This window comes from Rhizobacter sp. P2_G4 (assembly GCF_056403575.1).
Genome location: NZ_JBFUFG010000001.1, coordinates 437469 through 551783, shown reverse-complemented (window position 1 = coordinate 551783; position 114315 = coordinate 437469). Strand labels below are relative to the sequence as shown.

At 66.2% G+C, this 114315-nt stretch carries 98 protein-coding genes (2 of these 98 running past the window's edge); 66 read left to right on the top strand and 32 right to left on the bottom strand.

Going from position 1 to position 114315, the window contains the following annotated elements; translation table 11 throughout:
* The 4 genes from AC1DYS_RS02670 to alaC form a co-directional block, all read left to right on the top strand.
* Window positions 1-4043 carry the 3' portion of an alpha-2-macroglobulin family protein gene (locus AC1DYS_RS02670; RefSeq protein ID WP_477895783.1) on the top strand. The gene continues 1834 nt to the left of window position 1, outside the view, so the window shows 4043 of its 5877 coding nt (coding positions 1835-5877); the start codon falls outside the window, past its left edge; it ends in the stop codon at window positions 4041-4043.
* Window positions 4044-4111: 68 nt separating this feature from the next.
* The gene (pbpC, locus tag AC1DYS_RS02665) at window positions 4112-6226 is read left to right on the top strand and encodes a penicillin-binding protein 1C (RefSeq protein WP_477895781.1); all 2115 of its coding nucleotides are present in this window, start codon (window positions 4112-4114) and stop codon (window positions 6224-6226) included.
* Window positions 6227-6415: 189 nt separating this feature from the next.
* Window positions 6416-8905, top strand: coding sequence for a di-heme oxidoreductase family protein (locus tag AC1DYS_RS02660; protein WP_477895779.1), 2490 nt, complete (start codon window positions 6416-6418; stop codon window positions 8903-8905).
* A 141-nt stretch (window positions 8906-9046) separates the two neighbouring features.
* On the top strand, window positions 9047-10234 hold the full coding sequence (gene alaC, locus AC1DYS_RS02655; RefSeq protein ID WP_477895777.1) for an alanine transaminase: 1188 nt from the start codon (window positions 9047-9049) through the stop codon (window positions 10232-10234).
* A 119-nt stretch (window positions 10235-10353) separates the two neighbouring features.
* Here the strand turns inward: alaC and AC1DYS_RS02650 are convergent, their stop codons facing one another.
* Window positions 10354-10704: a phage holin family protein gene (locus AC1DYS_RS02650; protein WP_477895775.1), complete on the bottom strand. Its 351-nt coding sequence runs from the start codon at window positions 10702-10704 to the stop codon at window positions 10354-10356.
* 235 nt (window positions 10705-10939) lie between these two features.
* On the opposite strand from AC1DYS_RS02650, the gene AC1DYS_RS02645 reads away from it, so the two are divergent.
* The 13 genes from AC1DYS_RS02645 to AC1DYS_RS02585 all read left to right on the top strand — a co-directional run bounded on the left by AC1DYS_RS02645 (window position 10940) and on the right by AC1DYS_RS02585 (window position 24888).
* Window positions 10940-14104, top strand: coding sequence for a S8 family peptidase (locus AC1DYS_RS02645; protein ID WP_477895773.1), 3165 nt, complete (start codon window positions 10940-10942; stop codon window positions 14102-14104).
* A 301-nt stretch (window positions 14105-14405) separates the two neighbouring features.
* Window positions 14406-15086, top strand: coding sequence for an energy transducer TonB (locus AC1DYS_RS02640; protein ID WP_477895771.1), 681 nt, complete (start codon window positions 14406-14408; stop codon window positions 15084-15086).
* On the top strand, window positions 15083-15847 hold the full coding sequence (locus tag AC1DYS_RS02635; RefSeq protein WP_477895769.1) for a MotA/TolQ/ExbB proton channel family protein: 765 nt from the start codon (window positions 15083-15085) through the stop codon (window positions 15845-15847). Before AC1DYS_RS02640 ends, AC1DYS_RS02635 begins: the two co-directional genes overlap by 4 nt.
* A gap of 10 nt (window positions 15848-15857) precedes the next feature.
* A complete protein-coding gene (locus tag AC1DYS_RS02630) occupies window positions 15858-16277 on the top strand; it encodes an ExbD/TolR family protein (RefSeq protein ID WP_477895767.1) in 420 nt (139 codons plus the stop codon).
* A 3-nt stretch (window positions 16278-16280) separates the two neighbouring features.
* The gene (locus AC1DYS_RS02625) at window positions 16281-16481 is read left to right on the top strand and encodes a hemin uptake protein HemP (RefSeq protein ID WP_477895765.1); all 201 of its coding nucleotides are present in this window, start codon (window positions 16281-16283) and stop codon (window positions 16479-16481) included.
* A 123-nt stretch (window positions 16482-16604) separates the two neighbouring features.
* On the top strand, window positions 16605-18914 hold the full coding sequence (locus AC1DYS_RS02620; RefSeq protein WP_477895763.1) for a catecholate siderophore receptor Fiu: 2310 nt from the start codon (window positions 16605-16607) through the stop codon (window positions 18912-18914).
* A gap of 32 nt (window positions 18915-18946) precedes the next feature.
* Window positions 18947-19627, top strand: a complete 681-nt coding sequence (locus AC1DYS_RS02615) for a Fe2+-dependent dioxygenase (protein ID WP_477895761.1) — start codon at window positions 18947-18949, stop codon at window positions 19625-19627.
* Entirely contained in the window at window positions 19624-20277 is a 654-nt protein-coding gene (locus tag AC1DYS_RS02610; RefSeq protein ID WP_477895759.1) for a PepSY-associated TM helix domain-containing protein, read from the top strand. Before AC1DYS_RS02615 ends, AC1DYS_RS02610 begins: the two co-directional genes overlap by 4 nt.
* A gap of 37 nt (window positions 20278-20314) precedes the next feature.
* Window positions 20315-20821, top strand: a complete 507-nt coding sequence (locus AC1DYS_RS02605; RefSeq protein ID WP_477895757.1) for a DUF2271 domain-containing protein — start codon at window positions 20315-20317, stop codon at window positions 20819-20821.
* Between the two features lie 19 nt (window positions 20822-20840).
* Window positions 20841-21731: a DUF4198 domain-containing protein gene (locus AC1DYS_RS02600; protein WP_477895755.1), complete on the top strand. Its 891-nt coding sequence runs from the start codon at window positions 20841-20843 to the stop codon at window positions 21729-21731.
* 10 nt (window positions 21732-21741) lie between these two features.
* On the top strand, window positions 21742-22806 hold the full coding sequence (locus AC1DYS_RS02595; RefSeq protein WP_477895753.1) for an FAD:protein FMN transferase: 1065 nt from the start codon (window positions 21742-21744) through the stop codon (window positions 22804-22806).
* Window positions 22807-22852: 46 nt separating this feature from the next.
* Window positions 22853-24241, top strand: coding sequence for a sulfite reductase subunit alpha (locus tag AC1DYS_RS02590; RefSeq protein WP_477895751.1), 1389 nt, complete (start codon window positions 22853-22855; stop codon window positions 24239-24241).
* A gap of 221 nt (window positions 24242-24462) precedes the next feature.
* On the top strand, window positions 24463-24888 hold the full coding sequence (locus AC1DYS_RS02585) for an SWIB/MDM2 domain-containing protein (protein ID WP_477897247.1): 426 nt from the start codon (window positions 24463-24465) through the stop codon (window positions 24886-24888).
* Between the two features lie 84 nt (window positions 24889-24972).
* Here AC1DYS_RS02585 and AC1DYS_RS02580 read toward each other — a convergent pair whose 3' ends face one another.
* The 4 genes from AC1DYS_RS02580 to AC1DYS_RS02565 form a co-directional block, all read right to left on the bottom strand.
* Window positions 24973-27405, bottom strand: coding sequence for an ATP-binding protein (locus AC1DYS_RS02580; protein WP_477895749.1), 2433 nt, complete (start codon window positions 27403-27405; stop codon window positions 24973-24975).
* A gap of 144 nt (window positions 27406-27549) precedes the next feature.
* Window positions 27550-30399, bottom strand: a complete 2850-nt coding sequence (gene uvrA / locus AC1DYS_RS02575) for an excinuclease ABC subunit UvrA (RefSeq protein WP_477897245.1) — start codon at window positions 30397-30399, stop codon at window positions 27550-27552.
* A 144-nt stretch (window positions 30400-30543) separates the two neighbouring features.
* Window positions 30544-31707, bottom strand: coding sequence for a hypothetical protein (locus AC1DYS_RS02570; protein ID WP_477895747.1), 1164 nt, complete (start codon window positions 31705-31707; stop codon window positions 30544-30546).
* Window positions 31704-32336 carry a sigma-70 family RNA polymerase sigma factor gene (locus AC1DYS_RS02565; RefSeq protein ID WP_477895745.1) on the bottom strand — a complete coding sequence of 211 codons (633 nt, stop codon included), beginning with the start codon at window positions 32334-32336 and terminating at the stop codon, window positions 31704-31706. Before AC1DYS_RS02565 ends, AC1DYS_RS02570 begins: the two co-directional genes overlap by 4 nt.
* 150 nt (window positions 32337-32486) lie before the next feature.
* Between AC1DYS_RS02565 and AC1DYS_RS02560 the strand changes: the two genes are divergently transcribed.
* Window positions 32487-34004, top strand: coding sequence for a vWA domain-containing protein (locus AC1DYS_RS02560; RefSeq protein ID WP_477895743.1), 1518 nt, complete (start codon window positions 32487-32489; stop codon window positions 34002-34004).
* Between the two features lie 22 nt (window positions 34005-34026).
* Entirely contained in the window at window positions 34027-34422 is a 396-nt protein-coding gene (locus AC1DYS_RS02555; RefSeq protein WP_477895741.1) for an Ig-like domain-containing protein, read from the top strand.
* Window positions 34423-34442: 20 nt separating this feature from the next.
* Here AC1DYS_RS02555 and AC1DYS_RS02550 read toward each other — a convergent pair whose 3' ends face one another.
* The 3 genes from AC1DYS_RS02550 to recQ all read right to left on the bottom strand — a co-directional run bounded on the left by AC1DYS_RS02550 (window position 34443) and on the right by recQ (window position 38407).
* A complete protein-coding gene (locus AC1DYS_RS02550; protein WP_477895739.1) occupies window positions 34443-35573 on the bottom strand; it encodes a glycoside hydrolase family 5 protein in 1131 nt (376 codons plus the stop codon).
* 241 nt (window positions 35574-35814) lie between these two features.
* Entirely contained in the window at window positions 35815-36222 is a 408-nt protein-coding gene (locus AC1DYS_RS02545) for a hypothetical protein (RefSeq protein ID WP_477895737.1), read from the bottom strand.
* A gap of 286 nt (window positions 36223-36508) precedes the next feature.
* The gene (gene recQ / locus AC1DYS_RS02540) at window positions 36509-38407 is read right to left on the bottom strand and encodes a DNA helicase RecQ (RefSeq protein WP_477895735.1); all 1899 of its coding nucleotides are present in this window, start codon (window positions 38405-38407) and stop codon (window positions 36509-36511) included.
* A 51-nt stretch (window positions 38408-38458) separates the two neighbouring features.
* Between recQ and AC1DYS_RS02535 the strand changes: the two genes are divergently transcribed.
* Window positions 38459-38965 carry a cupin domain-containing protein gene (locus tag AC1DYS_RS02535; protein ID WP_477895733.1) on the top strand — a complete coding sequence of 169 codons (507 nt, stop codon included), beginning with the start codon at window positions 38459-38461 and terminating at the stop codon, window positions 38963-38965.
* Between the two features lie 147 nt (window positions 38966-39112).
* Complete coding sequence (locus AC1DYS_RS02530; protein WP_477895731.1) at window positions 39113-41332, top strand: prolyl oligopeptidase family serine peptidase; 2220 nt, start codon at window positions 39113-39115, stop codon at window positions 41330-41332.
* Window positions 41333-41337: 5 nt separating this feature from the next.
* On the opposite strand, the gene AC1DYS_RS02525 is transcribed toward AC1DYS_RS02530, so the two are convergent.
* Window positions 41338-42717: a serine/threonine protein kinase gene (locus AC1DYS_RS02525; protein ID WP_477895729.1), complete on the bottom strand. Its 1380-nt coding sequence runs from the start codon at window positions 42715-42717 to the stop codon at window positions 41338-41340.
* 201 nt (window positions 42718-42918) lie between these two features.
* Between AC1DYS_RS02525 and ssb the strand changes: the two genes are divergently transcribed.
* The gene (ssb, locus tag AC1DYS_RS02520; protein WP_477895727.1) at window positions 42919-43443 is read left to right on the top strand and encodes a single-stranded DNA-binding protein; all 525 of its coding nucleotides are present in this window, start codon (window positions 42919-42921) and stop codon (window positions 43441-43443) included.
* A gap of 88 nt (window positions 43444-43531) precedes the next feature.
* Here the strand turns inward: ssb and AC1DYS_RS02515 are convergent, their stop codons facing one another.
* On the bottom strand, window positions 43532-43921 hold the full coding sequence (locus tag AC1DYS_RS02515; protein ID WP_477895725.1) for a RidA family protein: 390 nt from the start codon (window positions 43919-43921) through the stop codon (window positions 43532-43534).
* Between the two features lie 199 nt (window positions 43922-44120).
* On the opposite strand from AC1DYS_RS02515, the gene AC1DYS_RS02510 reads away from it, so the two are divergent.
* The 13 genes from AC1DYS_RS02510 to AC1DYS_RS02450 all read left to right on the top strand — a co-directional run bounded on the left by AC1DYS_RS02510 (window position 44121) and on the right by AC1DYS_RS02450 (window position 56473).
* The gene (locus AC1DYS_RS02510) at window positions 44121-45683 is read left to right on the top strand and encodes an ABC transporter substrate-binding protein (RefSeq protein ID WP_477895723.1); all 1563 of its coding nucleotides are present in this window, start codon (window positions 44121-44123) and stop codon (window positions 45681-45683) included.
* A 15-nt stretch (window positions 45684-45698) separates the two neighbouring features.
* The gene (locus AC1DYS_RS02505) at window positions 45699-46640 is read left to right on the top strand and encodes an ABC transporter permease (RefSeq protein WP_477895721.1); all 942 of its coding nucleotides are present in this window, start codon (window positions 45699-45701) and stop codon (window positions 46638-46640) included.
* Window positions 46637-47476, top strand: coding sequence for an ABC transporter permease (locus AC1DYS_RS02500; protein ID WP_477895719.1), 840 nt, complete (start codon window positions 46637-46639; stop codon window positions 47474-47476). Before AC1DYS_RS02505 ends, AC1DYS_RS02500 begins: the two co-directional genes overlap by 4 nt.
* Window positions 47473-48492 carry an ABC transporter ATP-binding protein gene (locus tag AC1DYS_RS02495; protein WP_477895717.1) on the top strand — a complete coding sequence of 340 codons (1020 nt, stop codon included), beginning with the start codon at window positions 47473-47475 and terminating at the stop codon, window positions 48490-48492. Before AC1DYS_RS02500 ends, AC1DYS_RS02495 begins: the two co-directional genes overlap by 4 nt.
* Window positions 48489-49439: an ABC transporter ATP-binding protein gene (locus AC1DYS_RS02490; RefSeq protein ID WP_477895715.1), complete on the top strand. Its 951-nt coding sequence runs from the start codon at window positions 48489-48491 to the stop codon at window positions 49437-49439. The genes AC1DYS_RS02495 and AC1DYS_RS02490 overlap by 4 nt, the downstream gene beginning before the upstream one ends.
* Entirely contained in the window at window positions 49436-50731 is a 1296-nt protein-coding gene (locus tag AC1DYS_RS02485) for an amino acid deaminase (protein ID WP_477895713.1), read from the top strand. The genes AC1DYS_RS02490 and AC1DYS_RS02485 overlap by 4 nt, the downstream gene beginning before the upstream one ends.
* An 8-nt stretch (window positions 50732-50739) precedes the next feature.
* The gene (locus AC1DYS_RS02480; RefSeq protein WP_477895711.1) at window positions 50740-51642 is read left to right on the top strand and encodes a MurR/RpiR family transcriptional regulator; all 903 of its coding nucleotides are present in this window, start codon (window positions 50740-50742) and stop codon (window positions 51640-51642) included.
* Complete coding sequence (locus AC1DYS_RS02475) at window positions 51639-53129, top strand: N-acyl-D-amino-acid deacylase family protein (protein WP_477895709.1); 1491 nt, start codon at window positions 51639-51641, stop codon at window positions 53127-53129. The genes AC1DYS_RS02480 and AC1DYS_RS02475 overlap by 4 nt, the downstream gene beginning before the upstream one ends.
* A 110-nt stretch (window positions 53130-53239) precedes the next feature.
* Window positions 53240-53527: a hypothetical protein gene (locus tag AC1DYS_RS02470; protein WP_477895707.1), complete on the top strand. Its 288-nt coding sequence runs from the start codon at window positions 53240-53242 to the stop codon at window positions 53525-53527.
* A gap of 149 nt (window positions 53528-53676) precedes the next feature.
* On the top strand, window positions 53677-53946 hold the full coding sequence (locus AC1DYS_RS02465; protein WP_047486398.1) for a GlsB/YeaQ/YmgE family stress response membrane protein: 270 nt from the start codon (window positions 53677-53679) through the stop codon (window positions 53944-53946).
* A gap of 13 nt (window positions 53947-53959) precedes the next feature.
* Window positions 53960-54739, top strand: coding sequence for a histidine phosphatase family protein (locus AC1DYS_RS02460; protein ID WP_477895705.1), 780 nt, complete (start codon window positions 53960-53962; stop codon window positions 54737-54739).
* Entirely contained in the window at window positions 54736-55641 is a 906-nt protein-coding gene (locus tag AC1DYS_RS02455; protein ID WP_477895703.1) for an NAD(P)H-hydrate dehydratase, read from the top strand. The genes AC1DYS_RS02460 and AC1DYS_RS02455 overlap by 4 nt, the downstream gene beginning before the upstream one ends.
* Window positions 55642-55768: 127 nt before the next feature.
* The gene (locus AC1DYS_RS02450) at window positions 55769-56473 is read left to right on the top strand and encodes a glutathione binding-like protein (RefSeq protein ID WP_477895701.1); all 705 of its coding nucleotides are present in this window, start codon (window positions 55769-55771) and stop codon (window positions 56471-56473) included.
* Between the two features lie 57 nt (window positions 56474-56530).
* Here the strand turns inward: AC1DYS_RS02450 and AC1DYS_RS02445 are convergent, their stop codons facing one another.
* Complete coding sequence (locus tag AC1DYS_RS02445; RefSeq protein ID WP_477895699.1) at window positions 56531-61315, bottom strand: putative Ig domain-containing protein; 4785 nt, start codon at window positions 61313-61315, stop codon at window positions 56531-56533.
* Window positions 61316-61497: 182 nt separating this feature from the next.
* On the bottom strand, window positions 61498-64023 hold the full coding sequence (locus AC1DYS_RS02440) for a two-component system response regulator (RefSeq protein ID WP_477895697.1): 2526 nt from the start codon (window positions 64021-64023) through the stop codon (window positions 61498-61500).
* A 135-nt stretch (window positions 64024-64158) separates the two neighbouring features.
* Between AC1DYS_RS02440 and AC1DYS_RS02435 the strand changes: the two genes are divergently transcribed.
* Window positions 64159-64446, top strand: coding sequence for a hypothetical protein (locus tag AC1DYS_RS02435; protein ID WP_477895695.1), 288 nt, complete (start codon window positions 64159-64161; stop codon window positions 64444-64446).
* On the opposite strand, the gene AC1DYS_RS02430 is transcribed toward AC1DYS_RS02435, so the two are convergent.
* Both AC1DYS_RS02430 and AC1DYS_RS02425 read right to left on the bottom strand, forming a co-directional pair.
* Window positions 64439-64942, bottom strand: a complete 504-nt coding sequence (locus AC1DYS_RS02430; RefSeq protein ID WP_477895693.1) for a hypothetical protein — start codon at window positions 64940-64942, stop codon at window positions 64439-64441. The genes AC1DYS_RS02435 and AC1DYS_RS02430 overlap by 8 nt on opposite strands.
* 93 nt (window positions 64943-65035) lie before the next feature.
* Entirely contained in the window at window positions 65036-65554 is a 519-nt protein-coding gene (locus AC1DYS_RS02425) for a BON domain-containing protein (protein ID WP_477895691.1), read from the bottom strand.
* 69 nt (window positions 65555-65623) lie between these two features.
* On the opposite strand from AC1DYS_RS02425, the gene AC1DYS_RS02420 reads away from it, so the two are divergent.
* Together AC1DYS_RS02420 and infA are read left to right on the top strand one after the other, a co-directional pair.
* Complete coding sequence (locus AC1DYS_RS02420; RefSeq protein WP_477895689.1) at window positions 65624-68137, top strand: DEAD/DEAH box helicase; 2514 nt, start codon at window positions 65624-65626, stop codon at window positions 68135-68137.
* Between the two features lie 153 nt (window positions 68138-68290).
* Complete coding sequence (infA, locus tag AC1DYS_RS02415; protein ID WP_047486389.1) at window positions 68291-68530, top strand: translation initiation factor IF-1; 240 nt, start codon at window positions 68291-68293, stop codon at window positions 68528-68530.
* A gap of 21 nt (window positions 68531-68551) precedes the next feature.
* Here the strand turns inward: infA and AC1DYS_RS02410 are convergent, their stop codons facing one another.
* Entirely contained in the window at window positions 68552-69034 is a 483-nt protein-coding gene (locus AC1DYS_RS02410) for an Lrp/AsnC ligand binding domain-containing protein (RefSeq protein ID WP_477895687.1), read from the bottom strand.
* Between the two features lie 82 nt (window positions 69035-69116).
* Here AC1DYS_RS02410 and AC1DYS_RS02405 point away from each other — a divergent pair, with 82 nt between their 5' ends.
* Together AC1DYS_RS02405 and AC1DYS_RS02400 are read left to right on the top strand one after the other, a co-directional pair.
* Window positions 69117-69536: a hypothetical protein gene (locus AC1DYS_RS02405; RefSeq protein WP_477895685.1), complete on the top strand. Its 420-nt coding sequence runs from the start codon at window positions 69117-69119 to the stop codon at window positions 69534-69536.
* A gap of 147 nt (window positions 69537-69683) precedes the next feature.
* Window positions 69684-69983, top strand: a complete 300-nt coding sequence (locus AC1DYS_RS02400; RefSeq protein WP_477895683.1) for a hypothetical protein — start codon at window positions 69684-69686, stop codon at window positions 69981-69983.
* 25 nt (window positions 69984-70008) lie between these two features.
* On the opposite strand, the gene AC1DYS_RS02395 is transcribed toward AC1DYS_RS02400, so the two are convergent.
* Window positions 70009-70947, bottom strand: coding sequence for a GAF domain-containing protein (locus AC1DYS_RS02395; protein ID WP_477895681.1), 939 nt, complete (start codon window positions 70945-70947; stop codon window positions 70009-70011).
* 113 nt (window positions 70948-71060) lie between these two features.
* On the opposite strand from AC1DYS_RS02395, the gene AC1DYS_RS02390 reads away from it, so the two are divergent.
* On the top strand, window positions 71061-71825 hold the full coding sequence (locus tag AC1DYS_RS02390; protein WP_477895679.1) for an SDR family NAD(P)-dependent oxidoreductase: 765 nt from the start codon (window positions 71061-71063) through the stop codon (window positions 71823-71825).
* Here AC1DYS_RS02390 and pdxR read toward each other — a convergent pair.
* Window positions 71812-73290, bottom strand: a complete 1479-nt coding sequence (pdxR, locus tag AC1DYS_RS02385) for a MocR-like pyridoxine biosynthesis transcription factor PdxR (RefSeq protein WP_477895677.1) — start codon at window positions 73288-73290, stop codon at window positions 71812-71814. The two genes, AC1DYS_RS02390 and pdxR, sit on opposite strands and share 14 nt — an antisense overlap.
* Before the next feature lie 150 nt (window positions 73291-73440).
* Between pdxR and AC1DYS_RS02380 the strand changes: the two genes are divergently transcribed.
* Genes AC1DYS_RS02380 through AC1DYS_RS02370 form a run of 3 tightly spaced genes read left to right on the top strand, consistent with a single transcriptional unit; the run spans window position 73441 to window position 75359 of the window.
* Entirely contained in the window at window positions 73441-74217 is a 777-nt protein-coding gene (locus tag AC1DYS_RS02380) for an isocitrate lyase/PEP mutase family protein (protein ID WP_477895675.1), read from the top strand.
* A 13-nt stretch (window positions 74218-74230) separates the two neighbouring features.
* Window positions 74231-74704 (top strand): OsmC family protein, encoded by a 474-nt coding sequence (locus tag AC1DYS_RS02375; RefSeq protein WP_477895673.1) that lies wholly within the window; start codon window positions 74231-74233, stop codon window positions 74702-74704.
* A gap of 4 nt (window positions 74705-74708) precedes the next feature.
* Window positions 74709-75359 (top strand): FMN-binding negative transcriptional regulator, encoded by a 651-nt coding sequence (locus AC1DYS_RS02370; protein ID WP_477895671.1) that lies wholly within the window; start codon window positions 74709-74711, stop codon window positions 75357-75359.
* Here AC1DYS_RS02370 and AC1DYS_RS02365 read toward each other — a convergent pair.
* Window positions 75250-76017 (bottom strand): phosphatase PAP2 family protein, encoded by a 768-nt coding sequence (locus tag AC1DYS_RS02365; protein ID WP_477895669.1) that lies wholly within the window; start codon window positions 76015-76017, stop codon window positions 75250-75252. The genes AC1DYS_RS02370 and AC1DYS_RS02365 overlap by 110 nt on opposite strands.
* Before the next feature lie 83 nt (window positions 76018-76100).
* Here AC1DYS_RS02365 and AC1DYS_RS02360 point away from each other — a divergent pair, with 83 nt between their 5' ends.
* Window positions 76101-76787, top strand: a complete 687-nt coding sequence (locus tag AC1DYS_RS02360) for a response regulator transcription factor (RefSeq protein WP_477895667.1) — start codon at window positions 76101-76103, stop codon at window positions 76785-76787.
* Window positions 76787-78133, top strand: coding sequence for a histidine kinase dimerization/phospho-acceptor domain-containing protein (locus tag AC1DYS_RS02355; RefSeq protein WP_477895665.1), 1347 nt, complete (start codon window positions 76787-76789; stop codon window positions 78131-78133). The genes AC1DYS_RS02360 and AC1DYS_RS02355 overlap by 1 nt, the downstream gene beginning before the upstream one ends.
* 82 nt (window positions 78134-78215) lie before the next feature.
* On the opposite strand, the gene AC1DYS_RS02350 is transcribed toward AC1DYS_RS02355, so the two are convergent.
* From AC1DYS_RS02350 to AC1DYS_RS02335, 4 genes are all read right to left on the bottom strand, one after another.
* Window positions 78216-78629 carry a hypothetical protein gene (locus AC1DYS_RS02350; protein ID WP_477895663.1) on the bottom strand — a complete coding sequence of 138 codons (414 nt, stop codon included), beginning with the start codon at window positions 78627-78629 and terminating at the stop codon, window positions 78216-78218.
* Between the two features lie 167 nt (window positions 78630-78796).
* Window positions 78797-79618, bottom strand: coding sequence for a M90 family metallopeptidase (locus AC1DYS_RS02345; protein WP_477895661.1), 822 nt, complete (start codon window positions 79616-79618; stop codon window positions 78797-78799).
* Between the two features lie 124 nt (window positions 79619-79742).
* Window positions 79743-82196, bottom strand: a complete 2454-nt coding sequence (locus AC1DYS_RS02340) for a putative bifunctional diguanylate cyclase/phosphodiesterase (RefSeq protein WP_477895659.1) — start codon at window positions 82194-82196, stop codon at window positions 79743-79745.
* Window positions 82193-82792 (bottom strand): cupredoxin domain-containing protein, encoded by a 600-nt coding sequence (locus AC1DYS_RS02335; RefSeq protein ID WP_477895657.1) that lies wholly within the window; start codon window positions 82790-82792, stop codon window positions 82193-82195. Before AC1DYS_RS02335 ends, AC1DYS_RS02340 begins: the two co-directional genes overlap by 4 nt.
* A gap of 186 nt (window positions 82793-82978) precedes the next feature.
* Here AC1DYS_RS02335 and AC1DYS_RS02330 point away from each other — a divergent pair, with 186 nt between their 5' ends.
* Window positions 82979-83521: a CAP domain-containing protein gene (locus AC1DYS_RS02330; RefSeq protein WP_477895655.1), complete on the top strand. Its 543-nt coding sequence runs from the start codon at window positions 82979-82981 to the stop codon at window positions 83519-83521.
* On the opposite strand, the gene mnmA is transcribed toward AC1DYS_RS02330, so the two are convergent.
* Both mnmA and AC1DYS_RS02320 read right to left on the bottom strand, forming a co-directional pair.
* Window positions 83488-84651, bottom strand: a complete 1164-nt coding sequence (gene mnmA / locus AC1DYS_RS02325) for a tRNA 2-thiouridine(34) synthase MnmA (RefSeq protein ID WP_477895653.1) — start codon at window positions 84649-84651, stop codon at window positions 83488-83490. The genes AC1DYS_RS02330 and mnmA overlap by 34 nt on opposite strands.
* A gap of 75 nt (window positions 84652-84726) precedes the next feature.
* Window positions 84727-85230: an NUDIX hydrolase gene (locus AC1DYS_RS02320; RefSeq protein WP_477895651.1), complete on the bottom strand. Its 504-nt coding sequence runs from the start codon at window positions 85228-85230 to the stop codon at window positions 84727-84729.
* A gap of 139 nt (window positions 85231-85369) precedes the next feature.
* Between AC1DYS_RS02320 and AC1DYS_RS02315 the strand changes: the two genes are divergently transcribed.
* The 4 genes from AC1DYS_RS02315 to AC1DYS_RS02300 all read left to right on the top strand — a co-directional run bounded on the left by AC1DYS_RS02315 (window position 85370) and on the right by AC1DYS_RS02300 (window position 89383).
* Window positions 85370-86485 (top strand): Re/Si-specific NAD(P)(+) transhydrogenase subunit alpha, encoded by a 1116-nt coding sequence (locus AC1DYS_RS02315; RefSeq protein WP_047486360.1) that lies wholly within the window; start codon window positions 85370-85372, stop codon window positions 86483-86485.
* A gap of 13 nt (window positions 86486-86498) precedes the next feature.
* A complete protein-coding gene (locus AC1DYS_RS02310) occupies window positions 86499-86816 on the top strand; it encodes an NAD(P) transhydrogenase subunit alpha part 2 (RefSeq protein ID WP_047486359.1) in 318 nt (105 codons plus the stop codon).
* An 82-nt stretch (window positions 86817-86898) separates the two neighbouring features.
* Complete coding sequence (locus AC1DYS_RS02305) at window positions 86899-88326, top strand: NAD(P)(+) transhydrogenase (Re/Si-specific) subunit beta (RefSeq protein ID WP_477895648.1); 1428 nt, start codon at window positions 86899-86901, stop codon at window positions 88324-88326.
* A 127-nt stretch (window positions 88327-88453) separates the two neighbouring features.
* Window positions 88454-89383 (top strand): LysR family transcriptional regulator, encoded by a 930-nt coding sequence (locus AC1DYS_RS02300; protein ID WP_477895646.1) that lies wholly within the window; start codon window positions 88454-88456, stop codon window positions 89381-89383.
* Between the two features lie 53 nt (window positions 89384-89436).
* Here the strand turns inward: AC1DYS_RS02300 and AC1DYS_RS02295 are convergent, their stop codons facing one another.
* The 5 genes from AC1DYS_RS02295 to AC1DYS_RS02275 form a co-directional block, all read right to left on the bottom strand.
* On the bottom strand, window positions 89437-89610 hold the full coding sequence (locus AC1DYS_RS02295) for a hypothetical protein (protein WP_477895644.1): 174 nt from the start codon (window positions 89608-89610) through the stop codon (window positions 89437-89439).
* Window positions 89611-89710: 100 nt separating this feature from the next.
* Window positions 89711-89935 (bottom strand): formate dehydrogenase subunit delta, encoded by a 225-nt coding sequence (locus AC1DYS_RS02290; RefSeq protein WP_477895642.1) that lies wholly within the window; start codon window positions 89933-89935, stop codon window positions 89711-89713.
* 74 nt (window positions 89936-90009) lie between these two features.
* Window positions 90010-92919 (bottom strand): formate dehydrogenase subunit alpha, encoded by a 2910-nt coding sequence (gene fdhF, locus AC1DYS_RS02285; protein ID WP_477895640.1) that lies wholly within the window; start codon window positions 92917-92919, stop codon window positions 90010-90012.
* 10 nt (window positions 92920-92929) lie between these two features.
* Entirely contained in the window at window positions 92930-94492 is a 1563-nt protein-coding gene (locus AC1DYS_RS02280; protein ID WP_477895638.1) for a formate dehydrogenase beta subunit, read from the bottom strand.
* Window positions 94489-94956 carry a formate dehydrogenase subunit gamma gene (locus AC1DYS_RS02275; RefSeq protein WP_477895636.1) on the bottom strand — a complete coding sequence of 156 codons (468 nt, stop codon included), beginning with the start codon at window positions 94954-94956 and terminating at the stop codon, window positions 94489-94491. The genes AC1DYS_RS02280 and AC1DYS_RS02275 overlap by 4 nt, the downstream gene beginning before the upstream one ends.
* 133 nt (window positions 94957-95089) lie before the next feature.
* On the opposite strand from AC1DYS_RS02275, the gene AC1DYS_RS02270 reads away from it, so the two are divergent.
* On the top strand, window positions 95090-96190 hold the full coding sequence (locus AC1DYS_RS02270) for a substrate-binding domain-containing protein (RefSeq protein ID WP_477895634.1): 1101 nt from the start codon (window positions 95090-95092) through the stop codon (window positions 96188-96190).
* A 17-nt stretch (window positions 96191-96207) separates the two neighbouring features.
* Here the strand turns inward: AC1DYS_RS02270 and AC1DYS_RS02265 are convergent, their stop codons facing one another.
* Complete coding sequence (locus AC1DYS_RS02265) at window positions 96208-96618, bottom strand: OsmC family protein (RefSeq protein WP_477895632.1); 411 nt, start codon at window positions 96616-96618, stop codon at window positions 96208-96210.
* A 61-nt stretch (window positions 96619-96679) separates the two neighbouring features.
* On the bottom strand, window positions 96680-97588 hold the full coding sequence (locus AC1DYS_RS02260) for a LysR family transcriptional regulator (protein ID WP_477895630.1): 909 nt from the start codon (window positions 97586-97588) through the stop codon (window positions 96680-96682).
* Window positions 97589-97745: 157 nt separating this feature from the next.
* Between AC1DYS_RS02260 and gcl the strand changes: the two genes are divergently transcribed.
* From gcl to AC1DYS_RS02220, 8 genes are all read left to right on the top strand, one after another.
* Window positions 97746-99539 (top strand): glyoxylate carboligase, encoded by a 1794-nt coding sequence (gene gcl, locus AC1DYS_RS02255; RefSeq protein WP_477895628.1) that lies wholly within the window; start codon window positions 97746-97748, stop codon window positions 99537-99539.
* A gap of 26 nt (window positions 99540-99565) precedes the next feature.
* Complete coding sequence (gene hyi / locus AC1DYS_RS02250; protein WP_477895626.1) at window positions 99566-100345, top strand: hydroxypyruvate isomerase; 780 nt, start codon at window positions 99566-99568, stop codon at window positions 100343-100345.
* A gap of 39 nt (window positions 100346-100384) precedes the next feature.
* Entirely contained in the window at window positions 100385-101290 is a 906-nt protein-coding gene (gene glxR / locus AC1DYS_RS02245) for a 2-hydroxy-3-oxopropionate reductase (protein ID WP_477895624.1), read from the top strand.
* Window positions 101291-101788: 498 nt separating this feature from the next.
* The gene (gene oxlT, locus AC1DYS_RS02240; RefSeq protein ID WP_052197348.1) at window positions 101789-102991 is read left to right on the top strand and encodes an oxalate/formate MFS antiporter; all 1203 of its coding nucleotides are present in this window, start codon (window positions 101789-101791) and stop codon (window positions 102989-102991) included.
* 300 nt (window positions 102992-103291) lie between these two features.
* Window positions 103292-104314, top strand: coding sequence for a Bug family tripartite tricarboxylate transporter substrate binding protein (locus tag AC1DYS_RS02235; protein WP_477895622.1), 1023 nt, complete (start codon window positions 103292-103294; stop codon window positions 104312-104314).
* A gap of 99 nt (window positions 104315-104413) precedes the next feature.
* The gene (locus AC1DYS_RS02230) at window positions 104414-104932 is read left to right on the top strand and encodes a tripartite tricarboxylate transporter TctB family protein (protein WP_477895620.1); all 519 of its coding nucleotides are present in this window, start codon (window positions 104414-104416) and stop codon (window positions 104930-104932) included.
* Between the two features lie 21 nt (window positions 104933-104953).
* Window positions 104954-106483 carry a tripartite tricarboxylate transporter permease gene (locus tag AC1DYS_RS02225; protein WP_477895618.1) on the top strand — a complete coding sequence of 510 codons (1530 nt, stop codon included), beginning with the start codon at window positions 104954-104956 and terminating at the stop codon, window positions 106481-106483.
* Window positions 106484-106496: 13 nt separating this feature from the next.
* A complete protein-coding gene (locus tag AC1DYS_RS02220) occupies window positions 106497-107330 on the top strand; it encodes a cytidylate kinase family protein (RefSeq protein WP_477895616.1) in 834 nt (277 codons plus the stop codon).
* A 42-nt stretch (window positions 107331-107372) separates the two neighbouring features.
* Here AC1DYS_RS02220 and AC1DYS_RS02215 read toward each other — a convergent pair whose 3' ends face one another.
* Window positions 107373-107981 (bottom strand): Crp/Fnr family transcriptional regulator, encoded by a 609-nt coding sequence (locus tag AC1DYS_RS02215; RefSeq protein WP_477895614.1) that lies wholly within the window; start codon window positions 107979-107981, stop codon window positions 107373-107375.
* A 314-nt stretch (window positions 107982-108295) separates the two neighbouring features.
* Between AC1DYS_RS02215 and oxc the strand changes: the two genes are divergently transcribed.
* The 6 genes from oxc to AC1DYS_RS02185 form a co-directional block, all read left to right on the top strand.
* Window positions 108296-110005 (top strand): oxalyl-CoA decarboxylase, encoded by a 1710-nt coding sequence (oxc, locus tag AC1DYS_RS02210; protein WP_477895612.1) that lies wholly within the window; start codon window positions 108296-108298, stop codon window positions 110003-110005.
* A gap of 26 nt (window positions 110006-110031) precedes the next feature.
* The gene (gene frc, locus AC1DYS_RS02205) at window positions 110032-111303 is read left to right on the top strand and encodes a formyl-CoA transferase (RefSeq protein WP_477895610.1); all 1272 of its coding nucleotides are present in this window, start codon (window positions 110032-110034) and stop codon (window positions 111301-111303) included.
* A gap of 17 nt (window positions 111304-111320) precedes the next feature.
* Window positions 111321-111761 (top strand): PAS domain-containing protein, encoded by a 441-nt coding sequence (locus tag AC1DYS_RS02200; protein WP_047486324.1) that lies wholly within the window; start codon window positions 111321-111323, stop codon window positions 111759-111761.
* Window positions 111758-113005: a formyl-CoA transferase gene (gene frc / locus AC1DYS_RS02195; RefSeq protein WP_477895608.1), complete on the top strand. Its 1248-nt coding sequence runs from the start codon at window positions 111758-111760 to the stop codon at window positions 113003-113005. Before AC1DYS_RS02200 ends, frc (AC1DYS_RS02195) begins: the two co-directional genes overlap by 4 nt.
* A gap of 182 nt (window positions 113006-113187) precedes the next feature.
* Window positions 113188-113514: an HAD family hydrolase gene (locus tag AC1DYS_RS02190; RefSeq protein WP_477895606.1), complete on the top strand. Its 327-nt coding sequence runs from the start codon at window positions 113188-113190 to the stop codon at window positions 113512-113514.
* Between the two features lie 102 nt (window positions 113515-113616).
* On the top strand, window positions 113617-114315 hold the 5' portion of the coding sequence (locus AC1DYS_RS02185; protein ID WP_477895604.1) for a fumarylacetoacetate hydrolase family protein. The gene runs 69 nt beyond the window's last position; 699 of the gene's 768 nt are visible here — the first part of the coding sequence; the start codon lies at window positions 113617-113619; the stop codon falls past the right edge of the window.

The following is a 114315-nucleotide window of genomic DNA, read 5'->3' as shown; positions in this document are numbered from 1 at the left end:
TCACCGACATCGCCTTCGTGTTCAGCAGCTGGCAGAAGGGTGTGGAGTCGTGGCGATTCAACCTGCCGACCAGCAGCGGTTCGTCACCCGACCTGCGCGCCCACACGGTGTTCGACCGCACGCTGCTGCGCGCCGGCGAGACCGTCTCGATGAAGCACTTCGTGCGACGTGAAAGCTCGACCGGCCTGGCCAACGTGCCCGTCGCCGAGCTGCCGACGCGCATGAAGATCGTGCACCAGGGCAGCGGCCAGGAGTTCGTGATGCCGCTCAGCTGGAACGGCACACGCACCGCGTCGTCGACCTGGAACATCCCTGCGGCCGCCAAGCTCGGTGTGTACGACGTGGTTCTCGAGCGCGAGAACGTCGACGAAGAGAAGCACCGCAGCCGCTGGGAGAGCGGCAACTTCCGCGTCGAAGAATTCCGCCTGCCGCTGGTCGACGCGATCGTGAGCGGCCCCAAGGCGGTGGCGGTGGCGCCGAAGGAGCTGCCGATCAATGTGCAGCTCAACTACTTTAGCGGCGGCGGCATGGCGCAGGCACCGGCGCGCGTGACAGCCCTGCTGCGCAACCGCGGCAACGCCTTCGCCGGCTACGACGAATTCAGCTTCGAGCCGCCACGCAACGTGGGCGAGCGCGACACGAGCGGCGACGACGAAGAGCAGCGCAGCGATAGCAGCAAGCTCGTCGCCGACAAGCAGGCGTTGACCACCGACCGCAACGGCGCGGCCAGCCTCACGCTGAAGGACTTGCCGAAGATCACGCGCGCCAGCGAGCTCGTCACCGAAGTGACCTTCAACGATCCGAACGGCGAGGTGCAGACCGCCAGCAACCGCATCGCGCTGTGGCCGAGTGCGGTGGTGGTGGGCGTGAAGACCGGCTCGTGGGCCAGCAGCCGCGGCAAGGTGAAGTTTCAGGCGCTGGCGCTCGACACCGCGGGCAAGCCGCTCAAGGGCCAGAGCGTCGAGGTGCGCGGCCGGCTCTCACAGGTCATCAGCACACGCAAGCGCATGGTGGGCGGCTTCTACGCCTACGACAACCGCACCGAGATCAAGGACCTGGGCTCGCTGTGCAGCGGCAGCACCGACGACCGCGGCCTGTTGCTGTGCGAGGCGGCTCTTGAGACGGCGGGCCAGGTCGAACTGATCGCGCAGGCGAAAGATGGTGACGGCAACGTGGCCCAGGCCGCGTCGAGCGTGTGGGTCACCAAGCAGGGCGAGCTCTGGTTCGCGCAAGACAACGACGACCGCATCGACGTGCTGCCCGAGAAGAAGAGTTACCAGCCCGGCGAGACGGCACACCTGCAGGTGCGCATGCCCTTCCGTGAAGCGACGGCATTGGTGAGCGTCGAACGCGAAGGCATCGTCAGCACGCAGGTGGTCACGCTGCGCGGCGACGACCCGACGGTCGACCTCAAGATCGAGAAGACCTGGGGACCCAACGTCTACGTGAGCGTGTTGGCGCTGCGCGGCCGCATCCGGGAGGTGCCGTGGTATTCGTTCTTCACCTGGGGCTGGAAGGAGCCGATGAACTGGGTGCGCTCGTTCTGGTACGAAGGGCGTGAATACCAGGCGCCGACGGCGATGGTCGACTTGTCCAAGCCAGCCTTCAAGCTCGGCGTGGCGGCCATCAAGGTCGGCATTGCCGAGCATGAGTTGCAGGTGAGCGTGACCAGCGACAAGCCGCAGTACGCCATCCGCCAGAAGGCCACCGCGCGCATCAAGGTGCTGCACGACGGCAAGCCGCTCGCCGGTACAGAGATCGCCTTCGCGGCCGTGGACGAAGGCCTGCTCTCGCTGCGGCCGAACGAGTCGTGGAACCTGCTGGGCTCGATGATCCAGCAACGTTCGTGGGGCGTGGAGACCAGCACCGGGCAGAGCGAGATCATCGGCCGGCGCCACTACGGCCGCAAGGCGATTGCCGCGGGCGGCGGCGGCGGCAAGAACTCGACGCGCGAGCTGTTCGACACGTTGCTGCTGTGGAAAGACCGCGTGGTGCTCGACGCCAATGGCGAGGCGACCATCGAGGTGCCGCTCAACGATTCGCTCACCAGCTTCAAGCTGGTGGCGATTGCCGACGCTGGCGTGCAGCAGTTCGGCACCGGCAGCACCAGCATCCGCGTGACGCAAGACCTGCAGGTGCTCTCGGGCCTGCCGCCGCTGGTGCGCGAAGGCGATCAGTTCAGCGCGATGCTGACGCTGCGCAACACCACCACGCACGAGATGAAGGTGCGCGCCACCTTGCAAGGCACTGCCAATGGCGGTAACGGCGACAAAGAAGACATCACCCGCGCGCCGATGAGCTTCGCGCCGCAAGACGTGACCATCGCCGCCGGCGGTGCGAAAGAAGTGGTGTGGCCGGTCGATGTGCCAGCGGATGCCTTCAGCGTGGCCTGGGAAGCCGCGGCCGAAGAGCAAGGCAGCCAGGCTGGACAAGAGCGCGCGAAGGACCGCTTGAAAGTGACGCAGCTAGTGACCGCGTCAGTGCCGATCCGCGTGCTGCAAGCCACGCTGCAACAGCTCGACGGTCCGTTCACGCTGCCGATTGCCGCGCCAGCTGACGCACTGCCCGAGAGCGGCGTGAAACGTGGCGGCGTCAACGTTACTGTGCAGCCGAAGCTCAGCGGCGCCCTGCCGGGCATGCGCCGCTACTTCGAGACCTACCCGTTTGCCTGCCTGGAGCAGAAGACCTCGAAGTCGGTCGGCCTGAAGGACGCGAAGCTGTGGAGTGCGGTCGCCAACGCGCTGCCCACCTACCTCGACAGCGACGGCCTGGCGAGCTACTTCCCGCCGCGTGCCGAAGACGGAGCGCGCGGCAGCGACCGCCTCACCGCCTACGTGCTGGCCGCGACGAATGAAGCCGGCTTCGAGCTGCCCGGCCCGGCGCAAGAGCAGATGCTCGACGGCCTGACTGCGTTTGTCGAAGGCCGCATCGAGCGCAAGTTCTGGTCGCCGCGTGCCGACCTCGACGTGCGCAAGCTCGCTGCCATCGAGGCCTTGTCGCGCTACGGCCGCGCGACACCGAAGATGCTCGGCTCGATCAACCTGATCCCCAACCAGTGGCCCACGGCGGCGGTGATCGACTGGTTCAACATCCTCAAGCGCGTGAAGAACGTGCCCGACCAGGCCAAGCGGCTCGACGAGGCGCAGCAGATCTTGCGCAGCCGCCTCACCTACGCCGGTACCACGCTGCGCTTCAGCAACGAGGCCGACGACTTCTGGTGGTGGCTGATGGACAGCGCGGACGCCAATGCGGCGCGGCTGATCCTCGCGGTGCTCGACGAGCCGGGCTGGAAGGACGACATCCCTCGCATGGTGGTCGGCAGCCTCGCGCGGCAGCGCTCGGGCGCATGGCTCACCACCACCGCCAACCTATGGGGTTCGCTCGCGCTCGACAAGTTCTCGGCCAAGTTCGAATCGGTGAAGGTGGCCGGCAAGACGGTCGCCAACACCGGCGACAAGCCGATGGCCATCGACTGGAGCCGCTCGGCGGAGGGCGGCGCGGTGAAGTTGGCGTGGCCCGAGAAAGCCGGCAACCTCAGCGTGACGCAAGAAGGCAGCGGCAAGCCCTGGCTCACCGTCCAAAGCCTCGCGGCCGTGCCCTTGAAGGCGCCGATCCGCGCCGGCTACAGCCTCACGCGCAGCGTCAGCGCGGTCGAGCAGAAGGACAAGAGCAAGTGGTCGCGCGGCGACGTGCTGCGCGTGCGGGTCGAGATCGAAGCGCAGAGCGACATGACCTGGGTGGTGATGAGCGACCCGGTGCCAGGCGGCGCGACCTTGCTCGGCTCGGGCCTGGGGCGCGACTCGGCCATCGCCACCAGCACCGAGAAACGCGAAGGCAGCGCGTGGACGGCGTATGAGGAGCGCAGCTTCGAGGCCTTCCGGAGCTACTACGAGTATTTGCCGCGCGGCAAGCACGTCGTCGAGTACACGGTGCGGCTGAACAACCCCGGCAAGTTCGCGCTGCCGCCGACGCGGGTGGAGGCGATGTACGCGCCCGAGAGCTTCGGCGAGCTGCCGAATGCGGCGCTGGAAGTGGCGCCGTGACAGACCACGACGCCGTCGACTCTCCGTTCGCCCTGAGGTATCGAAGGGCAGCGAAGTGCACGGCGTTGATGCGTCTGGGCGTTGTCGTCCTGGCCATGGCAGCGGGTTCGGCGCACGCTGTGCCGAGCTTCAACGAGGTGAAGGCCGCGTACCGCCCGTCCGACGTGACGCTGCTCGATCGCCAGGGCACGCCACTGCAGACCGTGCGTGTCGACAAGACCGTTCGCCGCCTGCCCTGGGTGCCACTGCGCGAGATGTCACCGGCCTTGCTGCAGGCCATCGTGCTGAGCGAGGACAAACGCTTCTACGAGCACAGCGGGGTCGACTGGAGTGCGGTGGCGCAAAGCGCCTGGGCCAATGTGTGGAACACGCGCACCCGCGGCGCGTCGACGCTGACGATGCAGCTCGCCGGCCTGCTCGACGACGATCTCGCGCGCCCGGCCGGTGGCCGCAGCGTCGCGCAGAAGCTCGGCCAGGCCTACACCGCCCAGCGGCTCGATGCGTCGTGGAAGAAGAGCGAGGTGCTCGAGGCCTATCTCAACCGCGTGGCGTTTCGCGGTGAGCTGGTGGGCATCGGTGCCTTGTCGCAAACGCTGTTCGGCAAGTACCCGAGCGGGCTCGATGCGCAAGAGGCCGCGATTGCGGGGGCCCTGCTGCGTGGGCCCAACGCCAGCGCCGACGTGGTTGCGCAACGGGCCTGCGGCATCCTGAAGTTGCAGAAGCAGGCCTGCGAAGGCGTCACCGCGCTGTCGCACAGCGCGCTCAACCGCCGCGGCGGCATGCCGCTGGGCGAGCAGCTCGCGCCGCACTTCGCGCGGCAACTGGCGTTGAGCGGCCAGCCGACGCAGCGCACCACGCTCGATGCGCGGCTGCAGCGCGTGGCCACCACCACGCTGCGCCGCCAGCTCACCGAGCTGAACGGCCGCAACGTCGAAGACGGCGCCGCGCTCGTGCTAGACAACATGAGCGGCGAGGTGCTCGCATGGGTCGGCTCCAGCGGTGACCTGTCGGATGCCGCGCAGGTGGACGGTGTGACCGCGCGCCGCCAGCCCGGGTCGACGCTCAAGCCCTTCGTTTACGAACTGGCCTTCGAGCGCCGCCTCATCACGCCAGCGAGCCTGCTCGACGATTCGCCGGCGCAGCTGTCCACCACCAGCGGTTTGTATTTGCCGCAGAACTACGACAAGGAGTTCAAGGGCTGGATCAGCGCACGCACCGCGCTCGGGGCGAGCCTCAACGTGCCGGCCGTTCGCGTGGGCGCCATGGTCGGGCCCGACGCCCTGCTGGCCCGGTTGAACGCACTCGGACTGGCTTTGCCCGAGTCCGGCGGCTACTACGGCCATGCGCTGGCGCTGGGCGCGGCAGATGTGAGCTTGCTGGCGTTGACCAACGCCTACCGCAGCCTCGCCAATGGCGGCGTGTTTGCTCCGGTGGCGTTGAAGCCCACGCCGACGAAACCGCAACGCATGGCCGATGCGGCAGCGGTGTACCTCGTCACCGACATCCTGGCCGACAACGCGGCACGCGCACGCACCTTCGGGCTCGACAGTGCGCTCGTCACACCCGGCTTCGCGGCCGTGAAGACCGGCACCAGCAAGGACATGCGCGACAACTGGTGCATCGGCTTCACCGACCGCTACACGGTGGGCGTGTGGGTCGGCAACGCGAGCGGCGAAGCCATGCACAACGTGAGCGGCGTGAGCGGTGCGGCCCCGGTGTGGCAGGCGCTGGTCCGCCATCTGCATCAGGGCCAACCGTCACGCCGGCCCGCCATGCCGACCGGCGTGGTGGCCGAGCGTGTGCGCTTCGATGCCGATCGCGAGCCGGCACGCGACGAGTTGTTTCTCGCAGGCACCACACAAACACAGTGGAAGTCCACGGCACAAGCGCAAGGCACGCAGCGCTTCGGCATCACCAGCCCGCGTGACGGCAGCATCTTCGCGGTGGACCCCGACATGCCGCCACGCGCGCAGCGCATCACCTTCGAAGGGGAGCGAGGCACCTGGCTGCTCGACGGCAAGGCGCTGGGCCAGGGTGAGCGCATCAGCTGGGCGCCATGGCCGGGTCGGCATGAATTGAGCCTTGTCGGGCGCGATCAACGCGTGCTGCAGACGGTGCGCTTCGAGGTGCGCGGTGCCGGCGTGAAGACGGCCCAGCGTGCGACGCAGGCGCCGCTGAGATAGAGCGGCTCGCGAGCGCCCTCCGTCAGCCGCTCGCGACACGCGTTAGCTCGGCGCGGGATCCATCGATGAATCAGATGCCTGCGTTTCAGGAATGAAACCTGCGGCGTAGCACGTCCATCAACGCGGCAGAGCCGGGCGTAACGACCTGTGACGAGCCCGCAGGTCCCACCTGGACGGAGAGCAGCGATCATGAAAGTACACACGATGACCAAGGCGGTGTCGCCTGCGCATGACGCGGCCTCGCGCGGCCATGTGCCGCGTTTTGTCAGCGGCCTACCAGTTGTTGCACAGGGTCAATGCGCTGAATCCGATGGCACACGACTCCGCGCTAGCTCGCTCGCCGCGCTGGGCCTGTTGTTCAGCGCAGCGCTGGCGCTCTCGGCCTGCGGCTCGGGGAGCGACGCCACAGCAGATGCCCCCAGCGCTGCGCCGCCTACCAGCAACGCCCCGGCCGCGCCCGCACCCGCGCCGACCACACCGGCGCCGGCGCCCACACCCGCGGCACCTGCACCCGCCACGCCGGCACCCGTGGGTGCTCCCGCCACACCGCCTGCGGCGGGTACGCCGGTCGCCGCGCCGGCCGGTCTCGGCGCCACGGATTACGTGCCTCTCTTTGTCGATGGCACCAAGGTGGTCGAACAAGTGCAGTACACGGAGGCCGACGGCACCCTGGTCACCATCGCCGGCTTTCGCCCCACCCCGCGCCATGCGCGCGAAGGCGGCGAGGAGTGGACGGACCCCGTCGACAAAGGGCCGGGCAATTACCTCGCCTTTCCCCCGTTCTACTTCCAGAACCGAACCTTCGGTCTTGTGATCCGCGACGAGGTTCCGGCGGGCCGGCAGAAGATCACCGCCTACCTGAAGCCCAACGCAGGCACGCTCATCAACAACAGCTTCCAGGCCTTCCGCCGCCTGGACCCCGGCGTCATCGAGTACGGCTGGAAGCTCGGCACCGGCTACAAGAACCCGAAGGATGGCAGCGAGCGCTGCAACCCCACCGACAAGATCGAAGAGATGTGCGTGGCCAACATCGCCATCACCGACTACTGGCGCTTTGCCGACGAGCAGCAGTACCAGGGCAACACGACGCGAGCCAGCAACAAGCTGGTGGTCGGCGACAAGATGGAGATCACGGCCGGTGTGTTCCTCGATCACGTGCCCGGCACCACCATCGCGCTGATCGACGGCGGGCAAAGCCGCGACTACTCGCTCGAGCAGATGTACGTGGTGGGCAAGGGCTTCGTGCCGTGGTACGGCATCGCGCCGAAGCTCGACACCACCCCGCTGCCCGACGATGCGCTGCTGGGCGGGTTGACGAGCGTGCCGTACAACTATTCCGAAGAGCCGCACCGCATCTTTCAGCAGGCGGCCACCAACATCGGCGGTGCCGACATGCAGCGCTTCGTCGAAGGGCGCCGCCTGTTCCACACCTCGTTTCTGGATGGCAAGCATTCGGAGAGCCCGGATGTGAACCCGGTGTTCACCGCGCACGCCAACCAGCTGGGGTTGCGCCACAACGAAGTGCGCTGCCTGGGTTGCCACACCTTGAACGGCCGCAGCCCGGCCGCCGACATTGGCTCCACGCTGAACCGCTTTGCCGTGCTCACCGCCGCAGCCAGCACGGCCACGTCGGTCACGCCCGACCCCACCTACGGCCTCAACGTGCAGCAACTGTCGCGTGCGGCGGGCGCCGCGGACTACAGCGTCACGATCCAGTCGTACGCGACCACGGTGAGAACCCTGGCCGGCGGCGAGAAGGTCGAACTGCGCAAGCCCGCCTATGCCTTCAAGGGACCGTTGCCGGCCCAGATGTCGGTGCGCCAGGCGCCGCAGACCGTGGGCATGGGCTTGATCGAGGCGCTGGACGAGGCCACGATCCTGGCGCTGGCCGATCCGGATGACAAGAACGGCGACGGCGTGCGCGGTGTGCCCAACTGGTCGATCGACCCGGAGACCGGGCAGCGCCACCTCGGCCGCTATGGCTGGAAAGCGGGCAAGGGCTCGGTGCGCCACCAGATTGCCGGCGCGTTCATGCTCGACATGGGCGTCACGTCCACGGCCTTCAAGACGGTGTCGTGCCAACGTGGCGAGGCCGATTGCAAGATGTCCACTGCGACGCCGTCCGTTTCCAGTGACGAACTGGATCGCTTGTCTTCGTACATGCAGCTGCTGGGCGTGCCCGCACAACGCAAATACATCAGCGGGTACACCGACGGCACGGTCGCGCCGCCCGAGCACAGCGGAATCGACCCGGCTGCCATCGCGCGCGGCAGCCAACTGTTCGCACAAGCGGCTTGCACGGCCTGCCATGTGGCTCAGCTGAAGACGGGCAACAAGCACCCGTTCCAGGAGTTGCGCAACCAGACCATCCGCCCCTACAGCGACTTGCTGCTGCACGACATGGGCACGGAGCTGGCCGACACCATGACCGAAGGCCAGGCCAGCCCGAGCATGTGGCGCACCCAGCCGCTTTGGGGCCTGGGCTCGTTGAAGTACGTGCAGAAGCAGACCGGCTTTGCCGACGCAACCACCGTGCGCTACCTGCACGACGGCCGCGCCCGCACGCTGGTGGAAGCCATCGGCTGGCATGGCGGAGAAGCCAGCGGCAGCCGCTCGAAGTTCGAGGCGATGAGCAAAGCCGACCGCGACGCGGTGATCACCTTCCTCGAGTCGCTCTGAGAGGCGCAGGGCTTCAGGCTGCCGACGGCCAGCCTGTTCAAAGCCCTGCTTTCACCTTTCTGCGAGATAACATCGCGTCGGCTTCGCCCCACGCGAAGCACGTCGCTCGGACGGTTCCGGGCGCTCACGTGAAAGTTCAACATGACCTCCTCTGCAGGCCAGCGCCGCTTTGCGCGCATCGACCGCCTTCCTCCCTACGTCTTCAACATCACGGCCGAGCTCAAGCTCGCCGCGCGCCGCCGGGGCGAAGACATCATCGACATGAGCATGGGCAACCCCGACGGGGCGACGCCGCCGCACATCGTCGCCAAGCTCAACGAGGTCGCGCAGCGGCCGGACACGCACGGCTACTCGGCGTCCAAGGGCATCCCGCGCCTGCGCCGTGCGATCTCGCATTGGTACCAGGACAGGTACCAGGTGGAGATCGACCCCGATGCCGAAGCCATCGTCACCATCGGTTCGAAGGAAGGCCTCGCGCACCTGATGCTCGCCACGCTCGACCGGGGCGACACCGTGCTCGTGCCCGACCCGAGCTACCCGATCCACATCTATGGTGCGGTGATCGCGGGGGCCGACATCCGCTCGGTGCCGCTGGTGCCGGGTGTCGATTTCTTCGGCGAACTGGAGCGCGCCATCCGCGGCAGCTACCCCAAGCCGAAGATGATGGTGTTCGGCTTTCCGAGCAACCCGACCGCGCAATGCGTGGAGCTCGATTTCTTCGAACGCGTGATCGCGCTCGCCCGCAAGCACGACATCCTGGTGGTGCACGACCTGGCCTACGCCGACATCGTGTTCGACGGCTGGAAGGCACCATCGATCATGCAGGTGCCGGGTGCGAAAGACATCGCGGTCGAGTTCTTCACGCTGAGCAAGAGCTACAACATGGCCGGTTGGCGCGTGGGCTTCATGGTCGGCAACCGCGATCTCGTGGCGGCGCTCGCGCGCATCAAGAGCTACCACGACTACGGCACGTTCACACCGCTGCAGGTCGCGGCGATCGCCGCGCTCGAAGGCGACCAGCAGTGCGTGAAAGACATCGCCGCGCAGTACCAGCGGCGGCGCGACGTGTTGGTGAAAGGTTTGCACGAGGCCGGCTGGATGGTCGAGAGCCCCAAGGCCTCGATGTACATCTGGGCGCAGATCCCCGAGCGCTATCGGTCGCTCGGCTCGCTGGAATTCGCCAAGCTGCTGCTGGCAAAGGCCAAGGTCTCGGTGTCACCCGGCATCGGCTTCGGCGATCACGGCGACGACCACGTCCGCTTCGCCTTGATCGAAAACGAGAGCCGCATCCGGCAAGCCATACGCGGCATCAAAGCGATGTTGAAGTAGAGCTCACGGCGGCGTCAGCGCGAGCGAAGCAAAGCGCCCGTCAAGCAACGCCAGCGGATCCGGCTTTGCCGGTCCGCCAGGCGGCGCCCCTCGGGGGCAGGAGCGCAGCGACTGGGGGGCTAACCCTTAAACAGGCGTTCGAGTGCCGCATCGATCACCATGCCGCACAGGCTGTAGATCAGCGAGCCGATGAGCGCGGCGCCAAAGCTTGCGACCGACAGGCCCTCGAGCATCGACGCGGCGAAATAGAACATCAGCGCGTTGATGATGAAGAGGAAGAGGCCGAGCGTCAGCACCGTCACGGGCAGCGTTAGCAACACCAGCAGCGGACGCAGCAAGGCGTTGAGCAAGCCCAGCACCAGCGCGGCAATCATGGCCGAGCCGAAGCTCTTCACGGTGACCCCGGGGTAGAGGTGGGCCACGAGCAGTAAGGCGGCAGCGAGCAGCAGCCAGCGAACGAATGTTTTCATGCCGCAAGCATAGCGGCACGGGGCCGGAGCAAGCGCGCACCCGCTGATCCAAAAGTCTGCCTAGGGTTCCCCCGCCCCCCTAGTGGTAGGGGGGCAAGTTGCCTTGACTGAAGCGAACCCCGCCGCTCAGCATGTGCCTCCCGTAACCCCCACGCTCAGCGCGTTTATCCACGCGCAGACTTGTCCCGGTCCAGCGCTCGCTGAACCGGGTGGACTTGCCCAAAAGGAGTGTCTCGTGTCTATCCGTCTTTCATGGAAAACAGCGTTGGCCTTGTCGGCTTCGCTGGTGCTGGCCGCTTGCGGCGGCGGTGGCAGCAGCTCGCCACAAGCTTCGGCCGATGAAGCTCCTCTCGCCGATCCTCCGCAGCGCTCGGCCCAGTCGGTGGCCGTGCCTGGCGGTTCGATGGCCGGCGTCGTCGACAAAGGTCTGGCGAATGCCACCGGCCCGGTGGACGTGTGGGTCACGTTGCAAGACGCATCGGTCGCGGCGGCAGCCTCCACCCTGCTGAGCAGCCAGGTCGCCAGCGGCGGCCTTGAGCAGGCGCAGAGCGTGAAGATGCTGCGCAGCGCACCGGCCTCCGTGCGCACGGCCTTGCAAGCCCACCGCGCCGGCGTGCTGTCGCGCCAGAACGCAGCCGCCAGCAGCCTCACATCGCTGGGTGCCAAGGAACTCGGCCGCGTGCACATGGCGCACAACGCCATCGCCGTGCGCGTCGATGCCGCCAAGCTGAGCGCGATTGCCTCGCTGCCTGGCGTGGTGAAGGTGCGCCGCGTGATGAACTACGAGATGAGCCTGTCGGAGACCGTGCCGTACATCGGCGCATCGGCGGCGCAGGCTGCGGGTGCCGATGGCACCGGCGTGCGCGTTGCCGTGCTCGACTCGGGCATCGACTACACCCACAAGAACCTCGGCGGCCCCGGCACGCCCGAGGCCTATGCCGCTGCCTATGGCGCGGACCCGTTCGACCCGCTCAACACCACGGTCGACCCCAACGTGTTCCCGACGGCCAAGGTGATCGGCGGCTATGACTTCGTCGGCGACCTGTGGCCGACCTACGGTGACCGCACTGAAGACCCGAACCCCATCGACTTCCAGGGCCATGGCACGCACGTGGCCGACATCATTGCCGGCAAAAGCCTCGACGGCACGCACAAAGGTGTGGCCCCCGGTGCCAAGCTGGTCGCCATTCGCGTGTGCAGCGCTGTCGCCACCAGCTGCAACGGCGTGGCGATCCTGAAGGGCATCGACTACGCGCTCGACCCGAACGGCGATGGCGATCCCTCCGACGCTGTCGATGTGATGAACCTGTCTCTGGGCTCGGCTTACGGCCAAGCGGAAGACGACTCCACGCTGGCGTTGTCGGAAGCTGTGGCTCTTGGCGTCACCGTCGCGGTCGCGGCGGGCAACGATGCCAACAAGCCTTACATCGTCAGCGCGGCGTCCATTTCGCCTGCAGTGATCAGCGTGGCGCAGACCGCCGTGCCGAGCGCGTCGCTGTTCGGCCTGAAGGTCAACTCGCCGGCCGCCATTGCAGGTGTCTACAACAACACCGCCACGGTGGACTGGGCGCCGATCGGTGCTGGCTTCACCGGCGATGTGGTCGCCGTCGGCACGGCCTGCCCCGGCGCCGTGTTGCCCGATCTGACCGGCAAGGTGGCGTTGATCGATCGCGGTGTGTGCTCGGTCAGCCTCAAGGTGGACCTGGCCGGGCTGGCGGGCGCCAAGGGTGTGCTGATCGGCCTCGTCGCCCCGGGTGACGCGGTGTCGTTCAGCAACGGTGGCGGCACGCACTTCGTGCCGACGCTCGTGATCCAGCAATCGCTGTCGCTGGCCATCAAGGCCAACATCGCGGCACCGGTGAACGTGAGCGTGTCCGACGCGACCAAGGTCGCACTGGTCGGCAGCATGGCCAGCACCTCGGCGCGTGGCCCGAGCACGAGCTACCAGACCATCAAGCCTGAAATCGGTGCGCCCGGTGCGTCGGTGTCGGCCGTGGCCGGCAGCGGTGACGGACAAGAAGCCTTCGGCGGCACCTCGGGTGCCACGCCGATGATCGCGGGCTCTGCCGCCATCCTGATCGGCAAGTACCCGAACCGCACGCCGCTGCAGATCAAGTCGATGCTGATGAACAGCGCCGACACGAAGATCTACACCAACCCGGCGCTGCTGCCGGGCGTGCTGGCACCGATCACGCGCATCGGCGCGGGCGAGGTGCGGGTGAACAAGGCGCTCGCCCTGAACGCTGTGGCCTACAACAAGGAAGACCTCTCGGCCGCGCTGTCGTTTGGCGCACATGAAGTCAGCAACTTCGCAGAGTACGAGCGCAAGCTGGTGGTCGAGAACCTCGACAGCAAGGCCAAGACCTTCAGCATCAAGAGCGCCTTCCGCTACGCCGACGATGAAGCGACCGGTGCGGTGTCCATCATTGCGCCGAGCAGTGTGAAGGTGGCTGGTAAGAGCAAGTCCACCATCACGGTGAAGCTGCGCGTCAACCCGCTCAAGCTGCTTGACTGGACGCTCAATGCCGGCTCGCTTGGCGGCAGTGGTGACCTGCTCGACAAGTTCGAGTACGACGGCTACCTGACGCTGACCGCGGCTGACGAGAAGCTGAGCGTGCCTTGGCACATCCTGCCGCGCAAGGCCGCAGAGGCCGGCTCCGTGATCGCACAGCGCTCCAACTGGCCCGGCGGCATCATCCTGCTGGCCAATGCGGGCGTGGCACCGAGCGAGTTCGATGTGTTCGCACTGACCGGCACGAGCCCGAAGTACGCCAAGGCCGACCTGCCGGCACCGGGCGACAACTTCGCCATCGTCGACGTGCGTGCAGTCGGTGTGCGCTACGCCGCGGCGGATGGCGCGTTGCAGTTCGCGATCAACACCTTCGGGCGTCGGGCACAGGCTAACTACCCAGGCGGCTTCGAGGTCGACGTCGACGTCAATGGCGACGGCGTGGCTGACTTCGCGATCTACAACACCGAGCAAGGTGCGTTCGGGAGCACCGGCATCAACGTGGTCAACGTGGCGAACCTGGCCACGGGTGTAGCGACGATTTACTACTACTCCGATGTCGACTTCAACTCCGCCAACATCATCATGAATGCGCCATTGGCGGCGCTCGGAGCTACCGCGGACACGCAGTTGAGCTTCTCGGTGTTCGCCTTCGACAACTACTTCACCGGCAACACCACCGATTCCCTGCTCAACATGAAGTTCACGCCGTCCACGCCGCGCTATGCGGTGAAGGGCGACCCGAGCGGCATCGTCAAGCCCTATCGCCTTGGCTACGTCGACACGCTGACGGTTGCGGGCGGCAGCACCGCGTCGCCATCGCAGTCCGGCTTCCTGGTGATGAAGCGCAGCAATGCCGGCAGCGAAGCCGACGTGCTGATGATCAGGTAACGCCGGAGAGTTTCGCCATCATTTGAGTTTTCCTTGATCGGATACGGGCCGCCTTGTGCGGCCCGTTTTTTTTTGCCGCGTCACTGCGCGTCGGGCGCCTGCCCGAAGCCGCCACCGGCCAATCCCTTCAATTAACAAAACGACAACCTCCGAGCGATCAACGAGAAACACAAATGCGAATCGTTCTCGTTAGTGTTAAACTGATTCGATCAATGTTTCGTCGTGTCTTCGTTTTCGCCCGGTTTACTTTGCGATGTCTTCCTCCTCTGCTGCCACTGTGGCGYCACACGCTTCTGCTCCCTTGGGGTTGCGGCGTCCTGCGCCAGCGCGTGACGGGCTGAGCAAGGCGCAGCGCCGGGGTGTCATCGGGGCGATCGCAGTGGCGCACGTCGGCGCCATCTGGGCCCTGCTGCAGGTGCCCGCCGTGCGTGACGCGGTGATCGAGGCCGCGCCGATGTTCGTCGAGCTTCTCGCGCCGCCGGCTGCGCCCGCCCCGCCTCCTCCGCCACCCCCCCCGCCCATGCAGCCGGTGGTCAAGGCTCCGCCGCCAGTGGTGATCGCAGCGCCAGCTGCGGCACCGTCGCCAGCCCCGTTTGAAGTGGCGCCCCCGCCTGAAGCGCCTCCGCCACCCGCACCGCCGGTGCAGGTGCAGCCAGTCGAAGCGCCACCTGCGCCGCCCGCGCCACCGGCCCCACCCAAGATGATCCCGGCTTCGGCGCTCCAGTACCTGGAAGCCAATCCGCCCGAGTACCCGCGTGCTTCCAAGCGACTGAACGAGTCGGGCACCGTGATGCTGCGTCTCTACATCGACGAGCGCGGCCTGCCAGCCACCGTGCAGGTCAGCCGATCGTCAGGCTCGTCCCGGCTGGACGACGCCGCGCTGGCCGCGGTGAAGAAGTGGCGCTTCAAGCCCTATACCGAGAACGCCCAACCCATGGCGGGCTGGGCCGTGATTCCTGTGATCTTCGAACTGGAGAAATGACCGTGGCGACTCCCGATAGCGCATTGGGCTTCGGCCACTTCATCATGCAAAGTGATGTGGTGGGCAAGACCCTTCTCGTGATCCTGGTGCTGATGTCGGTGGCCTCGTGGGCCATCATCGCGCTCAAGGGCCTGACCCTCATCGCACGCAAACGCCGCAGCGAGACCTTTCTCAATTTCTTCTGGAATGCGACCTCGCTCGACGCAGTGGCCGGCGAGATCAGCACCCACGGCGCCAACGACCCGTTCTCTCACCTCACCAGCCATGCAATGCATGCGCAGGCGCACCACGCCAAGTACGGCGCGGCCAAGCTGGAAGAGGCGGGCACGGCCGGTGACTTCGTCACCCGCACCATCAAGAAGGTGCTCGACGAAGAAACCACGCACCTCGAGAACGGCCTGGCCATGCTGGCCACCGTGGGCGCCACGGCGCCTTTCGTTGGCCTGTTCGGCACCGTCTGGGGCGTGTACCACGCGCTGGTTGCCATCGGCGTGAGCGGCGCCGGCACGCTCGACAAAGTGGCCGGCCCGGTGGGCGAGGCGCTCATCATGACCGGCCTCGGCCTGGCCGTCGCGATCCCTGCGGTGATGGGCTACAACTGGCTGACGCGCTCCAACCGCGTGATCCTCTCCAAGCTCGACGCCTTTGCGTACGAGCTGCACACCTTCGTGTCGATGGGCCAGCCGCTGAGCAGCGAGACCGGCGCCGTGCCGTTGCAGCCGGTGCGCAACCCGTCCGTCGGCCGCCCGCGCGCCGCCTGAGGAGAAGCGCATGGCCTTCGCAAGCTTCGACAACCGCAACGCCGGCGCCCCGATGGCCGAGATCAACATGGTGCCGTTGATCGACGTGATGCTCGTGTTGCTGGTCATCTTCATCGTCACCGCACCGCTGCTCACGCAGGCCGTGAAGCTGGAGCTGCCCAAGGCCAACGCCCAGCCCAACGTCGTCAAGGCCGAGAAGGTCGAGTTCGCGATCGACGCCAACGGCCAGCGCTTCTGGAACGGCGAGCCGGTCGACCGTACCGAGGCCGCCAAGCGCTTCATGGACGAAGGCAAGAAGCAGCCGCAACCCGAAATCCACCTGAAGGCCGACCAGAGCGTCGCGTACCGCAACGTCGCGCAGACGCTGGCGGACGCCACCAAGGCGGGTCTCACCAAGGTGGGCTTCATCAGCGACCCGGAGGCACCTTGAGCCATGGCCACGCCACCCCAACACCCGCCCGCCTTGCCGACTGCTGACGCTCGGCCGATGCAGCAAACCAACGCACCTGAACCGGTGCACCGCATCTCCAGCGACGAGTTGCTCGCTGGTGCGCTCGAAGTGCAGATCGAGCACCGAGGATCGCTCTACCGCTTGCGCCAAACATCGCTCGGCAAGCTGATCCTCACCAAATAGCGCGCTGAAAAGTTTCACTCGCGGGTCTGTCGTGTCGACAGACCCGCGACACGTTCACACCCCAAGCCAGCCTTCGCCAGCCACGGAAACCTTGTCACGTCATTCACATCCCTGGAGAAGACCTTGGCCTACATCAAGAGCCGCAAGCACGCGGCACCGCGGCAATCCACCTTCAGCAGCACGGCAGCCATCGGCCTGATGGCCGTTGCCTTGCCCGTTGCCGCGCAGAACGCCGAGCCGCCGAAGAAGGCCGATACCGCGCCTGAGGTGACGCTGCCGCCGGTGCGCGCCAAGGCCACGGCCACACCCGAGGTCGACTACAAGGCTGACGCCGTGGCCTCGCCCAAGTTCACCCAGCCGCTGGTGGACACGCCGCAGACCATCTCCGTCATCAAGAAGGAACTGCTGCAACAGCAAGTGGCGACCTCCCTCTCGGAAGCGCTGCGCAACACCCCGGGCGTGACGCTGCAGCTGGGCGAGAACGGCAACACCACGACCGGTGACTCGATCTTCATGCGCGGCTTCGATACGACGAACAGCATCTTTGTCGACGGCATCCGCGACCTGGGCAACATCTCGCGCGACATGTTCAACATCGAGCAGGTCGAAGTGGTGAAAGGCCCGTCGGGCTCCGACAACGGCCGCGGCGCCTCGTCGGGTTATGTGAACCTGGCCTCCAAGACGGCGGGTCTTGAGGCCTTCAACAGCGGCACGGTGACGCTCGGTACCGACCAGCGCGTCCGTGCCACAGCTGACCTCAACACACCGCTGAACCTGGGCATCCCTGGCTCGGCGCTGCGCTTGAACGTGATGGCCCAGGACTACGGAACACCCGGACGCGATGACGTCAAGAACAAGCGTTTTGGCTTCGCGCCGTCGCTGGTGTTTGGCCTGGGTACGCCGACGCGCGCCTACTTCAACTACCTCTACGTCGACCAGAAGAACCGGCCGGACGGCGGTGTGTCGACCTATGGCCTGCCGGGCTATGTGGGCGCCACCGGCCCCGCGGTCGACCGGTCGAACTACTACGGTTCGCTGAACGACTACGACGACGTGACGCTGCACATGTTCACGTYGCGCATCGAGCACGAGTTCGCGCCCGGCACCGTCTTGCGCAACACCACCCGGCTCGGCCACACCGAGCAAGACTATGTGTTGACCGGCGTGAACGGGATCAACCCCGCGGGTAGCGGCTTTGTGTTGAGCGATCCCTCCACCTATACGGTGGTCCGCAGCCGCCAGGGTCGTCACCAAACCAACGAAATCCTGACCAATCAGACCAACCTGTCCACAGAGTTCGCCACCGGCAAGGTGAAGCATTCACTGTCGACCGGCATCGAATTCATCTACGAGCGGCAGAGCCAGTCAAACGCACAGACGCTGACCAACACCACGCTGCCAGCCTCGCTGCAGCAGCCCGTGGCCAACCTGTACAACCCGAGCACGGGCGATACCTTCCTGAGCCCACCGTACAAGGGCGCTTACACCAAAGGCAACACCCTGAGCGCCGCGGTCTACGCCTTCGACACACTGAAACTGTCGGAGCAATGGCTCCTCAACGGCGGACTGCGCTGGGAGAAGTTCCACACCGAGACCAATGCCTCGACCTTCACCGCGGCGACGGCCACCGTCGCTGAATCGCTCGTGCAGAACGCGCCGCTCGGCGTGACCGACAACCTGCTGAGCTGGAAGCTCGGTGCGGTGTTCAAGCCGGCCGCCGAGGGCAGTGTCTACGTCAACGTCTCCAACTCGTACCAGCCGCCGGGCGGCACCAACTTCGCACTGAGCAACTCGACCAACAGCCAGTCCCGCACCGACCTGAAACCGCAGGAAGGCAGCAACATCGAGCTGGGCACCAAGTGGGACGTGGTGGGCGGCAAGCTGGCCGTCACCGGCGCGATCTACCGCAGCGAGAACAAGAACGAGATCGTGTCTGACGGCGCGGCCAACCCCACCTTCACCCAGATCGGCAAACGGCGCGTCGACGGCATCGAGCTGGGCCTGGTGGGCCAGGTCACGCCCGAACTCAACCTGAACGCGGGCTTCGCCTACATGGACCCGACCATCATCCAGGGTGCGAGCGGTGCCAGTGCCACCACCGGCAGCGTGATCGTCTTCTCGCCCAAGGTGACCTTCACCTCGTGGGTGAGCTACAAGCTGCTTCCCACCTTGACCGTGGGCGGCGGCGCGCGGTACGTCGACACCGTGGCACGCACCAGCAGCCAGGCAGCGCCCAGCAACCTGCCCGGCACCCAGTCCTACTGGGTGGCCGATGCGATGGCCCTCTACGACATCAACAAGAACGTGTCGCTGCAACTGAACGTGAACAACCTGTTCGACAAGGAATACGTGGCCTCGGTGAACAGCGGCGGCTCGCGCTACACCCCGGGCCAGCCGCGCAACGCCTTGCTCTCTGCCAACTTCAAGTACTGACCCAAGCGAAAGCTGCAGACGGGAGCTGAACCATGATGCTTCACGTGCCGAATGTCTTGTCACCGACCCAGGTGGCCGAGATGCGAGCGGCCATCGATACCGCCGACTGGACCGACGGCCGCGCGACGGTCGGCGAGCAGGGCGCACGCGTCAAGCTCAACCGGCAGTTGCCGGAAGCCGGCGAGCTGTCGCTCCGCCTCGGCGCCGTCATCCTGACGGCGCTCGAGGCGAACCCGTTGTTCGTCTCGGCGGCCCTGCCCCACCGCTTCGTGCCGCCACTCTTCAACCGCTACGAAGGCGGTGAGCACTACGGTCTGCATGTCGACGGCGCGGTGCGGGGCGTGCCGGGCACCAGCCTGCGCCTGCGCACCGACCTCTCGTGCACGCTCTTCCTGTGCGAGCCCGACGACTACGAAGGCGGCGAGCTGGAGGTGATGGACACCTACGGCGCGCACGAGGTCAAGCTGCCTGCGGGCGACCTGATCCTCTACCCATCGAGCAGCCTGCACCGCGTGCAGCCGGTGACGCGCGGCGCACGCGTCTGCTCGTTCTTCTGGCTGCAGAGCATGGTGCGCGACGATGCCCAGCGCTCGATGCTCTTCGACCTCGACCAGACCATCCAGCGACTGCGCGGGCGCCATGGCGATGATGCCGAGGTCGTCTCGCTCACCAGCACGTACCACAACCTCCTGCGCATGTGGGCGGAGGTATGACCGCCCCCGCCGGCAACCCGCAACGCCGCGCCTATTGGCTCAAGACGCTTCACCAGTGGCACTGGATCAGTTCGGCCCTGAGCCTGCTCGGGCTGTTGCTGTTCACCGTCACCGGCTTCACGCTCAACCATGCCACACAGATCGAATCCAAACCGCAGGTGAGCACGCGCAAGGCCCAGCTGCCGCCGTCCTTGCTGACGCTGGTTGCGATGCCCGAGACCACCGCCGGCAAGAAGGAAAGCAAGCTGCCGCCCGCGGCATTGCCAGCGGCCTTGGCCACGTGGATCGCGTCGGAGCTGAAGATCGAGGTCGGCGCTCGCCAGGCCGAGTGGTCGCCCGAAGAGATCTACCTCCCGCTGCCGCGCCCCGGCGGCGATGCCTGGCTGCGCATCGCGCGCGACACCGGCGAACTCGAATACGAGCTCACCGACCGCGGCTGGGTCTCTTATCTGAACGACCTCCACAAGGGCCGCAACACCGGCGTGGCATGGAGCTGGTTCATCGACCTGTTCGCGCTCGCCTGCCTGGTGTTTTCCATCACCGGCTTGTTCATTCTCAAGATGCACGCAGCCAACCGGCCCACCACCTGGCCGATCGTCGCGCTGGGTCTGGTGCTGCCGCTGCTGCTTGCCATCCTCTTCATCCACTAGTTCTCACCGACCCTCTTACTGACCCGAAGGATTCAAGATGCAACTACGCTATTCGATGGCCATGGGAGCCGCGGCCGCGCTGGCCGCGCCCGCCTTCGCGGCCGACGCCAGCCTGAAGCTGGAGCTGCCGCGCCTCACCGTCGCCGAGTACCACAAGCCTTACGTGGCGATGTGGATCGAGAAGGCGGCCGACCAGAGTTTCGCGGGCAACCTCGCCGTCTGGTACGACATCAAGAAGCGTGACAACGGCGGCGCCAAGTGGCTGAAGGACATGCGCCAGTGGTGGCGCAAGAGCGGCCGCGACGTGCAGATGCCGGTCGACGGCGTGAGCGCGGCGACGCGGGCTCCCGGCGAGCATGTGATCGGCCTCGATGTGAAGGCGCTGCCGCCCGGCTCGTACCAGCTGGTGGTCGAAGCGGCGCGCGAGAACGGCGGCCGCGAGCTGCTGCATGTGCCCTTCGACTGGCCTGCCAAAACCGCCCAGACGATCAAGGCGCAAGGCGAGCACGAGCTTGGCGCACTGTCTCTGGAACTGAAGCCCTGAGCTGCAAAGGAACCCCGTGATGAACGCTTCCCGCCTCTTTTCCCGTCACTCCCTGTCCTTCCTCCCCCTTGCCTTGCTGTCGCTGGCTGCGCTGCTGCCCTCTGCAGCGCATGCACACCGCACCTGGCTGCTTCCCTCCGCCACCGTGGTCAGCGGCAAGGAGCCGCAGGTGTCGGTTGACGCCGCGGTGTCCGAAGACCTGTTCGAGTACGACACCAACTCGCTCGCCCTCGACGGCCTGAGCATCGTTGCACCCGACGGCAGCAAGCTCAACGCCGAGAACCTCGGCACGACGCGCCGTCGCAGCAGCTTCGACGTGAAACTCACGCAACCGGGCACTTACCGCATCGTCAATTTCACCGAAACCGCCATGGCGAGCTACAAGGTCGGCGGCGAGACCAAACGCTGGCGCGGCAACCTCGACGCACTGGCCAAGGACGTGCCGGCCAACGCCGAAGAGCTGCAGGTCACGCGCATGCAGAACCGCGTCGAGACCTATGTCACCAATGACAACAAAGCGGACAGCAAAGCGGACAACAAAGCAGACGCCAAGGCCGATCCCCAGACCAGCAAGGCCTTCACGCCGCAAGGCAGCGGCCTGGAGCTGATTCCGCTGACGACGCCCACCGACCTGAGCGCCGGCGACAACTCAAGCTTCCGTTTGCTGCTCGATGGCAAGCCTGCTGCCGATCTCGATGTGACCATCCTGCGCGGCGGCAACCGCTACCGCTACAAGATGGGCGAGATCGCGTTGAAGACCGATGCGCAGGGCCAGTTCAGCGTCAAGTGGCCCGAAGCCGGCCGCTACTGGATCGGCGCCAGCGCGGGTGGCCGCGGGCCAGGCGGCACGGCGGCACAGCCGGCGCGTCGCGCCAGCCTCAGCGCCACGGTCGAAGTCTTGCCGCAGTAAGCCGAAGGGCATGCGTTCGCCGTTGGCTGCGGCCGATTCGCTCGTGCGGGTGCTGGTGCCACACGCGCTTGATGCGCGCGCGCCGGCACTCGGCGGGCACGTTCACGCGCTGGCCGGTCGCACCATGGGCACCACCTGGTCGGTGAGGCTCGTCGGGTCGCGTGCGCTGAAGCCTGAGCCGATCACGCAAGCCATTCAGCGCGAGCTCGACGAGGTCGTCGCGCAGATGAGCCCTTGGGAGCCCGACTCCGACATCACGCGGTTCAACCGCGCGCCGGCCGGCAGCTGGCAGGTGCTGCCGCCAGCGTTCTTCGATGTCTTGCAGTACGGGTTGACGGTCGCGCGCGACAGCGCGGGTGCGTATGACCCGACGGCGGGCGCGCTGGTCGATGCCTGGGGCTTCGGCCCCCAAGGTCGGCATGACGAACCCGGTTTCGAGCCTCCTCCACCGACAGCGGTGGCGGCCGCGCACGCGCTGAGCGGCTGGCAGCGCATCGAACTCGATGCTCCAACTCGCCGCGTTCGGCAGCCCGGCGGCGTGCGACTCGACCTGTCGGCCATTGCCAAAGGCTACGCCGTGGACTGCGTTGCCCGCATGCTGGCGCAGCGTTTCGGCTTCGGCGACGCCTTGGTCGAAGTCGGCGGCGAGCTGGGTGGCAGCGGCATCAAACCCGATGGCCAGCCGTGGTGGGTGGCGCTGGAATCGGCGCCGCAGCTGCGCGATGGGCGCTTGAATGTGGACGCCAGCCTGCCGCAAACACGCATCGCATTGCACGGCCTGTCCATTGCCACCTCGGGCGATTACCGGCGTTTCTTTCAACGCAGCGGTACGCATTACCCGCACACCATCGACCCGCGCAGCGGCCAGCCGATCGCGCATGGTCTGGCGCTGGTGACGGTGCTGCACGAGCGCTGCATGGCGGCCGATGCGCTGTCCACCGCGCTCACCGTGCTCGGCCCCGTGGACGGCCCGGCCTGGGCCGAGGAGCGCGGCATTGCGGCGCTCTTCGTCACGCGCCGGCCCGATGGCCACCTCGAAGAACGCCTGAGCAGCGCCTTCGCGGCGCTCGCATGAGCCACCTCGAGGCGATTGCTGCGGTGCGCAGCGTGGAGGTCGTCCAGTGAGCGCCGTGCTCGACCCCAGCACGCTGCGCCTGCTGGGCGCGGCCGCCGTGCTGCTCGCCTATGCCGCGCTGTGCGCGTTCATCTACCGCGCCGAGCGAAACAAGCGCAAGAAGTCAGCACACGATGCCGCTGCGCTGGGCGCAGCGACCGAAGGCGTCACCCCCATCCTCGTCGCATTCGCCAGCCAGACCGGTTTTGCCGAACGACTGGCTTGGCAAAGCGCGCGCCTGCTGCACACCGCAGGCGTGCCGGTGCGCGTGCTGCCGCTCGGCCAGCTGACGCTCGACAAACTGGCCCGCACCGAACGCGCGCTCTTCATCGTGAGCACCTACGGCGAGGGCGATGCCCCCGACAACGGCGCGCGGTTTGCACAGCAGGTCATGGCGGGTGATGTGTCGCTGCCGCAGCTTCACCATGCGGTGCTTGCGCTCGGCGACCGCAGCTACGCCAACTTCTGCGGCTTCGGCCGCCGCCTCGATGGGTGGCTGCAGGCGCGTGGCGCATCGGCACTGTTCGATCGCATCGAGCTCGACAACGAAGACGCCACCGCCTTGAGGGCCTGGCAGCATCAGGTCGCGCACCTCGCCGGCACGACGGATCTGCCCGACTGGCAGGCCCCCGCATTCGAAGACTGGCAACTGGTCGAGCGACGTGTGCTCAACGCCGGCAGCGTCGGTGCGCCGGTCTGCCATCTCGTGCTGGCACCCACCGCCGGCGCGGCTTTGCCGATGTGGGAGGCTGGCGATCTGGTGCAGGTGCGCGCGCCGGGCGACCCGGCGCGGCCGCGTGAATACACGATCTCATCGGTGCCGGCCGATGGCCATCTGCACCTGCTCGTGCGGCAGGAGCGGCATGCCGATGGCAGCCTGGGTTGCGCCTCGGGTTGGCTCACCGAACTGGCGCCTGTGGGTGCCGTCGTGCCGCTGCGAGTGCGCGCGCACAGCAGCTTTCACATCGGCAACAACGCGGCACGGCCGCTGGTGCTGGTCGGCAACGGCACCGGCTTCGCCGGATTGCGCAGCCACCTGAAAACACGCGCCGCGTCGACGCCGAGGCCTCCGGCCTGGTTGCTGTTCGGTGAACGGCACTCGGCGCACGACCGCTATTTCGGCGACGAGATCGACCGCTGGCTCGCGCAAGGCGTGCTCGTGCATGCCGACCTCGTGTTCTCGCGCGACCAGGAACAGCGTCTCTATGTGCAGCACCGTGTGCGGGAGCATGCGCAGCGGCTGCGCAAATGGGTTGCCGAGGGCGCTGCGATCTATGTGTGCGGCAGCCTCGAAGGCATGGCGAGCGGCGTTGATGCAGCGCTCGCCGAGGTGCTCGGCAGTGATGAACTCGCGCGTCTCGCAGACGCAGGACGCTATCGACGAGACGTGTATTGAGTTGTGATCGCGCCGTGAGAAGCGCTCTGCAATGACGTGCCGCCACGACAAAAGCGCACTTCACCGGGCATGAATGCGCGATTTACCTATGAAAACTCCTTCTCAATGCACCACTCTCGCAGTAGTATTCGCTCCGCACGTGGTCCATGGAGAACAGAGAGCTCATGCGGCTCTCACCCAACACGGGCACATCAACAAACTCTTTGATGGAGAAATTCGAAATGGCAACTGCGAAGAAAGCTGCGAAACCCGCAGCGAAAAAGGCCCCGGCCAAAAAGGCGGCTCCGGCCAAGAAGGTAGCGGCGAAGAAAGCTGCTCCGGCTAAGAAGGCCGCTCCGGCCAAGAAGGCGGCTCCTGCGAAGAAGGTTGCTGCGAAGAAGGCCGCTCCGGCCAAGAAGCGCACTCCCAACGCAGCCTTCATGAAGGCAATGACCCCGAGCGCACAACTGGCTGCCATCATCGGCTCCACGCCAGTGCCGCGCACGGAAGTCACCAAGAAGGTCTGGGAGTACATCAAGAAGAACAGCCTTCAAGATTCGGCGAAGCGCACGATGATCAATGCCGACGCGAAGCTGAAGGAAATCTTCAAGAAGGCCCAAGTCTCGATGTTCGAGATGACCAAGCTGATCAACGGCCACCTGAAGTAATCCAGGTTCTGCTGATCAAAAAAGCCGGTGCAGTGCACCGGCTTTTTTTATGGCCGCGCGGCCCCCAGCCAACGGCTTCCGGGCTCAGTCCCTCGGGGCTGGAGCGTCAGCGACTGGGGGGCTCAACACCTTTTCCAGGCCCGCAAGGATGTGCGCGACGTTGATCGGCTTGGTCCAGTAGCCGTCGAATCCGGCCGCCAGTGCCGCATCGATCTGCGTCTGCATGGCGTCGGCCGACAGCGCGATGCAGTGCAGGCTGCTGGTGCGGACGTCCTCGCGCAGCGTGCTGATCAGCTCCAGCCCGCTCATGTCGGGCAGGTTCATGTCGATCAGGAGCAGGTCGTAGCGCCGCGCCTGCACCGCTGCAAGCCCCGTGGCGCCGTCGGGAACGGCCTGCAGTTCCCACTGCGGCCGCGCCCTGAACACCTCTTGCATCAGCAGCACGTTGAGCGGTTCGTCTTCGATGTAGAGCACCAGCCGCGAGGTGGATGCCGGCATCACGGGTGCCGCTTCCTGCAACTCGCTGCCGGCTGGCCGGGCGATCGGCGCAGCGCACGCGGGCAGCAGCAGTGTGAAGGTCGACCCCTTGCCGGGCTCGCTGCGCACCTGCAGTTCACCCCCCATCGACATGGCGAGTTCGCGCGCAATCACCAGACCCAGGCCCGAACCTTCAACGCGCCGTTGCTCGGCGCCCAGGCGGTTGAACGGCTGGAACAGCAGTGCCTGTTGCGCGTCGCTCAAGCCTTCGCCCTCATCGCTGACGTTCACCTGAACGTGCTGGTCGCTGCTCGACAGCGACACCTGCACCACCCCGGCGGGCCGGTTGTACTTGATGGCATTCGACAGCAGGTTGAGCAGCACCTGTTCGACCGCGCGGGCATCTCCTTGCGCCCACAGCGCTCGCCGCGGCGGCATCGAGAGCGTCACGCCAGCACTGTCGGCCATCGGCTGGATGAGTGAGAAGCAGGCCTCCAGCGTCGCGTCGAGATTGATCGGCAGGCGCTGCAGCGAAAAGTCTTCCTGCTCGATACGCGCCAGGTTGAGCATGTCGTTGATCAACTCCAGCAGGTGGCGCCCCGCGCGCAGCACGCTGTCGAGTCGGCGTGCCTGGTCGGTGGCCAACGGGTGAACGCGGTCGATCGCCATCAGCTGTGCAAACCCGAGGATGCCGTTCAGTGGCGTGCGCAACTCATGGCTCACCCGCGACAGGAACTCGCTCTTGGCGCGGCTCGCGCGCTCGGCGGCCTCCTTGTCGCTGCGCAGCTGTTCGTGCGCGGCCTGCTGCGTCACATCGCGGCAGGTACCCACCATGCCGTTCACCTGCTCGTCGTCGCCGCGCGTGCAGCGAGCAAAGATCTCGAGCGTCGCTTCGTTGCCGTCGGGTAGCTGCAGTCGATAGCGCGTTTCGAGCACGCCGCCGGTGGCGTGCGCATGCTCGAGCTGGGCTTTCACGTTTGACCGGTCGCCCGGATGGATGGCCGCCAGCCAGTCCGTGAACAGAAAGTGCGTCTGCGGATACGGCAGCCCATGGTTGGCGCAGGCCAGCGCATCCAGGCGCATCAGGCCGCTCTTTAGGTCGAGCTCGGCAATGCCGATGCCGGCGGCTTCGGCGGCCAGGCTCCAGCGCTCGTCACTGCTGCGCAACGCGAGTTCGCTTTCCTTGCGCGCCGTCACGTCGGCTGAGAAGCCGTGCCACAGCGTGCCGCCTTCGGGGTGGTGTTCGGGTACCGCCCGGGTTTCGATCCAGCGCGTGCGGCCGTCGCGAACGATGCGGAACTCGGGGTGCCACGGCAGCATCGCGCGTGCCGCAGCCAGCAGGCTCGGCAGGTAGTCGGGCACCTCGTCAGGGTGGAGCAGGCGCAGCACCATGTCACCGTCGATACGCTCGCCGTTTTGCGGTGGCTCGGCACCGAACAGCTCGCGCGACGCGTCGCTGGTGTAGGTGTAGTGGCTGCTTCCATCGGGTTGCAGCCAAAGCTGGAAGATCATGCCGGGCACTTGCGCCGACAGTTTGCGCAGCAGCTCGGCCTGGCCATGCTTGCGCCGCTCGGCCTGGATGAGCGCCGTGACATCGCGTGCCGTGCCGCGGTAGCCGCAGAACCGGCCCTGGGCATCGAACACCGGCACGGCGCTGCGCGACACCTGAAGCTTGCCGAGTGGTGTGTGCTTGTCGGTGATCACGCGCGTGACCGGCCGATGCTGCCGCAGCAGCGTGTGCAAGGTCTGCCCGCCGGGGAGTGGTTCGCCCAGACTGTCGAGCAGCGGCGAATCGGCGATCTCCAGGCCCTTGATCGCGGCCGGCGACAGGTCTGTCACCGCTTCGAACGCGGCCGAGACCCAGAGGTAGCGCAGCTGCGCGTCGGTCTCCCACATCCAATCGCCCGAGGCGCGGGCGAAGTCGAGCAGACGCGCGCGTTCTTCGTCTGCAGGCCGCTCGTCGGAATGGGCGCAGAGCTCCGACGTCTGCCGCGCGGGCGGCAAGTGCGACTCGTCAGAAGGCAGTGACGAAGGCGGCATGTCGTTGGAGCGGCGAAGCCAAAGACCGCATTATCGGGACAGTGCCTTCACAACGCCCAATGGCCTGGCTGGGAGGCGGGGCCGGGAGGAGGGAGATGGCACGAACCCTCTCTCACCTTCTCCCTCTCCAGCTCACTGAAGGTCTCAGCGCAGCAGCGGCTTCAGGTAGCGGCCGGTGTAGCTGTCGGCATGCGCGGCGATGTCTTCCGGCGTGCCCGCCGCTACCACCATGCCGCCGCCGGCACCGCCTTCGGGGCCCATGTCGATCACCCAGTCGGCGGTCTTGATCACGTCGAGGTTGTGCTCGATCACCACGATGGTGTTGCCGGCGTCGCGCAGCTGGTGCAGCACGCGCAGCAGCAGGTCGATGTCGGCGAAGTGCAGGCCGGTGGTGGGCTCGTCGAGGATGTAGAGCGTGCTGCCGGTGTCGCGCTTGCTCAGCTCGAGCGCGAGCTTCACGCGTTGCGCCTCGCCGCCGGAGAGCGTGGTCGCGCTTTGGCCGAGGCGGATGTAGCCCAGCCCCACGTCGAGCAGGGTCTGCAGCTTGCGCGCGATGTTCGGCACGGCATTGAAATAGCCGTGCGCGTCTTCGACGGTGAGGTTGAGCACCTCGGTGATGTTCTTGCCCTTGTAGAGCACCTCGAGCGTCTCGCGGTTGTAGCGCTTGCCGTGGCAGACGTCGCAGGGCACGTACACGTCTGGCAAGAAGTGCATCTCGACCTTGAGCACGCCGTCGCCCTGGCAGGCTTCGCAGCGCCCGCCAGCCACGTTGAAGCTGAAGCGGCCCGGGCCGTAGCCGCGCTCGCGGGCGGTGGGTACTTCGGCAAACAGCTCGCGGATGGGTGTGAACAGGCCGGTGTAGGTGGCCGGGTTGCTGCGCGGCGTGCGGCCGATCGGGCTCTGGTCGACGCTGATGACCTTGTCGAACACGTCCAGGCCTTCGACGGCATCGTGCGGCTCGGGCTCGGCATGGCTGCCGTAGAGCTTGCGCGCCACCGCGGCGTACAGCGTGTCGTTCACCAGGGTCGACTTGCCGGAGCCCGATACGCCGGTCACACAGGTGAGCAGGCCCACCGGGATCTCGGCCGTCACGCCCTTCAGGTTGTTGCCGCGCGCGTTGACGATGCGCAGGCTCTGCGGCTCGTCCATGTCGGCGAGGCGATGGCGTTGCTTGGGCACGGCGATCTTCAGCACCTGCGACAGGTAGCGCCCGGTGAGCGACTCGGCGCTGTCGGCCACGGCCTGCGGCGTACCCTGCGCGATCACGTGGCCGCCGTGCACGCCGGCGCCCGGGCCCATATCAATCACGTGGTCGGCGGCGCGGATCGCGTCTTCGTCGTGCTCAACCACCAGCACGCTGTTGCCGATGTCTCGCAGGTGGCGCAGCGTGCCGATCAGGCGGTCGTTGTCGCGCTGGTGCAAGCCGATGCTGGGCTCGTCGAGCACGTACATCACGCCGGTGAGGCCCGAGCCGATCTGCGAGGCGAGGCGGATGCGCTGCGATTCGCCACCGCTCAGCGAGTCGGCGTTGCGGTCCAGGCTCAGGTAGTTGAGGCCGACGTCGTTCAAGAACTTGAGCCGCGAGCGGATCTCGCGCACCACCTTGTCGGCGATCTCGGCCTTCGCGCCCTTCAGATGCAGCGATTCGAAATACGCCAGGCATTCGCGCAGCGTGAAGTGCTCGACGCGGTAGATCGGCTCGCCCTGTTCGTCATCCTCGCCCTGCAGGAACACGTGCCGGGCTTCGGTGCGCAGCCGCGCGCCCTGGCAATCGGGGCAAGGCTTGGCGGCCTGGTAGCGCGCCAGGTCTTCACGCACTGCGGCCGAGTCGGTCTCCTTGTAGCGGCGCTCCAGCGTCGGCAGGATGCCTTCGAACGGGTGCTTGCGCTTGACGCTGCGCGTCTTGCCCTTGGCGCCGTCGGCTTCGTAGGTGAAGCTCACCTCTTCGTCACCCGAGCCGAACAGCAGCACCTCGCGCGCTTTCTTCGACAGGTCTTCGAACGGTGTGTCGATGTCGAACTTGTAGTGCTTGGCCACGCTCTCCAGCAGCGAGAAGGTGTAGCCGTTGCGCCGGTCCCAGCCCTTCACGGCGCCGCTCGCAAGGCTCAGCGACGGGAAGGCGACCACGCGTTCGGGGTCGAAGGCCGTCACCTGGCCCAAGCCATCGCAGGTCGGGCAGGCGCCCACCGGCGAGTTGAACGAGAAGAGGCGCGGCTCCAGTTCGCTCAGCGAATAGCTGCAGATCGGGCAAGCGAACTTGCTGCTGAACAGGTGTTCGCGACCGGTGTCCATCTCGAGCGCCATCGCACGGCCATCGGCAATGCGCATCGCAGCTTCGAAGCTCTCGGCCAGGCGCTGCTGCAGGCCGGGCTGCACCTTCACGCGGTMGATCACGACGTCGATGTCGTGCTTCTCGGCCTTCTTGAGCTTGGGCACGTCGGTCGCTTCGTACGCCGTGCCGTCCACGCGGAAGCGAATGTAGCCTTGCGCCTGCATGTCGGCGAAGAGCTCGACGAACTCGCCCTTGCGATCGCGCACCACCGGCGCCAGCACCATCAGCTTCGTCTCTGCCGGCAAGGCGAGCGCGGCATCGACCATCTGGCTCACGCTCTGCGCCTGCAGCGGCAGGTGGTGGATGGGGCAGAACGGCGTGCCCGCGCGTGCATACAGCAGGCGCAGGTAGTCGTGGATCTCGGTGACGGTACCAACCGTGGAGCGCGGGTTGTGCGAAGTGGCCTTCTGCTCGATGCTGATGGCTGGGCTCAGGCCCTCGATCACATCGACGTCGGGCTTGTCCATCAGCTGCAGGAACTGCCGCGCGTAGGCTGAAAGGCTCTCTACATAGCGCCGCTGGCCTTCGGCATACAGCGTGTCGAACGCCAGGCTCGATTTGCCCGAGCCGCTCAAGCCGGTGATCACCACCAGCTTGTTGCGCGGGATGTCGAGATCGATGTTCTTCAGGTTGTGCGTGCGCGCCCCGCGGACGCGAATCATCGGGGCTTCGATCGAAGCCTCAACGGCGGGCGCCTTGTCGACGGGTGGTTTGGCGGGAGTGCGGGGGGGCATGAAGGCGCAGCGCGAAACCGAACATGATAGCGGCGGCGCCTGTCACGTCAGGTGACACCGAAGAGCCGGAAATCAAGGCGCGGCGGTGTCGAGTGCGCTCTGCAGTGGCGTGATCGTGGCCGCCGGCAGCTCAGCCTGCCAGGCGCTCTGGGCCTGCTCCCACAGCACGCCGTGTTCGGTGAGGCGCAGGCTGTGTTCCACGCGGCCATCGCGCAGCAAACGCAGCTCGCGGCCGAGCAGGGCGCCGGTCTCGCGGGCGGCGCGCGGTTGCCAGCGGGAGCCGGTGGCGCTGTCGAGTTGCGCGAGCCAGGCGTAGATGGCGTCGTTCATGCCTTGCGCGCTGCCGTCGCCGCGTTGCCATGTCCAGTGCGTGGGGTCAGCGGCGATGGCGGCGCGCAGGCGGACGAGGCTCGTGCGCGCCACGTCTTGCTGCACGCGCAGCTCGCTCAATTCGACCTGGGGTGCGGCCTCGCTGCGCATTGCACGGGTGACGACGCTGCGTGCACGTTTGGACTCGGACTCGTCGGCTGATTTCGACGCGGCCAGCCCACCGGCGGCCGCGCCGGCCATTGCACCGGCAGGTGCGGCTGGCGTTGCAGCGGGCGCGGGAACGACCGGCGGCGGCAACGAGAGTGCCGTGACGGCGGTGGACTCACGCACGGGTGGTGCTACATCGGCCTTGGCGTCGGCGGCGACTTCGTTGCGTGCTGCCGGTGCCGCCGGTGCAGGTGCCGGCGATGGCGCTGCGGGCTTCGCCGATGCGAACGCGGCCTTGTCTGCGGCGGGAGCGGACTTGCGCAAGGCGGCGTGTGGAGGTTCCGGTGCGCGGCGTTCTGCCTCGGCGGCCGGCGCTTGCTTGGGTGCCGCCTCAGGTGCTGACGCTGCAGGTGGCGCGACAGGCGGTGTCGCAACGGATGGTGCCGTTTCTGCAGGCGCAGCGGCAGGGCTAGGCCGTTGCGGCAAGGCCTCGTTCATCGGCTGGTCCCACCACATCACGCCAACCAGCGTGGCGGCCATCAGGCCTGCGAAGCCGGCCGCCACCGATGGGCGTGCGAACCAATCCCACAGCGTAAGCAGCGGGTGGCGGGCGGGCCGGGCCGGCGCTGTCGTGTCACGCGCCTTGGCGCGAGCTTCACTCAAGATCAACGCACTGAGCGATGGCGGCGGCTGCACCTGCGCATCGGGCGCATGGCGCAGCGCTTCGCGCAGATGGGCGTCACGCTCCTGGTCTGTCATTGCGCGCCCCCTTGAATCGGCGCGAGGTACGCGCCCATGCAGGTGCGCAGCTTGCTCATCGCATAGCGCAGCCGCGTCTTCGCCGTCTCAAAACCGACCTCCAGCGTGCGCGCCACCTCGGCCAGCGGCAGCTCGTCGTCGTGGTGCAGCAAGAAGGCGCTGCGCTGCGCGAGCGGCAGTTCTTCAAGGCAGCCCAGCAGGCGCTCTCCGGCGCGGCGCCAGAAGGCGAGGTCGTCGCTGTGGGGTGACGGGCTCGCGGGTGCAGGCCACTGCTGCCAAGCGGCGCCGCCAGCGTCGGGCTCCCACGGCGAATCGTCGTCGGTGCTCATCGACACCTCGCGCCCGCTACGCCGCCAGATGTCGATCACGCGGTGGTTGGCCAATGTGTACAGCCAGGTGCGAAAGCTCGCGCCCTGCGGCTCCCATTGCTGGCGTGCGTTCACCACGCGCAACCAGGTGTCCTGAAAGATCTCGTCGGTCTGCGCGGCCAGCGAGTTGCCCAGCAGGCGGCGGATGAAGCGGTACAGCCCGGCCTGATGGCGGACATAAAGCCGCTCGAACGCCGACGCGTCGCCACGCGCGTAGGCGCTCATCAGCTCGTCGTCGGTGGGTTCGGGCACGGGGCTCATCGGGTCGGAAGTCTGCCTCACTCGGGGTGGTACGGCCACCCGGGCGAAACGGGGTTAATTCGGCGCCGACTATTTTTCTGTTGCCGCGTCACCCCGTTGCAGGTTGAGCCACGTGTCATGCCAGGTGACCCTTTCACTTCGGAGACCTTCATGACCGTGAACCTGCGCCGCACTGCCTTGCCGGCCTTTCTGTTGACCGTGCTGCTCGCCGCCTGTGCCGCGGCATTCGACGAACCCTCGGCCCATGCCGCCACTCGCGCTGAGCGCGGCCCCTGGCCGCCTGCGTGGCAAGACGCGCCGCAAAGTTCGGCCGGCGACTTCACCCCGCCCGCCTTCCAGGCACCGTCTGCCACGCATTGCCATCGCCTGCCGACAACGCGTGAAGTGCCGGGCGGCGGTGAGCAGCAGGGCGCCGGCTGGCGGCGCGGCCGCGAGATGGAATCGTCGCGCGATGCACTCGCCAAGCGCAGCGAATCGGCCGAGATGGCACCTGCCGCGCCCGCGATCGAGTCGCGCGTTGCTGGCGCAGCGGCCGACAAATCAGCGCCGGCCTTCGCGCCACCGCCATGGCCCAGCCAGCCCCAACCGCACCCGCAACCGCAACCGATGCCGCAGCGCCCACCGCACGAGCCGGTCACCGCTGGGATGGTCGACGACAACGCCGACTTCGGCGAGTACATGGCCTACCGCCAGCGCAACGGCAACCTGGCTGTGCGCGAGCGCGACATCAGCGAGCGCTACCTGCTGGAGGTGACCGACGCCCAGGGGCAGCCGGTGCACGATGCCGAGGTGGCCGTGCAGCGGCCTGGCATCGCCCAGCCGGTGATGTGGGCTCGCACCGACACGGCCGGCCGCGTGTGGCTGCACCCGCGCGCCTTCCTGTCGCCCGAGCTGGACAACGAACGCACGCTCGGTGTCGCCGTGCGCAAGGGCGGTGTGCAGAGCCGCGCGTTGCTGACACGGGGCCAGTCACAGGCGGTGCAGGTGCGGCTCGGGCAGAACCTCGCTGCGCCGATGCGCCTGGACCTCGTGTTCCTGATCGACGCCACCGGTTCGATGGGCGACGAGATCGCCAAGCTCAAGAACTCGATGCGTGCGATGTCGCAGCAGATCTCGCAACTGCCCGGTCAGCCCGACATCTGCTACGGCCTCGTGGCCTATCGCGACCGCGGCGATGCCTTCATCACCCGCACGCACGATTTCACCGACGACCTCGGCGCCTTTCAGCAGCAGCTGGCCCATGTGCAGGCGCACGGCGGCGGCGACACGCCTGAGGCCTTGAACGAAGCGCTGCATGAAGTCGTGCACGGCTTGAGCTGGCGCCAGCAGGCCGCTCGCATGGTGGTCTTGGTGGCCGATGCGCCGCCTCACCTCGACTATGGCGGTCCGCAATATGACCGCGACATGCAAGCCGCGCTGTCCAAGGGCATCAAGCTGTTCGCGGTGGGCGCGAGCGGGCTCGACCCGGTCGGCGAATACATCTACCGCCAGATGGCGCAGTACACCGCGGGGCGCTTCGTCTTCCTCACCTACCGAGACGCCGGCAACCCGGGCAGCGGCCCCGGCTCGCAGACCCCGCACGACGTGAAGCAGTACTCGGTGCAGACGCTGGACAAGCTGGTGGTGCGGCTCGTCGGCGAAGAATTGGCACGTCTGAAGCGGGGTTGATGTAGCGACGTAGCATCGCCCCATGAAGCTGTTGCCGCGCCTTACCCGCCGCTCGCTGGCCTTCTCGGCCGGCGTGTTGATGGCCGGCTGCGGCGGCGGTGTGTACCTGGAGTTCGGTGACGGTGACGACTTGCCGCCGGTGGTCGACCTGAGCGCCGCCGCATCATCCGCACGCGCCGGCGACAGCGTGCGCCTGGCAGCTGCCGCTGCCGATGAGAACGGCATCGACCACGTGAGCTTCTATCGCTTCGACGGCAACACCGTCGTGCGCATCGGCTCCGACGGTTCACCGCCCTACGAGTGGCAGCTGCTGGTGCCGACCGACGGGCGCAGCGCCGTCACGGTGTTCGCGCGGGCGGTCGACTACGCCGACAACGTGACCGAGAGCGATCAGCTGACGATCAGCATCACGCCCTGAGCGCAGGCTTCAAAAGCGACTCAATCGAGATAGGGCGTCAGCGTTTGCATCTGCGGCTTGTCGGCACCGCTGGCCGGCTCGATGCTGAAGAAGTTGTCGCCCCACCACGGCCCGGCGGCCCAGTAGGTCCAGCCGGCCCACACGTCGCTGTTCGTCTCCATGTGGTTCAGCATGCCGGCCAGTGCCTGCTTGCAGACGTCGTTGTTGGCTCCTGCGAACTCGCCCAGCAGGCCGCGCTTGCCATTGGCACGCAGCCACGCGGTGAAGACGGCAAGCCGCTGTGCACCGATGGTGGTGCTGGTGCAGGTGCTCGATGTTCCCGAGCTGTCGGCGTCGAGGTACTGGTGCGCTTCGTAGACGATGTTCTTGCCGCTGTCGGTGATCTGCAGCATCGCCTGCGCATTGGGCGTGCCGTACCAGTTGGCGGCCCAGCTGTGGGCGCCGCTCCAGGCGTTGCCCGGCACGGCAATGGTGTTGGTCGCGCCGGTGGCGCGGATGCGGCGGATCGCTTCGTTCGCGGCACTCACCCAGCTCTCGGTCGCCATGTTGAAGGGCTCGTTCATCACGCCGAAGATGACCTTCGGGTTGCCCTTGAACACACTGGCCAGGCGAGACCAGAAATCGCCGAAGGCAGCGTTGGGCACACCGTTCGAGCCGATCACCTGGCCACGGTAGCGCGCGTAGTTGTGCGGGTCGATCAGCACCGTCACGCCCTTGGCCGTGGTGCCGGCCACGAAGTCCTTGAGGCGGGTCAGTTCGGTGGTGTCCAGCGCGCCGTTGAGCGTGGGCTGCAGCCGCTCCCACAGGAAGGGCAGGCGCACCAGGTTCATGCCCTTGGCCTTGAAGTAGTCGACCGAGCTGACGCTGGGGTACACGTACTGGTAGCCGTACTTGCCGGGCAGAGCGGTGCTGGTGAATTCGGCGCCCGACAGGTTGACTCCGCGCCACTTGACGCCGGTCACCGCAGCGGGCGTGGCCTCGGGGCTCGACGCGTCGCTCGATGGGGCTGTGCTGTCGACAGGGGCCGGTGCCGGGGCCGCGACCGCTGCGTCGTCGGGTTCGCTGCTGCTGCCGCTGCCGCCGCAAGCAGCCAGTGCGATCAAGGAACCCAGTGCGGCCACGCAGCGCAGGCGGTGCAAAGTCGAGCCCATGCGGCAAGCTGAGGTTTGCGAAGAAGCAGCACCGTGGGCGTGTTGGAGATGAACTGGGATCACGCAAGAACCTCGTAGTCGAACAGGTGCCTGCATTGTCGGAATCGTCCTACGGGCATTCAGTCATCTCTTGTAAGTGCCCGTGCGTGAATTGCTTGGCAACCTGTTTTCCGACTGCAGGGCGCAGCGGCGTGTTTTGTGTGCCGCCAGGTTGCGTATCGCTACAGGTGCAACTGCAATCTCAGTACTCGAGCATCAGGTGCAGCACGTGGGCGCCGACGCGCTTTTCCACCCGCGGGATGTACGCCACACGCGGCGTGATGCCTTGGTAAGTGAAGAGCGACCACGAGGGCACCAGCAGCGGCTGCACCTTGTGGAAGTAGCCGGTCACCGCGGCGGTGGTCACGTCGAGTGCGCCGAACTTCCAGGTGTAGCCGGCGTAGAAGCTGTCTCTGCGCAGCGAGTTGCGGTAGCCGCCGGCCGTCCAGCCTTCGTCGGTGCGGTAGTAGAGGCCGGGGTTGAAGTTGTTGTAGTGCTTGGACGGGAAGTGCTGGCTGCCGACGTGAAAGCCGATCGTGTCGGCCATGGCGCACGGCGCCAGCGTCAGGGCGGCAATGGCGAGAGCGGCGATGCGGATCAGGCGGGACATGGCGGTTTCCGATAGACAAGTGCTTGCTTGTCTTTTCGAACATCGCGGTGTGTCGCTGAAGCGACTGTTTCATGAGCGCCGGGCCAGGGAGTGCAAAACTCACGGCACTACTTGACAAGGTACAGAGCGGTTACGTCTCGAGGAATGTCAAGCGCTTCACGCCGCATCGGAGAGCTGCAGTCTGTGAACAGGTGCTCGGAAGGGCGTGAGAGGCCACGTTTCCGAGCCGGGCGACCCGTACTGGGATGCTTGTCTGATCGCCCCTGCTGCCGGGGCTCGCGTGCGCTCAGCCCTGCAGCACGCGCAGGATTTCGCGGCCGTAGGCCTCGAGCTTCTTCGCGCCCACGCCGCTGATCTCCGACAGGTCGTCGAGCGAGGTCGGTTGCGCCCGCGCCATCTCGGCCAGCGTGGCGTCATGGAAGATCACATACGCCGGCAGCCCATGCTCCTTGGCCACCTCGGCGCGCCAGGCCTTGAGGGCGGTGAAGCGCTCGGTGCCTTCATCGTCGAGCGTGATGGGCGGCGCCTTGTCCTTGCCGCGGGTGAACTTGCCGGTCTTGCTGCTGCCTCGCTTGGGCGTGTCGCTCTGCACGCGCAGCAGCATCACCACGTCGCCGCGCAACACTTCGCGTGCGCTCGGCGTCAGCTCCAGCGTGTTGTATTCGCCTTCGGTGCGCAGGTGGCCCAGCGCGATCAGCTGGCGCAGCACGGCGCGCCATTGCACTTCGCTCACGTCGGCACCGATTCCAAAGGTGGACAGGCTCTGGTGCCGGTACTGCACCACCTTGTCGGTGGCCTTGCCGCGCAGCACGTCCATCAGGTGGACGGCACCGAAGCGCTGGCCGCCGTTCTGGTGGAAGCGGTAGACGCAGCTGAGTGCCTTGCGCGCGGCTTCGGTCGCATCCCAGGTTGCGGGCGGGTTCAGACAGTTGTCGCAGTTGCCGCAAGGCGTGCTGTCTTCGCCGAAGTACTTGAGCAGCCGCACGCGACGGCAATCGTGCGCCTCGGCCAGCGCGAGCAGTGCTTCAAGCTTGCCGACCTGGCCGCGCTTGAACTCTTCGCCGGCAGTGCTGTCGTCGATCATGCGGCGCTGGTTCACCACGTCGGCCAAGCCGTAGGTCATCCAGGCGTCGGCCGGCAAGCCATCGCGGCCGCCGCGGCCGGTCTCCTGGTAGTAGCTCTCGATGTTCTTCGGCAGGTCGAGGTGGGCCACGAAGCGCACGTCGGGTTTGTCGATGCCCATGCCGAAGGCGATGGTCGCGACCATCACGATGCCCTCTTCGCGCAAGAACTTGTCTTGGTGGCGCCGGCGCACGTCGGCGTCTAGCCCCGCGTGGTATGGCAGCGCGCTGATGCCTTCGCTCTTCAGCCAGTCGGCGGTCTCTTCGACCTTCTTGCGCGACTGGCAGTAGACGATGCCGGCATCGCCCTCGTGCTCGTCGTTGATGAAGCGCAGCAGCTGGGCACGGGCGTTGTCTTTCTCGACGATCGAATAGCGGATGTTCGGCCGGTCGAAGCTGCTGATGAAGATGCGTGCGTCCTGCAGCTGCAGGCGCTCGATGATGTCGGCGCGCGTGAGGTCGTCGGCCGTTGCGGTCAGCGCGATGCGCGGTACGTTGGCGTAGCGCTCGTGCAGCACGTTGAGCGACAGATAGTCTTCGCGGAAATCGTGCCCCCACTGGCTCACACAATGCGCTTCGTCAATGGCGAAGAGGCTCAGCAGCCCGCGCTCGTTGAGCGAATCGAGCTGCGCCAGGAAGCGCGGCGTCGTCACGCGTTCGGGCGCGGCGTACAGCAGCACGAGGCGGCCGCTCATCATCTCGCGCTCGATGCGCTGCGTCTCTTCGAGCGTGAGCGTGGAGTTGAGGAACGAGGCGTGCACGCCGGCTTCTTCGAGCGCGCCGACCTGGTCGTGCATCAGCGCGATCAGCGGACTCACCACCACCGCCACACCGTGGCCCGCGCGGTGGCGGGCGATCGCCGGCACCTGGTAGCACAGGCTCTTGCCGCCGCCGGTGGGCATCAGCACCAGCGCGTCGCCATCCTTCACGACGTGGTCGATGATGGCCTCTTGCGCGCCGCGGAAGACGGGGTAGCCGAACACCTCTTGCAGGATGTGCAGGGGTGCGGTGGACTCGAGGGCGGGGGAGGAGGCGGGAGACTGCATGGCGAGCGAAAGCGCCATGGTACGCGAGCGCTCCTTGCAGTACGCTGGCCGATCCCAAAAGGAGACCCCATGACAGACCGCGCCGACACCCTGCGCCAGCAACTCATCCGCAACTTCAATGACGAGCCCCTCAAGCACGAGGTGCGCGAGCCGCTGTACGACTCGATGGGCTCCCGGCTCGCCCCCGGCACTGCCGCGCTCAAGCTCGGCGCGAGCTTCGATGTGGTGGCGCCCGGCAAGCGCTCGTGCCCCTATCACTTCCATTACGCCCAGGAAGAGATGTTCATCGTGATCGAGGGCGAAGGCACGCTGCGCGTGGCCGGCGAGATGCTGCCCATCCGCACCGGCGACGTGATGTTCATCCCGCCCGGCCCGGACTATCCGCACCAGATCATCAACACCTCGAAGGCGCCGCTGAAGTACCTGTCGATCGGCACGAAAGACAGCCCCGAAGTCGTCGAGTACCCGGACTCCGGCAAGTACCTGGCCACGGCCACGCGAGACGGCAACCCCTATGGCTTCGACCACATCCACCGCGCGCAAGACGAGCTCGACTACTGGGATGGCGAACCCTGAACCCAGGCTGGCAGCAGAGGCACCTTGAGCCCTCTGCGCCGTGCTAACTTCGCCCGGCCGCTGCCCGGTACCCAGGCCCATGTCCCGCATCCTTCGCCGTCACCCACAACGTGGCCCGCGATTCGTCTCTTGAGGAACTTCAACACCATGAAGCACGCGTTCTCTTACCTGCGCTGCGCCGTCGCAGCCTTCGTTCTCGCTGGCGCCGCCACCGCCGGCATCGCGCAAACCGCCCTGCCCACCGCGGCGGTGCGCAACGTGACCGACACCTACTTCGGCACGACGGTCGACGACCCCTACCGCTACTTCGAGAACAAGGCCGACCCCGAGGTCGCGAAGTGGATGAAAGCGCACAGCGACGATGCCTACGCCAAGCTCGCGCGCATCCCGGGCCGCAAGGCGCTGCTCGAGAAGATCATCCAGTACGACTCGGCCACCTCGGACCGCGTGGCCCAGGTCACGCGCCTGCCTGGCGACGTGTACTTCATCGAGCGCCGCTCGGCCACCGAGAACCAGTTCAAGCTCTACATGCGCAAGGGCGTGACGGGCTCCGACCAATTGCTGGTCGACCCCGAGGCGCTGGAGAAGAAAACCGGCAAGCCGCACGCGATCAACTGGTACACGCCGTCGCCGGATGGGTCGCTGGTGGCCTACGGGCTGTCTTCGCAGGGCTCCGAAGCGGCCGTGCTGCATGTGCTGAACACACGCACCGGCAAGATCGTCGGCCAGCCCATCGTTCGCGCCGATTTCGGCGGCGTCGACTGGTCGCCCAACGGCAAGGCGCTCGTCTTCAACCGCCTGCAAGCGATGCGCAAGGGCGCGCAGGCCACCGACAAGTACCAGCGCAGCCAGGTGATGCTGCTGCGCGCCGGCCAACCGGTGAGCACCGCCCGTGCGGTATTCGGCAGCGGCGTGAAGGGTGTGGACATCGGGCCGGCCGAGATCCCCATCGTCAGCTTCTCGCACGACGGCAAATGGGCCTTCGGCTACGTGATCAACGGCACGCAGCGCGAGATGGGCGTCTACGTGGCGCCACAGGCAGGCGTGCTCGCGGGCAAGCCCGTCTGGCAGCGCGTGATCACCGCGGCCGACGATGTCACCGGCGTCAGCTACTTCGGCGACACGCTCTACTTCGTCTCGCACAAGGGTGCGCCGCGCTCGCAGGTGCTGGGACTCAAGCTCCCGTCGGACCCGAACGCCGCGCCTGACCTGAAGAACGCCGAGATCGTGATGCCGGCGTCGGAACTCGTGGTCGTCAACGTGGCTGCTGCAGCCGATGCCGTCTACGTGGAAGCGCGTGACGGCAACATCAAGCGCCTCTATAAGCGCGCGCACGGCAGCACCGGCCCGACGGTCGAGGTGAAGCTGCCCATCGAAGGCTCGTTCGAACTCGCGGGCGAGGGCGTGGCCGCCGCCAACCCGCTTCTGCCCGGCGTCGTGATCGACCTGCAAAGCTGGAACAGCGCACGCCAGGTCTACGTGGTTGCGGCCGACGGCAGCGTGAAGAACACCGGCTTGCAGCCGACCGGCCCCTACGACACGCCCGCAGGCGTCGTGGCCACCGAAGTGAAGGTGAAGAGCCATGACGGCGCGATGGTGCCGCTCTCGATCATTCACCGCGCCGGCACCCCGCTCGACGGCAACAACCCGACCATCCTCTACGGCTACGCCAGCTACGGCATCACAGAGGAACCCTTCTACAGCGTGAGCCGCCTGGCCTGGCTCGATGCTGGCGGCGTGTACGCCATCGCCAACCCGCGCGGCAGCAGCGTCTACGGCGAAGAGTGGTACCGCGGCGGCTACCAGGCCACCAAGCCGAACACCTGGAAGGACTTCATCGCCTGCGCCGAGTACCTGATCGCGCAGAAGTACACCCAACCCATCAAGCTCGGCATCCTGGGCGGCAGCGCGGGCGGCATCCTGGTGGGCCGTGCGATGACCGAGCGGCCCGACCTGTTCGCCGCCGTCATCCCGGCGGTTGGCGCGCTCGACATGCTGCGCATGGAAACCACGGCCAATGGCGTGCCCAACATCCCCGAGTTCGGCACCGTGAAGAACGAAGCCGGTTTCAAAGCGCTGCTCGAGATGAGCACCTACGCCCACATCAAGGCCGGTACCGCCTACCCCGCGGTGATGCTGACCGCCGGCGTCAACGACCCGCGGGTGGAGGTGTGGCACAGCACCAAGGCGGCAGCACGCCTGATGGCCAGCACGAGCAGCGGCAAGCCGGTGCTCATCCGGCTGGCCTACGACGCCGGGCACGGCATCGGCAACACCAAGAAGCAGCAGCTCGAGGAGCGTGCCGACATGTTCGCGTTCTTCCTGTGGCAGATGGGCGTGCCGGCGTACCAGCCCTCGCCGCAGTAACGGGCTCAGCGCTGCCAGTCGCGCTGCCGGCTGGCTTCGTTTTCCTGGCGCAGCTTCACGCACTGCGGATGCTGCCGAAAGCGATCGCTGCTGCATTCGCGGTTCACGCACAGCGCCTTGCTGAAGAAGTTGCGGCCCGCGCAGGCTTCATCTGGTGAACGAAGCGCTGTGACGCGGGTCGTGCTCGCCGGGCGCGATGGCGCTTCGGTGGCCTTCGGTGCGGGAGCCGCTGCTGGCTTGGCTGCCGCGACGTTGGTGGTCACCGTGGTGGCCGGTGTGCCGGGCTTGGCCAGCACCGCCGGCTGTGAGTCGTGCCGATAGGCCCAACCTGCCAGCGTGAGGGTGGCCAGCAGGCCCACCGCCACGGCACCCCAGCGCCAGTGCGGCCCAAAACGCGGCGCCAGGTCGCCATGACGGCGCTTCGGTTTGGGTGGCGTCAGGCGGCCGCTCAGCGCATCTCGCATCTGTGCCACCTTCTGCGGCCGGTCGTCCGGCGCGACGGCCAGGCCCCAGTCGACGCAGCGCAGAAAAGCCACCGAGACGCCGCCCGGAGCCGCCTGGTGCAGCGGCAGGCTGTCACGCACCGCGCGGGCCACGGCCGGCGTGGGCGGCTGCCCGCTCAGCAGGTAGTGCAGCACGGCCGAGACGGCGTACAGGTCGGTCCACGGGCCCTGGCGCATGCCGGCGATGTCGGCGTACTGCTCCACCGGGGCGAAGTTCGGCTTCAGGATGGCGGTGAGCGTCTGGGTGCGGTCCCCGATCACCTTGCGCGCCGCGCCGAAGTCCAGCAGCACCGGCGGGCCGTCGACCTGCAGCAGGATGTTGTCGGGCGAGATGTCGCGGTGGTACACGCCTTCGCGGTGCAGCACCTCCAGCGCATCGAGCAGCGGCAACACCAGGGCGCGCAGCCAGGCTTCGCTGGGCGGCTCGGTCATCGCCAGCCGCTCCTGCTTGAGCGTGCGGCCGGGGTAGTACTGCATCACCATGTAGGCGGTGCCGTTGTCTTCCCAGAAGCGATGCACCTTCAGCAGAGACGGGTGATCGAAGCTGGCCAGCAGCTGCGCTTCGTTGACGAAGGACTTGAGGCCGGCCTGGAAGGTCTCGGCATGCTGCGGCGCACGCAGCGCCACCCACGAGCCCAGGCCGCGAACGGCCAGCGCGCTGGGCATGTATTCCTTGATGGCCACCTGGCGCATCAGGGCGTGGTCTAGCGCGAGGTAGACGATGCCGAAGCCGCCGGTGCCCAGCACGCACAGCACCTCGAACTCGTCGAGCCGGGTGCCTACCGGCAGGGCATCTCGACCGTCAAAGTCCTCAGCCGGCTCTGCGGAGCCCCGGCGGCTGAACTTGATGGTCGGGGCGTGGCGATCGGCGGTCGGTGACACGAGATGTTGATTGGGCAACGAGGAAATGCGGGCGGACATGGGAAAATGCGGCCCTCGGACGGGGGCACTCCTCGCGTCCCCCATGATGCCCCTGCCAGCGGGGGCGGCGTACGTTAAGCTGGAACCAGTACGCCCCAGCGTGACAAATTCAACCGTTTCGATCCTTCGGGACCTCTACCCTTTCTAAACAGGAGCCGCCCCATGGCCTCGATCAACAAAGTCATCCTCATCGGCAACCTGGGCCGCGACCCCGAAGTGCGCTACACGCCCAACGGCGCGGCCATCTGCAACGTCACCATCGCCACCTCGCGCAACTGGAAAGACAAGAACAGCGGCGAGAAGATGGAAGAAACCGAATGGCACCGCGTGGTGTTCTTCGACCGCCTGGCCGAGATCGCCGGTGAGTACCTGAAGAAGGGCCGCCCCGTCTACGTCGAAGGCCGCCTGAAGACCCGCAAGTGGACGGACAAGGACGGCGTCGAAAAGTACACCACCGAAATCATGGCTGACAACATGCAGCTGCTCGGCGGCCGTGATGGCGGTGGCGATGAAGGCGGCGGTGGTGGCGGCTATAGCAGCCGCGGTTCGCAAGGCGGTGGTGACAGTGGTGGCGGTGCGCCGCGCCAGGAACGCAGCGCGCCGGCCGCACGGCCTGCGGCCAGCAAGCCGGCTGCGACGAAGTCGTCGACGGGCTTCGACGACATGGACGACGACATTCCGTTCTGATCCGCGCCGCTTCGAAGCACAAACAAGAAAAGCCCGCAGGCCGATGGTCTGCGGGCTTTTCTGTTTCGGGTTCGACCCGTGAGGGACTTCAGGCCTTCGGCTTGTACGCGACGACGTCGATCTCGACCTTCGCATCCACCATCAGCCGCGCCTCGGTGGTCGAGCGCGCCGGCTTGCCGTTCGGGAAGTAGCTCATGTAGACGCGGTTGAAGGCGCCGAAGTCGCGCGCATCTTCCAGCCAGCAGGTGGCCTTGCAGACGTCGTCGAAGCTCGCGCCGGCCAGCGCCAGCACGGCTTTCAGGTTCTCCATCACCTGGCGCGTCTGCACCTCGATGCCGCCGGAGACGATCTCGCCGTCCGCATTCGCCGGAACCTGGCCCGACACATAGATGAAGTCACCGGCGCGCACGGCCGGCGAGAACGGCCGCGCCTGGCGGTCAGAGGCCGTCGGCGGAGCGCCGAGGTAGTCGAGGGGCATGAGATCTCCTTGAGGGAACAGCAGCACAAACAGGTGCAGGCTCGCACCATAGGTGTGAAATCATATTTCAGTCAACACTGCGAATCTCCGGGGAAATACCGATTATTTGGCACAGGCTTTGCTCCATAGTCGCTTCGTTCTGAAAAATACTTTCACACAGTACTTCGGATTCCTGCCATCTCGACTTTGGAGATCCGCCATGCCTAGCCCCGACATGCTCCCCCGCCGCACCCTGCTCAAGCTGCCCGCAGCACTCGGCCTGGCCGCCTGCTTGATCGCTGCCACCGGCGTCGCGCAGGCCCAGGGCGCACGCAACTTTGCAACGCTCGCGATGGTTGGCGAGCCGCAGACGCTGGACCCGATGGCCTCCACCGCCGACCTGGTCGGCACCATCATGCAGCACGTCTATGAGCCGCTCTACACCTTCGACGCGAAGTGGAACGTGGTGCCGATGCTGGCCGAATCGCAGCCGAAGATCAGCGCCGACGGCAAGACCTACACCATCACCTTGCGCAAGGGCGTGATGCTGCACAGCGGCCGCGAACTGACCGCCGATGACGTGGTCGCGAGCCTGCAGCGCTGGATGGAACAGGCGCCGCGTGGCAAGGCGGTCGCGAAGGAACTCGACAGCATCAAGGCGCAGGGTGCCCTCGGTGTGCAGATCGTGCTGAAGAACCCATACGCGCCTCTGCTCTCGCAGCTCGCGCTGCCCAGCGGCATGGCCGCAATCATGGCCAAGGATTCGATCGCGACGCCGCTGAAAGACTTCGTTGGCACTGGCCCCTACCGCTTCAAGGAGCGCAAGCCCGACGCCTATGTGCTGCTGACACGCTTCGACAAGTACAGCGCCCGCAAGGAGCCCGCGAGCGCCTACGCCGGCAAGCGCGAGGCGCTGATCGAGGAGCTGCGTTTCGTGCCGGTGCCCAACGCCAACACGCGTGTCGAAGGCGCGCTCGCGGGGCAGTACGACTTCGCCGACCTGTTGCCGGTCGAGGCGCTGTCGCGGCTCGAGAAAGCTGCCGGCAAGACCGTGCCGATCCTGACCACCTCCTTCGGCTTCCCCTACCTGGTGCTCAACACCAAGGAAGGCGTGGCCGCCAACGTCGGCGTGCGCCGCGCGATGCAGACCGCCATCGGCGTCGGCGAGATGCTGGCCGCCGGCTTCGGCGACACCCGCTTCTTCAGCGTCGAGGGCAACCACTTCCCGAAGGGTTCGCCGTTCTACTCGACCGCCGGCACCGACCTCTACAACCAGCGCAACGCGAAGAAGGCGAAGGACGAGGCCGAGAAGGCCGGCTACAAGGGCGAGCCGGTGCGCGTGCTGACCAGCCGCCAGTACGACTTCCACTACAACATGGCGCTGCTGATGGCCGAGCAGCTGAAGCGGGCCGGCTTCAAGGTCGAGCTCAACGTTGTCGATTGGGCCACGCTGGTGCAGCGCCGCAACGATTCCAAGCTGTGGGACCTGTACGTCACGCACTCCGGCCAGTTCCCCGAGCCGATGCTGTCGCCGCCGCAATTGGGCGAAGGCGCGCCGGGCTGGTGGAGCTCACCGGCCAAGCAGGCGGCGCTCGCGGCCTTCAACCAGGAGACCAACCCGGCCAAGCGTGGCGCGCTGTGGGGCAAGGTGCAGCAGGTGGTGTACGACGAGGTGCCGTACATCAACGTCGGCCGCTTCAACGGCCTGTCGGCGCGCAGCCCGGCGCTCGATGGCTACGTGCCGTCGACCTGGCCGTTCTTCTGGAACGCGCGCATCAAATAAGAAGTGATCGGCGCTATGCCTCGCTATCTAGCCTCCCGCCTCGCCGGCATGCTGGCGGTGCTCGCCATCGTCGCGGTGATGGTGTTCGTGCTGACGCGCGCCGCGTCGGGCGACCCGATCTCGGTGCTGCTGGGCGACCAGGCCACCGCCGAGGACATCGCGCGCGTGCAGAAGGACTACGGCCTGGACAAGCCGCTGCCGGTGCAGTTCGCGTACTGGCTCGGCGAGGTGCTGCACGGCAACCTCGGCCAGTCGATCTTCCTGCAGCGGCCGGTCACGCAGGCGTTGTGGGAGCGGGCCGAGCCGACCACGCTGCTGGCGCTGATGGCGGTTGCGATCGCGGCGCTGATCGGCATCCCGTGCGGCATCGTCTCGGCGGTGTACCGCGGCCGCTGGCTCGACCAGGTCGTCACCGGCGCGGCAATGCTGGGCGCCAGCATCCCGAGCTTCTGGTTCGGCATCGTGCTGATCCAGATGTTCGCGGTGTCGCTGGGCTGGTTCCCGGTGTCGGGCTACGGCGCGCCCGATGCGTCGCTCGGCGAACGCCTGCATGCGCTGATGCTGCCGGCCACCGTGCTGGGCGTGCTGAACTCGGCGCTGATCATCCGCTTCACGCGAGCCTCGATGCTCGACGTGCTGGGCGAAGACTATGTGCGCACCGCGCGTTCGAAGGGCCTGTCCGAAGGCACCGTGGTGCTCAAGCACGCGCTGCGCAACGCGTTGGTGCCCATCGTCACGGTGTTGGGCCTGACGGTGGCGCTGATGATCGGCGGGGCGGTCGTCACCGAGACGGTGTTCGGCCTGCCGGGCATCGGCAACCTGGTCGTCAACGCGGTGCTGCGGCGCGACTACCCGGTGATTCAGGGCGCGCTGCTGGTGATCGCGGCGATCTACGTGCTGATCAACTTTGCGATCGACCTGCTGTACGTGGCCGTCGATCCTCGGGTCAAACTGTGAAAGTCCCTCGCCTCCTCAAGCAACTGATGCACCGCCGCATCGTGATGGTCTCGGCCGCACTGCTTCTGGTGATCGCGGTGCTGGCCCTCGGTGCCCCGTGGTTCGCGTCCTTCGATCCGAACGACACGGCGGTGCTCGACCGCCTGAAAGCCCCGAGCGCCGCCCACCTGCTGGGCACCGACGAGCTCGGCCGCGATCTCTACGCGCGCATCGTGCACGGCGCGCGTTACTCGCTGGCCATCGCTGCGCTGACGGCGCTCGGCTCGGTGATCGCCGGCACGCTGCTCGGGCTTGTGGCGGGCTTCTTCCGCCGCCTCGACACGCCGCTGATGCGGTTGGTCGACGCGATGATGTCCTTCCCCGACATCCTGCTGGCGATCGCGCTGGTCGCGATCCTCGGGGCCTCGCTGCTGAACGTGGTGCTGGCGCTGGTGCTGGTCTACACGCCGCGTGTCGCGCGGGTGGTGCGTGCGTCGACATTGGTGGTGCGCGAACTGCTGTTCGTCGAGGCGGTGCGCGCCCTGGGCGTGCGCACCTCGCGCATCCTGTGGCGCCACATCCTGCCCAACCTGCTGTCGCCGATCCTGGTGCAGGTGTCGTTCATCTTTGCGTACGCGATCCTGGCCGAGGCTGGGCTGTCCTTCCTCGGTGTCGGTGTGCCGCCGGAGATTCCCACCTGGGGCACGATGGTGGCCGGCAGCCAGCAGTACGCCGACCGGGCATTCTGGGTCGTGCTGTTCCCGGGCCTTGCGATCATCTTCACGGCGCTGTCGCTGCAGATCCTCGGTGACGGCGTGCGCGACCTGCTGGACCCGAAGCTCAAGAAAACACTATGAGCACACCCCGCCTCACCGTCAGCGGCCTCAGCACCTGCTTCCCGACCGAAGACGGCCTGGTTCGCTCGGTCGCAGACGTCGGTTTCTCGATCGAACCTGGCAAGACCACTGCGATCGTTGGCGAATCCGGCTCCGGCAAATCGGTCACCAGCCTGACGCTGATGCGCCTGCTGCCCAAGACCGCGCGTGCGCAGGTCGAAGGCCACGCGCGCTTCGTCACTCGCGCCGGCCGTGAGGTCGACCTGCTCACGCTGCCCGACGCCGAGATGCGCCGCCTGCGCGGCAACGAGCTGGCGATGATCTTCCAGGAGCCGATGACCAGCCTGAACCCCGTCTTCACCGTTGGCGAGCAGATCGCCGAGAGCGTGCGGCTGCACAAGGGGCTGGACCGCACCGCGGCTTTGGCGCACGCCAAGCGCATGCTCGACCTGGTGGAGATCCCTGCCGCCGCACAGCGCCTGCACGAGTACCCGCACCAGTTGTCGGGCGGCATGCGCCAGCGCGTGATGATCGCGCTGGCCATGGCCTGCGACCCGACCCTACTGATAGCAGACGAGCCGACCACTGCGCTCGACGTGACGATCCAGGCGCAGATCCTGGTGCTGATGCGCCGGCTGCAAGCCGAGACCGGCATGAGCATCTTGTTCATCACGCACAACCTCGGCGTGGTCGCGCACCATGCGGACGATGTGGTGGTGATGTACGCCGGCCGGGTCGTCGAGGCGGCGCCGGTGCGGCCGCTGTTCGCTTCTCCCGCGCATCCGTACACACAAGGGCTGCTCGCCTGTCTGCCCGGCAAGGCGCATGCGGCCGGCCAGCCGAGGCCGAAGCGGCTGTTCGCAATCCGCGGCCAGGTGTCGAGCCCGCTGGCGCCGCCGCCCGGCTGCGCCTTCGAGCCGCGTTGCGACCAGGCGATCGCCGCCTGTGCGCAGGCGGTGCCGCCGCTGGTGGACACCGGAGAGATGTGCCACGCCCGCTGCATCCGCGTGCCGTCAGTTGAAAGGAATGCGGCATGAGCGAAGTTGCAACGCCGCTGATCGAGGTGCGCAACCTCAAGCGCTACTTCGGCAACAGCGACAAGCCGGTGCGCGCTGTCGACGATGTGTCGTTCGAAATCCGCGCCGGTGAGACCCTCGGGCTGGTCGGCGAATCGGGCTCCGGCAAGAGCACCATCGGCCGCACCGTGCTGCGCCTGATCGAGCGCACTGCCGGCCAGGTGCTGTACCGAGGCGACGACCTGGCGGCCTTGTCGGGCGAGCGCATGCGCAAGCTCCGCAGCAAGCTGCAGATCATCTTCCAGGACCCGTACGCGAGCCTGAACCCGAAGATGCGCATCAGCGCGATCCTCGACGAGGCGCTGTCCACGCACGGCCTCGCGAAGGGCCGGCGCAAGGAGCGCATCGCCGAGCTGCTGGAGCTGGTCGGGCTGCGCCCGGAGCACGCGAGCCGCTTCCCGCATGAGTTCTCCGGCGGCCAGCGGCAGCGCATCGGCATCGCACGTGCGCTGGCGGTGGAGCCGGAGTTCATCGTCGCCGACGAGCCGCTGTCGGCGCTCGACGTGTCCATCCAGGCGCAGGTGATCAACCTGCTCGCGGACCTGCGCGAGCGGCTGTCGCTGACGATGCTGTTCATCTCGCACGACCTCGACGTGGTCGAATACCTCTGCGACCGCGTGGTCGTGCTGTACCTCGGACGCGTGATGGAGGTGTCGACGACGGCCGAGTTGTTCGCGCGGCCACTGCACCCGTACACGCAGGCGCTGCTGGCGGCGAGCCCGAAGCCCGATCCACTGGACAAGACTGAGATCATTCCGCTGAAGGGCGATATCCCGAGCCCGATGAACCCGCCGTCGGGCTGCGTGTTCCGCACGCGCTGCCCGCGCGCCGTCGACGCGTGCGCGCAAACCATCCCGCCGCTGGAAGAGAAGGCGCCCGGCCGCTTCGCCGCCTGCATCCTGACATGACCATGACCCACGACCTGATCGACCCGCTGCTTCAACCCGGCCTCAAGGGCTACCCGCTGACCGCGTCGCCGCGCCGCCGCAGCGAGGTGGCCGCCGCCGGCTGGAACGTGCTGGCCGGCGACCTGCCGCTGCCGCTGGCGGTGCTCAAGCGCGAGGCGCTGGAACACAACATCGCGTGGATGCAGCGGCGCACGCAGGAGTGGGGCATCCAGCTCGCACCGCACGGCAAGACGACGATGTCGCCGCAGCTGTTCCGCCGCCAGCTCGATGCCGGAGCCTGGGGCCTCACCTTCGCGACGGTCAACCAGCTCGCGGTGGGTGTCGCAGCTGGCGCACGCCGCACGCTGATCGCCAACCAGGTGGTGCACGACAGCGACTTGGCCGCGATCCAGGCGCTGCTGCGCGACCATGCCGACTTGCGCATCGTGTTTCTGGTCGACTCACTGGCTCAGCTCGCGCTGGTCAACGACTGGGCGCAAGCCCACCCTGGCGCCGTGCCCTTCGAAGCCATGCTCGAAGTTGGTGTGCCAGGTGGCCGCAGCGGCGTGCGCACGCAGGACGAGGCGCTGGCCCTCGCGCGCGGCATGCACGCCAGCAAAGCCGTCCGCCTGGTCGGCATCGAGTGCTACGAAGGCCTGGGCGCCAAGGGCGAGACGGACGCCGACGTGCCCTATGCGAAGGCGCTGATGGACCGCGTCGAAGCGATCGCCTCGACAGCCGATGCGGCAGGCTGGTTCGAAGCCGACGAGGTGCTGCTGTCGGCCGGCGGCTCCGCGATCTTCGACCTCGTGGCCGGCCGCTTGACACCGTCGCTGACGCGCCCGGTGCGCGGGCTGCTGCGCTCGGGTTGCTACGTGACGCACGACCACGGCTTCTACAAGCGCATGGTCAACAGCGTCGAAGCGCGCCTGGGCTGCGGCTGCGGCGAGACGCTGCGCCCCGCGATGGAGGTGTGGGCGATGGTTCAGTCGCGCCCTGAGCCCGGCCTCGCGATCCTCGCGGTCGGCAAGCGCGACATCTCGTTTGACCTGGCGATGCCGGTGCCGATCGCGCGTGCGGCGCGCGGTGCACTGCAGGTCGATGCCGTGCCCGCCGGCTGGTCGATCACCGGGCTGAACGACCAGCACGCCTACCTGCGCTGGGCCGAGGCGGACGAAGCCACCGCCCCGGCGGTCGGCGAACGCATCGGCCTCGGTATCTCGCACCCCTGCACCACCTTCGACAAATGGCACTGGATGCCGGTCGTCGAAAACGACTACCGCGTCACCGACGCTGTGGCGATGCATTTTTGAACCCGCCCATGACAAAAACGCTGTTGGAGAACGTGGCCGCGGCGCGCGAAGGCGCCCCCGCCGCACGCCGCGCGATCCTCGACCTGATCCTCGAAGACCCCGACCGGGTGCTCGAGGAAAGCTTCGAGTCGCTGGCCGAACGCGCGAGCAGTTCGGTGCCGACGGTGATGCGCACCTGCCGCGACCTCGGCTTCGCCGGGCTGCGCGAATTCAAACTCGCGCTGGCCCATGCGCTGGCGCTGGGCGGCTCGCCGCTGCACCGCCGCGTCAACATCGCGGACACCGCCGACGAAGTCGTCACCAAGATCTCGCGCAGCGCCGCGGCCTCGGTGGCGGGCGTGCGCTCGCAGCTCGACATGGGCGCGCTCGAAGCTGCCGTCGATTCCCTGGCCTTCGCGCGCCACATCGACCTCTACGGCGCGGGCGCCACCTCGTGGTTCATGGCGCAGGACCTGCAGGCCCGGCTGTTCCGGCTGGGCCTGTCGGCCAATGCCTGGGCCGACTACCACCTGCAGCAGGTGGCGGCGGCCGCGCAGAGCACCGAGGGCGTCGTGATCGCGATTTCGCACGTGGGCGGCATGCCCTCGCTGCTCGACTCGGTCGACATCGCCCGCGCACAAGGTGCCAAGGCCATCTGCATCACCCGCCCCGGCACGCCACTGGCCGAACGCGCCGACGTGCTGATCGCGCTCAGCGTGCCCGACGACGCGGTCATGCACGTCGGCATCGACGCCTACCTGACCCACCTGACCGTGATCGAGATCCTGACGGTGCTGGTCGCGCAACGCCGCGGCGACCCGGCGGTGCAGCGCTTGCGTTATGTGCGCGATGCGCTGCAGCGCCATGGCATCGACATCCGCACGCACCCGCTGCAGAGCTGGGATGGCGGTGGCGTAGGGCCCAAACCATGAAAGTCACGCTGCTGGAGAACGGCCTCGTCGTCGACGGCTCGGGCGACCCAGCCTGGTACGGCGATGTGCTGATCGCCGGCGACCGCATCCTGCGCACCGGCGAAAAGCTGCGCGAGCGCCTGCCGGAAGGCATCGCCGCCGAAGACATCGAGACCATTGACTGCAGCGGCCTGGCCATCGCACCCGGCTTCATCGACGCCCACACGCATGACGACGCCATCGTGCTGCGCGACCCGGCCTGCCTGCCCAAGTTGTCTCAGGGCATCACCACCGTCGTCACCGGCAACTGCGGCATCTCGCTCGCGCCCTACGCCACCGAAGCGGCGAAGCCGCCGCTGAACCTGCTGGGTGCCGGCTCGTTCCGCTACCCCACGATGGCGGCCTACCGCGAGGCGGTGCAGGCGGCCCAGCCGTCGCTGAACGTCGCGGCGCTGGTTGGCCACACGACCTTGCGCTTCGCGACGATGGGCGACCTCTCCCGGGCCGCGACACCCGGCGAGCGCGCCCGCATGGCCGCGCTGCTCGACGCCTGCATGGCCGGCGGTGCGCACGGCCTGTCGTCGGGGCTGTTCTACGAAGAGGCCTACCCGGCGCCGGCCGACGAGGTGACGCAGCTGGCCCGCATCGTCGCGCGCTACGGCGGCATCTACGCCACCCACCTGCGCAGCGAGATGGCGCAGATCATCGAGGCGCTGCACGAGGCAGGCGACACCGCGTTCGAGGCCGGCGTGCCGCTGGTCATCTCGCACCACAAGTGCGCCGGCCCGGCCAACTGGGGCCGCACGCGAGAGACGCTGCCGTTGATCGATGCGTTGGCCGCGCGCCAGGCGATCGCGATGGACGTCTACCCCTATGTCGCCGGCTCCACGGTGTTGCGCGAAGACCTGGTCGACGGCGTGATCGACGTGATGCTGACCTGGAGCGACACGCACCCCGAACACACCGGCCGCATGCTGTCGGCCATCGCCGAGGACTGGGGCGTCGACCAGAAGACCGCGTGCCGCCGGCTGCAGCCGGGCGGCGCCTGCTACTTCCAGATGAACGAAGAAGACGTCGAGCGTGTCATCGCCCACCCGCGCACGATGATCGGCTCGGACGGCCTGCCGCACGACCGCCATCCGCACCCGCGGCTGTGGGGCGCGTTCCCGCGTGTGCTGGCGCGCTACTGGCGCGAGCGGCAGCTCTTCACACTGGAGCAGGCGGTGCACAAGATGACCGGCCTGACGGCGCGCAACTTCCGCATCGCCGAGCGCGGGCTGGTGCGGCCGGGGTGGATGGCCGACCTGGTGGTGTTCGACCCGGCGCGTGTCGCCGACACCGCCACCTACGACGCGCCGATCAGCGCGAGCGCGGGCATCAGCGCGGTGTTCGTCAACGGCTGCCTTTCCTACCGCGGTGGCGCCGAGCCCCACGTGCTGGCCCGTGCCGGCCGGATGCTGGCGCGCGGCGAAGCTTGGGCTCCGAATCGCTCGCCCGCCGCAGCGTAATTTTCGTCACGATTCTTTCGAATTGAACCTGCCTGTCACCCCAGATCGGGCGACCCAGGCGGCACGGCGGAGCGACACTTGAGGACGCGTTTTTTCGAGCAGTCATCGCCATGAACATCCTGGGTCTCCCCCTTCGCAAACCCCGCTTCAACGAACTGACCGCCGCGGTCGTCATGGGGTCCGGTTTGTGGGTCCTGGCCGTTGGCCTCCTGCACGTGGCCCAGGTCGACATCGGCAAGGCCGACGCCGGCGCCTTGCTGCTGGTGGTGCTCTGGGGCTGCGTCTCGGTGCGCCTCGGCATCCGCATCGGCATGGGCACGCGCCACCTCGTGGCCAATCTGATCGTCACGGCCGTGCTGCTCACCGTCTACCAGGGCGCCTGGGCTATTGCCGGCTGACTGGCTGCTGATCGCCGGTGGCTTGCTGCCTGATTGGCAGCCCGTTTGCCCGTAGGCGCGAGCCTACGTACGCATGAGCGGTCATCCGCTCCTCTCCGACAACCGTGCCGGTTAACTTTGCCAGCACCTTTCGTTAACGGAGAAATGCCATGAACTTCATCATTTGGTTGGTAGTCGGCGGGTTGATCGGCTGGGTCGCCAGCATGATCATGAGAACCGATGCCCAGCAGGGCGTCATCCTGAACGTCGTCGTGGGCATCATCGGCGCCTTGCTCGGCGGCTGGTTGCTGGCACCGATGCTCGGCACCGGCACGATCAACAGCAACGACTTCAGCGTTGCGGGGCTGGGCGTGTCGCTGTTGGGCGCGATCATCCTGCTGGCCATCGTGAACTTGGTACGGCGAGGCAGCGCACGCTGACGCGAGTCTCCCGATGGCGACGGCCGCCGAGCAGAAATGGCCACAGACGCTGTGGATCGTGCGGCACGGGCAAAGCGCCGGCAACCTCGCTCGTGACAAGGCTGAGGCAGCTGGTGAATTCCTGATCGACATCGCCAGTCGGGACATGGACGTGCCGCTCTCGCCCCTGGGGGAGCGGCAGGCCGATGCACTGGGCCGCTGGTTCGGCGATCTACCGCCGGGCCAGCGGCCCAGTGTCGTTCTGTGCTCGCCTTACGTCCGGGCGCTGCAAACGGCGCGGCGCGTACTCGCCGCCGCGCGCATCGACGAGAACGAACTCACGATGGTGTGTGACGAGCGGCTGCGCGAAAAGGAGTTCGGCATCCTGGACCGGCTCACCGTGCTCGGCATCCGCGAGAAGTACCCCGAGATCGCCGAGCAGCGCAAGCACGTCGGCAAGTTCTATTTCCGCCCGCCAGGGGGTGAGAGCTGGTGCGACGTGATCCTGCGGCTGCGCAGCGTCATCGAGATGATCACGCGCGAGTACCGCCGGGAGCGCGTGCTGGTGGTCGCCCACCAGGTGACGGTGAACTGCTTCCGCTACCTGCTGGAGCGCTTGAACGAAGCGGAGATCCTGGACATCGACCGCCAGGCCGACGTGCCCAACTGCGGCGTCACCTCGTACGAATTCGACCCGGCACTGGGCCGCCACGGCAAGCTGGCGCCGCGGCTGGTGAGCTTCGTCCAGCCGCTCACCGAGGCCGGTGAGCCGGTGACGGACGAGCCCGACGTACCGGCGGCACCTAAACCATGAGCGCTCCATCGCCACGTGCAGCCCGGCGGGTGGACGACGCGGTGCTGCGCGCGTGGCCGCTGCCCTTGCCTGACCACGAGGGCGACAAGGAAACGCGTGGCCGCGTGGTCATCGTGGCGGGGAGCCGCGAAGTGCCCGGCGCGGCCATTCTGTCGGCCCGGGCCGCGCTGCGGGCCGGCGCCGGTAAGGTCTTGCTTGCCACCGGCGAGTCGGCCGCGCTGGCTGTGGCCATCGCCGTGCCCGAGCTGCGCGTGCTGGGCTTGCGAGAAACCTCCGAAGGCGGGTTCGACCCCGCGTGCGCCGAGCAGCTGGCCAAGTTTGCAGGGCGCGCCGACGCCTTGCTCATCGGGCCCGGCATGCAGGACGAAGACGCCACATGCGCGCTCGCCCAGGCCCTGCGCGAGCGCTGCGAATGCGTGCCGATGGTGCTCGACGCCACGGCGATGGCCGCGGCATTGCGGCAGTCGAACGAATGCGAGCCGGTGCTCATCACGCCGCACGCCGGCGAGATGGCGCACCTGAGCGGCGACAGCAAGCAGTCGGTGCTGGCCGACCCGCACGCCACCGCCTGCAACGCGGCGCGCCGCTGGAACGCGGTGGTGGCCTTGAAGGGCGCCACCACCTTCATCGCCCGCCCGGACGGGCAGACCTGGGCGCATGACGCCGGCAACGCCGGCCTGGCCACGGCCGGCTCGGGCGATGTGCTGGCCGGCCTGATCGCCGGCTTCGTGGCACGAGGCGCAGCGTTGGAACAGGCCGCTGCCTGGGGCGCGGCCGTGCATGCACGCGCCGGCCTGCGCCTGGCTCGGCGCGTGGGGAGCCTGGGCTACCTGGCCGGTGAGCTGGCCGCCGAAGTGCCGGCGGTGCTGGACGAGCTGAGCGGAACAACCGCCCCTGCCTGAGCCAGCGTCGCGCCGGTGCCAGCCGCTCTCGCCGCCCTGCTTTGCGTGCGGCTTTGGCGGCCCCGCCAACGGGATCGGGTGGGCCGCTTCAGAATCGCCGTCTTCGTCACACCGGCTTCGCGCGCACATGACCGACCTTTCCGCCTTCCCCATCACCAAGAAATGGCCCGCCCAGCACCCGGATCGCCTTCAGCTCTACTCGCTGCCCACGCCCAACGGCGTGAAGATCTCGATCTTTCTCGAGGAGACCGGGCTGCCGTATGAAGTGCACCTGGTCAGCTTCGGCACCAACGACCAGATGTCGCCGGAGTTCATGTCGCTCAACCCGAACAACAAGATCCCTGCGCTGATCGACCCCAACGGGCCGGATGGCAAGCCGCTCGCGCTGTTCGAGTCGGGTGCGATGCTGATCTACCTGGCCGAGAAGACCGGGCAGCTTATGCCGCGCGATGCGGCGCGCCGCTACGAGACCATCCAGTGGGTGATGTTCCAGATGGGCGGCATCGGCCCGATGTTTGGCCAGCTCGGCTTCTTCCACAAGTTCGCCGGCAAAGACTTCGAAGACAAGCGCCCGCGTGACCGCTACGTGGCCGAATCGAAGCGCCTGCTGGGCGTGCTCGACAAGCACCTGAAGGGCCGCGCCTGGATCATGGGCGACGAATACACCATCGCCGACATCGCGTGCTTCCCGTGGATCCGCAACCTGGTCGGCTTCTACGAGGCCGGCGACCTGGTGGGCTTCAATCACTTCCCCGAAGTGCAGCGCGTGCTGAATGCTTTCGTCGCACGGCCTGCCGTCGCGCGTGGGCTGGAGATTCCCAAGCGGGCCTGACTCACCGATCACACCGATCCGCGCCCAGGGGCGCGGATCGTCATCAATGGCCGCTGCTCACTGGCACCCGGTGAGGCTCTGGATCCACTGCCGCACCACCGCCACCGATGCCGTGTCGACCAGCTTGCTGCCCAGCGGCGGCATCGCGTAGGTGTCGCGCCGGTTGATGCGTGACAGCAGCACCGAGCTGTCGGGCGCGCCTGGGGCGATCACCTTGGCGTTGGTGATGCCGAGGTCACCCGAGGTCGGTGTGGCGTTGCAGGTTCCGGTCGACGCCAGCGGGACCGTGTAGCGCAGGTCGAGTGCCACCGGCGTCGGCCCGTTGGGCTGGTGGCACTGCGAGCAGTTGGCATGCAGGAAGGCGCGTGCCCGCTGCTCAATGGTGCCGGCCGTGCCGTGCGGGTCGAAGTACGCCGGCAAGCTGGCCGGAGTGCCCGAGATGTTGGGGCTCAGCAGGCCGATGGTGTTCAGCGTGGTGATCTGGTTGGCGGTGCGGCCTGTGGCCGGATAAGTCAGGTTGCCGTTCAGCTGCGCCGTCTCCAGGCCGAGCGTGCGGCCTGCCACCTGCGTGTGGCACTGCAGGCAGTCGCTCTCGCTCGGGTAGACCCAGGTCTGGCTGCCAATGGTCTTGCTCTTGCCGCCGAGCACCCGCGTGGCATCGGTCTGCCCGGCGTTCCACTCGTAGGTGTAGCCAGCCCACACGCCGTCGGGGTGGCGCATCAGCAACCGCGTCTCGATCAGCTGGTTGTTGAGCTTGAAGTTCTTCACCAGCACCGTGCCGTTCGGTGGCGTCCATCGGCCCGGTGTCTGCGGCGTGATCGAGGTGCCGTTCGGCACAGCGAGCCAGCGCTGCTTGTCGGCCCCGTCGGACCAGAAGGGCGCGTTGGTGTTGTAGGGGATGAGCCCCACCGCTGGTTGGGTTGCGTTCGAGGCAGACACGCAACCGGTCTGCGAGAGCAGTGTCGGGATGGTGTCCACCGCAGCGCCTGCCGGTTGCAGCTGGTACAGCGCGCCGCCATAACCCACGACGTAGATTTCGCCGTCGTTGCCCTGCCCGAACGAGGTGATGTTCTGCGGCGCATTCAGGATCGCGCTGCTGGCGGGCAACACCACCCGTGGGGTGGCCGCCACCAGCGGACTTGGTGGCGTGAAGGCGAAGATGCGGCTCGACACGTAATCGCCGAACACGTACTTGCCTGCCAGCGCCGGCACCTTGGTGCCGCGGTACACGTAGCCGCCGGTGATGGCCTGGCCCACGCTGTGGTCGTACTCGACCACCGGGTCGATCAGCGCTTCCCCGTTGGCGCCGGTGGTGGCGCAGCTGCTCGCGTTGTAGCAAATGCTGCCCTCGCGAATTCGCCAGCCGTAGTTGCCACCGCGGGTGACCACGTTCACTTCTTCACGCTGGTCTTGCCCCACGTCGCCAACCCACAAGTTGCCGTTGCTGCGGTCAAAGCTCCAGCGCCAGGGGTTGCGCATGCCGGTGGCATAGATCTCGGGGCAGGCGGCACCGCCGCTGCCGTTGGTGCACTTGGCGTTGGTCGCGAACGGGTTGGTCGACGGAATGGCGTATCCCGTAGCCGGGCTCACGTCGATGCGCAGCATCTTGCCGAACAGCACGTTGCGGTTCTGCGAGTTGGCGTTCGGGTCGCCGCCACCGCCGCCGTCACCCGTGCCGATGTAAAGGTAGCCGTCTGGCCCGAAGACGATGTTGCCGCCGTTGTGGTTGCGGTCGTTCTGGTTCTTTACCAGCCGCATCAGCACCTGCTCGGTGTTGGCATCGAGCGTGGCACCGCCGTCGGTGCTGGAGAAGCGCGAGACACGGTTCTCCACCGGATTGCCGCCGGTGGAGTAGTAGATGTACACGTAGGGCGTGCTCGGCCAGCTGGGGTGGAAGGCCAGGCCCAGCAGGCCCATCTCGGAGTCGGTCTGGATCTTCGAGAAGATATTGAGGAAGGTCGTGACCTGGCTGCTCGTCACGCCCTGGTTGTTGGGGAAGCTGCGCACCAGGCCGGTCTGCTGCTCGATCACATACCAGCGCGAACTGTCGCCCGAGGGTTGGTACATGCCGACCGGCAGGTTGAAGCTCAGGTTCGGGAACACGCGCGCGAGTTGCACGCCGGTGCCGGCCTGCGGCCGTGCCGGCGCCACGCAACTCGTGTTGCTGGGCCGCGCGTCAAGCCCCGAGCCGCTGGTGGGCGGTGTCGATGCGCTGATGGTCCACGCGAAGCTCGCTGCGGCGCTGCCGCCCTTGCCGTCGCTCACGGTGACGGTGGCGTTGTAGTTGGCCACGGTGCTCGGCGTGCCGCTGATCACGCCGCTGCTCGCGTTGATGCTCAGGCCGGCGGGCAGGCCGGTGGCGCTGAAGGCGAGCGTGTCGCCGTCGGCATCGCTCGCGCTGATGCCGAGCGACACGGCCGTTCCTTGCGTGCCGCTTTGGGCTGCCGGGGTGCTGATGGTCGGAGCGCGGTTCGATGCCACGGCCACGCCCAGCGCCACGCCATTGAGGGTGACGTTGCCGCCGCTCGATGCCTGCGTCCAGGTGAGCACCAGCCGCTGGCCGGCCGAAGCGGCCGCGTAGTTGATCGTGTAGGCACGGACGTACTGGCCGGTCGCCACAGCGGTGGTGTTGGTGTAGTCGGCCGCCGAGTTGTCGGACAGGTGCGCGCGCAGCGTGCCGGATGAAGCCCAGCCGCCCACATAGATCGTTACTGCTGTGCGCGTCAGGCCCGCGGGCACGTTGACGGAGAAGCCGTTGCCGCTGCCTGCCACATACACGCCATTGGTGTTGGTGGTGGCGCTGGCGGTGGGTGTGCCGCCGGTCCACGACATGGCGCGCGGATCGTTGTTGTAGCTCGACGCTGCGCCACCCGAGAGCACCGTGTAGGCGCTGATGAGGCTGCCGCCGCCCGACTTGCGGGTGATGCCGGGCACGCCGCCGTCGCCCCAGTGGGCCCAGTCGGTCAGGGCAGTGCCGCTGAGGTTGATCGACGTTGTGGCCGTGCTGACCACGCCGCTCAGGCTGGCGCCACTTGGAGCCGCCTGCACCGTCCACGAGAACGAGGCCGTGGCGCTGCCGCCCTTGCCGTCGCTGACGGTGACGACTGTCGAGAAGCTGCCGGTGGCGCTCGGGGTGCCGCTGATCACGCCGGTGCTGGTGTTGATGGACAGGCCCGTGGGCAGGCCGGTGGCGCTGAAGGTGAGCGTGTTGCCGTCGGCATCGCCGGCGCTGATGCCGAGTGACACCGCTGTGCCTTGCGTGCTGGTTTGCGCCGAGGGTGTCACGACCGTGGGTGCGCGATTCGCAGAGGCCGCAGTGCCGAGGCTCGCGCCATTGAGCGTGACGTTGCCGCTGCCCGAAGCCTGCGTCCAGGTGAGCACAAGCCGCTGACCTGCCGAGGCAGCTACGTAGGTCAGCGTGTAGGCGCGGACGTACTGGCCGCTGGCCGCTGCGGTGGTGTCGGTGTAGTCAGCGGCCGAGCTGTCGGACAGGTGCGCGCGCAGCGTACCGGACGAGTTCCAGCCGCCGACGTACAGCGTCACCGTGGTCTTGGTGGTGCTGGCCGGCACGTTGATCGAGAAGCCGCTGCCCTGGCCGCCGACCCACACGCCGGTCTTGTTGCCGCTGCTGCTGGCCGTGGGCGTTCCGTCAGACCACGAGATCGCGCGCGGATCGTCGCCATAACTCGCGGGCGTGCCGCCACCGATCACGCTGTAGGCGCTGATCAGGTTGCCGCCGCCGGACTTGCGCATCGTGCCGGGGACGCCATCGCCGAAGTGGATCCAGTCGGCGATGCCGGTCGCGCTGAGGTTGACGGCGGTGACCGACGTGCTGACCGCGCCGCTCAAGCTGCTGCCGCTGGCAACGGCCTGGACGACCCAGCTGAACGACGTGGAGGCGCTGCCACCCTTGCCGTCGCTCGCGGTGACGGTTGCCGTGAAGTTGCCGGCGGTGGTCGGTGTGCCGCTCACCACGCCGCTGCTGGCGTTGATGGCGAGGCCGGCGGGCAGACCGCTGGCGCTGTAGCTCAGCGTGTCGCCGTCAACGTCGCTGGCGCTGATGGCGAGCGTCACGGCCTGGCCGACCTGGCTCGTCTGTGCCACCGGTGCCTGAATCGTCGGCGGGGTGTTGCTCACTGCGGCGAGCGACAGGGCCACGGCGTTCAGATCGACGTTGCCGGTGCCGGCGGTGCGCTGCCATGTCAGCGTGAGCGTCTGGCCGGCGGCTGCCGCCTGGTAGGTGATGACGTAGGTGCGAACGTAGACCTCGGTGGTCGCTGCATTGACATGCACGTAGTCGGCTGCCGACCCGTCGGACAGATGCGCGGTGAGCGTGGCCCCCGAGTTCCAGCCGCCGACGTAGACCGTCGCCGTGCGCGCCGCGGTGCTCGCAGGCAGGGTGATGGAGTAACCGCCACCAGACATGTACAGCCCGTTGGTGTTCGCGGTGCTGCTCGCCGTGGGCGTGCCGCTGGTCCAGCTGAGGGTGCGCGGAGAGTTGTTGAAGGACGTGGACGTGCCGCTGCCGACGAGCGTATACGCGCCGATCTGCGAGCCGCCACCGGACCGCCGCACGAGGCCGGGAACGCCATCACCCCAGTGCGCCCAGTCGGCCGTGCCCACGGTGCTGAGGTTGGCGGCAGTGCTTGCCGTGCTGACGGTGCCGCTCAAGCTACCGGTTATCACCGCCTGGATCGATTGGTCGGTGTTGACCGCCGAGACGGCTTCCGAGGTGGTGGTTGCCGCCAGCTCGACGGGCTCCTCCGCGGTGTTGTTGCCGCCTCCGCATCCCATGACGATCAGGGCTGCCAAGGTAGCAGCCAGGCGACTTCTGTAATTCATTGCATTCATGTCCAACCTCCGCAGGAGATTGGGCTTCCGAGGTTCAATGCATTACGTCAGCAAACGGCGACATTGCTTGTAGGAAAACTCCCCGAGGCCGCTCAAATGGCAGGTAAGGCCGGCCGCATCGACCTCACGTTAGTTTGCGCTCGCCTCAGCTCGGCGAGCTTGTGCGCACAGGTTTACTGCGCTTCCAGCTCGGCCCACATGTCGCGTGGCATGCCGAGCACGAATCCCTGCGCGCAGTCGGCGCCGGCGTTCTTCAGCATGTGCAGCGCCGCGGCGTTCTCGATCAACGGGGCGATCACGACCACGTTCATGGCATGAGCCAGGTCGGTCATCGCGCGCACCATCATCACGCCGACTTCGTCGCTGGCGAGTGTCTGCACCAGGCTGCCGTCGAGCTTGACCGAACTGATCGGCAGGCTGCGCAGGTGGCCCAGTCCGCCGAAGCCGCGGCCGTATTCGTCGAGCATCAACTCGGCGCCGAGCTGCGTGATCTCGTTGAGGATGGGCAGCAGCTGCGCAATGTGGCCCGCGACCTCGCTCTCCTTGATTTCCAGGCAGAGCTGGCGCGGCGCAAAGGCCCCGCCGCGCAAGAGCGCGGTGAGGCGAGACAGGTAGCCTGCGTCGAGCAAGGAAGCGGCTGCCACGTTGATGTGGAAGCGCCGGGCGGTGCGGCGGTCTTGCCCGGCCAGCAGCAGCGCCAGGCGATTGAGCACCCAGGTGTCGAGCGCAGGCAGCAGCTCGAAGCGCTCGGCCTGCGACATGAAGGCGCGTGGCGCGAGCAGCGTTTCCACGTCGTCGAGACGCACGAACACCTCGTGCCCGTAGAGCGCCGGGGCCATGGCCTGCTCGATCTTGTCTTGCCAATCGGTGCCGGCCAAGGCGTTGGGTGGCAGGCGGCGCAGGTCCACGATGGGCTGGAACTGCAGCGCGAAGTTGCCGGCCGCCAGCGCGCATTTCAGCCGCTCCGACCACGACTGCTGCAAGGCCGCGAGCGCGCCGGCGTCGCCGCCCAGGTCGAACATGTGGATGCGGTTGCGGCCCTGGCGCTTGGCGATGTGGCAGGCCGCGTCGGCGCAGTTCATCGCGTAGGCGGGCGACAGCGAATGGCGGTTCAGGCGGCTGATGCCCACGCTGCCCGAGACATCGAACTCGTGGCCGCCATGGCTGAAGGCGGCTTCGTCGAGGATGGTCCTGAACTTTTCGGCCAGCGCGAGCACACTGCCGTCGTCCACGTTGCGCAGCAGCACCGCGAACTCATCACCGCCCAGCCGTGCCACCAGGTCCGACTGGCGCGAGCGCGCCTTGAGCTTGCGGCCGATGCTCGCGAGCAGCGCGTCGCCCGCGGCATGGCCGGCGGTGTCGTTGATGTGCTTGAAGCGGTCGAGGTCGATGAAGAGCAGGGCGCTTTCTTCTGTGCTGCGGCGCAGGCGGAAGATCTCCTGCTCCAGCATGTATTCGAAGTGGCGCCGGTTGTGCAGCTTGGTGAGGTGGTCGTGGCGCAGTTGCCACTGCGTTTCGGCCTCGTGGCGCTTGCGCTCGGCAATGTCGCGAAAGGCCACGACCACGCCGACGCATTCGCCGTCCTGGTGTTGTGGGCGCACAGTGCATTCCACGTTCACCATGTCGCCGTCGATGCGCCAGAACACCGTTTCCCAGTTGCTCAGCGAATCGCCCAGCTCGTAGGCCTGCTGCAGGAAGCAGGTCTCGGCCGGGATGGCACGGCCGCGCTCGTCGGCATGGTGGATGCGCTCATGCGCCGAGAGGCCGACCAGCTCGTCTTCGTGCTCGCACTGCAGCAGGCGCAGCGCGGCCGGGTTGACGAAGGTGATTCGGCCGCTGCGGTCGACGCCGTACACGCCGTCGCCCACCGACGCGAGGATGAGCTCCAGCCGCTGGCCTTCGGCCTGCAGGCGCTGCTCGCGCTCGCGCAGGCGCGCCATGCTGTCGACGCGGGCGATGAAGAGCTCGTCCGATTCGTTCTTGAACATGCACTCGGAGGCACCGGCTTCGAGGCAGTCGCTGATCAGGCCGTCTTCGTAGGAGCCGGTCAGCACCGCGAGGGTGAGGTCGCGCGTGACCGGCAACTCGCGCAGTGCGCGGCACAGCGCGGCGCCGTTCATGCCGGGCATGAAGTAGTCGACCACCGCGAGGTCGAAGCGTTCGGTCTGCACCTTGGCGAGTGCCGCTTCGGCATGCTCGCAGCTCACCACCGCATAGCCGTGGTTGCGCAACAGGCGCTGGTACTTCGTGCGGCTGGTGCGCGAGTCGTCGACCAGCAGCACCTTCAAAGCGGCGGGCGACTCGGCGTGTGGCCGCGAGTCGTTCGCCACATCGGCCAGCAGGCTGCGCACGAGGCGCGGCACTTCAGACGGGCGCTGCAGCCGCCTCACTTGTGTGAAGGCGCGCGCGCCAGCCAGGCTCGCATCCACCAGCGCCGGTTCGGCGGCAAGCACGAGCAGCGCCACGTGGCGGCAATCGGGCTTGTGCAAGCGCGCAGTGAGGGCCTGGCTGATGGGCGCCGGCGTGGTCGACCAGCCGACGATCACGGTGCCCAGTCCGCGCGAGATTTCTTGTTCGAGTGCGGCGAGTGCGGCTTCGTCGGCGGCCACCGCGATCACGTTGAAGCCGTGGCGCAGCAACAGCTTCTCCATGCCGCGGCGCAGCGTGGGAGATGATTCGACGAGCAGCAGCCGGTGCATGGTCGAAATGGTATGAGGTCTGCAGCTCGACGCTGTGTTTACATTTCGTGACGGAGTGGTGCAAAGCCCGAGAGGCCGCGGCTCACGTCAGGTAGGCTGTGCAATAGAACACGCTTCACCTACCGGACCTTCGACGTGAAACCACGCCACGCAGCCTTGATCGCAGTCTTGTCGCTACAGGCTTGCGTCGTGGTGCCGCGCACAGACATCGTCTTCGACGACGATTGCAAGATCCTCAAGCGCCAAATGGTGCTCGAGGTGCAGCAATACGGCTACTTCGGCGGCTGCTCGAACGATGGCTGTGCGGTGCTGCTGGTCGCCACCGGCGTGGTGGCTGCCACCAGTGCCGTGGTGTCCGGCAGCATCGCGGTGGTGGGCAATGTGGTCTATTGGTTCGAGCGCCAGGGTCAGTGCTTCAAGTAGCGGCGACAGCGGCCGGCGCGGTGGGCCACAGACGCCGCGCCTGCAGTGCCGCACCGATCAGGAACAGCAGGCCCAGCACCACCCCGGCCACCTGCAATTCGGGCGCCTCGGCATTGGGCAGCAGGGGTGCGCCAAGTGGCAGGCGTGTCGTTGTTTCGGTGATCCCGGGAATCATGTGGAACAGGAAGGTGGCCGAGTAGCCCACCACCTCGGTGATCTTCGACCAGCGCCCGTACAGCTGCGTGCGACTCGCCACCACGATGATGCCCAGCACCACCAGCGTCAGCAGGCCGAGCGCGTGCGGCTTACCAAAGCCGCCATGCTGAAAGATGCCGAAGCCGGTGAGGGCCGTGAGCGCGGTGGTGATGAAGTACACCTGACCTAACCGATTACCGGAGGTGATCTGCCTGTCGCGAACCAGGGCGATCAGGCCGGCCGCCACAGCGACGAGGCTGATGGCGGTGTGGATGATTCCGAGAGAAGTCAAACCGAACATGGTGGGTCCCTCTGTGGAGTGAGCAATGCGTCACGGACGCGAAGCATGGCCCATGCCACAGCCGCTGGGAAGGGCTCGCCGGGCGGCGCGTGATCAAGGCGCGTTCAGCAACTTGTAGTGAGGCCTGTCTTTGCCTTTGACGTGAACAATGGCGATGGCGCGCTCGACGTCGGGCACCGCCAGCAGCATGGCCTCGATCTTGGGCACCACCTGCGGGTCGCGCGCATCGGCCACGCAGCCTTCCACATAGACGATGCGCCGCTGCACGGTCACCCACAGGCTCGAGCGCGGCGCGGGGTTGCGGGCCTTGAATGCGGCCTGCACCGCTTGGGCGATGTCCTTGTCGTAGGTGTATGAGTTGGGGCGCTCGCACTTGCCGACGAGCCAGCAGGTGGTGCCTCGCTCGGCGCGGCCATGCGACTGCACGCGCCGCTCTGCTTCGGTGATGAACGGGCCGGCCGGCACAGGGCAGTTCGGCACCTGGTCCGAGACCTGGAAGAACGGATCGTCGAACCAGTTGCGGCGCTCCGGCGCTTGCTGCGCCAGTGCGGTGGAGGCGCACATTGCCGTGCAGAAAAGCAGGTGGGAGAGCTTGGTGGCAGAGCCGTTCACGTGCAGTGCTTCCGTGCGGTGGCGACGCCACGATTCTTCAACGACAAGCCGGCCGGCACAATGGCTCGCATGATGGCTGCGCTGCCTTTCGAACCACAAGAAGACCGCCACCACGCGCGCTTCCGCCCCCGCTTGACGCTGCAAACGCTGACCCGCGGCGATGGCCTGCTGGGCATGGCGCCCTCCGGCCCCTTCGGTCCACGCGGGCCGATGGTCACGATCGCACGAATCGACTGGACCTACCACGGCCCGCAAGGCCAGCGCTGGGACATGCCGGCACCCACCTCGGTGCTGAACACCCGCGCGCCGAGTCAGCAGACGGTCGTCGACACGCAGGGCAGTGAATGGCGGCTGCAGCGCGACCGGGCTGCCGAGGCCGACGCGCTCGATGCCGTGTGGGCCGCCAGCCTGCATCCGCTGCCCGCCGATTCCTTGCAGTGGCGTGCGAACGAAATGGCGCTGCACGGGCCACTGTGGACCCTGGTGCAGGAAGACTTCTTCGGTGACTTCTGGGCCGAGCGCGTGCCCGAGTGGCAGGCCCAGGGATGGACCATCGTCGTGAAGCCTGGCTTCGCACACGAGACCTTGCGCGTCGACGCCTGGCGGTTGGTCGTCGAGCCGGTGAGCGGTGAGACGCTGGGCAAGGAACCGGCCGGCCCGCTGCGCCCGCGCGAGCCCGACGTCGACGCGCTGCGGTTGGACGAGCGTGAAGGCTCGTGGATGCTGTCGCTCGGTGTCGAAGTGGCCGGCGAAACCTGGGACCTCGTGCCCTTGCTGGCCGACCTGCTGAAGCGTGAAAGCCGCTGGCTGGACGCGAGACAGATCGCCGCGATCCCCGATGATTCGCTGGTGCGATTGCGCGCACCCGGCGGACGGCGCATCGACGCACCGGCGGCGCCGATCAAGGCCATCATCGGCGCGATGGTCGACCTGCTGACCGACCCGCGCCGCGCGTCCGGGCCGATCGCGCTGTCGTCGTGGGAAGCGCAGCGCCTTGATCTGCTGCGCCTGAGCTTGATGGACACGCAGGCGGAGCGTGCCGGGCCGCATGGTGCCTGGCAACTGCAGGGCGATGCCGGTTTGCGTGCGCTCGCGCAACGCCTGCAGGGTGTCGGCATGCCGCAGCCAGTGGCTGAGCCGGAGGGCCTCGGTGTTCGCTTGCGGCCCTACCAGCTCAGCGGCGTGGCGTGGCTGCAGTACCTGCGCGAGCAGCGCCTCGCCGGCATCCTGGCCGACGACATGGGCCTGGGCAAGACGGCGCAGGCGCTGGCGCACTTGCTGATCGAGCAGCACGCAGGCCGGCTCGACCGCCCGGCGCTGGTGGTGCTGCCGACCTCGCTGATCTTCAACTGGCAGGCGGAGGCGAAACGCATGGCGCCATCGCTGCGCCTGCTGACGCTGCAAGGCCCGGACCGCGCGAAAGACTTCGCGCGCATGCCCGACCACGATGTGGTGCTGACCACCTACCCGCTGCTGTGGCGCGACATCGATGCACTTGCCGTGCAACCCTTCCACCTGCTGATACTCGATGAAGCGCAGACGGTGAAGAACGCGGCCGGCCGCAGCGCGAACGCCGTGCGCAAGATCCAGGCGCGTCACCGCCTTTGCCTCACCGGCACGCCGCTCGAGAACAACCTGGGCGAGCTGTGGGCGCAGTTCGACTTCTTGCTGCCGGGCTTTCTGGGCGACGCGCGCAGTTTCGCGCGGCTGTGGCGCAAGCCGATCGAGACCAACGGCGAAACGCTGCGCGCGCAGCTGCTGGCCCAGCGCGTGCGGCCCTTCATCCTGCGGCGGCGCAAGCAGGACGTGGCCACCGAGCTGCCGCCGCGCACCGAGGTCATCAAGCGCGTGAAGCTGCAAGGCCGCCAGCGTGACCTCTATGAAAGCGTGCGTGTCGCGTCCGACGAGATCGTGCGCCGCCTGCTGCAGCGGCGCGGGTTCGACGGGGCAATGATCACCATCCTCGATGCGCTGCTGAAGCTGCGCCAGGTGTGCTGCGATCCGCGGCTCGTCAAGGGCACCAAGACATCTAAGACGATGGAACGCGCCAAGCTCGAACTGTTGCGCGACATGCTGCCCGCACTGGTGGCCGAAGGGCGGCGCGTGCTGGTGTTCTCGCAGTTCACCGAGTTGCTGGGGCTGATCGAAGACGAGCTCGATTCACTGCAGCTGCCCTGGCTCGCGCTCACCGGCCGCACGCCGGTCGGCCGGCGCGCGGAGGTCGTGCAGCGCTTTCAGTCGCAGCAGGTGCCCATCCTGCTGATCAGCCTGAAGGCCGGTGGCCTGGGGCTCAACCTGACCGCGGCCGACACCGTGATCCACATGGACCCGTGGTGGAACCCTGCGGTCGAAGAGCAGGCCACCGCGCGCGCCCACCGCATCGGCCAGGACCAGCCGGTCTTCGTCTACAAGGTGGTGGTCGAAGGCAGCATCGAGGAGCGCATGCTCGCGCTGCAAGCCCGCAAGCGGGCGCTGGCCGAGGGCGTGCTCGGGCACGATGGCGAGTCGGCGCAGAAGTTCGGCCCCGACGACCTGCAGGCCCTGCTGGCGCCCCTGGGTGGTGCCACCAAAGCAGGGATTTAGCCCAGGCGATACAATCCACGGTCCTGCCCCCAAGCCGACTGCAGTGACGCCTGTCACCTGTACCAGTCCGCTGCTTCACCCTGCGAACCGTCTCTGACAAGGCTCACGCCTTGGCCTTGCGTTCGTCGCAATGCCAACTCAACGGAGACAACCATGGCCAAAGAAGAACTGATTGAAATGCAAGGTGCGGTGACCGAAGTCTTGCCCGACTCGCGCTTTCGCGTGACGCTGGAGAACGGTCACCAACTCGTCGCCTACACCTCAGGCAAGATGAAAAAGAACCACATCCGCATCCTGGCGGGTGACAAGGTGTCGCTGGAGCTGTCGCCCTACGACCTGAGCAAGGGCCGCATCATGTTCCGCCACCTGGAGCGCCGGCCTGGCGGTTGGTGATTACAGCGTTCGCCGCGCGTTTCACAGCGGCAATGCGGTGGTGTTCTTGACCTCTTCCATTACCGCGTAAGTGTGCGTCTCGCGCACACCAGGCAGCGTCCACACCACCGATCCCACCAGCTCGCGATAGGCCGCCATGTCGGCCACGCGGGTCTTGATGAGGTAATCGAACCCGCCGGCCACCATGTGGCATTCAAGAATCTCGGGGCGCACTTGCACCGCGGCCTTGAAGGCGTTGAACACATCGGGCGTCGTGCGATCGAGCACCACCTGGATGAACACCATCATCCCCGCGCCCAGCTTGTCGGGGTTGAGCCGGGCTTCGTAGCCCAGGATGAAGCCATCGCGCGTGAGGCGCTTCACACGCTCGAGCACCGCGGTCGGCGACAGGTGGATGCTTTCTGCCAGCTTCAGGTTCGAGATGCGCCCGTCGGCCTGCAGCAATCGCAGTATCTTGACGTCGATCTTGTCCAGCCCTTCCGGGATGGCGGCAACGGCTTTCATGTCGAATGGCTCCGGTGAGGGTGGGCGGTGCGCCGAGGGTGGGTTATAAACCGGCCTGCTTATAAAACGACGGAGGATTCTGATGCGCCTGTCACGCTGGTTGCTGCTGCCGCTGATCATCGTGCTGGTGTTCGCACTGTGGGTCTTTGTTGTGTCGAAGTGGAGCTACTCCAGCGGCGAACGCGCCGGCTGGGTGCAGAAGCTGTCGAAGAAGGGCTGGCTGTGCAAGACCTGGGAGGGCGAGCTCTCGCTGGTGTCCATGCCCGGCGCAGCGCCCGAGAAGTTCGTCTTCACCGTGTGGGACGACGCGGTGGCCGAGAAGATCACCGCGGTGATGGGCAAGCGGGTCTCTCTGAGCTACGACGAAAAGGTCGGCCTGCCGACCAGCTGTTTTGGTGAAACCCGTTCCTACGTAACCGGCGTTCGTGTGCAGGACGAGATCTCGCTGATGCCCGGCGTGATCGTGCCCGTACCGCCCGGCGCCTCGGCTGCCTCGCGCTGAGAGCTACGACCTGCGCGTCCGCGGTGTCACGACGCTACCAGAGCGTTTCAAGCTGATTCCAGCTGCGGCGTAAAGCCGGAAATGGCGTGGCAATTGACACGTTTTGCAATGACCCCCTGCCGGGCATCCGTGACACGATCCCGGCCCATGAACCGCAGTACCGCACCCGCTTCGCCGTCCCGCACGCCCTACGTCATCGCACTGGGGCTCGGGCTGTTTCTCGGCCAGACCGTGAGCTTGATGGCTCAGCGCGGCGACGGCTCGTCGCTCGGCTTCATCGCCGCGACCGTGTTCGTGCTCTCGGCATCCGCCTCGTTCGTGATGTTCGTACTCGGACCTCAGCGCCCGATGCCGAGCGAAGCGCGCTCACGTCAGATCCACGCGCTGGTCGGCGTGATCGGTGCGGGCCTGCTGCTGTCGTTGCAGGCAGTGGAGTTCTTTGCCTGAACGTTGCCGCTGAGCGCCTGGGCGCTCAGAAGTACAAGGTCACCACTTCGCTGACGGCGCCGTCGTTCACCACGGGCAAGGCCACCAGCGAGTGCAGGCCGATCGCTTCCGCGGCCGCACCGATGCTGCCGGGCTCGGTCCCCGCGATCTCGTTGATCACCGGCATGCCACTGGCGAAGGCCTTGCCGATGGCCCCGGCCAGCACCGTGCCCCCTTCGGACGAACGCAGCGGGCCCTCAGTCTCACAGAAGCCGAATACGCGCGTGAGGCCATGGCGCGAGTCGTCGGGCGCCCAGCATTCGATGCGCTTGGCAATCGGCGTCTGCGTGGTCGACAGCAGTGCCAGCACGTAGGCGTCGCTGCTGCTGGGTGTGCTGCAGGGAAACGCCAGACCGCGGTTGATGCCAATCTCGGCCGCGCTGTCGGCCCGGACGAACTTGCCCGCCTGGCCCAGGTCGTCGATCAGCACGGCGGCGCCACGCTGCCACGCCATGCCGGGCAGGCCGCTGCCGCGAGGCAGGTAGGCGTCGCGGGTCATGGGTTCGAAGCTTTCGGCCGCGCTGCCACCGTAGTAGCCATCAACCAAGGTCATGTCGGACGTGACGCGTGCGTTGTTGCGCCAGAGTTCGACCGCGCCGTCGTCGGTCTTGCCGCCACCGCAGAAGAACACCACCACGCCCGTGAGCTGCTCGGCCACGAACACAGGCACCGCGATGGCGCAGGTGTAGCCCGCTTCGCGCGCAGCATTGGCGCGGCGGAAGTACGAGCCATCGAGTTCCTTCAGCACGATGGGCCGGCCGTCGAACCAGGCGCGGCCCGGCAGGCCTTCGCCGCGACCGAAACACATCGATCGGCTGCTTGCACCAAAACCGGTCGCGTCTCCGAACAGGCCGCCACCGAACTCGAGCAGGCTGCTGTCAGGCGTGGGCAGCCAGACTTCGACGGCTTTGATGAGAGTGTTCATGGCGAGGGGGCGCAGGGGTCGATGAAGCTCGGCATTGCATGTTTCGAGCCAACAAGCCGTCGCCGTTACCATCTCAGCGAGATCGATCCATCCCATTGATGAGGAGTGCTGCCATGAGTAAGAAAGTGTGCGTGGTCACAGGGTCGTCGTCAGGCATTGGCGCTGCGACCGCACGCTTGTACGCAAGCCATGGCTGGAACGTGGTCATCAACTACTCGCGCGACCCGGGTCCTGCCGAGGCGGTTGCCGCGCAGTGCGAGGCGCTGGGCTCCGAGGTGCTGGTCGTCAAGGCCGATGTGTCGCAAGACGCCGATTGCCGCCGCTTGGCCGCCGAAGCTGAAAAGCGCTTTGGGCGTGTCGATGTGCTGGTCAACAACGCCGGCACCACCAAGTTCGTCGACATGAAGAACCTCGACGGCCTGGAGGCAGAGGACTTCCAGAAGATCTACAGCGTCAACGTGATCGGCGCGTACCAGATGACGCGCGCCTTGGCGCCGCTGCTGAGCAAGAACGTGGGCTCGGGCGTGGTCAACGTGTCGTCGGTGGCCTCGATCATGGGCCGCGGGTCGTCGCTGGCCTACATGGCGTCGAAAGGTGCACTCAATGCGTTGACCGTCGGGCTGGCACGTTCGTTGGCGCCGAACGTTCGCGTGAACGCCATTGCGCCCGGGTTAGTCGAGACGCCCTGGCTGCAAGAGGGCCTCGGGGCCGACGCGTACCAGCGCGGGGTGGATTGGTACAAGGGCCGGGCGGCGCTGGAAGCGGTGATCACGCCGGAGGACGTGGCCGAGACGGCCTGGTACCTGGGAGCGAGTGCCGCCAAGACGACGGGTGAGGTGATGCTGGTGGATGCGGGGTTGCGGATCACGAAGGTTTGAAATTTTTGCCGGTTGCGTTGTCGTTTCGAATCAAAGGCCCCAACACCTTGGCGGCTGACTGCAAGGCAGGCTCGTTGAATCCGGCGTACCCGAAGACCCACCCTCTCCTCCGCGCCTCCACGCAGTAAAGCGACAGCGGCGCCAGGTACGCGCCGACTTCCCCCGCTCGCCGGCTCAGCCGTGTGTCATCGACAGCGCCTGCGACTTCGTGCGCCAGGTGCATCCCGTGCCCGCTCGTCGAGAGCACCAAGGCCCCTCCACTCGCTTTGCGCAAGGACTCGATGAGCACCGCTTGCCGCTGCTGATACAGCTCTCGCATGCGCCGCAGATGGCGCAGCAAATGGCCTTCGGTGATGAAGCGCGCCAGCACCTCTTGCGCTGCGCCTGGACTGTGTCGATCGCTCAAGGCCTTGGCGGCGGCGAACGCGTCCACCAGAGATGCAGGCAACACGATGAAGCCCAGCCGCAACCCCGGGTGCAGTGTCTTCGAGAAGGTGCCGACGTACAGCACCCGCTCGCTGTGCGGCAGGCTGCACAGCGCCGGGATGCGGTGGGTGCCGTACTGGAACTCGCCGTCGTAGTCGTCTTCGACCACCCAGGTGCGCTGTGCGCGAGCCCACTCCAGCAACTCGAGCCGCCGCGCGAGGCCCATGTGCACGCCGAGCGGGAACTGGTGCGTGGGCGTCACCACGGCCATGCGTGCAGCGGGCCAGCGTGCGGCACCTTGGGCGATGCACAGGCCCTGCTCATCAACCGGGACCGGTTGCGCGGCAATGCCATGGCTCACCAGGCAGGCGCGAATACCGAGGTAGCCAGGGTCTTCGACCAGCACCTCGTCGCCCGGGTCGAGCAAGAGGCGCGCGATCAGGTCGATGGCCTGCTGCGAGCCTGAGGTGACCACTACCTGCTCCGTCTCGCAGCGGATGCCACGCGAGACGAGCAGCCACTGTGCAATGGCCTCGCGCAGCGGAATGTGCCCGGCCGGCGCCAGGTACTGCGCGGTTTCCTGCCGCACGCGTGCCGGAAGCTGCCGCTCCAGTCGCGACCACAGCTCGAAGGGAAACGCATCGACCGCCGGCGTGCCGATGCGGTAAGCGGTGATGGCCTCGTGGGGCGGCCGCCAGCGCAGCGCCGTCTCGGCCATCAGGCGCCCGCGTTGCGACAACCCAGCGGCGGGCAGCAGCGGCGCACTGCGTTTGCCACCTGGAGCGCGGCCTGGCGCACGCAATGCGGCGAGGTCGTGGGCGACGTAGCTGCCATCGCCCACGCGCGCCACCACGTAGCCTTCGGCCCGCAGCCGCTCCAGCGCCCACAGCACGGTGTTGCGCGCCACGCCAAGCGCCTGGGCGTGCTCACGCGACGGTGGCAGCTTGCTGCCGGCAGCGAAGGTGCCCGACTCGATGGCGCTGCGCAGCTGCAGGTAGACCTGCTGCCGCAGCGGGACCGCATTGGCTCTTTGCTTCATGGCGAATTGGCTCTGCAGATTGGCCACATAGTGTCTACGATGAAGGGCCAATAAGAAACCCGCCGAGACCTCGCCAGGCAGGCGTCCGAAAACGGCGAGCCTGACCACCGCCGGTCTTCACAATCCAGCGCCTCACTTCGGAGCACCGTCATGACCCCACAAGACAAGGCAGTCCACTTCAAGTCACTGCATGCCAAGGCCTTCTTGATGCCCAACGCCTGGGATGCCGGCTCGGCCAAGATGCTGGCCGGCTTGGGCTTCCAGGCGCTCGCCACCTCGAGCGGCGCCGCGGCCGGCGTGCTGGGCCGCAAGGACGGCCAGCTCACGCGCGCCGAAGCCATTGCACATGCACAGGCCATCGTCGAGAGCGTGGACATCCCTGTCTCGGCCGATCTGGAGAACGGCTTCGGCCACACGCCGGAAGACGCTGCCGAGACCATCCGCCTGGCCGCCACCATCGGCCTCGCCGGCGGCTCGATCGAAGACGCGAGCGGTGATGCCGCGAAGCCACTCTACGACTTCGACCTCGCGGTCGAGCGTGTGGCGGCGGCCGTGGCGGCGGCGCGCGCTTCGCGATACCCCTTCACGCTGACAGCGCGCGCAGAGAACTACCTGCGCGGCAACCCGAACCTGGACGACACCATTCGCCGCCTGCAAGCCTTCGAGAAAGCCGGTGCCGACGTGCTGTTCGCTCCGGGCCTGCCCGATCTTGCCGCTGTGCGAGCGGTGTGCGCCGCGCTCACCAAACCGGTGAGCTTCATGGTCGGCATCAAGGGCAAATCGTTCAGCGTGGCTGAGCTGGAAGCGGCCGGCGTCAAACGCATCAGCCTCGCGACCTCTCTGTACCGTGCCGCGATGAAGGGTGCGCGCGACGCCGCACAAGAAGTTGTCGAGCACGGCACCTTCACCTACCTCGACCGTCTCTGAAAGCACCTGCGCCATGTCCGAACATCGCTACACCGCCAGCGTTCACTGGGAGCGCGGCGACCAGCCTTTCAGCGACAAGAAGTACAGCCGCCGCCACCTGATCCACTTCGACGGCGGGCACGTGATGCCGGCGTCGTCGTCACCGCTGTCGGTGCGCGTTCCTTATTCCGACCCGGCCGCGGTCGACCCCGAAGAGCAGTTCATCGCGTCGATCTCGAGCTGCCACATGCTGTGGTTCCTCGATATTGCCTGCCGCGCCGGTTGGGTGGTCGACGATTACGTCGACGATGCCGTCGGCGTGATGGAGCGCAACGCACAAGGCCAGATGGCGATCACGCTGGTCACGCTGCGCCCCGCAGTGAAGTTCAGCGGCAAGCAGCCGACGCTGGACGAGCTGAACCACCTGCATCACCGGGCCCACGACGAATGCTTCATTGCCAACTCCGTCAGAAGCGAAATCCACTGCCAACCCACCTTGCTAGGTTGAATCCGTGTACACCCCTGCCCACTTCGACGAGACCCGCCCCGAACTGCTGCACCAGCTGGTGCGCGACCATCCATTGGGCCTGCTGATCACCCAAGGCGAGAACGGGCTCGATGCGAACCCGATTCCGTTCCTGCTCGACACCGAAGATGGCCGCCCCGGTGTGCTGCGCGCCCACGTGGCGCGTGCCAACCCGGTATGGCGCGAGGCACGTGCCGATGTGGAAACGCTGGTGGTGTTTCAAGGGCCGCAGACCTACATCACGCCGAATTGGTATCCCGTCAAGGCCGAGACCGGCAAGGTCGTGCCGACCTGGAACTACATCACCGTGCAGGCCCGCGGCAAGCTGGTCGTGCGCGATGACGCGGCCTGGGTGCACCAGCTCGTCACGCGGCTCACGCAACGGCACGAGGCAACGCAACCGAAGCCCTGGGCCGTGAGTGATGCGCCCGGCGATTACATTGAGTCGATGCTGCGTGCCATTGTCGGCATCGAGATCCCGCTCGACTCGCTTCGCGGCAAGTGGAAGATGAGCCAGAACCGCCCGCTCAGCGACCGGGAGGGGATGTCGCGCGGTCTGCGTGAGCAGGGCGATGATCAGTCGCTGGCTGTGGCAGGCTGGGTCGATCGCGCCGCAGCCAAGCCAGCAGCCGGCTGAACTGCACGCGTCGGCCCGCGTCGATCGCGAGGCCGACGCTCCAGCACAGCCAGCCCGTCCACAACGTGTGGCTCATGAAGTGGGCGCCCCGCGCCTGCTGCGCGAACCCCAGCGTGAAGCCGGCCAGCAACGAGAGCAGCAGCCAGTTGCGCGCGATGCGGGCCGAGCGGCGGCGCCAGATGAAATAGCCGCCGATGAAAGCAAAGCCCGACGAGGCATGGCCCGCTGGAAAGCAGTGGCCGCTGCCGCCATCGCGCGTCCATGCCCAGTGCGAAACATGGCGTGCCACGCCGCCGAAGGCCGACAGGTCCCACGGGCAACTCGCCGGGCTCACCGACTTGAGCAGCGAGACGAGCAGCACCGCGGCCAGGCTGCCGAGGATGAGCTGAACGCGTTCGTTCGACTCGAGAAGGCGCAGCGAGCCAAAGGGCCACCACACAGCGAGCGTGAGCGCCAGCGCCACCACCCAGCTCAGCTTGCGGCCACCCTCATGCATCACGGTGTCGAGCAGCCAGTCGTCGGTGAGCGGAAAGCCTTGCGCGGTGCCGAACCAGTGGGCCAGGCGCATGTCCAGATCGGTCGCGTCCCACGCCATGAGCATCAGCATGAGCACCAGGGTGATGACGGCCAGGCGCCGCAGGGAGAGAGGTGTTGTCATGCGTGAAGCGGGACTGTGCGGGGGGCTGCTTAAGAAAGCCTTAAGCGCCTCAGTTCGCCGCCGGCCGCCGCACAATGCGCGGCATGCGTGTACTGGTGGTCGAAGACGACGAAGGCATCGCCGCGGGCCTGCAGGGCCACTTGCGGCAGCAGGGCTGCGCGGTGGACGTGGCCGGCAGCGTGGCGACGGCCTGGGCCGCATTGCGCGCCGACCATTTCGATATCGTGCTGCTGGACCTGGGCCTGGCCGATGGCGATGGCCACGAGGTGCTGCACCGCCTGCGCCGTGCGGGTGCAGGCGAGCTGCCCGACCCGAAGACGCCGGTGCTCATCATGACGGCCCGCGACGCGGTGGCCTCGCGCATCGCCGCGCTCGATCACGGCGCCGACGACTACGTCACCAAGCCCTTCGATCCCGATGAGCTGGCCGCCCGCATGCGGGCCTTGCGCCGCCGCGCCAGCGGGCGCGCACAAGCCACGCTGCGCTGCGGTGACGTGGAGATCGACCCGGCCGCGCGCAGCGTGCGGCGTGCCGGCCAGCCGGTGGAGTTGTCGGCACGCGAGTTCGCGGTGTTGCTGGCGCTGGTGGATGTGCGACCACGCGTGCTGTCGCGCCCGCAGATCGAGGCGCGGCTCTACAACTGGGACGGTGCGCTGGAGAGCAATGCCATCGAAGTGCATGTGCATCACCTGCGCAAGAAGCTGGGCGAGGGCATCGTCCGCACGCTGCGCGGCGTGGGTTACTTCGTACCGGCGGAAGAAGAAGCGTGATGGGACAGAAGTCGCTGCTGCGGCACCTGCTCGCCTGGGCGTTCGGCGCGCTGGTGCTGGTGTGGGTGAGCTTCATCTTCATCGGCTTCAGGACCGGCGTGCACGAGGCCGACGAGCTGACCGACGGCCACCTGGCGAGCATGGCCCACCTGCTGCTGCGCCAGCACGACGGCAAGTTCGATGAGAGCAACGGCGGCGGCATGGGTGCGCCCAGTGGTGCGATCGCCGAACTGAGGAGCCACGACTACCAGCAGTCGATGAGCGTGGTGGTGTGGAGCGAGGAGGGGCAGGTGCTGACGCAGACCGGCGAGGCGCCCTTGCCGCCGTTCACGGGCGACGAAGGTTTTGCCGACCTGTCGCTCGGCGCACCGCCCACCACCTGGCGCACCTTCTCGCGCTGGGACCCGGTCGACCACAGCCGCAAGGTGATGGTGCTGCTGAGCGTGCGGGAGCGAGACGACTTGGCCGAAGACATCGCCGAACAGGTGGCCGAGCCGGGCTTCTGGTTGCTGCCTGTGGTGGCGCTGGCCTTGGGCTGGGCGATCCGGCGTGGACTGAACCCATTGCGCAGCCTGTCACGTGACGTGAGTGAACTCGACGTGCACGACCCCGAGCCGCTGCGCACGCAGCCGCACCAGGAGTTCAAGGCCGTGGTCGACTCCATCAACACGCTGGTCGAGCGCGCACATACCGCGCTGGTGCGCGAACGCGACCTGAGCAGCGAACTCGCGCATGAACTGCGCACGCCGCTCGCTTCGTTGACGTTGCACACCAGCCTGCTGCGTCGGGCCGTCAGCGACGACGAGCGTGCGCAAGCGCTCAGCCGCATCGAACACGATGCCCAGCGGGCAAGCCACGTGGTGTCGCACCTGCTGGCACTGGCGCGCGCCAGCCGCACCGAGATGGCCGAGTCCGCACAGCAGCTCGACCTGGCCGAGCTCGCGCGCCGGGTGGTCGGCGAATACGCGCAGACGGCGCTCGGAAGCGGCCACGAACTGGCACTCGTGAGTGCCGGTGACTTCACGCTGACGGGCCACGCGGTGCTGCTCGAAATTGCCTTGCGCAACCTGATCGAGAACGCCCTCAGCCACACGCCGCGGGGCACCGTGATCGAAGTGCAGCTCGACGCCTCGGCACGCTGGCTGCAGGTGTGCGACGACGGTGCTGTGCCGGCGAAAGACAGCGCGGCCGCACCCGCTTCATCCGGACTCAGTCTGGGGTTGGGCCTGGGTCACCGCGTGGTGGACAAGGTGGCCGCGATTCACAACGCCAGTTTCGCGGTGGCAGCGCCGCCCGCTGGCTTCGGCGTCTGCTATCGCATCAGCTTTGCAGGGGCGCCGGGATAGCGAAATCCTGCGCCGGCCCGTTGAGCTACCAAGCTGTTGGCGTGGCCGCCAACAGCTTCAAGTACGGAGCTGAGTGCTGCGCTCAGCCTTTCCCGTGCTTGCCCTTCCCTTTGCCATGGCCGTTGCCGTTGCCGTGCTCATCGTCATGGTCGTGGCCATGCTCGCGTTCGTAGCGTTCCTTGACCCACTTCTCCTGCACGAAGTAGACCGGTTGGCCGCACGCGTTGTATTTGGCGCAGTGCTTGCCCCACTTCTTTTGATGACCGGGTGGCACGTACAGATAGACGGGCTCTTGCACCACGGCCACGCGTGGCGGCGCGTAGATGATGGGCTTGGCGTAGATCACCGGCGGAGGAGGCGTGTTGCCGATGTCGATGCGCCCGTAGACGCCAGGCTGGTTGATGCCGATCGATACGCCGACGCTGGTTTGTGCGATGGCGGAGCCAGCGGCAAACGCCATGGCAAGTGAAACCGAGATTGCGCGTGTGGGCATCATGATGTTGCTCCTTCAGAGGTGACAGAGACGCAGCGCGGGTCCCGACAAGCACGTGTTCCTGATGCGCTTCGGTCACACGCCAGCGTGACTGATTATCGTGTCGCCCTCGTCGCAAAACCGTGCCGTTTTCCCTCTGAATCCGTTGGAGCGACCCTTAGCCCTGCCAGTTACCAGCTCAGCGGATTCAACCGGTAAAAACCGGCAAGTTCGCCAAACAGTGCCGGGTGCTCGGCAGCCAGCTGCTGCGGCTGCTCGAAGAACACCTCAGAGGCCACGGCGAAGAACTCGGCTGGGTTGGTCGCACCGTAGTGGCTGAGCAGGCTCGGCTCCTGCCTGTCGGCCTGCGCCTGCAGCTTCGCGAACTCGGCGGCCATCACCTTCGACCAGCGCGCGTAGTGACGGCGGCCCGACAGCAGCGGCGCGCCGTTGGCTTCGCCGTTCTCCTGGTCCAACTGGTGCGCGAACTCATGGATCACCACGTTCTGCCCATCGTCGATCACAGCTGCGCCGTCGACCGTGTCCTGCCACGACAAGATCACCTGCCCCTGTGACCACGATTCGCCCGACAGGGCGCGGCGCTGGTCTTGCAGCACGCCGGCGCTGTCGGTGTGCACGCGGTCGACGAGAAACGCGCCCGGGTAGAGCAGGATCTGGCGCAGCCGCGGGTAGTACGACGAACGGCGTCGGTTGAGCAGCAGCAGGCACGCCTGGGCCGCCACGGTGATGCGCATCTCGTCGGTGACTTCGAGCCCGGCGCAGCCGATGAACGGCTTCTCGGCCAGGAAGACCTGCATGTGCCTCTTCAACTGCAGCTGCAGGTCCGCCGGCAGGCTGCGCACGTAGGGCACGCGCCGGCGAAGAATCTCGCGCCACTCCGCCGGGAAAGGCCGGCGGCGGATGCGGGCGCGGCGCAGCTCGGTCAGCAGCGGCTGGCCAGCCAACCAGGCTACCAGCAGCAACATCAAGCCCATCACGATAAGGAACGGCACGGGCGCCTCGCGCGCAGTCGATCGAACTACGCAGCTGGGTGCGAAGCAGTGGCTTTCAAGCCCTGGGAGACGAGCCAACTTGTGACGACTTGATCCGCCGCCGGAGCAACCGGTTCTCGACGTCTCAGTGCAAGGTCACATTCGCGTTGGGAATGCCCTTGGCCCCGAACACCGAATGCCTGACCGCCCACCCGCTGGCCCAATGCGCAAACTCGTGCGCGGGCAGCGGCCGGCTCATGTGGAAGCCCTGTGCTTCGTCGCATGACAGGTCGCGCAACAGGTCCCATGCCTGGGCGTTCTCCACACCCTCGGCGACCACGGTCAGCCCGAGGCCGTGCGCCAGGTCGATGGTGGAGCGCACGATGCGGGCATCGTCGGTGTCCTTCGCCATGTTGAGCACGAAGGACTTGTCGATCTTCAGCTCGTCGACCGGCAGGCGCTTCAGGTAGGCGAGTGAGGAATAGCCGGTGCCGAAGTCGTCGATCGACAGGCGGAAGCCCAGGCCGCTCAAGCGCTCGAGCGTGGCCATTGCGCGCTGCGGGTCGTCCATGATCGCGCTCTCGGTGATCTCGAGGCAGAACGCCTCGGCCGGCACGATGTGCTTGATCAGCAGTGCTTCGAATTTCTGCGGCAGCTCGACGTCGAGCAGGTCGCGTGTCGACAGGTTGACCGACACGACGATTCGCACACCGCCTTCATTGAGCACCCGCCACATGCGCGCGGATTCCTCGAAGACCCACATCGTCAGCATGCGGATGAAACCCGTCTGCTCGGCGAAGGGAATGAACTCCATCGGCGGCAGCAGGCCGCGCACCGGGTGCTGCCATCGCAACAAGGCCTCGGCGCCCACCAGGCGGCCGTTGTCGAGCGCGAGCTTGGGTTGCAGGTACAGACGCAGCTCGTGGTGGTCGAGCGCGTGGCGCAACTCGCTCAGCAGCGACAGCGTCTGCGAGCTGGCGGCATCGATCGACGGGTCGTACAGCATCGGGCCTTCGCCACGGCGCTTGGCGCTGTACATCGCAATTTCCGCGTGGCTGAGCAGCGTGTCGACATCGCTGCCATGGTGCGGAAACACCGCCATGCCGAAGCTCGCGCTCATGTCGACGGTTTGGTCCTCGAGCACCATCACGTCGCTGAAGATCTGGTGCAAGCGCTGCGCCAACGAGCCGGTGTGCGACAGGTCGCTCGCGGGGTCGATGTCGGCGAGCAGCACGGCGAACTCGTCGCCGCCGAGGCGTGCGACCAGGTCACCGTTGCGCACGGCCTGCTGAGACAGCCGTTCGCCCACGCCCTTGAGCATCAGGTCGCCGAAGCGGTAGCCGAGCACGTCGTTGACGTGCTTGAAGCGGTCCAGATCCAGCATGATGACCGCCACCGAGCGGCTGTCGGCCTTGCCGATGGCGATGGCTTCGAGCACGGCGTTGCGGAACTGCACGCGGTTGGACAGGCCGGTGAGGCTGTCCCAGTAGGCGAGCTTGAGAATCTCTTCCTGCTGGCCGGCCACGCTGACGCGCATGTGCTCGAAGGAATGGGCCAGGTCGCCGATCTCGTCGGTGCGGCGCTGCCCGCCGAGCGGCGTCGCGTAGTCGCCCGCCCCCAGGCGCTCGGCCGCCACGGCGAGCTTGCGCAAAGGCGTGGTCACGTGGCGTGCCGTCAGCACACTGCCGAGCCCGAACACCAGCACGCTCAGCAGTGTGAGCGCCGCCAAGCCGAACTGCAGCTGGCGATACGGTGCCACCGCATCATCGACCGAACGCATCAGCAGCGCCGAGACGCCCGGCCCATCGGTGTCGAACGTGAGCGACACGCTGCGGGCGCTGTACTCGCCGTCGGGCAGCGCCATCGCCAGGCTGCTGTCGCCGGCGATGGTGTTCTGGCGTTCGAGAGCGTTGCGGGCTTCGCGCGGCAGGGTGGAGAGGGTGGTCTTCCAAGGTGACTGCGCGTCGGCGCGCGTCTCCAGGCTGACGTGCAGCGGCGAGAGGCTGCGCATCTGCTCGAGCAGTGGCTGGTCGACCGGGAAGCCCATCAGCACCCAGCCCGCCAGCACTGGGGCGCGCAGCGGCACGAGCACGAACTGGAACGCCTTGTTGCCCACCATCAGCACCTCGCCGGCATGTTTGCCGGTGCCGGCGTGGCTGGAGAGGTGGGCGAGCACCGGCTGCAGCGTTGCTGCGTCGGTATGGGCCGAGGCCTGCAGCTTGAAATCGGTGTCGAGCAGCGCTGCTACGCCAGCGCCGATGCGCTCGCCATGGTTCGCGAGCACCGAGCTGATGGTGGCTGCATCGCGGCTGGCCACCGCTGAGCGGAAGCCATAGTCGGCCGTCAGCAGCGTCGCGCCTTCAGTGAGCTGCCGTGCGTTCTGCTCCAGCACGTGCCGGAGCACGCGTTCGCCGACTTCCAGGTCGGCACCGATGGCGGCACGCGCGTTGCGGTCGATGGTGGCGCGAATGGCGACAAAACTCGCCGCCTGCACGGCCAGCAGCAGGCCGAGGAACAGCAGCACGATGCGTGCGCTGAGCGACTTGGCGAGCCAGACGCGCAGCGCCTCCACCCGGCCGTGACGTGGCAGCCAGCTCACAGCAGGCTGGCGGGCAGCTTGATCTGCGCGCTCGTGTCGGTGCCGGCCAGGTTCAGCGTTTCGGCGGCGGGCTCCTTGCCGGCCGGCACGCCCGCGTGCCAAGCACGCAGGCGGTAGCTGCCGGTCGGGACGTTGTCGAGCCGCACTTGGCCGTCGGCGGCAGTGCTGGCGTGGAACGGCGTGTCGACGACAACGATCCAGGCTGCCATCTGGTCGTGGATGTTGCAGCCAAGCACCGCGGTACCCGGCTTGTCGAACACGATGGGGGCATTGGGCACCCCGGCGTACAGCTTCAGCTCGAAGGTCTTGATCGGCGAGAACGAATACACCTGGTGGCGCACCGTGTCGAAGTTAGGAAAGTTCACCGGCGTGCCCACCGTCACCACGGTGACCTGCGGCACGAACCGGCGCTTGGACTGGCTGACATCCACCGCTGCCATCGGTTTGACAGGCAGCTTGCTGCCGGTGGGTTCCAGCATCACCACCGCGTCGGGCAGCGGCTTGCCGGCGTTGTCGACCACCGTCACGGTCAGCGAGGCCGCGTCAGCGCAGACGGCAGCACCGAGCAGGGCGAGGGTGACGAGGGGAGCGCGCATGAGGGAGATGAGTAAGGCGAGTGGATTCACACAGGACGGTTCGTCAGGTGATTTCGACATTTCGCTGGCGGACTTTAGGGGGTGTGCCCTGCGGTCGGACGCCGATCGAGGGCATGAGCCTCGTCGGCGTGATGGGCATCACGGCAAGAGCTCACAGGCCTGCGTACTTGCGTTTAGCCTGCGCGCATGCCTTCGTTTTCCACCTTGCGCGCTCTTGGCGCCACCAGCGCCGTGCTGGTCTGCGCTGCTGCCTGCGCCGCGGACGTATCACCGAAGACTGCCGTGCAGGCTGGCACGTGCGGCTTCGCACGCTTCCAACCCGATCTGCTCCAACGCGTCAACGATTTCCGCGCCTCGGCTCAACGCTGCGGTGCCAAAAGTTTCGGCCCAGCCGCGCCGCTGCGTTGGAACGACACGCTGGCGCGCCTGGCCTTCACACACGCGCAAGGCATGGCAGCGCGCAACGAGGTGGAACACGCCGATGCCAAGGGCCGCGGGCCGGCCGATCGCGCCACGGCGGCCGGCTACACATGGCAGGTGTTCGCCGAGAACGTGGCGGGCAACTACCCGGGTACCGCCGAGGTGATGACCGGCTGGCAGGCGAGCCCGGGCCACTGCGCCAACCTGATGAACCCGGCTGTGAGCGAATTCGGCGTGGGCTGCGCGCCGGGCGTGCGCGGCAGCGCGTTCAAGACCTACTGGGCGATGGAGCTCGCCAAGCCGCGCTGAGTGTGCGGCGCGGCGGGTTCAGCTTCCGCAGCGGCCGAAGTGGCGATCACTCCGCCGCCCAGACATACCTCGCCGTCGTACACGACCGCCGACTGGCCCGGCGTGACGGCCCATTGCGGCTTCGCAAATTGCAGCGTGATGCGTTCAGCAGACGATGAGATGGCGCAGGCCGCGTCGGCTTGGCGGTAGCGCGTTTTTGCTGCCACGTCGCCAGCCACGGGCGCGTGGCCCGACACCCAGCTCAGGTCATCGGCCTCCAGCGTGTTCGAGAGCAGCCAGGGGTGGGCGTGGCCTTGCACGATGTAGAGCGTGTTGGCCGCCATGTCTTTGCGCGCGACGAACCACGGCGCGTGTTCGTTGCCGCCCTTGGCGGCGCCGCGCTCCTTCAGCCCGCCGATGCCGATGCCCTTGCGCTGGCCCAGCGTGTAGAAGCTCAGGCCTACGTGCTCGCCCACCGTGCGGCCGCGGTCGTCCTTGATCGGGCCGGGCTTGTTGGCCAGGTAGCGGTTCAGGAATTCGCGGAACGGCCGCTCGCCGATGAAGCAGATGCCGGTCGAGTCCTTCTTCTTCGCGTTCGGCAGGCCGATCTCGGTGGCAATGCGGCGCACCTCGGTCTTCGGCAACTCGCCCACCGGGAAGAGCGTCTTGCTCAGTTGCGATTGCGTGAGCCGGTGCAAAAAGTAGCTCTGGTCCTTCAGCGGGTCGAGGCCCTTCAGCAGCTGGTGTTGACCGTCCAACTCACGAACGCGCGCGTAGTGCCCGGTCGCGATCTTCTCAGCGCCAAGCCGCATCGCATGGTCGAGAAAAGCCTTGAACTTGATCTCGGCATTGCACAGCACGTCGGGGTTGGGCGTGCGGCCCGCCTGGTATTCGCGCAAGAACTCGGCGAACACGCGGTCCTTGTAGTCGGCCGCAAAGTTCACGTGTTCGATCTCGATGCCGAGCACGTCGGCCACGCTCGCGGCGTCGATGAAGTCTTGCCGCGACGAGCAGTACTCGTCGTCGTCATCGTCTTCCCAGTTCTTCATGAAGATGCCGATGACCTCGTGGCCCTGCTGCTTGAGCAGGTGTGCACTGACCGCGGAATCGACACCGCCAGACAGGCCGACGACGACGCGCTGTTTGCTCATGGCCGAATTTTAGGTCTGCGGGGTTGGCGCCGGGCGCGCAGGGACTTGGGGTCACCGTGATCCCATCACATCGAGCTACTGCTTGATCTCGGGCGAGTACAGCGTGGCGTCCGCCGTCACGAGCGACAGTGGGTAGCGCTTGCCAGCCAGATAGTCCTTGATGCAGGTCAACACCAGCGCACTGCGGTGGCGTTCGCGGCTGGCATGCAACTCATCGAGCGTCATCCACAGCGTGCGGACGATGCCTTCATCGAGGCGGCGTTCTGGGTCCGGCTCGCTCGCCATGCCGGCGTAGGCGATGCGAAGGTAGGTCACGTCTTCGCCGGTGCTCGGCCGCTGGAAGCGCGACAGGTAAAGGCCGACGACGCACTGAGGTGTGAACGCGCACGCAGTTTCTTCCAGTGCCTCGCGCACCACGCCTTGCTCGGGTGACTCTCCAGGGTCCAGGTGGCCGGCGGGGTTGTTGAGCTTCAGGCCTTCGGCGGTGTGTTCTTCAACCAACAGAAAACGGCTCACGCCATCGGTGATGCGCTCGACGATCGCCGCCACGGTGACACTGGGCTTCCAACGGTCAGACATGGGTTCAGATGGTAGCGGCCCGTGTCGACAGGACGTATTCGAATCAACGACGAAACGTGCGCGATGCGTTAGGCTCTCGTGTTTTTGTAAGCTCGGCGCAAGTTGATCATCCCGTGCCGACGACTGAGGAGGCAGATCCATGTTGATTGGGGTACCGCTCGAGACGGTTGCCGGCGAAACACGCGTGGCCGTGACGCCTGAAACGGCCAAGAAACTCAAGGCGCAGGGCCACACCCTGCGCATCCAGTCCGGTGCCGGCGTATCCGCCAGTGCCACCGACGAAGCCTACGTGGCTGCAGGCGCGGAGATCACCGACCAGGCGGGCGCGTTCGCTGCTGACCTGGTGCTCAAGGTGCGTTCACCGCTCGATTCGGAGCTGAGCCTGATGACCACGGGCGCTGCGCTTGTCGGCATGCTCAACCCCTTCGACCGCGACGGCCTGCAACGCCTCGCCGGCGCCGGCATCACGAGCTTTGCGCTCGAGGCCGCGCCGCGCACCACGCGTGCCCAGAGCATGGACGTGCTGAGCTCGCAGGCCAACATTGCCGGCTACAAGGCCGTGATCGTCGCGGCCGACAAGTACCAGCGCTTCTTCCCCATGCTGATGACTGCAGCCGGCACGGTGAAGGCAGCGCGCGTGGTGATCCTTGGCGTCGGCGTGGCGGGCTTGCAAGCCATCGCGACCGCCAAGCGCCTCGGCGCCGTGATCGAGGCGAGCGATGTGCGGCCGTCCGTCAAGGAGCAGGTCGAATCGCTGGGCGCGAAGTTCATCGACGTCTCGTACGACACGCCCGAAGAAAAGGAAGCCGCCGTTGGCGTCGGTGGCTATGCCAAGCCCATGCCGCAGAGCTGGCTCGACCGCCAGAAGGTCGAGGTGGCCAAGCGCGTGGCGGCAGCCGACATCGTGATCACCACCGCGCTGATCCCGGGCCGCGCGGCGCCGGTGCTGGTGACCGAAGAGATGGTCAAGGCCATGAAGCCGGGCTCGGTGATCGTCGACCTGGCCGCGGCCCAAGGCGGTAACTGCCCGCTGACCGAAGCCAACAAGACGGTCGTCAAACACGGCGTCACGCTGGTCGGCGAGACCAACCTCGCTGCCCTGGTGGCAGCAGACGCCAGCGCGCTCTATGCGCGCAACGTGCTCGACTTCCTGAAGCTCGTGATCACCAAGGAAGGCACGTTCAACGTGCCGATGGACGATGACATCGTGGCAGCCTGCCTGATGACGCAGGGCGGCGAAGTGAAGAGAAAGTGACGAGGAGAAGACCATGGACATCATCTCGCCGACCATTACCAATCTCATCATCTTCGTGCTGGCCATCTACGTGGGTTACCACGTGGTCTGGACGGTGACACCCGCGCTGCACACGCCGCTGATGGCGGTGACCAACGCCATCTCTGCGATCGTGATCGTCGGCGCCATGCTGGCCGCGGCCGGCACCGAAACACCACTGGGCAAGATCATGGGCGTGCTCGCCGTGGCGCTCGCGGCCGTCAACGTGTTCGGTGGCTTTCTCGTGACGCGACGCATGCTCGAGATGTTCCGCAAGAAGGAGAAGAAGGTCGTGAAGGAGGAGCCGAAATGAGCCAGACGCCGAGCCGCCTCAAGTCAGGCGAATGCCCCCGCGGGGGGCTGCTGCGGTACGCCGCAACAGGGGGTCAACAGTCATGAGCATGAATCTGGTCACGCTGCTTTACTTGATCGCCAGCGTCTGCTTCATCCAGGCCTTGAAGGGCCTGAGCCACCCGACGACTTCGATTCGCGGCAACCTGTTCGGCATGGTCGGCATGGCGATCGCTGTGGTGACCACCGGTGCACTGATCGTCAAGCTCGCGCAGGGCAACCCGCTCGGGCTCGGCTGGGTGCTGCTTGGCCTGCTGGCCGGTGCCGCGTATGGCGCCTACCGCGCGAAGACGGTCGAGATGACCAAGATGCCGGAGCTGGTCGCGTTCTTCCACAGCATGATCGGTCTTGCGGCCGTGTTCATCGCTGTGGCGGCGGTGGCCGAGCCGGTGGCTTTCCAGATCGTGCACGCTGCGGGCGACCCGATTCCCACGGGCAACCGGTTGGAGCTGTTCCTGGGTGCAGCCATCGGCGCCATCACATTCAGCGGCTCGGTGATCGCGTTCGGCAAGCTCTCGGGGACCTACAAGTTCCGCCTGTTCAAGGGCGCGCCGGTGGTGTTTCCGGGCCAGCATGTGCTGAACCTGGTGCTGGGCGTACTCACGATCGGCCTCGGCCTCGCCTTCATGTTCACCGGCAGCTGGGGCGCGTTCTTCGCGATGCTGGCACTGGCCTTCGTGATGGGCGTGCTGATCATCATCCCGATCGGCGGGGCCGACATGCCGGTCGTGGTGTCCATGCTCAACAGCTACTCGGGTTGGGCGGCGGCCGGCATCGGTTTCTCGCTGAACAACAGCATGCTGATCATTGCCGGCTCGCTGGTGGGCTCGTCGGGCGCGATCCTGAGCTACATCATGTGCAAGGCGATGAACCGCTCGTTCTTCAACGTCATCCTCGGCGGCTTCGGCGGTGACGCTACTGCTGCGACGGGCGGTGCCACCGAGCAGCGCCCCGTCAAGAGCGGCAGCGCCGACGACGCCGCCTTCGTGCTCGGCAACGCCGAGACCGTGGTCATCGTGCCAGGCTACGGCTTGGCCGTGGCGCGCGCCCAGCATGCGGTGAAGGAGCTTGCCGCCAAGCTCACCGAAAAGGGCATCACCGTCAAGTACGCCATCCACCCGGTGGCGGGCCGCATGCCGGGCCACATGAATGTGCTGCTGGCCGAGGCCGAGGTGCCTTACGACCAGGTGTTCGAGATGGAAGACATCAACGGCGAGTTCGGCCAGGCCGACGTCGCGATCATCCTGGGCGCCAACGACGTGGTGAACCCTGCCGCGCACACCAAGGGCAGCGCGATCTACGGCATGCCCATCCTCGAGGCCTACAAGGCCAAGACCATCATCGTCAACAAGCGCTCGATGGCCGCGGGCTACGCCGGCCTCGACAACGAACTCTTCTACATGGACAAGACCATGATGGTGTTCGGCGATGCGAAGAAAGTCGTCGAGGACATGGTTAAAGCCATTGAATAGAGCCCCCCAGTCGCTTCGCTCCTGCCCCCAAGGGGCGCCACCCATTGGGCCGGGAGACCCGTCCCTGGGGCGTTGCTTGATGGGGCGCGGCTTGCAGCTCGCTTGATTCGACACGCGGCAGCCATCGATGAAAAACGCCACGCTGCGTCAGTTGAAGGTATTCGAAGCGGTGGCGCGCCTGCTGAGTTATTCGCGTGCTGCGGAAGAGCTGCATCTGACTCAGCCTGCCGTCTCGACGCAGGTGCGCAAGCTGGAAGAGCATGCCGGCAACGTGCTGTTCGAGCAGTTCGGCAAGAAGATCTACCTGACGCCGGCGGGCATCGAGCTGCTGAAAATCAGCCGCACGATCATCCAGCAGTTCGAGGTGGCGGAAAACGCCATGGCGCAGTTCAAGGGCGTCTCGGGCGGCAAACTCAACGTCGGGGTGATCAGCGCCGGTGACTACTTCTTTCCGCGGCTGCTGGTCGAGTTTGCGAGCCGGCACCGTGGCGTGACGCTGAACTTCACGGTTCACAACCGCGAAGAGCTGCTGGCCCACATCGCCGAGAACCTGGTCGACCTGGCGATCATGGTCCGGCCACCGTCGGACCCCGACATCGTCCACGAAGACTTTGCGCCGCACCCTTATGTGATCCTGGCTGCGCCCGGCCACCCGCTGGTTGGCAAGAAGAACATCTCGGTCGAGTCGGTACTGTGCGAGCCCTTCGTCGTTCGCGAAAAGGGCTCGGACACCTGGCACTCGATGGAAGAGGGCTTCGGCCGCAGTCTGGGCGACATCAACATCGCGATGGAGATCCGCAGCACCGAGACGATCAAGCAGGCCGTGATCGCCGGTATGGGAGTGAGCTTTCTGTCAGCGCACACCATCAGCCAGGAGCTGAAGGCCGGCAGCCTGTGCGTGCTCGACGTTCAAGGCTTCCCGTTGATGCTGCACTGGTACGTCTTGCATCGACGTAACAAACGCCTGCCGCCGGTGGCTCAGGCGTTCAAGGACTTTCTGCTCAGCGATGGCGCATCGCTGATCTCGCAGATCGTCCCGTTCAATCCATCAAGCTGACAGGTCAGCGTTGGCGGACAGGCAGAGAGCGCAGGGCTTTCTGCTCAGCCGAATCAGTTGGCTGCAGAACCTTGAACCGACGCGCGAACGCTGCTGTTTTGCTGAAACATCGAACCGATGGCCTTGGCCAGCAGCACGATCGGCATCGCGGCGATCATGTCGCGCAATGGGTCGCCGGTTTGGACTTGCGAAGCAGGCAGTTGGGTCTGAGCAGCGGTGTTCGACATGGTGGCTTTCCAGTTGAAATTCAGTGTTTACCATTATAGGGAAACTACTTAGTTTTTCAACTGGCGCCGGGCCAGCCGGCCGCCTATGTCGCGACAGAAATCACTGAATCACTTGGCGGTGCTGCAAGAGCGCCTGCTTCACCATCACATTGAGTTCGCCATCGCCTTCCCGGTCGACGTGTCCGAGCAGGGCGTGCCGCATGCGAGGGGCCCAGAATTTCTTGATGTGCTGCGCCAGGTCCATCGTGGCCTCGGCACGATCGGGCATGGCTTCGAAGAAGCCACCGATCTGGTTGGCCATGCGGATGAGGTGATCAGGTTGCATAGAGAGGGGTCTCGTGAGAGCACAGGTTGGCCCGACACGCGACCCGTGAGGTCGCGCATCAGCTGGGTCCAGCGTTACTTGGCGGGGACGGCAATCGCCGGCGTCGCACCGGCCTTGTGCCGCTCGGCCAGCAGGCGTTCCTGCACTTCCGTGAAGCGGCTGTATTCCTTCTGCCAACCGGAAGGCTGCATCACCGGCATCACCTGCACCGCCGTCACCTTGTACTCGGGGCAGTTGGTCGCCCAGTCCGAGTTCTCGGTGGTGATGACGTTGGCACCCGACTCGGGGAAGTGGAAGGTCGTGTAGACCACGCCCGGCTGCATGCGCTCGCTGACGATCGCCCGTAACACCGTCTCGCCGGCACGGCTCTGGATGCCGACCCAATCACCATCTTTCACGCCACGCTCTTCAGCGTCGTGCGGGTGGATCTCGAGGCGGTCTTCGCTGTGCCACTGGTTGTTTTCGGTGCGACGCGTCTGCGCGCCCACGTTGTACTGCGACAGGATGCGCCCCGTCGTCAGCAGCAGAGGGAACTTGCGCGTGACCTTCTCGTCGGTGGCCACGTACTGCGTGATGATGAACTTGCCCTTGCCGCGCACGAACTTGTCGATGTGCATCGTCGGCGTGCCTTCTGGGGCTGCGTCGTTGCATGGCCATTGCACGCTGCCAAGCTCGTCGATCTTCTTGTAGCTCACGCCGGTGAACGTGGGCGTGAGCGCCGCGATCTCGGCCATGATCTGCTCGGGGTGCGTGTAGTTCATCGGGTAGCCGAGCGCGTTCGACAGCTTGACCGTCACCTCCCAGTCACCCAGGCCAGCCTTCGGCGGCATGACCTTGCGCACGCGCGAGATACGGCGTTCGGCATTCGTGAAGGTGCCGTCCTTCTCGAGGAACGACGAGCCCGGCAAAAACACATGCGCGTACTTCGCCGTCTCGTTCAGGAAGAGGTCTTGAACGACGATGCATTCCATCGACGACAGCGCGTGTGCGACGTGCTGCGTGTTCGGGTCCGACTGGACGATATCTTCGCCTTCGCAATACAGGCCCATGAAGGTGCCGGCCAGTGCGGCGTCGAACATGTTCGGGATGCGCAGGCCCGGCTCGGCCTGCAGTTCCACGTTCCACGCCTGTTCGAACTGAGTGCGCGTGGTCGTGTCCGACACGTGGCGGTAGCCCGGCAGCTCATGCGGGAACGAGCCGATGTCGCACGAGCCCTGCACGTTGTTCTGGCCTCGCAACGGGTTCACACCCACGCCTTCGCGGCCGACGTTGCCGGTGGCCATCGCCAGGTTCGCAATGCCCATCACCATCGTTGAACCTTGGCTGTGCTCGGTCACGCCCAGGCCGTAATAGATCGCGCCGTTCGGGCGCTTGCCGGTCAGCTTGCCTTCGATGTTGCCGGTGGCATAGAGCCGTGCGGCGCTGCGCATGTCGGCCGCCGGCACGCCGGTGATCTCTTCCATCATCTCGGGCGAGTTGATGGGGCGCGACACGAACTCCAGCCATTCGCGGAAGGCCTTGTCTTCGCAACGCTCGGCGATGAACTCGTTCGCGAGCAAGCCTTCGGTCGCGATCACGTGCGCCATCGCTGTGACCACGGCCACGTTGGTGCCCGGACGCAGCGGCAGGTGCAGGTCGGCCTGCACGTGCGGCGACTTCACCAAGTCGATCTTGCGTGGGTCGACGACGATCAGCTTCGCACCTTGGCGCAGGCGCTTCTTCATGCGCGAGGCGAACACCGGGTGGCCGTCGGTCGGGTTGGCACCGATGACGACGATCACGTCGGCCTTCTCGACCGACTTGAAGGTCTGCGTGCCGGCCGATTCACCCAGCGTCTGCTTCAAGCCATAACCGGTGGGCGAATGGCACACACGGGCACAGGTGTCGACGTTGTTGTTGCCGAAGGCCGCGCGCACCAACTTCTGGACCAGGTAGCCCTCTTCGTTGGTGCAACGTGACGAGACGATGCCACCGATCGAGTCGCGGCCGTACTTCGCCTGGATGCGCTTGAACTCGCTGGCGGCGTAGTTGATGGCCTCGTCCCAGCTCACTTCTTGCCACGGGTCGCTGATGCTCTTGCGGATCATCGGCGTGGTGATGCGGTCCTTGTGCGAGGCATAGCCCCAGGCAAAGCGGCCCTTCACGCACGAGTGGCCTTCGTTGGCCTTGCCGTCTTTCCACGGCACCATGCGCACGACCTCGTTGCCCTTCATCTCGGCCTTGAAACCGCAGCCGACGCCGCAGTAGGCGCAAGTGGTGGTCACGCTGTGCTCGCCCTGGCCCATCCAGATGACGGACTTCTCTTGCAGCGTGGCGGTGGGGCAGGCTTCGACGCAGGCACCGCAGCTCACGCACTCCGATTCCATGAACGATTCGTTCTGGCCGGCCGACACGCGCGATTCGAAGCCGCGCCCGCTGATCGTCAGCGCGAAGGTGCCTTGCGTTTCTTCACACGCCCGCACGCAGCGGTTGCAGACGATGCACTTGCTCGGGTCGTAAGTGAAGTACGGGTTGGACTCGTCCTTCTGGTCCTTCAGGTGATTGGCACCGTCGAAGCCGTAGCGCACGTTGCGCAGGCCAGTGACGCCGGCCATGTCCTGCAGCTCGCAGTTGCCGTTGGCACTGCAGGTCAGGCAATCAAGCGGGTGGTCGCTGATGTACAGCTCCATCACGCCCTTGCGCAGCTCTTGCAGCTTGGGCGTCTGCGTCCGGACCTTCATGCCCGCTTCGGCCGGCGTGGTGCACGACGCCGGGAAGCCTTTGCGGCCATCGATCTCCACCAGGCACAGGCGGCAGGAGCCGAAGGGCTCCAGGCTGTCGGTGGCGCAGAGCTTGGGCACTTGAATGCCCGCATCGACGGCTGCGCGCATGAGCGACGTGCCCTTGGGCACCGTCACCTCGTTGCCGTCGATCTCGAGCGTGACTTCCTGTTCCGATTCGCGGCGCGGTGTGCCGTAGTCGGTCTCTTTCAGATGATCCAGCATGGTGTTTCCTTCAGGCCGCTTTTTCGGCAGGCGTCTCAAGACCGAAGTCTTGCGGGTAGTAGTTGAGCGCCGACAGCACCGGGTAGGGCGTCATGCCCCCCATGGCGCAGAGCGAGCCGTAGAGCATGGTGTCGCACAGGTCGCGCAGCAGCTTCTCCTGCTGCGGGCGGTTTTGGTTCAGCGTGATCTTGTCGATGACTTCGACGCCGCGCGTCGAGCCGATGCGGCAGGGTGTGCACTTGCCGCAGCTCTCGATGGCGCAGAACTCCATCGCGTAGCGCGCTAGCTTGGACATGTCGGCCGTGTCGTCGTGCACCACGAGCCCGCCGTGGCCGACCACCGCGCCGACGGCGGCATAGGCCTCGTAGTCGAGCGGGATGTCCCACTGCGATTCGGGCACGTAGGCGCCGAGCGGCCCGCCCACTTGCACCGTCTTGATTGGTCGGCCCGATGCGCTGCCACCGCCGAAGTCATACAGCAACTCGCGCAGCGTGAGGCCGAAGGCCTTCTCGACCAGGCCGCCTTGCAAGATGTTGCCGGCGAGCTGGAACGGCAGCGTGCCGCGCGAGCGGCCCATGCCGAAGTTCTTGTAGAAGTCGGCACCACGCGCCAGGATGATGGGCACAGTGGCCAGCGTGATCACGTTGTTGATGACGGTCGGCTTGCCGAACAGGCCTTCGATGGCCGGCAGCGGCGGCTTGGCGCGCACGATGCCGCGGCGGCCCTCCAGGCTTTCGAGCAAGGCGGTCTCTTCGCCGCACACGTAGGAGCCGGCGGCCTTGCGCACTTCGAGGCTGAAGCGCTTGCCGGAACCGAGCACGTCCGCACCCAGGAAGCCGGCGGCTTCGGCATGGCCGATGGCTGCGTTCAATACAGCAATGGCGTGCGGGTACTCCGAGCGAACGTAGATGTAGCCCATGGTGGCGCCGGTGGCGATGCCGGCGATCGTCATGCCTTCGATCAGCATGTACGGGTCACCTTCCATCGTCATGCGATCGGAGAAGGTGCCAGAGTCGCCCTCGTCGGCGTTGCAGACGATGTACTTCTGCTCGGCCGGTGTGGCCGCCACCGTCTTCCACTTGATGCCGGCCGGGAAGGCTGCACCGCCACGCCCGCGAAGCCCGGCGTCGAGCACCTGTTGCACGATTTCTGTCGGGGCGAGCGTCAGCGCGCGGCGCAGGCCGGCGAAGCCTTCGTGCGCTTGATAGTCGGCGAGCGACAGCGGGTCGGTGATGCCCATGCGCGCGAAGGTCAGGCGCTCCTGCTTCTTCAGGTACGGAATCTCGTCGGTGAGGCCGAGCTGCAAGGCATGCGCGCTGCCTTGCAGGAAGCCGCTGTCGAACAACGCCCCCACGTCTTTCGTCGTCACCGGGCCGTAGGCCACACGGCCGGAAGGCGTTAGCACTTCAACCAGCGGCTCCAGCCAGAACATGCCGCGCGAGCCATTGCGCACCAGGTTCACGGACAGGCCACGCGCAGTCGCTTCGGCCGCAATGGCGCGTGCGACACGATCGGCGCCCACGGCCAGAGCGGCAGAGTCGCGGGGGACGTAGACGGTGATGCTGTCGCTCATGTTGCGCTCCGGGCTTGCGCCACCAGTTCGTCGAAGGATTGCGGTGTGAGGCGCGCATGCAGCTCATCGTCGATGAGTGCGGCGGGCGACGATGCGCACATGCCGAGACAGTACGCCGGTTCCAGCGTGAACACACCGTCTACAGAGGTGCCGTGAACGCCGCAGCCCAGCGTTTTGCTGGCATGCGCGAGCAACGCGTCGGCGCCCATCGACTGGCACGCTTCGGCGCGGCAAATATGGACTACATGTTTACCCGCAGGCTCGCTGCGGAAGTGGTGGTAATAAGTGATTACCCCATGCACTTCGGCGCGTGAAAGATTGAATTCGCTGGCGATCGCGGCGACCGCATCCTTGGGAATATGGCCCAGCGCGTCCTGGATTCCATGCAGGGCAGGCATCAGCCCACCGGGCACATTCTTATGGGTGGCGGCGATCGATCGCGCAATGTCGGTGCTGTCATTCATAGGCTGTTGTGGGCATGTCTCGGTGGAGCCTCTGAGGGCAAGTCCGGCGGAGTCTATGGACGCGCCTCCTGCGCCGCAATATGGCGCAGAGGGTCGTTGTAATATGCTGTGGCGGACATATTTACTCCGATTCATGCACGAAGTCACGATCAAGCAGCAATGGACCATCCGCCAAGCCGGTGGAACCGCCCTGGCACCGCGCGCCATCAGCCTTTTGGTCGGCGTGCATGAGCAAGGCAGCCTCGCCAGCGCGTGCACCACTCTCGGGGTCTCGTACCGCCATGCATGGGAGTTGATCCGCCAGGGCGAGGCCCTGTTCGGCGAGCCGCTGATGGTGATGGAGCGCGGCAAGGGCTCCAAGCTGACGCCGCTGGGCGAGCGGCTCGTGTGGGCCGACAAGCGCATCACGGCGCGCCTGTCGCCGGTGCTGGACTCCTTGGCTTCGGAGCTGGGCGCCGAAATCCAGAAGGTGCTGGCGCGCGTGCCGACGCTGTTGCGCATCCATGCGAGCCACGGCTTCGCGATGCAGACGCTTCACCACGCGCTGGTTGCAGCCGAGCTGCCGAACGACCTCAAGTACTGCAGCAGTGTCGAAGCGCTGGCTTCGCTGCACAACGCCACCTGCGATGCTGCCGGCTTCCATGTGCCGCAGGGCGAGTTCGAAACGCCTGTTGTCGAGTTCTACCGCCAGTGGCTGAGCGTCGGCTCGCAGAAGCTCATCAACATCGCCTGGCGCCACCAGGGGATGATGGTCGCGCCGGGCAACCCCAAGAAGATCTACGGACTTAAAGACCTGCTTCGGCCCGGCGTGCGCTTCATCAACCGGCAGGCCGGCTCGGGCACGCGTCTGCTGCTCGACATGCTGCTGCGCAAGGAGGGCATCGACCCGGCGCGGATCAAGGGCTACGAGCAATGCGAGTTCACGCACGCCGCCGTGGCGGCCTTCGTGGCCAGTGGCATGGCCGATGTGGGCTATGGCGTCGAGACGCCTGCGCGCCAGTTCAAGCTCGATTTCGTGCCGAGCCAGAGCGAGCGCTACTTCCTGCTGTGCGACGAGCGTTCGCTCGACGCACCGGTGATGCAGCAGATGCTCGAGATCCTGCGTGGCGACGAGTTCAAGCAGGCCGTCGACCGGCTGCCGGGCTACGAAGCCCGCGACTGCGGGACAGTCATCGAGCTGGACGAAGCCTTCGAGGCGCTGCAAACACCTGTTGCGAAGAAGCGGCGCGGCTGAACCGCGCGCCGCCCGCGTCAGGCAGGCAGCGGGCTCAGCTCGGTCTGGACCTCGGTCGTCACGGTCGTCATCAACCGGTGCACCGGGCACTTCGACGCGACGTTGAGCAGCTCCTGGCGCTGCGCCTCGGTGAGCGAGCCAGTCAGCGTCATCACCGCTTTCAAGCGGTACTTGCCCTGGCGCTCTTCGCTGTCATCGCGCTCGATGCTCACCTCGATGCCGTCGACCGGAATGTTCTTGCGCTTGGCGTACCAGAGCGTGGTCAGCGCCTTGCACGTGCCGAGCGCGCTGTCGTACAGCTCATGCGGCGTCGGCCCGAAGTCTTCGCCACCGTTCGACTCGGGTTCGTCGACCGCGAACGCGTGCTGGCGTATCGCTACCGTGTGCTTCATCTTCGCGCTCGTGTCGCGCGTCACCGTGATCGTCATGCAAAGCTCCTTCGGGTTCGGGTTGTCGACTGTGCCACTCGCTCTCTGCCCACGTGCTCGCTCAATGCGCGCGGCTCCACCATGATTCCGGGAATTGCCCTTCGAGCCACTTCACGAAGCCGCTGACCTTGGTGGGCACGAGGCGCGGCGACGGGTACACGGCATGGATCTCCTGCGCCGGCAAGGCCCAGTCGGCCAGCACCGGCACCACCACGCCTTCTTGCACCGAGTCGTGCGCCACGTACCAGGGCAGTGTGGCCAGGCCCAGGTCCGCGCGCGTGGCGGCCAGCAGCGCCGAGAGGTTGTTCGATCGCAGCGGGCCCTTCACCGGGATCGGCATCGGCTGGCCGTCGGCACCGGTGAAGTGCCAGCGTTCGTCGCCTTGCACGGTGCTGTAGATCAGCGCGTCGTGCTGCGCAAGATCATGCGGTGTCTTCGGTGTGCCGCGCTTGGCCAGGTAGGCGGGCGTTGCGACCATCACCCACGGGTTGGCGCCGAGGTAACGCGCGCCGAGTGACGAGTCGGCCAGGCGGCCCATGCGCAAGGCGACATCGATGCCTTGCTCGATCAGGTTCACGTAGCGGTCTTCGAAACTCAGGTCCACCTGGATGTCGGGGTGCTCGCGCATGAAGCGCAGCACCAGCGGCACCATCACGCGCCGCCCGAAGGCCACCGAGGTGCTGATGCGCAAGGTGCCGCGCACGCGCGATTGCAGCAGCGCGGCGAGGTTGTCCGCCTCTTCGAGCTCGCGTGCGATCACGCAGCACTTCTCGTAGTACAGCGTGCCGATCTCGGTGGGCGTGACGCCGCGTGTGCTGCGATGAAAGAGGCGCGAGCCGAGCCGTTGCTCGAGTTCGGCCACGTGCTTGGTCGCGGTGGGCTGCGTGAGCCCGAGGTCCGATGCAGCCTTGCTGAACGAGCCCGTTTCGACGACGCGGATGAAGAGACGAATGCCTTGAACACGGTCCATGCGCGCAATGTAGGCGCAAACGCGAAGGCCATTCCTGCACGGAATATCAGATATCCCCTGACTTGGATTCACAGAGTCGAAACCAGCGCCGACCATGGCCTCGACGATTTCAAGACAAGTCGCCACCGACTTTTCGGTGGTCAAAAAGGAGACTGATATGGCCCGAATGAAAGCCGTGATGGCTGCTGTGCTCGTGATGGAGAAGGAGGGCATTTCGCAGGCCTTCGGCATCCCCGGCGCGGCGATCAACCCGCTCTACTCCGCCCTGCGCGAACGCGAATCCATCGCCCACGTGCTGGCCCGCCACGTCGAAGGCGCGTCACACATGGCCGAGGGCTACACCCGCGCCAAGGCCGGCAACATCGGTGTGTGCATCGGCACCTCCGGCCCCGCCGGCACCGACATGATCACCGGGCTGTATTCGGCGCAAGCCGACTCGATCCCGATCCTGTGCATCACCGGTCAGGCGCCGCGTGCGCGCATGCATAAGGAAGACTTCCAGGCGGTCGACATCCAGTCGATCGCCAAGCCCGTCACCAAGTGGGCCACGACCGTGCTGGAGCCGGCACAGGTGCCGCGTGCGTTCCAGCAGGCCTTCCATCTGATGCGCTCCGGCCGGCCCGGCCCCGTGCTGATCGACCTGCCGTTCGACGTGCAGATGGCCGAGATCGAATTCGACATCGACACCTACGAGCCGCTGCCGGTCTACAAGCCGGCTGCCAGCCGCAGGCAGGTTGAGAAGGCGCTCGAGATGCTCAACGCATCGGACCGCCCGCTGCTCGTGGCCGGCGGCGGCATCATCAACGCCGATGCGTCGGAGCTGCTGGTGCAGTTTGCCGAGATCCTTGGCGTGCCGGTGATCCCCACGCTGATGGGCTGGGGCGCCATTCCCGACAACCACCCGCTGATGGCCGGCATGTGCGGCCTGCAGACCAGCCATCGCTATGGCAACGCCACCATGCTCGCGAGCGACTTCGTGCTCGGCATCGGCAACCGCTGGGCCAACCGCCACACCGGTTCGGTGGAGGTCTATACCAAGGGCCGCAAGTTCGTTCACGTCGACATAGAGCCCACGCAGATCGGCCGCGTGTTCGCGCCCGACTTCGGCATCGTGTCGGATGCGAAGCTGGCGTTGCAGCTCTTCGTCGAGGTGGCGAACGAATGGCTCAAGGCCGGCAAGCTGCGTGACCGCAGCGAGTGGGCTGACGAGTGCCTCGCACGCAAGGGCTCCATCGACTACCAGCGCAAGACCAACTTCGACAACGTGCCGATGAAGCCGCAGCGCGTTTACCAGTGCATGAACCGCGCGTTCGGCGAAGACACCTGCTACGTCAGCACCATCGGCCTGAGCCAGATTGCCGGTGCGCAGTTCCTGCACGTCTACAAGCCGCGCAACTGGATCAACTGCGGGCAGGCCGGCCCGCTGGGCTGGACCGGCTCGGCCGCGCTGGGCGTGCGGGCGGCCGACCCGAACCGCGAGATCGTCGCGCTGTCGGGCGACTACGACTTCCAGTTCATGATCGAAGAGCTGGCCGTGGGTGCGCAGTTCAAGCTGCCGTACATCCACATCGTCGTCAACAACAGCTACCTCGGCCTCATTCGCCAGGCGCAGCGCGGTTTCAGCATGGACTACTGCGTCCAGCTCGGCTTCGACAACATCAACACGCCCGAGAGCGATGTGTCGGTGAAGGGCTATGGCGTCGATCACCTGAAGGTGGCCGAAGGCCTGGGCTGCAAGGCCGTGCGTGTGGAGCGCGCCGAAGACATGGGCCCTGCGATCGAGAAGGCGCGCGCCTGGATGGCCGAGCACCGCGTGCCGGTGGTCATCGAGGTGATTCTCGAGCGCGTGACCAACATCGCCATGGGCACCGAGATCGACAACATCAACGAGTTCGAAGAGCTCGCGAAGACGCGCGCCGACGTGCCAACCGCACTCGCGCTGCTCGACTGACCCGCACAGAACCCGGAGACATCGCCATGCCGAAATTTGCCGCCAACCTGACCATGCTGTTCAACGAGGTACCGTTCCTCGAGCGCTTCGAACGCGCGGCGAAGGCTGGTTTCCAAGCCGTGGAGTTTCTGTTCCCCTACGACTTCGCGCCCGACACCATCAAGCTACTGCTCGATCGTCACAAGCTCAAGCTCGTGTTGCACAACCTGCCCGCCGGCAACTGGGCCGCGGGTGAGCGCGGCATCGCCTGCCTGCCCGAGCGGATGGACGAGTTTCGAACCGGCGTCGCGCGCGCCGTCGAGTACGCGAAGGTACTCGGCGTTGGGCAGCTCAACTGCCTGGCCGGCAAGGCACCGCTGGGCGCCGACGAGGCGGCGTTGCGCAGCACCTTCGTTGCGAACCTGCGCTACGCCGCGCGCGAACTCGGCAATGCCGGGCTCAAGCTGCTGATCGAGCCGATCAACACCTACGACATTCCGGGCTTCTACCTCAGCCGCACGCAGCAGGCGATCGACATCCTCGACGAGGTGGGGGCCGACAACGCCTTCGTGCAGTACGACCTGTACCACGCGCAGCGCATGGAAGGCGAGCTGGCGGCCACGGTGCAGAAGCACCTCGCGCGCATCGGCCACATCCAGCTGGCCGACAACCCGGGGCGCAACGAGCCCGGCACCGGCGAGATGAACTACACCTTCCTGTTCGCGCACCTCGACCGCATCGGCTACTCGGGCTGGATCGGCTGCGAATACAAGCCTGCCACGACGACTGAAGCGGGCCTTGGCTGGCGCCAGGGCCTGGCGCAATAGGCCTTCGAGACAAGCACTCAAAGCAAAACGGAGACACGAATGACATCGCAACCTCTCAAGCTCGGCTTCGTCGGCCTGGGCATCATGGGTGGCCCCATGGCCGGGCACCTGATCCGAGCCGGCCACCAGCTCTTCGTCCACACGCTCGGCAAGATTCCACCCGGCGTCGCCGACACCAGTGCGACCGTGTGCACCAGCGCCCGCGGCGTGGCTGAGCGTGCCGACATCGTCTTCCTGATGGTGCCTGACACGCCCGACGTGGAGCTGGCGCTGTTCGGCGAGACCGGCGTGGCGGCAGGCCTGTCCAAGGGCAAGACCGTGGTCGACATGAGTTCCGTCTCGCCGATCGCGACCAAATCCTTCGCGAAGAAGATCAACCTCATCGGCTGCTACTACCTCGATGCGCCGGTCTCGGGTGGCGAAGTGGGCGCGAAGAACGCGACGCTCTCCATCATGGTCGGCGGCCCGCCGGAGACCTTCGACAAGGTGAAGCCGCTGTTCGAGCTGATGGGCAAGAACATCACGCTGGTGGGCGGCAACGGCGATGGTCAGACCGCCAAGGTGGCCAACCAGATCATCGTGGCGCTCAACATCGAAGCGGTGGCCGAAGCGCTGTTGTTCGCGTCGCGTGCAGGCGCCGACCCAGCCCGCGTGCGACAGGCGCTGATGGGCGGCTTTGCGTCGTCGAAGATCCTCGAGGTGCATGGTGAACGCATGATCAAGCGCACCTTCGACCCGGGCTTTCGCATCGAGCTGCACCAGAAGGACCTGAACCTCGCATTGAGCAGCGCTCGCGCGCTCGGCGTCTCGCTGCCCAACACCGCGACCGCGCAGGAGTTGTTCAACTCGTGCGCAGCGCATGGCGGCAAGGGCTGGGACCACTCGGCGATGGTGCGCGCGCTCGAGAAGCTCGCCAACTTCGAAGTCGGCCAGCAGCCCGACTGAGCCGCGCGTTCAGGTCGCCGATGGCGGTGAGCGGTCCGAAGAACGCCGCTGCTTTCATGCAAAGACTGCGCGAGCGCAAGGCACTGCCTGTTCACGCGAACACCGTAGAAAAACGCGTGCGCGCGTCGCCAATTTTCATGTGATTGCGATCGACGCACACGAGCGTTCGATGACATTTCTCGTTCACAACCGCGGCATGTATTAGGGACAACGAGCATGCCGTTTTTTTCAAAGTTGACCCGCGTCAAGAGTTTTTAAGCGCAACCCTCCGACAGTGAAATTTGTTTCGAATGCGCGCGTGACAACACGTTTCCGACAGAGTCCGCCGAAGAGTGGAACGACCGGATCTCAGCGCTTCGACATCGTCCACCCCACCACACAGAGACAAAGGACAGCTTCGCCATGAGTCATTCATCTGCCACCATTCCAGCGCCCGGCAGCGCCAGCGGATCACTCGCCACGGCTCGAAGTCCTGCCTACCGGTGGGGTCAGCTCCTCATGGGCATCGTCTGCATGGCCATGATTGCTAACCTGCAATACGGGTGGACTCTGTTCGTCAACCCGATTTCTGACAAGCATGGCTGGAGCCGTGCCGCCATTCAGGTGGCGTTCACGATCTTCGTGCTGACCGAAACCTGGCTGGTGCCGATCGAGGGCTACCTGGTCGACCGCTTCGGCCCGCGCCCGGTGGTGCTGGTCGGCGGCATCTTGTGCGGCCTCGGCTGGGCGATGAACTCGGTCGCCGACTCCTTGACCATGCTCTACATCGCCGCGGCCGTCGGCGGTGTCGGTGCCGGTGCTGTGTATGGCACCTGTGTCGGCAACGCGCTGAAGTGGTTCCCGGATCGACGAGGGCTTGCGGCAGGCTTGACTGCCGCGGGCTTCGGTGCCGGTTCGGCGCTGACCATCGTGCCGATCTCGGCCTTCATCAAGTCGAGCGGCTACGAAGCGGCCTTCCTGTACTTCGGCATCGGCCAGGGCCTGATCGTCTTCCTGATCTCCTGGGCGCTGACGCGTGCTCCCGAGCACCCGAAGAAGTCGGCCGAGATCAACGTGCAGCAGTCCAAGCGCGACTACAGCCCGACCGAGATCGTGCGCAAGCCGGTGTTCTGGGTGATGTACGCCATGTTCGTGATGGTCGCCGCCGGCGGCCTGATGGCCACGGCCCAGCTCGGCCCGATCGCCAAGGACTTCAAGATCGGCGATGTGCCGGTGAACATCATGGGCCTGGTGCTGCCGGCACTGACCTTCGCACTGGCGATCGACCGCGTGCTCAACGGGTTGACGCGACCGTTCTTCGGCTGGGTGTCTGACCAGATCGGCCGTGAGCAGACGATGTTCATCGCCTTTGCGCTCGAAGCCGTCGGCATCCTGCTGCTCTACAAGTTCGGCCAGAACCCGATCGCCTTCGTGATCCTCACCGGCCTTGTGTTCTTCGCCTGGGGTGAGATTTACAGCCTCTTCCCGTCGACCTGCGCCGACACCTTCGGATCCAAGTACGCAGCGGCCAACGCCGGCATGCTGTACACGGCCAAGGGCACGGCGTCGCTGCTGGTTCCCTTGTCGAGCGTGCTCGCCACGGCGACCGGCGGTTGGGAGACGGTGTTCATCGTCGCCAGCCTGATGAATGCGGCGGCGGCGTTGATGGCCTGGTTCGTGCTGCGGCCCATGCGGCGCGCTCACATGAACAAGTCGGCCTGAAGAAGCCCCCGCTGTTCCCCGCGCCGGCCCGCTGGCGTGCACCTGATCGGGGTGTGCGTCAGCGGGCCGGCGCACTTGGGTGTGGCACTTTCTCTGTGCACGCTGGAGGCTCGCCAAGCCTTTGCTGGACCGAGTGATCTTGTTTATTTCGGGTTTAGATTCGTATCAACCCTGATATGGCAATCCCGAAAAGTTGACCGCGATCAAGCTGAATCCACGAGACTCGGTCGCAGCATTGAAACAGCAGATTTCATAACGCTTTTCAAAGCGAATCGCACCCTAGACACACAGGAGACAAACATGATCAAGAGCCTCATTTCGCGCTCGCAGCCCCGAGTGGTTCGCCACTGCCTCGGTGCCTTGCTGGCACTCGCCTTCGCGGCACCCGCCCTGGCCTGGGAGCCGACCAAGCCGGTTGAATTCGTGGTGCCTGCAGGCACGGGCGGCGGCGCCGACCAGATGGCGCGCCTGGTTCAGGGCATCGTCATCAAGCACAAGCTGATGAAGGAGCCGCTGATCGTCGTCAACAAGTCGGGTGGTGCTGGCGCCGAGGGCTTCCTGTCGGTCAAGGAGGCGAAGGGCGATCCACACAAGATCATCATCACGCTGTCGAACCTGTTCACGACGCCGCTCGCCACCGGCGTGCCCTTCAACTGGAAGGACATGACGCCCGTCGCGATGCTGGCGCTCGACCAGTTCGTGCTGTGGACCAACGCCGACGAGCCCTACAAGACGGCCAAGGACTACATCGCTGCGGTGAAGGCGGCCGGCCCGAACAAGTTCAAGATGGCCGGCACCGGCTCCAAGCAGGAAGACCAGATCATCACGGTCGCCATCGAGAAGGCGACCGGCACCAAGTTCATCTACGTGCCCTTCAAGGGCGGCGGCGAGGTGGCGGTGCAGCTGGTGGGCGGCCACGTGAACTCGACGGTCAACAACCCGATCGAGGCGGTGGCGCAATGGCGTGCCGGCAAGCTGCGCGCGCTGTGCGTGTTCGACCACGAGCGCATGCCGTTCAAGGCCAAGGTGACCGACACGCAGTCGTGGAATGACATTCCCACCTGCAAGGAAGCCGGCGTGCCGACCGACTACACCATGCTGCGCGGCATCTTCATGGCACCGGGCGTGACGGCGGAGCAGACGGCGTTCTACGTCGACCTGCTGACCAAGGTGCGCGCCACGCCCGATTGGGCGGAGTACCTCGAGAAGGGCGCCTTCAATCCGACCTTCATGACCGGCGCTCCGTTCGCCAAGTGGCTTGAAGGGGCCGAGGCGACTCACCGCGCCTTGATGACCGAAGCCGGCTTCCTCGCCGCCAAGTAACCGGGTACCGGCGGAGCACAGCAGCCAGCCCCTCGCGACGCGCGCTGGGCTGGCAACGGTGCCGCGCGCGTGTGACCTCACCTTCCTCACAGGAGTCGCATGAACAACGAAGAAAACACCGAGGGCACCGGCGTCGGCGTAGCCACCTGCTACGTCGAAGCCGTGGTGGCGGCGCTGCTGCTGCTGGTCGGCATCGTGGTGATCGTCGAGAGCCGTCGGCTCGGCGCCGGCTGGACGACCGATGGCCCCGGCTCGGGCTACTTCCCCTTCATCATCGGCGTGATCATCACCGTCTCGAGCGGCGGCATGCTGTACCAGTCGCTCATCAGCAAGAACAAGAACACCAAGGTGTTCGTCGACACCGTGCAGATCAAGCGGGTGATGTCCGTCCTGCTGCCGGCCACGGTCTACGTTTTGGCGATCGGCTTTCTCGGCCTGTACGTGGCCTCGGCGATCTACATCGCCTTGTTCATGATCATTCTCGGCAAGTACTCATGGGTGAAGAGCATCGTGGCGGCGCTGGTCGTCAACACGCTGTTCTTCTTCATGTTCGAAGTGTGGTTCAAGGTGCCTTTGTTCAAAGGCTCGCTCGATCCCCTGCGCTTCCTCGGCTACTGACACTCCCGGAGCACACGCGAAATGGAAGAAATCAGCGCCCTGTTGCAGGGCTTCTCTGTGATCCTGACCCCGATGAACATCGGACTGATGTTCGTGGGGATCATCCTGGGCGTGCTGATCGGCGTGCTGCCCGGGCTGGGCGGCGCCAATGGCGTGGCCATCCTGCTGCCGCTCACGTTCACGATGTCGCCCACCTCGGCCATCATCATGCTGTCGTGCATCTACTGGGGTGCGTTGTTCGGCGGGGCGATCACCTCGATCCTGTTCAACATTCCCGGTGAGCCGTGGTCGGTTGCCACCACGTTCGACGGTTACCCGATGGCGCAGAAAGGCCAGGCCGGCGCGGCGCTGACGACGGCCTTCACCTCGTCGTTCGTCGGTGCGCTGGTGGCGGTGATCATGATCACCTTCTTGGCGCCGCTGGTGGCGAAGTTCGCGCTCAAGTTCGGCTCGCCCGAGTTCTTCGCGGTGTACCTGCTGACCTTCTGCAGCTTCGTTGGCATGGGCAAGGGGTCGCCGTTCAAGATCCTGGTATCGATGGCGTTCGGCTTCGCGCTGGCGTCGGTCGGCATGGACACCGTGACCGGCCAGCTGCGGCTGACCTTCGGCCAGCCCGAGCTGATGCGCGGCTTCGACTTCCTGATCGCGGTCATCGGCCTCTTTGGCATTGGCGAGATCCTGTTGTCAATGGAAGAAGGGCTGAAGTTCTCCGGCAAGAGCGCAAAGATCGACCCGAAGGTGGTGCTGCAGACCTGGAAGCAGCTGCCGCAGTACTGGGTCACCTCGCTGCGCAGCTCGCTGATCGGCATCTGGATGGGCATCACCCCGGGCGGTGCCACACCGGCCTCGTTCATGAGCTACGGCTTGGCGAAGAAGATGTCGCGCAAGGGTCCGAAGTTCGGCACCGGCGAGATGGAGGGCGTGATCGCGCCGGAGACCGCGGCGCACGCGGCCGGCACGAGCGCGCTGTTGCCGATGCTGGCGCTCGGCATTCCCGGCTCGCCGACTGCGGCCGTACTGCTGGGCGGCCTGCTGATCTGGGGTTTGCAACCCGGGCCATTGCTGTTCGTCGAACAGAAAGACTTCGTCTGGGGGCTGATCGCCAGCATGTACCTCGGCAACGTGGTCGGCCTCATCGTCGTGCTGAGCACCGTGCCGTTGTTCGCATCGATCCTGCGCATTCCGTTCTCGATCATTGCGCCGGTGATCATCGTCATCTGCGCGATCGGCGCCTACACCGTTCACAACGCGATGCTCGACATCTGGTTCATGCTGGGCTTCGGTGTCGCGGGCTACCTCTTCAAGAAGCTGGACATCCCGTTGGCGCCGCTCGTTCTCGCGCTGGTGCTGGGTGACAAGGCCGAAGACTCGTTCCGGCAGGCGATGCTGGTGTCGCAGGGCGACGTGGGGATCATGTTCTCCAACCCGCTGGTGGGCGGCATCACGACGCTGGCACTGACGCTGCTGTTCTGGCCGCTGATCTCCAAGGGCATTGCGCTGATCAAGCCAGCCAAGCCCGATGAGTTCGCCGCCGAGCGCCCTGTGGACTGACGAAGGAGCTGCCATGCCAGTGATCGCAATGACCCAGGAAATGGGTTCGCTCGCCAAAGACGTTGCACTGCAGCTCGCGCAGACCTTGAACCTCGCGGTCATGCGCCACGAGGTCGTCGACCGGGTGGCCGAGAAGATGAACGTGCCCAAGAGCCTGATCCACCGCCTGCGCGGCGGCAAGGCCGGCGTGGTGGAACGCCTGACCACGGATCAGAGCAGTGTGGCGCTCTACACCGCCGAAGAGCTGTTCGCGCTGGCCGACCGTGGCAACGTTGTCTTGCGCGGCTGGGGCGCGACCTGCCTGCTGCGCCCGGTGCCGCACGTCGTGTGCGTGCGGGTCACGCGCTCGATGAAGAAGCGCGTGGAGTGGCTGATGGAACACCTGGAGACCGACGACGCCGAGTTCGCCGAAGCCGAGATTCGCCGCAGCGACCAGGCGCACAGCTCACGCATGAACGACCTGTACGGCGTGACCTGGGGTGACCCGCGGCTCTACGACCTCGTGCTCAACACCGACCGCATCTCGGTCGAGAGCTGCGTCGAACAGATCGCAACGCTGGTGCGCCGCCCGGAGTTCGCCGAGACGCCGCAATCCAAGGCGCTCTTGGCCAACATGACGCTCGAAGCGCGGATTCAGGTGGCCTTCAAGGACCACGCCGCCACGGACGACATCAGCATCACCGTGAACGCGGACCAAGGCAAGGTCACGCTGCAAGGCATCGTGCTGAACAACGAGGAACGTTCGCAGGCCGAACTCGTGGCGGCCGGTGTGGCCGGTGTGGTGAGCGTGGACAACCAGCTGCGCTTGATGGCGAGCTCGAGACGCTTCGCTTCGGCCAAGTACTGATCCTATCGGCCGAAGCTCAGGCACGCAGGTGATGCAATGACTTCAAACCTTGCTGCGCTTCTTCAGCCGACTCAGGGTTTCGGCCGACAGGTTCAGGTAGGACGCGAGTTCCTTGCTCGGAATGCGGTCGACCAATTCGGGGTGCTTGCGCATGAACCGCTCCAGGCGGCCGGGCGCGTCGAGCAGGTGCAGTGTGATGGTGTGGGCCATGATTTCGCTCATGCCGCGCATAACGTAGTACTCGAACAGCTCCTTGGTCGGAGCGTGGCGGTTCAGGAACGCGATCCACTCCTTCAGCGGCAAGCTGGCCACGCGCGCCTTGGTCACGCAGACGATGCCATACGGTGTGGGCGTGCCCAGGCGCATGGCGGCGTAACTCGTCTCCATGTCACGCTCGTCGGCGAAGCGCAGGATCATTTCCTTGCCCTCCTTGTTGGAGACGACGCGCTTCAAGATGCCGTCGAGGATGAAGTACTGCTCCATCTCGCGCACACCCTGGTGCAGCAGGAACTCACCCTTGTTGCAGTCGACGATGACGAGATGCGGCTCGAGCTCAGCGCGATCTTCTTCGCTCAGACCCTCCAGCGCCACGTTCTGCTTGAGCTGGAGGCTGATGACTTTCCGTTCGGGATGGTTCGCGAGCAAGGTCATGGGGTGGCCATCATTCCGAATAGAGCCGTGTCCTGCGCCGAAGAAACACGAATGACGTTTTTATCGGGATGGGTATCGAACAGCGAAGCTGCTGCAGCGAACGAAACATGGCGCAGAACCGGGTCGCTCGGCAGTCCATTTTTCGAAAATTGACCGCGGTCAATTGGGAGAACAGGGATCGATTTCTATGATACCCCGACGATGCAAGACCCCGTACCCCGGCACCCAGCGGGGCGGCGATATCCACCTTTGGAGGTCGCTGCCGCACGTTGCTGCACGACCCTTGTAGCAGCCAAAACGAAGAGACGTACACCATGACAAACGACACCCAAGCCAGCGAACAGACCGACGGGTTCCACCTGCTCATCGACGCCCTGAAGCTCAACGGCATCGACACGATCTTTGCCCTGCCCGGTATCCCGATCACCGACCTCACGCGCATGTCGCAAGCCGAAGGTCTGCGTGTCATCTCGTTCCGCCATGAGCAGCACGCCGGCAACGCAGCCGCTGCCGCTGGCTTCCTGACCCAGAAGCCGGGCATCTGCATGACGGTGTCTGCACCGGGCTTTCTGAACGGCCTCACCGCGTTGGCCAACGCCACGACCAACTGCTTCCCGATGATCCTCATCAGCGGCTCGAGCGAGCGCGAGATCGTCGACCTGCAGCAAGGCGACTACGAAGAGATGGACCAGCTCGCAATCGCCAAGCCGCTGTGCAAGGCTGCGTTCCGCGTGCTGCATGCCGAAGACATCGGCGTGGGCGTGGCGCGCGCCATCCGCTCCGCGCTGTCGGGCCGCCCGGGTGGCGTGTACCTCGACCTGCCAGCCAAGCTGTTCGCGCAGACCATAGATGCAGCGGCCGGCAAGAAGTCGCTGATCAAGGTGGTGGACCCCGCACCGCGCCAGATCCCGGCCCCCGATTCGGTCCAGCGCGCACTCACGCTACTCAAGGGCGCCAAGCGCCCGCTCATCGTGCTGGGCAAGGGCGCCGCTTACGCGCAGGCCGATGCCGACGTTCGCGCGCTGGTCGAGAAGAGCGGCATTCCTTATCTGCCGATGTCGATGGCCAAGGGCCTGCTGCCCGACACGCACAACCAGTCTGCATCGGCCGCCCGCTCGTACGCGCTGGCCGAGGCCGATGTGGTGATGCTGGTTGGTGCGCGGTTGAACTGGCTGCTGTCGCACGGCAAGGGCAAGACCTGGGGCGAGCCCAACTCGAAGCAATTCATCCAGATCGACATCTCGCCCACCGAGATGGACAGCAACGTGCCGATCGCCGCGCCGCTGGTCGGCGACATCGGCTCGTGCGTTGCCGCGCTGGTGGCGGGCATGGGTTCCAACTGGGCCAAGCCACCGACCGAGTGGACCCAAGGCCTGGCCGAGCGCAAGGACAAGAACCTGTCGAAGATGGCTGCCACGCTGGCGCAGACGCCTTCGCCGATGAACTTCCACAGCGCGCTGAACGTCATCCGCAACGCCGTGAAGGCGCGCCCTGATGCGATCGTCGTCAATGAAGGCGCGAACACGCTCGACTTCGCGCGCAGCATCGTCGACATGTACGAGCCGCGCAAGCGCCTCGACGTGGGCACCTGGGGAATCATGGGCATCGGCATGGGTTTCGCCGTCGCTGCAGCGGTGACCACCGGCAAGCCGGTGATCGCGATCGAAGGCGACAGCGCCTTCGGCTTCAGCGGCATGGAGGTCGAGACCATCTGCCGCTACAACCTGCCGGTTTGCGTGATCGTCTTCAACAACAACGGCATCTACAAGGGCACCGACGTGAACCCACGTGGCGGTGACGTTGCGCCCACCGTGTTCGTCAAGAACGCGCGCTACGAAATGATGATGCAGGCCTTCGGCGGCGTGGGCGTTCTCGCCAACACCACCGAAGAACTGGCGAAGGCGTTGGAGGAGGCAGTGTCGTCCGGCAAGCCGACACTGATCAACGCCGTCATCGATGAAACCGCAGGTACCGAGAGCGGTCGGATCACGAGCCTGAATCCGCAGGCCGCCAAGAAGAAGTAACCCAGTCCACACTTAGGAGCATAGACATGAGCGACCTGCCACTCAAGGGCATCAAGATCATCGATTTCACGCACGTTCAGGCCGGCCCCGCCTGCACACAAATGCTGGCTTGGTTCGGCGCCGACGTCATCAAGCTCGAGCGCCCTGGCGCTGGTGACGTGACACGCAGCCAGCTGCGCGACATCCCGAACGCCGACGCGCTGTACTTCACCATGCTGAACAGCAACAAGCGTTCGCTGACGCTGAACACCAAAGCGGCTGAGGGCAAGGAAGTGCTCGAGAAGCTGATCCGCGAGTCCGACGTGATGGTCGAGAACTTCGGCCCCGGCGCGCTCGACCGCATGGGCTTCACCTGGGAGCGCATCCAGGAACTGAACCCCGGCATGATCCTGGCCTCGGTCAAGGGCTTCTCCGACGGCCACCACTATGAAGACCTGAAGGTCTACGAGAACGTGGCGCAATGCGCCGGCGGCGCGGCGTCCACCACCGGCTGGTGGAAGGGCGAGAACTCGCAGCCGACGATCAGCGCTGCCGCACTGGGCGACAGCAACACCGGCATGCACCTGGCCATCGGCATCCTGACGGCCATCATCGGCCGTCAGAAGACCGGCAAAGGCCAGAAGGTCGCCTGCTCGATGCAGGACGCTGTGCTGAACCTGTGCCGCGTGAAGATGCGCGACCAGCAGCGCCTGGAGAAGGTGGGCTATCTCGAGGAGTACCCGCAGTACCCGCATGAGATGGAAGCGTTCAAGGACCGGGTGACACCCCGTGGTGGCAACGCCGGCGGCGGTGGCCAACCGGGCTGGATCCTGAAGTGCAAGGGCTGGGAGACCGACCCCAACGCCTACATCTACTTCACGGTGCAGGGCCATGCGTGGGAGCCGATCTGTGACGCGCTGGGTAAGCCGGAATGGAAGACCGACCCGGCCTACACCACGGCCAAGGCTCGCCAGCCGCACATCACGAAAATCTTCGACACGATCGAAGACTTCATCAAGGACAAGACCAAGTTCGAAGCGGTCGACATCTTCCGCAAGTTCGACATTCCTTGCGCACCGGTGCTGTCGATGAAAGACCTGCTGCGTGACGAGTCACTGCGCGCGAGCGGCTCGATCGTCGAGGTCGACCACAAGGAGCGCGGCAAGTACTTCACGATCGGCAGCCCGATCAAGTTCTCGGGCTTCAAGCCCGAAGTCGTCGGCTCGCCGCTGCTGGGTGAGCACAGCGATGAAGTGCTCGCCGAACTCGGCTACAGCAAGGAGCAGATCGCCGCGCTGCACCGATCTGAAGTGGTCTGATACCTGGGGAGCTACCTTTGCAAACGAACGTCGATCTCACCCAGCTCGTCGCAGGAGCCGGCGACGCGATCATGGTTTGCGATGCGAAGGGCGCTATCACGTTGTGGAATAAGTCTGCCGAGCGCATCTTCGGATTTACCGAAGCCGAAGCGCTCGGCCAGTCGCTGGACCTCATCATTCCGCAGCGACAGCGCCAACGGCACTGGGACGGTTATCACAAGACGATGGAGACGGCCGTCACCAAATACGGTGCCGATGTTTTGCGCGTGCCCGCCCTGCATAAAGACGGGCACACCTTGTCGATCGCCTTCACGGTGTCGATGATCTTCTCGGCGGACAAGAAAGTCAGCGGCATCGTGGCGATCGTCCGCGACGAAACGACCCGATTTGCCGAGGAACGCGAGCTGCGCAAACGTCTGGTAGAAATGGAGGCCAAGACAACTGGAAGCAAGCAATGAGCAAGGCACTCGACGGCGTTCGTATTCTCGATTTCACCCACGTCCAATCCGGCCCCACCTGTACCCAGCTATTGGCCTGGTTCGGCGCTGACGTGATCAAGGTCGAACGTGCCGGCGAAGGCGATGCCACTCGCGGCCAGTTGCGCGACATTCCCGGTGTGGACAGCCTCTATTTCACGATGCTGAACCACAACAAGCGTTCGATCACGCTCGATACCAAGAAGCCGAAAGGCAAGGAGGTGCTCGACACGCTGATCAAGACCTGCGACGTGCTGGTCGAGAACTTCGCTCCCGGTGCCCTCGACCGCATGGGCATCACCTGGGAGCACATCCAGAAGCTCAACCCCCGCATGATCGTCGCCTCGGTCAAGGGGTTCGGGCCGGGCAAGTATGAAGAGTGCAAGGTCTACGAAAACGTGGCGCAGTGCGCCGGTGGCTCGGCGTCGACCACCGGTTTCGATGACGGCCCGCCCATGGTGACTGGCGCCCAGATCGGCGACAGCGGCACTGGCCTCCACCTCGCGCTGGGCATCGTGGCCGCGCTCTATCAGCGCAACAGCACTGGGCGTGGCCAGAAGGTGCTGGCACCGATGCAAGACGCCGTGCTCAACCTTTGCCGCGTGAAGCTGCGCGACCAGCAGCGGCTGGAGCGCACCGGCACCATGCACGAGTACCCGCAGTACCCCGACGGCACCTTCGGCGAAGCCGTTCCCCGCGCAGGCAATGCATCGGGCGGTGGCCAGCCCGGGTCGATTTTGAAGTGCAAGGGCTGGGAGACCGACCCGAACGCGTACATCTACTTCATCACGCAAGGCGCTGTGTGGCCGGCGGTGTGCAAAGTAATCGGCGAAGAAGGCTGGATCGACGACGAGGCCTATGCCACGCCGGCAGCGCGACTGCTTCACCTGAAGCCCATCTTCGCGCGCATCGAGAAATGGACCATGACCAAGACCAAGTTCGAGGCCATGGAAATCCTGAACAAGTACGACATTCCCTGCGGTCCGATTCTTTCGATGAAAGAGATCGCGGAAGACGAGTCCTTGCGCAATACCGGCACGATCGTCGAGGTCGACCACCCTACGCGGGGCAAGTACCTGACGGTCGGCAACCCGATCAAGATGTCGGACAGCGCCACCGAGGTGACGCGCTCACCGCTGCTGGGAGAGCACACCGAAGAAGTGCTGACGCAGCTGGGTTACAGCGCTGATGACCTCGCCATGCTTCGCGCCGAGCGGGTGATCTGAACTGACACCGGGCGGCGCCGGCCGCCCACCCCTCGGCACGGTCAAAATCAATCCATAACCTCGAGAGAATGGTCTAGATAAAATACTTTAACTATCAATTATGGGTCAACGATCCTACATTTTGTACCTGCCCGCCGATTTTGATTTATCAACCGCGGCAGCCAAGTTCAAAGGAGAAGATCATGGCCCATGGATTGCAAGCTCATTCCGCCCAAGATGAGGAATTGAATGCCTATAACGCGGCATTCTATGAATTGGGTTTTCGATGGCACTGGGACAGCAATACCTATAACGAGCTGTTAAACCACAGCTCGAATACCACTGAGTGCGTTCGGCATTATCTGCAGAGCCGCCAGGCCCATCTTTTGAGAGCTTATGACGCCGATTTTTTGGTCGAAGCCATTCAAGCCAAAAAGGCCTTGCTGGCTAAGAACTGGACAGCACAGACCCCGGGGCGTCGCGCCCAGTTCGACTGGTCCGAAACGCTCGGCGGTGAATTGGGCGTGTGAATTGCAAGGAGTGGATCGGCTCGGCCCACTCAAAGACAATGTTCAACGCCGTCGGGCCCGCTTGTGCAGGGGCCGGCGGGTCCACCAGAGAAGAACCCCACCATGCAGCTCCGCTGGATCCGCTTCGAACACGCCGGCCAAATCAGTTTCGGGACACTCGAGGGCGACAGAGTGCACCAGCGCCGGGGCGACATGTACGGCGCGTCAGAGCCGACGGGCGCCGTCTTCGCACTGAGCGACGTGAAGCTTCTGACGCCCTCCGAGCCGAGCAAGGTCATTGCGATGTGGAACAACTTCCATGCGCTGGGCGCCAAGCTGAATTTGCCCGTGCCCTTGGAGCCGCTGTATCTGCTCAAGTCGCCGAATTCCTTTCTCGCGGCCAACGAAACCATTCGCAAACCGCTGTGTGACGGCAAGGTGGTGTTCGAAGGGGAGCTTGGCATCGTCATCGGCAAGACCTGCACGGCAGTGGCTGAATCGCAGGCGCTGTCGCATGTGTTCGGCTACACCTGTGCCAACGACGTGACGGTGGCCGACATACTCAACCGCGACGCCTCGTTCGCGCAGTGGTCGCGCGCCAAGGGCTTCGACACCTTCTGCCCGATGGGCCCGGTGGTGGCCTCCGGGCTCGACCCCGCGACACTCACCGTGACCACCGTGCTCAACGGCGAGGTCCGCCAGAACTATCCGATCAGCGACATGCGCTTCTCGGTACAACAGTTGGTCAGCCTGATTTCCTTCGACATGACGCTCTACCCGGGCGATGTCATCCTGTGCGGAACATCGATCGGTGTCGGTTCG

What these genes read in the sequence shown, in the direction of transcription:
- AC1DYS_RS02465 (WP_047486398.1), top strand. Translation starts at nt 53,677, where the DNA reads ATGAACTTCATCATTTGGTTGGTAGTCGGCGGGTTGATCGGCTGGGTC.
- AC1DYS_RS02545 (WP_477895737.1), bottom strand. Translation starts at nt 36,222, where the DNA reads ATGTCCCGCCTGATCCGCATCGCCGCTCTCGCCATTGCCGCCCTGACG.
- AC1DYS_RS02365 (WP_477895669.1), bottom strand. Translation starts at nt 76,017, where the DNA reads ATGACAACACCTCTCTCCCTGCGGCGCCTGGCCGTCATCACCCTGGTG.
- AC1DYS_RS02635 (WP_477895769.1), top strand. Translation starts at nt 15,083, where the DNA reads ATGACCGTGGCGACTCCCGATAGCGCATTGGGCTTCGGCCACTTCATC.
- AC1DYS_RS02230 (WP_477895620.1), top strand. Translation starts at nt 104,414, where the DNA reads ATGAACAACGAAGAAAACACCGAGGGCACCGGCGTCGGCGTAGCCACC.
- frc (WP_477895610.1), top strand. Translation starts at nt 110,032, where the DNA reads ATGAGCGACCTGCCACTCAAGGGCATCAAGATCATCGATTTCACGCAC.
- AC1DYS_RS02480 (WP_477895711.1), top strand. Translation starts at nt 50,740, where the DNA reads ATGACAAAAACGCTGTTGGAGAACGTGGCCGCGGCGCGCGAAGGCGCC.
- AC1DYS_RS02360 (WP_477895667.1), top strand. Translation starts at nt 76,101, where the DNA reads ATGCGTGTACTGGTGGTCGAAGACGACGAAGGCATCGCCGCGGGCCTG.
- AC1DYS_RS02605 (WP_477895757.1), top strand. Translation starts at nt 20,315, where the DNA reads ATGCAACTACGCTATTCGATGGCCATGGGAGCCGCGGCCGCGCTGGCC.
- AC1DYS_RS02505 (WP_477895721.1), top strand. Translation starts at nt 45,699, where the DNA reads ATGCCTCGCTATCTAGCCTCCCGCCTCGCCGGCATGCTGGCGGTGCTC.
- AC1DYS_RS02550 (WP_477895739.1), bottom strand. Translation starts at nt 35,573, where the DNA reads ATGGGCTCGACTTTGCACCGCCTGCGCTGCGTGGCCGCACTGGGTTCC.
- AC1DYS_RS02375 (WP_477895673.1), top strand. Translation starts at nt 74,231, where the DNA reads ATGTCCGAACATCGCTACACCGCCAGCGTTCACTGGGAGCGCGGCGAC.
- AC1DYS_RS02265 (WP_477895632.1), bottom strand. Translation starts at nt 96,618, where the DNA reads ATGACGATCACGGTGACGCGCGACACGAGCGCGAAGATGAAGCACACG.
- AC1DYS_RS02225 (WP_477895618.1), top strand. Translation starts at nt 104,954, where the DNA reads ATGGAAGAAATCAGCGCCCTGTTGCAGGGCTTCTCTGTGATCCTGACC.
- AC1DYS_RS02295 (WP_477895644.1), bottom strand. Translation starts at nt 89,610, where the DNA reads ATGTCGAACACCGCTGCTCAGACCCAACTGCCTGCTTCGCAAGTCCAA.
- AC1DYS_RS02320 (WP_477895651.1), bottom strand. Translation starts at nt 85,230, where the DNA reads ATGTCTGACCGTTGGAAGCCCAGTGTCACCGTGGCGGCGATCGTCGAG.
- pbpC (WP_477895781.1), top strand. Translation starts at nt 4,112, where the DNA reads ATGCGTCTGGGCGTTGTCGTCCTGGCCATGGCAGCGGGTTCGGCGCAC.
- AC1DYS_RS02625 (WP_477895765.1), top strand. Translation starts at nt 16,281, where the DNA reads ATGGCCACGCCACCCCAACACCCGCCCGCCTTGCCGACTGCTGACGCT.
- AC1DYS_RS02585 (WP_477897247.1), top strand. Translation starts at nt 24,463, where the DNA reads ATGGCAACTGCGAAGAAAGCTGCGAAACCCGCAGCGAAAAAGGCCCCG.
- AC1DYS_RS02305 (WP_477895648.1), top strand. Translation starts at nt 86,899, where the DNA reads ATGAGCATGAATCTGGTCACGCTGCTTTACTTGATCGCCAGCGTCTGC.
- infA (WP_047486389.1), top strand. Translation starts at nt 68,291, where the DNA reads ATGGCCAAAGAAGAACTGATTGAAATGCAAGGTGCGGTGACCGAAGTC.
- AC1DYS_RS02355 (WP_477895665.1), top strand. Translation starts at nt 76,787, where the DNA reads ATGGGACAGAAGTCGCTGCTGCGGCACCTGCTCGCCTGGGCGTTCGGC.
- AC1DYS_RS02405 (WP_477895685.1), top strand. Translation starts at nt 69,117, where the DNA reads ATGCGCCTGTCACGCTGGTTGCTGCTGCCGCTGATCATCGTGCTGGTG.
- hyi (WP_477895626.1), top strand. Translation starts at nt 99,566, where the DNA reads ATGCCGAAATTTGCCGCCAACCTGACCATGCTGTTCAACGAGGTACCG.
- alaC (WP_477895777.1), top strand. Translation starts at nt 9,047, where the DNA reads ATGACCTCCTCTGCAGGCCAGCGCCGCTTTGCGCGCATCGACCGCCTT.
- AC1DYS_RS02300 (WP_477895646.1), top strand. Translation starts at nt 88,454, where the DNA reads ATGAAAAACGCCACGCTGCGTCAGTTGAAGGTATTCGAAGCGGTGGCG.
- AC1DYS_RS02235 (WP_477895622.1), top strand. Translation starts at nt 103,292, where the DNA reads ATGATCAAGAGCCTCATTTCGCGCTCGCAGCCCCGAGTGGTTCGCCAC.
- AC1DYS_RS02315 (WP_047486360.1), top strand. Translation starts at nt 85,370, where the DNA reads ATGTTGATTGGGGTACCGCTCGAGACGGTTGCCGGCGAAACACGCGTG.
- AC1DYS_RS02615 (WP_477895761.1), top strand. Translation starts at nt 18,947, where the DNA reads ATGATGCTTCACGTGCCGAATGTCTTGTCACCGACCCAGGTGGCCGAG.
- AC1DYS_RS02270 (WP_477895634.1), top strand. Translation starts at nt 95,090, where the DNA reads ATGCACGAAGTCACGATCAAGCAGCAATGGACCATCCGCCAAGCCGGT.
- gcl (WP_477895628.1), top strand. Translation starts at nt 97,746, where the DNA reads ATGGCCCGAATGAAAGCCGTGATGGCTGCTGTGCTCGTGATGGAGAAG.
- AC1DYS_RS02400 (WP_477895683.1), top strand. Translation starts at nt 69,684, where the DNA reads ATGAACCGCAGTACCGCACCCGCTTCGCCGTCCCGCACGCCCTACGTC.
- AC1DYS_RS02275 (WP_477895636.1), bottom strand. Translation starts at nt 94,956, where the DNA reads ATGAATGACAGCACCGACATTGCGCGATCGATCGCCGCCACCCATAAG.
- AC1DYS_RS02530 (WP_477895731.1), top strand. Translation starts at nt 39,113, where the DNA reads ATGAAGCACGCGTTCTCTTACCTGCGCTGCGCCGTCGCAGCCTTCGTT.
- fdhF (WP_477895640.1), bottom strand. Translation starts at nt 92,919, where the DNA reads ATGCTGGATCATCTGAAAGAGACCGACTACGGCACACCGCGCCGCGAA.
- AC1DYS_RS02395 (WP_477895681.1), bottom strand. Translation starts at nt 70,947, where the DNA reads ATGAACACTCTCATCAAAGCCGTCGAAGTCTGGCTGCCCACGCCTGAC.
- AC1DYS_RS02490 (WP_477895715.1), top strand. Translation starts at nt 48,489, where the DNA reads ATGAGCGAAGTTGCAACGCCGCTGATCGAGGTGCGCAACCTCAAGCGC.
- AC1DYS_RS02555 (WP_477895741.1), top strand. Translation starts at nt 34,027, where the DNA reads ATGAAGCTGTTGCCGCGCCTTACCCGCCGCTCGCTGGCCTTCTCGGCC.
- AC1DYS_RS02390 (WP_477895679.1), top strand. Translation starts at nt 71,061, where the DNA reads ATGAGTAAGAAAGTGTGCGTGGTCACAGGGTCGTCGTCAGGCATTGGC.
- AC1DYS_RS02450 (WP_477895701.1), top strand. Translation starts at nt 55,769, where the DNA reads ATGACCGACCTTTCCGCCTTCCCCATCACCAAGAAATGGCCCGCCCAG.
- AC1DYS_RS02650 (WP_477895775.1), bottom strand. Translation starts at nt 10,704, where the DNA reads ATGAAAACATTCGTTCGCTGGCTGCTGCTCGCTGCCGCCTTACTGCTC.
- AC1DYS_RS02470 (WP_477895707.1), top strand. Translation starts at nt 53,240, where the DNA reads ATGAACATCCTGGGTCTCCCCCTTCGCAAACCCCGCTTCAACGAACTG.
- AC1DYS_RS02310 (WP_047486359.1), top strand. Translation starts at nt 86,499, where the DNA reads ATGGACATCATCTCGCCGACCATTACCAATCTCATCATCTTCGTGCTG.
- AC1DYS_RS02190 (WP_477895606.1), top strand. Translation starts at nt 113,188, where the DNA reads ATGGCCCATGGATTGCAAGCTCATTCCGCCCAAGATGAGGAATTGAAT.
- glxR (WP_477895624.1), top strand. Translation starts at nt 100,385, where the DNA reads ATGACATCGCAACCTCTCAAGCTCGGCTTCGTCGGCCTGGGCATCATG.
- AC1DYS_RS02380 (WP_477895675.1), top strand. Translation starts at nt 73,441, where the DNA reads ATGACCCCACAAGACAAGGCAGTCCACTTCAAGTCACTGCATGCCAAG.
- AC1DYS_RS02485 (WP_477895713.1), top strand. Translation starts at nt 49,436, where the DNA reads ATGACCATGACCCACGACCTGATCGACCCGCTGCTTCAACCCGGCCTC.
- oxlT (WP_052197348.1), top strand. Translation starts at nt 101,789, where the DNA reads ATGGGCATCGTCTGCATGGCCATGATTGCTAACCTGCAATACGGGTGG.
- AC1DYS_RS02570 (WP_477895747.1), bottom strand. Translation starts at nt 31,707, where the DNA reads ATGACAGACCAGGAGCGTGACGCCCATCTGCGCGAAGCGCTGCGCCAT.
- AC1DYS_RS02410 (WP_477895687.1), bottom strand. Translation starts at nt 69,034, where the DNA reads ATGAAAGCCGTTGCCGCCATCCCGGAAGGGCTGGACAAGATCGACGTC.
- oxc (WP_477895612.1), top strand. Translation starts at nt 108,296, where the DNA reads ATGACAAACGACACCCAAGCCAGCGAACAGACCGACGGGTTCCACCTG.
- AC1DYS_RS02260 (WP_477895630.1), bottom strand. Translation starts at nt 97,588, where the DNA reads ATGGACCGTGTTCAAGGCATTCGTCTCTTCATCCGCGTCGTCGAAACG.
- recQ (WP_477895735.1), bottom strand. Translation starts at nt 38,407, where the DNA reads ATGGCGCTTTCGCTCGCCATGCAGTCTCCCGCCTCCTCCCCCGCCCTC.
- pdxR (WP_477895677.1), bottom strand. Translation starts at nt 73,290, where the DNA reads ATGAAGCAAAGAGCCAATGCGGTCCCGCTGCGGCAGCAGGTCTACCTG.
- AC1DYS_RS02510 (WP_477895723.1), top strand. Translation starts at nt 44,121, where the DNA reads ATGCCTAGCCCCGACATGCTCCCCCGCCGCACCCTGCTCAAGCTGCCC.
- mnmA (WP_477895653.1), bottom strand. Translation starts at nt 84,651, where the DNA reads ATGAGCAAACAGCGCGTCGTCGTCGGCCTGTCTGGCGGTGTCGATTCC.
- AC1DYS_RS02560 (WP_477895743.1), top strand. Translation starts at nt 32,487, where the DNA reads ATGACCGTGAACCTGCGCCGCACTGCCTTGCCGGCCTTTCTGTTGACC.
- AC1DYS_RS02660 (WP_477895779.1), top strand. Translation starts at nt 6,416, where the DNA reads ATGAAAGTACACACGATGACCAAGGCGGTGTCGCCTGCGCATGACGCG.
- AC1DYS_RS02290 (WP_477895642.1), bottom strand. Translation starts at nt 89,935, where the DNA reads ATGCAACCTGATCACCTCATCCGCATGGCCAACCAGATCGGTGGCTTC.
- AC1DYS_RS02280 (WP_477895638.1), bottom strand. Translation starts at nt 94,492, where the DNA reads ATGAGCGACAGCATCACCGTCTACGTCCCCCGCGACTCTGCCGCTCTG.
- AC1DYS_RS02610 (WP_477895759.1), top strand. Translation starts at nt 19,624, where the DNA reads ATGACCGCCCCCGCCGGCAACCCGCAACGCCGCGCCTATTGGCTCAAG.
- AC1DYS_RS02350 (WP_477895663.1), bottom strand. Translation starts at nt 78,629, where the DNA reads ATGATGCCCACACGCGCAATCTCGGTTTCACTTGCCATGGCGTTTGCC.
- AC1DYS_RS02630 (WP_477895767.1), top strand. Translation starts at nt 15,858, where the DNA reads ATGGCCTTCGCAAGCTTCGACAACCGCAACGCCGGCGCCCCGATGGCC.
- AC1DYS_RS02445 (WP_477895699.1), bottom strand. Translation starts at nt 61,315, where the DNA reads ATGAATTACAGAAGTCGCCTGGCTGCTACCTTGGCAGCCCTGATCGTC.
- frc (WP_477895608.1), top strand. Translation starts at nt 111,758, where the DNA reads ATGAGCAAGGCACTCGACGGCGTTCGTATTCTCGATTTCACCCACGTC.
- AC1DYS_RS02455 (WP_477895703.1), top strand. Translation starts at nt 54,736, where the DNA reads ATGAGCGCTCCATCGCCACGTGCAGCCCGGCGGGTGGACGACGCGGTG.
- AC1DYS_RS02515 (WP_477895725.1), bottom strand. Translation starts at nt 43,921, where the DNA reads ATGCCCCTCGACTACCTCGGCGCTCCGCCGACGGCCTCTGACCGCCAG.
- AC1DYS_RS02220 (WP_477895616.1), top strand. Translation starts at nt 106,497, where the DNA reads ATGCCAGTGATCGCAATGACCCAGGAAATGGGTTCGCTCGCCAAAGAC.
- AC1DYS_RS02330 (WP_477895655.1), top strand. Translation starts at nt 82,979, where the DNA reads ATGCCTTCGTTTTCCACCTTGCGCGCTCTTGGCGCCACCAGCGCCGTG.
- AC1DYS_RS02595 (WP_477895753.1), top strand. Translation starts at nt 21,742, where the DNA reads ATGCGTTCGCCGTTGGCTGCGGCCGATTCGCTCGTGCGGGTGCTGGTG.
- AC1DYS_RS02580 (WP_477895749.1), bottom strand. Translation starts at nt 27,405, where the DNA reads ATGCCGCCTTCGTCACTGCCTTCTGACGAGTCGCACTTGCCGCCCGCG.
- AC1DYS_RS02565 (WP_477895745.1), bottom strand. Translation starts at nt 32,336, where the DNA reads ATGAGCCCCGTGCCCGAACCCACCGACGACGAGCTGATGAGCGCCTAC.
- AC1DYS_RS02460 (WP_477895705.1), top strand. Translation starts at nt 53,960, where the DNA reads ATGGCGACGGCCGCCGAGCAGAAATGGCCACAGACGCTGTGGATCGTG.
- ssb (WP_477895727.1), top strand. Translation starts at nt 42,919, where the DNA reads ATGGCCTCGATCAACAAAGTCATCCTCATCGGCAACCTGGGCCGCGAC.
- AC1DYS_RS02440 (WP_477895697.1), bottom strand. Translation starts at nt 64,023, where the DNA reads ATGCACCGGCTGCTGCTCGTCGAATCATCTCCCACGCTGCGCCGCGGC.
- AC1DYS_RS02475 (WP_477895709.1), top strand. Translation starts at nt 51,639, where the DNA reads ATGAAAGTCACGCTGCTGGAGAACGGCCTCGTCGTCGACGGCTCGGGC.
- AC1DYS_RS02495 (WP_477895717.1), top strand. Translation starts at nt 47,473, where the DNA reads ATGAGCACACCCCGCCTCACCGTCAGCGGCCTCAGCACCTGCTTCCCG.
- AC1DYS_RS02600 (WP_477895755.1), top strand. Translation starts at nt 20,841, where the DNA reads ATGAACGCTTCCCGCCTCTTTTCCCGTCACTCCCTGTCCTTCCTCCCC.
- AC1DYS_RS02535 (WP_477895733.1), top strand. Translation starts at nt 38,459, where the DNA reads ATGACAGACCGCGCCGACACCCTGCGCCAGCAACTCATCCGCAACTTC.
- AC1DYS_RS02420 (WP_477895689.1), top strand. Translation starts at nt 65,624, where the DNA reads ATGATGGCTGCGCTGCCTTTCGAACCACAAGAAGACCGCCACCACGCG.
- AC1DYS_RS02335 (WP_477895657.1), bottom strand. Translation starts at nt 82,792, where the DNA reads ATGCGCGCTCCCCTCGTCACCCTCGCCCTGCTCGGTGCTGCCGTCTGC.
- AC1DYS_RS02215 (WP_477895614.1), bottom strand. Translation starts at nt 107,981, where the DNA reads ATGACCTTGCTCGCGAACCATCCCGAACGGAAAGTCATCAGCCTCCAG.
- AC1DYS_RS02430 (WP_477895693.1), bottom strand. Translation starts at nt 64,942, where the DNA reads ATGTTCGGTTTGACTTCTCTCGGAATCATCCACACCGCCATCAGCCTC.